Annotated in this window: 105 protein-coding genes, 2 tRNA genes and 1 pseudogene; 65 read left to right on the top strand and 43 right to left on the bottom strand. The window is 61.9% G+C overall.

All coding sequences use genetic code 11. The features are described 5' to 3' along the window. Together VJX68_RS07185 and nth are read left to right on the top strand one after the other, a co-directional pair. Positions 1–943 (top strand): FAD-dependent oxidoreductase (locus tag VJX68_RS07185; protein ID WP_324094991.1); only part of this gene is annotated, 943 nt, incomplete at its 5' end. Beyond that, positions 912–1,622, top strand: coding sequence for an endonuclease III (nth, locus tag VJX68_RS07180; protein WP_324094990.1), 711 nt, complete (start codon positions 912–914; stop codon positions 1,620–1,622). The genes VJX68_RS07185 and nth, both read left to right, overlap by 32 nt. A 48-nt stretch (positions 1,623–1,670) precedes the next feature. On the opposite strand, the gene VJX68_RS07175 is transcribed toward nth, so the two are convergent. Then, a complete protein-coding gene (locus VJX68_RS07175) occupies positions 1,671–2,927 on the bottom strand; it encodes a glycoside hydrolase family 1 protein (RefSeq protein ID WP_324094989.1) in 1,257 nt (418 codons plus the stop codon). Between the two features lie 143 nt (positions 2,928–3,070). Between VJX68_RS07175 and VJX68_RS07170 the strand changes: the two genes are divergently transcribed. The 11 genes and pseudogenes from VJX68_RS07170 (at position 3,071) to holA (ending at position 11,789) form a co-directional block, all read left to right on the top strand. Continuing rightward, the gene (locus VJX68_RS07170; protein ID WP_324094988.1) at positions 3,071–3,604 is read left to right on the top strand and encodes a YceD family protein; all 534 of its coding nucleotides are present in this window, start codon (positions 3,071–3,073) and stop codon (positions 3,602–3,604) included. A gap of 34 nt (positions 3,605–3,638) precedes the next feature. Beyond that, complete coding sequence (gene rpmF, locus VJX68_RS07165; RefSeq protein WP_324094987.1) at positions 3,639–3,818, top strand: 50S ribosomal protein L32; 180 nt, start codon at positions 3,639–3,641, stop codon at positions 3,816–3,818. A gap of 18 nt (positions 3,819–3,836) precedes the next feature. Beyond that, a pseudogene (plsX, locus tag VJX68_RS07160) lies at positions 3,837–4,841 on the top strand (phosphate acyltransferase PlsX); the annotation flags it as partial. A 427-nt stretch (positions 4,842–5,268) separates the two neighbouring features. Continuing rightward, positions 5,269–6,216, top strand: a complete 948-nt coding sequence (gene fabD / locus VJX68_RS07155) for an ACP S-malonyltransferase (RefSeq protein ID WP_324094985.1) — start codon at positions 5,269–5,271, stop codon at positions 6,214–6,216. 157 nt (positions 6,217–6,373) lie between these two features. Beyond that, the gene (acpP, locus tag VJX68_RS07150; protein WP_324094984.1) at positions 6,374–6,613 is read left to right on the top strand and encodes an acyl carrier protein; all 240 of its coding nucleotides are present in this window, start codon (positions 6,374–6,376) and stop codon (positions 6,611–6,613) included. A 77-nt stretch (positions 6,614–6,690) separates the two neighbouring features. After that, the gene (gene nrdR, locus VJX68_RS07145; RefSeq protein ID WP_324094983.1) at positions 6,691–7,200 is read left to right on the top strand and encodes a transcriptional regulator NrdR; all 510 of its coding nucleotides are present in this window, start codon (positions 6,691–6,693) and stop codon (positions 7,198–7,200) included. Beyond that, positions 7,172–8,329, top strand: coding sequence for a bifunctional diaminohydroxyphosphoribosylaminopyrimidine deaminase/5-amino-6-(5-phosphoribosylamino)uracil reductase RibD (gene ribD / locus VJX68_RS07140; protein WP_324094982.1), 1,158 nt, complete (start codon positions 7,172–7,174; stop codon positions 8,327–8,329). The genes nrdR and ribD overlap by 29 nt, the downstream gene beginning before the upstream one ends. Positions 8,330–8,408: 79 nt before the next feature. Further along, positions 8,409–9,620: a GTP cyclohydrolase II gene (gene ribA / locus VJX68_RS07135; RefSeq protein WP_324094981.1), complete on the top strand. Its 1,212-nt coding sequence runs from the start codon at positions 8,409–8,411 to the stop codon at positions 9,618–9,620. Between the two features lie 39 nt (positions 9,621–9,659). After that, positions 9,660–10,106: a transcription antitermination factor NusB gene (nusB, locus tag VJX68_RS07130; protein WP_324094980.1), complete on the top strand. Its 447-nt coding sequence runs from the start codon at positions 9,660–9,662 to the stop codon at positions 10,104–10,106. Then, the gene (gene lptE, locus VJX68_RS07125) at positions 10,075–10,686 is read left to right on the top strand and encodes an LPS assembly lipoprotein LptE (RefSeq protein WP_324094979.1); all 612 of its coding nucleotides are present in this window, start codon (positions 10,075–10,077) and stop codon (positions 10,684–10,686) included. The genes nusB and lptE overlap by 32 nt, the downstream gene beginning before the upstream one ends. A 29-nt stretch (positions 10,687–10,715) precedes the next feature. Next, complete coding sequence (gene holA / locus VJX68_RS07120) at positions 10,716–11,789, top strand: DNA polymerase III subunit delta (protein WP_324094978.1); 1,074 nt, start codon at positions 10,716–10,718, stop codon at positions 11,787–11,789. A 24-nt stretch (positions 11,790–11,813) separates the two neighbouring features. Here holA and rpsT read toward each other — a convergent pair whose 3' ends face one another. Further along, positions 11,814–12,101, bottom strand: a complete 288-nt coding sequence (gene rpsT / locus VJX68_RS07115; RefSeq protein WP_324094977.1) for a 30S ribosomal protein S20 — start codon at positions 12,099–12,101, stop codon at positions 11,814–11,816. A gap of 108 nt (positions 12,102–12,209) precedes the next feature. Here rpsT and VJX68_RS07110 point away from each other — a divergent pair, with 108 nt between their 5' ends. Then, positions 12,210–13,172 (top strand): ParA family protein, encoded by a 963-nt coding sequence (locus VJX68_RS07110; protein WP_324094976.1) that lies wholly within the window; start codon positions 12,210–12,212, stop codon positions 13,170–13,172. A gap of 140 nt (positions 13,173–13,312) precedes the next feature. On the opposite strand, the gene VJX68_RS07105 is transcribed toward VJX68_RS07110, so the two are convergent. From VJX68_RS07105 to mazG, 6 genes are all read right to left on the bottom strand, one after another. Next, positions 13,313–13,696: a hypothetical protein gene (locus tag VJX68_RS07105; protein ID WP_324094975.1), complete on the bottom strand. Its 384-nt coding sequence runs from the start codon at positions 13,694–13,696 to the stop codon at positions 13,313–13,315. Then, complete coding sequence (locus VJX68_RS07100) at positions 13,690–14,244, bottom strand: hypothetical protein (protein ID WP_324094974.1); 555 nt, start codon at positions 14,242–14,244, stop codon at positions 13,690–13,692. The genes VJX68_RS07105 and VJX68_RS07100 overlap by 7 nt, the downstream gene beginning before the upstream one ends. Before the next feature lie 378 nt (positions 14,245–14,622). After that, positions 14,623–14,699, bottom strand: a tRNA-Ser gene (locus tag VJX68_RS07095). A 204-nt stretch (positions 14,700–14,903) separates the two neighbouring features. After that, complete coding sequence (locus VJX68_RS07090) at positions 14,904–15,392, bottom strand: hypothetical protein (protein ID WP_324094973.1); 489 nt, start codon at positions 15,390–15,392, stop codon at positions 14,904–14,906. Between the two features lie 247 nt (positions 15,393–15,639). Then, positions 15,640–16,176, bottom strand: coding sequence for a nitroreductase/quinone reductase family protein (locus VJX68_RS07085; RefSeq protein WP_324094972.1), 537 nt, complete (start codon positions 16,174–16,176; stop codon positions 15,640–15,642). A 4-nt stretch (positions 16,177–16,180) separates the two neighbouring features. Beyond that, positions 16,181–16,993: a nucleoside triphosphate pyrophosphohydrolase gene (mazG, locus tag VJX68_RS07080; protein ID WP_324094971.1), complete on the bottom strand. Its 813-nt coding sequence runs from the start codon at positions 16,991–16,993 to the stop codon at positions 16,181–16,183. A gap of 89 nt (positions 16,994–17,082) precedes the next feature. Between mazG and VJX68_RS07075 the strand changes: the two genes are divergently transcribed. Continuing rightward, positions 17,083–17,844: a cyclase family protein gene (locus VJX68_RS07075; protein ID WP_324094970.1), complete on the top strand. Its 762-nt coding sequence runs from the start codon at positions 17,083–17,085 to the stop codon at positions 17,842–17,844. 107 nt (positions 17,845–17,951) lie between these two features. Here VJX68_RS07075 and VJX68_RS07070 read toward each other — a convergent pair whose 3' ends face one another. Further along, a complete protein-coding gene (locus tag VJX68_RS07070) occupies positions 17,952–18,614 on the bottom strand; it encodes an alpha/beta hydrolase (protein WP_324094969.1) in 663 nt (220 codons plus the stop codon). A 135-nt stretch (positions 18,615–18,749) separates the two neighbouring features. Between VJX68_RS07070 and VJX68_RS07065 the strand changes: the two genes are divergently transcribed. From VJX68_RS07065 to VJX68_RS07055, 3 genes are read left to right on the top strand one after another with little or no spacing between them, the layout of a single operon-like run. Next, positions 18,750–21,926, top strand: a complete 3,177-nt coding sequence (locus VJX68_RS07065; protein ID WP_324094968.1) for a phospholipid carrier-dependent glycosyltransferase — start codon at positions 18,750–18,752, stop codon at positions 21,924–21,926. Beyond that, complete coding sequence (locus VJX68_RS07060; protein ID WP_324094967.1) at positions 21,923–22,705, top strand: hypothetical protein; 783 nt, start codon at positions 21,923–21,925, stop codon at positions 22,703–22,705. Before VJX68_RS07065 ends, VJX68_RS07060 begins: the two co-directional genes overlap by 4 nt. Positions 22,706–22,713: 8 nt before the next feature. Then, positions 22,714–24,720: a PA14 domain-containing protein gene (locus tag VJX68_RS07055; RefSeq protein WP_324094966.1), complete on the top strand. Its 2,007-nt coding sequence runs from the start codon at positions 22,714–22,716 to the stop codon at positions 24,718–24,720. Positions 24,721–24,783: 63 nt separating this feature from the next. Here VJX68_RS07055 and VJX68_RS07050 read toward each other — a convergent pair whose 3' ends face one another. From VJX68_RS07050 to VJX68_RS07040, 3 genes are all read right to left on the bottom strand, one after another. Beyond that, positions 24,784–25,377 carry a VOC family protein gene (locus VJX68_RS07050; RefSeq protein WP_324094965.1) on the bottom strand — a complete coding sequence of 198 codons (594 nt, stop codon included), beginning with the start codon at positions 25,375–25,377 and terminating at the stop codon, positions 24,784–24,786. A gap of 20 nt (positions 25,378–25,397) precedes the next feature. After that, positions 25,398–26,480: a zinc-binding dehydrogenase gene (locus tag VJX68_RS07045; protein ID WP_324094964.1), complete on the bottom strand. Its 1,083-nt coding sequence runs from the start codon at positions 26,478–26,480 to the stop codon at positions 25,398–25,400. Positions 26,481–26,796: 316 nt separating this feature from the next. After that, positions 26,797–27,492: a hypothetical protein gene (locus tag VJX68_RS07040; RefSeq protein ID WP_324094963.1), complete on the bottom strand. Its 696-nt coding sequence runs from the start codon at positions 27,490–27,492 to the stop codon at positions 26,797–26,799. 175 nt (positions 27,493–27,667) lie between these two features. Here VJX68_RS07040 and VJX68_RS07035 point away from each other — a divergent pair, with 175 nt between their 5' ends. Genes VJX68_RS07035 through VJX68_RS07015 form a run of 5 tightly spaced genes read left to right on the top strand, consistent with a single transcriptional unit; the run spans position 27,668 to position 31,399 of the window. Continuing rightward, positions 27,668–28,420: a YebC/PmpR family DNA-binding transcriptional regulator gene (locus VJX68_RS07035; protein ID WP_324094962.1), complete on the top strand. Its 753-nt coding sequence runs from the start codon at positions 27,668–27,670 to the stop codon at positions 28,418–28,420. A gap of 46 nt (positions 28,421–28,466) precedes the next feature. After that, positions 28,467–29,003, top strand: coding sequence for a crossover junction endodeoxyribonuclease RuvC (ruvC, locus tag VJX68_RS07030; RefSeq protein ID WP_324094961.1), 537 nt, complete (start codon positions 28,467–28,469; stop codon positions 29,001–29,003). Next, complete coding sequence (gene ruvA / locus VJX68_RS07025) at positions 29,000–29,641, top strand: Holliday junction branch migration protein RuvA (protein ID WP_324094960.1); 642 nt, start codon at positions 29,000–29,002, stop codon at positions 29,639–29,641. Before ruvC ends, ruvA begins: the two co-directional genes overlap by 4 nt. A 46-nt stretch (positions 29,642–29,687) precedes the next feature. Beyond that, positions 29,688–30,683: a Holliday junction branch migration DNA helicase RuvB gene (gene ruvB, locus VJX68_RS07020; RefSeq protein WP_349255891.1), complete on the top strand. Its 996-nt coding sequence runs from the start codon at positions 29,688–29,690 to the stop codon at positions 30,681–30,683. A gap of 5 nt (positions 30,684–30,688) precedes the next feature. Next, entirely contained in the window at positions 30,689–31,399 is a 711-nt protein-coding gene (locus tag VJX68_RS07015) for a type 1 glutamine amidotransferase (protein ID WP_324094958.1), read from the top strand. A gap of 139 nt (positions 31,400–31,538) precedes the next feature. On the opposite strand, the gene VJX68_RS07010 is transcribed toward VJX68_RS07015, so the two are convergent. Then, positions 31,539–32,219: a methylated-DNA--[protein]-cysteine S-methyltransferase gene (locus VJX68_RS07010; protein ID WP_324094957.1), complete on the bottom strand. Its 681-nt coding sequence runs from the start codon at positions 32,217–32,219 to the stop codon at positions 31,539–31,541. Between the two features lie 46 nt (positions 32,220–32,265). Between VJX68_RS07010 and VJX68_RS07005 the strand changes: the two genes are divergently transcribed. Further along, a complete protein-coding gene (locus VJX68_RS07005; protein ID WP_324094956.1) occupies positions 32,266–32,628 on the top strand; it encodes a hypothetical protein in 363 nt (120 codons plus the stop codon). Positions 32,629–32,927: 299 nt separating this feature from the next. On the opposite strand, the gene VJX68_RS07000 is transcribed toward VJX68_RS07005, so the two are convergent. After that, positions 32,928–34,142 carry an acyl-CoA dehydrogenase family protein gene (locus VJX68_RS07000; protein ID WP_324094955.1) on the bottom strand — a complete coding sequence of 405 codons (1,215 nt, stop codon included), beginning with the start codon at positions 34,140–34,142 and terminating at the stop codon, positions 32,928–32,930. Positions 34,143–34,505: 363 nt separating this feature from the next. Here VJX68_RS07000 and icd point away from each other — a divergent pair, with 363 nt between their 5' ends. Then, positions 34,506–35,753: an NADP-dependent isocitrate dehydrogenase gene (gene icd / locus VJX68_RS06995; protein ID WP_324094954.1), complete on the top strand. Its 1,248-nt coding sequence runs from the start codon at positions 34,506–34,508 to the stop codon at positions 35,751–35,753. Between the two features lie 47 nt (positions 35,754–35,800). Here icd and VJX68_RS06990 read toward each other — a convergent pair whose 3' ends face one another. Further along, entirely contained in the window at positions 35,801–37,117 is a 1,317-nt protein-coding gene (locus VJX68_RS06990) for a protoporphyrinogen/coproporphyrinogen oxidase (RefSeq protein ID WP_324094953.1), read from the bottom strand. Between the two features lie 87 nt (positions 37,118–37,204). Between VJX68_RS06990 and VJX68_RS06985 the strand changes: the two genes are divergently transcribed. Genes VJX68_RS06985 through VJX68_RS06970 form a run of 4 tightly spaced genes read left to right on the top strand, consistent with a single transcriptional unit; the run spans position 37,205 to position 39,116 of the window. Beyond that, on the top strand, positions 37,205–37,525 hold the full coding sequence (locus VJX68_RS06985; RefSeq protein ID WP_324094952.1) for an ArsR/SmtB family transcription factor: 321 nt from the start codon (positions 37,205–37,207) through the stop codon (positions 37,523–37,525). Further along, a complete protein-coding gene (locus tag VJX68_RS06980; protein WP_324094951.1) occupies positions 37,522–37,959 on the top strand; it encodes an SRPBCC domain-containing protein in 438 nt (145 codons plus the stop codon). Before VJX68_RS06985 ends, VJX68_RS06980 begins: the two co-directional genes overlap by 4 nt. Before the next feature lie 37 nt (positions 37,960–37,996). Continuing rightward, entirely contained in the window at positions 37,997–38,626 is a 630-nt protein-coding gene (locus VJX68_RS06975; protein ID WP_324094950.1) for a glutathione S-transferase family protein, read from the top strand. A 28-nt stretch (positions 38,627–38,654) separates the two neighbouring features. After that, complete coding sequence (locus VJX68_RS06970; protein ID WP_324094949.1) at positions 38,655–39,116, top strand: LIC_13387 family protein; 462 nt, start codon at positions 38,655–38,657, stop codon at positions 39,114–39,116. A 10-nt stretch (positions 39,117–39,126) separates the two neighbouring features. Here VJX68_RS06970 and VJX68_RS06965 read toward each other — a convergent pair whose 3' ends face one another. Then, complete coding sequence (locus VJX68_RS06965; RefSeq protein WP_324094948.1) at positions 39,127–39,963, bottom strand: TauD/TfdA dioxygenase family protein; 837 nt, start codon at positions 39,961–39,963, stop codon at positions 39,127–39,129. Between the two features lie 134 nt (positions 39,964–40,097). Between VJX68_RS06965 and VJX68_RS06960 the strand changes: the two genes are divergently transcribed. The 26 genes from VJX68_RS06960 (at position 40,098) to VJX68_RS06835 (ending at position 71,591) form a co-directional block, all read left to right on the top strand. Next, a complete protein-coding gene (locus VJX68_RS06960; RefSeq protein ID WP_324094947.1) occupies positions 40,098–40,898 on the top strand; it encodes a hypothetical protein in 801 nt (266 codons plus the stop codon). Positions 40,899–40,904: 6 nt separating this feature from the next. After that, positions 40,905–41,810: an ABC transporter ATP-binding protein gene (locus tag VJX68_RS06955; protein ID WP_324094946.1), complete on the top strand. Its 906-nt coding sequence runs from the start codon at positions 40,905–40,907 to the stop codon at positions 41,808–41,810. Then, the gene (locus tag VJX68_RS06950) at positions 41,803–43,077 is read left to right on the top strand and encodes an ABC transporter permease (protein ID WP_324094945.1); all 1,275 of its coding nucleotides are present in this window, start codon (positions 41,803–41,805) and stop codon (positions 43,075–43,077) included. The genes VJX68_RS06955 and VJX68_RS06950 overlap by 8 nt, the downstream gene beginning before the upstream one ends. Before the next feature lie 191 nt (positions 43,078–43,268). Further along, positions 43,269–44,210 (top strand): malate dehydrogenase, encoded by a 942-nt coding sequence (gene mdh / locus VJX68_RS06945; protein WP_324094944.1) that lies wholly within the window; start codon positions 43,269–43,271, stop codon positions 44,208–44,210. Between the two features lie 25 nt (positions 44,211–44,235). Next, positions 44,236–44,898 (top strand): succinate dehydrogenase/fumarate reductase transmembrane subunit, encoded by a 663-nt coding sequence (locus tag VJX68_RS06940; RefSeq protein ID WP_324094943.1) that lies wholly within the window; start codon positions 44,236–44,238, stop codon positions 44,896–44,898. 12 nt (positions 44,899–44,910) lie between these two features. Continuing rightward, a complete protein-coding gene (gene sdhA, locus VJX68_RS06935) occupies positions 44,911–46,668 on the top strand; it encodes a succinate dehydrogenase flavoprotein subunit (protein ID WP_324094942.1) in 1,758 nt (585 codons plus the stop codon). Between the two features lie 19 nt (positions 46,669–46,687). Further along, positions 46,688–47,437: a succinate dehydrogenase iron-sulfur subunit gene (gene sdhB / locus VJX68_RS06930; RefSeq protein ID WP_324094941.1), complete on the top strand. Its 750-nt coding sequence runs from the start codon at positions 46,688–46,690 to the stop codon at positions 47,435–47,437. A gap of 20 nt (positions 47,438–47,457) precedes the next feature. Then, entirely contained in the window at positions 47,458–48,621 is a 1,164-nt protein-coding gene (gene sucC, locus VJX68_RS06925; RefSeq protein ID WP_324094940.1) for an ADP-forming succinate--CoA ligase subunit beta, read from the top strand. Between the two features lie 9 nt (positions 48,622–48,630). Beyond that, on the top strand, positions 48,631–49,509 hold the full coding sequence (sucD, locus tag VJX68_RS06920; protein ID WP_324094939.1) for a succinate--CoA ligase subunit alpha: 879 nt from the start codon (positions 48,631–48,633) through the stop codon (positions 49,507–49,509). Positions 49,510–49,513: 4 nt separating this feature from the next. After that, a complete protein-coding gene (gene ndk, locus VJX68_RS06915; protein WP_324094938.1) occupies positions 49,514–49,930 on the top strand; it encodes a nucleoside-diphosphate kinase in 417 nt (138 codons plus the stop codon). A gap of 49 nt (positions 49,931–49,979) precedes the next feature. Continuing rightward, on the top strand, positions 49,980–51,053 hold the full coding sequence (rlmN, locus tag VJX68_RS06910; RefSeq protein ID WP_324094937.1) for a dual-specificity RNA methyltransferase RlmN: 1,074 nt from the start codon (positions 49,980–49,982) through the stop codon (positions 51,051–51,053). A gap of 16 nt (positions 51,054–51,069) precedes the next feature. Beyond that, the gene (gene mtnP / locus VJX68_RS06905) at positions 51,070–51,933 is read left to right on the top strand and encodes an S-methyl-5'-thioadenosine phosphorylase (protein WP_324094936.1); all 864 of its coding nucleotides are present in this window, start codon (positions 51,070–51,072) and stop codon (positions 51,931–51,933) included. 38 nt (positions 51,934–51,971) lie between these two features. After that, a complete protein-coding gene (locus VJX68_RS06900; protein WP_324094935.1) occupies positions 51,972–52,895 on the top strand; it encodes a PfkB family carbohydrate kinase in 924 nt (307 codons plus the stop codon). Continuing rightward, complete coding sequence (locus tag VJX68_RS06895) at positions 52,880–53,818, top strand: glycosyltransferase family 2 protein (protein WP_324094934.1); 939 nt, start codon at positions 52,880–52,882, stop codon at positions 53,816–53,818. Before VJX68_RS06900 ends, VJX68_RS06895 begins: the two co-directional genes overlap by 16 nt. Before the next feature lie 165 nt (positions 53,819–53,983). After that, on the top strand, positions 53,984–55,291 hold the full coding sequence (locus tag VJX68_RS06890) for a UDP-glucose dehydrogenase family protein (protein ID WP_324094933.1): 1,308 nt from the start codon (positions 53,984–53,986) through the stop codon (positions 55,289–55,291). Positions 55,292–55,306: 15 nt separating this feature from the next. Next, positions 55,307–56,248, top strand: coding sequence for an NAD-dependent epimerase/dehydratase family protein (locus VJX68_RS06885; protein ID WP_324094932.1), 942 nt, complete (start codon positions 55,307–55,309; stop codon positions 56,246–56,248). 1 nt (position 56,249) lies between these two features. Beyond that, the gene (gene lepA, locus VJX68_RS06880; protein ID WP_324094931.1) at positions 56,250–58,052 is read left to right on the top strand and encodes a translation elongation factor 4; all 1,803 of its coding nucleotides are present in this window, start codon (positions 56,250–56,252) and stop codon (positions 58,050–58,052) included. A gap of 112 nt (positions 58,053–58,164) precedes the next feature. After that, positions 58,165–58,809, top strand: a complete 645-nt coding sequence (gene lepB / locus VJX68_RS06875; protein ID WP_414643461.1) for a signal peptidase I — start codon at positions 58,165–58,167, stop codon at positions 58,807–58,809. Between the two features lie 18 nt (positions 58,810–58,827). Beyond that, the gene (locus VJX68_RS06870) at positions 58,828–59,427 is read left to right on the top strand and encodes a flavin monoamine oxidase family protein (RefSeq protein ID WP_324094929.1); all 600 of its coding nucleotides are present in this window, start codon (positions 58,828–58,830) and stop codon (positions 59,425–59,427) included. A 202-nt stretch (positions 59,428–59,629) separates the two neighbouring features. Next, the gene (locus VJX68_RS06865; protein ID WP_324094928.1) at positions 59,630–60,955 is read left to right on the top strand and encodes an MFS transporter; all 1,326 of its coding nucleotides are present in this window, start codon (positions 59,630–59,632) and stop codon (positions 60,953–60,955) included. A gap of 159 nt (positions 60,956–61,114) precedes the next feature. Further along, entirely contained in the window at positions 61,115–61,663 is a 549-nt protein-coding gene (pyrR, locus tag VJX68_RS06860; protein WP_324094927.1) for a bifunctional pyr operon transcriptional regulator/uracil phosphoribosyltransferase PyrR, read from the top strand. 38 nt (positions 61,664–61,701) lie between these two features. After that, entirely contained in the window at positions 61,702–63,648 is a 1,947-nt protein-coding gene (locus VJX68_RS06855) for an aspartate carbamoyltransferase catalytic subunit (RefSeq protein ID WP_324094926.1), read from the top strand. Further along, the gene (locus VJX68_RS06850) at positions 63,645–65,003 is read left to right on the top strand and encodes a dihydroorotase (protein ID WP_324094925.1); all 1,359 of its coding nucleotides are present in this window, start codon (positions 63,645–63,647) and stop codon (positions 65,001–65,003) included. Before VJX68_RS06855 ends, VJX68_RS06850 begins: the two co-directional genes overlap by 4 nt. 7 nt (positions 65,004–65,010) lie before the next feature. Continuing rightward, positions 65,011–66,216: a glutamine-hydrolyzing carbamoyl-phosphate synthase small subunit gene (gene carA / locus VJX68_RS06845; RefSeq protein WP_324094924.1), complete on the top strand. Its 1,206-nt coding sequence runs from the start codon at positions 65,011–65,013 to the stop codon at positions 66,214–66,216. A gap of 15 nt (positions 66,217–66,231) precedes the next feature. Continuing rightward, complete coding sequence (gene carB, locus VJX68_RS06840) at positions 66,232–69,438, top strand: carbamoyl-phosphate synthase large subunit (RefSeq protein ID WP_324094923.1); 3,207 nt, start codon at positions 66,232–66,234, stop codon at positions 69,436–69,438. Between the two features lie 101 nt (positions 69,439–69,539). Further along, positions 69,540–71,591 (top strand): ATP-dependent DNA helicase RecG, encoded by a 2,052-nt coding sequence (locus VJX68_RS06835; protein ID WP_324094922.1) that lies wholly within the window; start codon positions 69,540–69,542, stop codon positions 71,589–71,591. Positions 71,592–71,608: 17 nt separating this feature from the next. On the opposite strand, the gene VJX68_RS06830 is transcribed toward VJX68_RS06835, so the two are convergent. After that, on the bottom strand, positions 71,609–72,949 hold the full coding sequence (locus tag VJX68_RS06830) for a hypothetical protein (protein WP_324094921.1): 1,341 nt from the start codon (positions 72,947–72,949) through the stop codon (positions 71,609–71,611). Next, positions 72,946–73,638, bottom strand: a complete 693-nt coding sequence (locus tag VJX68_RS06825) for a septal ring lytic transglycosylase RlpA family protein (RefSeq protein ID WP_324094920.1) — start codon at positions 73,636–73,638, stop codon at positions 72,946–72,948. Before VJX68_RS06825 ends, VJX68_RS06830 begins: the two co-directional genes overlap by 4 nt. A 97-nt stretch (positions 73,639–73,735) precedes the next feature. Between VJX68_RS06825 and VJX68_RS06820 the strand changes: the two genes are divergently transcribed. The 3 genes from VJX68_RS06820 to VJX68_RS06810 all read left to right on the top strand — a co-directional run bounded on the left by VJX68_RS06820 (position 73,736) and on the right by VJX68_RS06810 (position 76,651). After that, complete coding sequence (locus VJX68_RS06820) at positions 73,736–74,923, top strand: deoxyguanosinetriphosphate triphosphohydrolase (RefSeq protein ID WP_324094919.1); 1,188 nt, start codon at positions 73,736–73,738, stop codon at positions 74,921–74,923. Between the two features lie 43 nt (positions 74,924–74,966). Further along, the gene (locus VJX68_RS06815; RefSeq protein ID WP_324094918.1) at positions 74,967–75,551 is read left to right on the top strand and encodes a hypothetical protein; all 585 of its coding nucleotides are present in this window, start codon (positions 74,967–74,969) and stop codon (positions 75,549–75,551) included. 182 nt (positions 75,552–75,733) lie between these two features. Further along, positions 75,734–76,651, top strand: coding sequence for a DsbA family protein (locus VJX68_RS06810; protein ID WP_324094917.1), 918 nt, complete (start codon positions 75,734–75,736; stop codon positions 76,649–76,651). Here VJX68_RS06810 and VJX68_RS06805 read toward each other — a convergent pair. From VJX68_RS06805 to VJX68_RS06785, 5 genes are all read right to left on the bottom strand, one after another. Then, entirely contained in the window at positions 76,641–77,378 is a 738-nt protein-coding gene (locus VJX68_RS06805; protein ID WP_324094916.1) for a tetratricopeptide repeat protein, read from the bottom strand. The genes VJX68_RS06810 and VJX68_RS06805 overlap by 11 nt on opposite strands. A gap of 58 nt (positions 77,379–77,436) precedes the next feature. Further along, positions 77,437–77,982 (bottom strand): bifunctional nuclease family protein, encoded by a 546-nt coding sequence (locus VJX68_RS06800; RefSeq protein WP_324094915.1) that lies wholly within the window; start codon positions 77,980–77,982, stop codon positions 77,437–77,439. Between the two features lie 128 nt (positions 77,983–78,110). Further along, positions 78,111–79,523: a vWA domain-containing protein gene (locus VJX68_RS06795; RefSeq protein ID WP_324094914.1), complete on the bottom strand. Its 1,413-nt coding sequence runs from the start codon at positions 79,521–79,523 to the stop codon at positions 78,111–78,113. Positions 79,524–79,566: 43 nt separating this feature from the next. Continuing rightward, positions 79,567–80,526: an AAA family ATPase gene (locus VJX68_RS06790; RefSeq protein WP_324094913.1), complete on the bottom strand. Its 960-nt coding sequence runs from the start codon at positions 80,524–80,526 to the stop codon at positions 79,567–79,569. A 244-nt stretch (positions 80,527–80,770) separates the two neighbouring features. Beyond that, a complete protein-coding gene (locus VJX68_RS06785) occupies positions 80,771–81,994 on the bottom strand; it encodes an NAD(P)/FAD-dependent oxidoreductase (protein ID WP_324094912.1) in 1,224 nt (407 codons plus the stop codon). A 159-nt stretch (positions 81,995–82,153) separates the two neighbouring features. Here VJX68_RS06785 and VJX68_RS06780 point away from each other — a divergent pair, with 159 nt between their 5' ends. Further along, positions 82,154–82,936, top strand: a complete 783-nt coding sequence (locus VJX68_RS06780) for an NRDE family protein (protein ID WP_324094911.1) — start codon at positions 82,154–82,156, stop codon at positions 82,934–82,936. A gap of 33 nt (positions 82,937–82,969) precedes the next feature. Here VJX68_RS06780 and VJX68_RS06775 read toward each other — a convergent pair whose 3' ends face one another. After that, on the bottom strand, positions 82,970–83,155 hold the full coding sequence (locus tag VJX68_RS06775) for a hypothetical protein (RefSeq protein ID WP_324094910.1): 186 nt from the start codon (positions 83,153–83,155) through the stop codon (positions 82,970–82,972). 101 nt (positions 83,156–83,256) lie between these two features. Here VJX68_RS06775 and VJX68_RS06770 point away from each other — a divergent pair, with 101 nt between their 5' ends. Then, entirely contained in the window at positions 83,257–84,318 is a 1,062-nt protein-coding gene (locus VJX68_RS06770) for a foldase protein PrsA (protein WP_324094909.1), read from the top strand. A 111-nt stretch (positions 84,319–84,429) separates the two neighbouring features. Here the strand turns inward: VJX68_RS06770 and VJX68_RS06765 are convergent, their stop codons facing one another. From VJX68_RS06765 to VJX68_RS06730, 8 genes are all read right to left on the bottom strand, one after another. Further along, positions 84,430–85,164 carry an SDR family NAD(P)-dependent oxidoreductase gene (locus tag VJX68_RS06765; protein WP_324094908.1) on the bottom strand — a complete coding sequence of 245 codons (735 nt, stop codon included), beginning with the start codon at positions 85,162–85,164 and terminating at the stop codon, positions 84,430–84,432. Positions 85,165–85,254: 90 nt separating this feature from the next. Continuing rightward, positions 85,255–86,529 (bottom strand): UDP-3-O-acyl-N-acetylglucosamine deacetylase, encoded by a 1,275-nt coding sequence (lpxC, locus tag VJX68_RS06760; protein ID WP_324094907.1) that lies wholly within the window; start codon positions 86,527–86,529, stop codon positions 85,255–85,257. Between the two features lie 51 nt (positions 86,530–86,580). Beyond that, on the bottom strand, positions 86,581–88,809 hold the full coding sequence (locus VJX68_RS06755; protein ID WP_324094906.1) for a sensor histidine kinase: 2,229 nt from the start codon (positions 88,807–88,809) through the stop codon (positions 86,581–86,583). 4 nt (positions 88,810–88,813) lie between these two features. Beyond that, the gene (locus VJX68_RS06750; protein WP_324094905.1) at positions 88,814–89,026 is read right to left on the bottom strand and encodes a DUF2905 domain-containing protein; all 213 of its coding nucleotides are present in this window, start codon (positions 89,024–89,026) and stop codon (positions 88,814–88,816) included. Between the two features lie 78 nt (positions 89,027–89,104). Then, a complete protein-coding gene (gene fusA, locus VJX68_RS06745) occupies positions 89,105–91,222 on the bottom strand; it encodes an elongation factor G (RefSeq protein WP_324094904.1) in 2,118 nt (705 codons plus the stop codon). A 95-nt stretch (positions 91,223–91,317) separates the two neighbouring features. Beyond that, on the bottom strand, positions 91,318–92,115 hold the full coding sequence (locus tag VJX68_RS06740) for a biotin--[acetyl-CoA-carboxylase] ligase (RefSeq protein ID WP_324094903.1): 798 nt from the start codon (positions 92,113–92,115) through the stop codon (positions 91,318–91,320). Between the two features lie 54 nt (positions 92,116–92,169). Then, entirely contained in the window at positions 92,170–93,018 is an 849-nt protein-coding gene (gene nadC, locus VJX68_RS06735) for a carboxylating nicotinate-nucleotide diphosphorylase (protein ID WP_324094902.1), read from the bottom strand. A 13-nt stretch (positions 93,019–93,031) separates the two neighbouring features. After that, on the bottom strand, positions 93,032–95,677 hold the full coding sequence (locus VJX68_RS06730; RefSeq protein WP_324094901.1) for a valine--tRNA ligase: 2,646 nt from the start codon (positions 95,675–95,677) through the stop codon (positions 93,032–93,034). Positions 95,678–95,863: 186 nt separating this feature from the next. On the opposite strand from VJX68_RS06730, the gene VJX68_RS06725 reads away from it, so the two are divergent. After that, on the top strand, positions 95,864–96,121 hold the full coding sequence (locus tag VJX68_RS06725) for a hypothetical protein (RefSeq protein WP_324094900.1): 258 nt from the start codon (positions 95,864–95,866) through the stop codon (positions 96,119–96,121). Between the two features lie 33 nt (positions 96,122–96,154). On the opposite strand, the gene VJX68_RS06720 is transcribed toward VJX68_RS06725, so the two are convergent. Beyond that, positions 96,155–96,237, bottom strand: a tRNA-Leu gene (locus VJX68_RS06720). Positions 96,238–96,354: 117 nt separating this feature from the next. Between VJX68_RS06720 and VJX68_RS06715 the strand changes: the two genes are divergently transcribed. Together VJX68_RS06715 and VJX68_RS06710 are read left to right on the top strand one after the other, a co-directional pair. Continuing rightward, positions 96,355–97,062, top strand: a complete 708-nt coding sequence (locus VJX68_RS06715; RefSeq protein ID WP_324094899.1) for a class I SAM-dependent methyltransferase — start codon at positions 96,355–96,357, stop codon at positions 97,060–97,062. After that, positions 97,059–97,904 (top strand): glycosyltransferase family 2 protein, encoded by an 846-nt coding sequence (locus VJX68_RS06710; protein ID WP_324094898.1) that lies wholly within the window; start codon positions 97,059–97,061, stop codon positions 97,902–97,904. The genes VJX68_RS06715 and VJX68_RS06710 overlap by 4 nt, the downstream gene beginning before the upstream one ends. 9 nt (positions 97,905–97,913) lie before the next feature. On the opposite strand, the gene VJX68_RS06705 is transcribed toward VJX68_RS06710, so the two are convergent. Next, positions 97,914–99,038 (bottom strand): glycosyltransferase family 4 protein, encoded by a 1,125-nt coding sequence (locus VJX68_RS06705; RefSeq protein WP_324094897.1) that lies wholly within the window; start codon positions 99,036–99,038, stop codon positions 97,914–97,916. 86 nt (positions 99,039–99,124) lie between these two features. Here VJX68_RS06705 and VJX68_RS06700 point away from each other — a divergent pair, with 86 nt between their 5' ends. Further along, positions 99,125–100,483, top strand: a complete 1,359-nt coding sequence (locus tag VJX68_RS06700; RefSeq protein ID WP_324094896.1) for a zinc-ribbon domain-containing protein — start codon at positions 99,125–99,127, stop codon at positions 100,481–100,483. 8 nt (positions 100,484–100,491) lie between these two features. Here the strand turns inward: VJX68_RS06700 and gcvH are convergent, their stop codons facing one another. Beyond that, positions 100,492–100,881, bottom strand: a complete 390-nt coding sequence (gene gcvH / locus VJX68_RS06695; protein ID WP_349255890.1) for a glycine cleavage system protein GcvH — start codon at positions 100,879–100,881, stop codon at positions 100,492–100,494. A gap of 207 nt (positions 100,882–101,088) precedes the next feature. On the opposite strand from gcvH, the gene ald reads away from it, so the two are divergent. After that, complete coding sequence (gene ald, locus VJX68_RS06690; protein ID WP_324094894.1) at positions 101,089–102,195, top strand: alanine dehydrogenase; 1,107 nt, start codon at positions 101,089–101,091, stop codon at positions 102,193–102,195. 6 nt (positions 102,196–102,201) lie between these two features. Here ald and VJX68_RS06685 read toward each other — a convergent pair whose 3' ends face one another. The 8 genes from VJX68_RS06685 to VJX68_RS06650 form a co-directional block, all read right to left on the bottom strand. Further along, positions 102,202–102,996 (bottom strand): hypothetical protein, encoded by a 795-nt coding sequence (locus tag VJX68_RS06685; protein ID WP_324094893.1) that lies wholly within the window; start codon positions 102,994–102,996, stop codon positions 102,202–102,204. Continuing rightward, positions 102,993–104,786 carry an aspartate--tRNA ligase gene (gene aspS / locus VJX68_RS06680; RefSeq protein WP_324094892.1) on the bottom strand — a complete coding sequence of 598 codons (1,794 nt, stop codon included), beginning with the start codon at positions 104,784–104,786 and terminating at the stop codon, positions 102,993–102,995. The genes VJX68_RS06685 and aspS overlap by 4 nt, the downstream gene beginning before the upstream one ends. 60 nt (positions 104,787–104,846) lie before the next feature. Beyond that, positions 104,847–106,112 (bottom strand): histidine--tRNA ligase, encoded by a 1,266-nt coding sequence (gene hisS, locus VJX68_RS06675; protein ID WP_324094891.1) that lies wholly within the window; start codon positions 106,110–106,112, stop codon positions 104,847–104,849. Positions 106,113–106,119: 7 nt separating this feature from the next. Continuing rightward, on the bottom strand, positions 106,120–106,995 hold the full coding sequence (locus tag VJX68_RS06670; protein ID WP_324094890.1) for a polysaccharide deacetylase family protein: 876 nt from the start codon (positions 106,993–106,995) through the stop codon (positions 106,120–106,122). 105 nt (positions 106,996–107,100) lie between these two features. Then, on the bottom strand, positions 107,101–108,261 hold the full coding sequence (locus VJX68_RS06665) for a thiolase family protein (RefSeq protein WP_324094889.1): 1,161 nt from the start codon (positions 108,259–108,261) through the stop codon (positions 107,101–107,103). Positions 108,262–108,337: 76 nt separating this feature from the next. Then, positions 108,338–108,778 carry a Zn-ribbon domain-containing OB-fold protein gene (locus tag VJX68_RS06660; protein ID WP_324094888.1) on the bottom strand — a complete coding sequence of 147 codons (441 nt, stop codon included), beginning with the start codon at positions 108,776–108,778 and terminating at the stop codon, positions 108,338–108,340. Between the two features lie 151 nt (positions 108,779–108,929). Beyond that, on the bottom strand, positions 108,930–109,385 hold the full coding sequence (locus tag VJX68_RS06655; protein WP_324094887.1) for a DUF1772 domain-containing protein: 456 nt from the start codon (positions 109,383–109,385) through the stop codon (positions 108,930–108,932). A gap of 43 nt (positions 109,386–109,428) precedes the next feature. Beyond that, positions 109,429–110,052: enoyl-CoA hydratase/isomerase family protein (locus VJX68_RS06650; RefSeq protein ID WP_324094886.1), on the bottom strand; the 624-nt coding region annotated here is incomplete at its 5' end.

Here is a 110,052-nt window from a genome sequence, read left to right as displayed (position 1 = left end):
TGGGCCATGGGTTGACGAGATTCGGCGGATGGACGATCCGGCGGCGAAAGCGTGCGTGCGCTTGACCAAGGGCGTGCATCTGGTGTTTGCACGAACGGTACTGCCGGTGCGCGAATCTCTCGTGCTCGCCGACGAGCGCGGACGAATCGTGTTCGTGATGCCGCATGACCGCTACGTGCTGGTGGGCACGACCGACACGGATTTTGCGGGCGATCCCGCGAGCGTCAGGACGGAAATTGGCGACGTCGAATATCTGCTGGCGGTGCTGGCCGAGAGTCTGCCGGGGATCAAGCTGACGAACTCCGACGTGGCGACGAGTTTTGCGGGACTGCGCGCTCTCGTGAGGGAGAAGGACGGTGCGGCGCCGTCGTCGGTGCCGCGCGAGGAAGTTATTTTAGAAAGTCTGTCGGGCCTTATAACTGTCGCCGGCGGAAAATTCACGACGCATCGCGAGATCGCGCAGAAGCTCGTCGATCTCGTGATGAAGCGGCTGGGGCGGTCGGCGGGAACTTGTCCGACGCTCGCGACGCCGTTTCCGGGAGCGCGGCCGCTGGCTTCAAGCGATGAGTCGGGCAGCAGCGCAGCTATGCGGAGCATACCGGGCACGGTGGCGGAAATTCTCAAGGCGCGTTATGGAACGCGCGCGCCGATTGTCGCGCGGATTGCATCGAGCCGGCCTGAGTTGGCGGAGCCGCTTTCACGCGGCTGTCCGGCGATTGGCGCGGAGGTGGTGAACGCGGTTGCCAACGAGATGGCGCATTCGGTCGGCGACTTTCTGATTCGGCGCACGTCCTTGTCGTGGCGATCGCCGGTCGAGGCGGAAGCGGCGGCGCCGGCTGTCGCGCGAATCATGGCGGCCGAGCTTGGATGGGATCGCTCGCGCGAGGAAGCCGAAGTCGCCAGCTTCACGCATGAGCAGCAGAGCCGGCGCGTCGTCGCGTGAGTGCGCTATGGCGGCGCGCGAATCGAACGCGGAGATAAAGAAGCGCGCGGGTAGAGTCTCGCGCACGCTGGCGAAGCTGTATCCCAAGGCGCGCATCAGCCTTGATTTCGAAACGCCATGGCAATGCCTGGCGGCGACGATTCTGTCTGCGCAATCCACTGATGCGGGCGTGAATCGCGTGACGCCGCGGCTCTTCCGCGAGTACCCCGACGCGCGCGCGATGGCAGCGGCGGATCCCCGGCACGTCGAAGAGTTAATCGTCAGGACGGGATTCTTCCGGCAGAAGACGCGATCGCTGATGGGTGCGGCGCGGAAGATCGTCGAGGATTACGGCGGCGAGGTTCCGTCCGAGATGGACGCGCTCGTAAAAATTCCGGGCGTCGGGCGTAAGACAGCGAATGTGATTCTTGGGCACATTTTCGGCAAGCCGGGTTTCGTCGTGGATACGCATGTGCTGCGGCTGACGTATCGGTTGGGGTTCACGAAGAATACGGATCCCGCAAAGATTGAGATCGACATGCAGAAGATTTTGCCGGCGGAGGATTGGACGCCGTTTTCGATGCGGCTGATCCTGCATGGGCGGCAGGTGTGCATCGCGAGGAGGCCGCAGTGTGAAGTTTGCGCGATCGCGAGTGACTGCCCGCGAGTTGGAGTAGGTAAGGGCGTCAGAGGAACCTAACCCCTAACCCCTTCTCCTAGTGGAAGGGGAACCGGATCTTGGGAGAGATTAGTCGCTAACATCGATCCCATTCGCGCGGGCTAGGTTGCCGAGCCATTGGGCGCTGGGTTTGATTGTGCGCGTCTGAGTTTCGCGATCCACCGCTACTAAGCCGAAGGTTGGGCGGTAGCCGGAGTTCCATTCGAAGTTGTCGAGCAGTGACCAGTAGCAGTAGCCGCGGACGTCGATGCCGTCGCGGATGCATCGCGCGACGCCGTTCAGCGCGCGGCGCACGTACTCGATGCGGCGGTCGTCCTTGTCGGTGCCGATGCCGTTTTCGGTGACGATGACCGGCACCTTGGCGACTGCGCTGGCTTGCCGGATGTTCGCTTCGAGCGCCTCCGGCCAGAATTCGTAGCCCATCATCGTGGTCTCGACGCTGGCTTCCGGGCGTAGCGTGCCGTCGGCGCTAATGCGGTTGCGCGTGTAGGTCTGGATTCCGATGAAATCATCGCCGCGCGCTGCCTCATAGAATATGTCCTGGCATTCGGCCTTGATGCGATCGCGACGAGCCTCGCCGCCGGGCACGGCCTGGAGGTCGGCTAGGGCGAGACAGATGCCCACAGGATATTTGCCGCGCGACGATTTTAGGGCTGCAGCGGCCAGCCGATGCGCCTCGAGCATCACGTCGCGCGCCTTCATTTGATCGCACATCAGGTACGGCGCGAAGCGATTCGGATCGGCGCCGATGCGTCGCGCCGCATCTGAGAACCATTTCGCGCGCGCCGGGTCGATCTTCAACGGCATCCTGTCGACCTGATATTGGTAGGCGCTGAGGTTGGCCTCGTTAATCGTGCACGCGACGCCGATCAGATCGCCGAGATGCGCGGCGGCGCGCTCGCAGTAGCGGGCGAAAAGCTCGGCGGTCTTTTTGTCTTCCCATCCGCCGTCGCCGGCGACCCATCGCGGCGACGTGAAATGATGAAAGGTGACGACCGGCGTGATCTTGTGCTCGTGACAGCATGCGAGCACGCGGCGGTAGTGGTCGAGTGCGGCGCGCGAGAACTCGCCGGGCTCGGGCTCGACGCGGGCCCATTCGATCGAGAAGCGGTACGAATTGAAGCCGAGCCGCGCGAGCATCGCAATGTCGTCGGCGTAGAGATGGTACTGGTCGCATGCGTCGCCCGAGGGCTCGACGAACGGCGAGCCCGGCGTGTGCTCGAGCAGCCAGTAGTCGGAGTTGAGGTTGTTGCCCTCGACCTGGTGGGCAGCGGTTGCGGTTCCCCAAAGAAAATTGGCTGGAAAAGTGAATCGCTCGTTAGCCATCGCAGACGTACCTCGATGAGAAGCATTTGCGACGCTACCGCTAAACGAACTTCGCGCCAACCGGCGTATTTGAACATCGCGCGCGAAATGCAATAATTCCCGTTCCACTAATCCCGTCCAACGCGTCACGTGAGCCGTGAAAAGTGAAAATCCGAATCGAGGACATAACGGCGGATGCCAAGGATTTGGCGTTTGCCGAGCCGGAGCAGGAAATAAATCGGATCCTGGGCCAGGGGCCGATCCGCGAGTATCACCTGGAAGGGCCGGTCGAGGTGTCGGTGTCGTTCTATCGCGCGGGGACCGAGCTGTTTTTCGAGGGCAAGCTGAAGACACGGACCGGAGCGGTATGTGCTCGATGCGCGGAGGATTTCGACGCGGCCGGCGACCGTCCGTTTCGGTTCGTGCTGTCGCCCAAGTCGATTGGCTACGACGACGACAATCTGCGCGCCGAGGATTTGGAATTTTCGTTGTACGAGGGCGACGAGGTGGACCTGAGCCCGCTGGTTCGCGAGCAGGTGCTGCTCGCATTGCCGACGCGTCCGCTATGCCGCGAGGACTGCCGCGGCCTGTGTCCGCATTGCGGCGTGAATCTGAATCGCAACACGTGCGAATGCCGCGTGGAAACCGTAGATCCGCGGCTCGAGGCACTGCGGTCGCTTAAACTGCCGCGCACCTGATAAGCTCAACCTCAACATTAGGAAGTAATTCGTCATGCAAGCACCCAAACGCCGAAGTTCGCACTCGAAAAAGAACATGCGTCGCGCGCATGATGCGCTCCGCGCCGTCAACCCCGGCACTTGCGCGTCGTGTGGCGAGCCCGTGATGCCGCATCGCATCTGCCGCCATTGCGGATCCTACCGCGGCCGCCAGCTGGCCGAGATCAAGGAATAGGCGCGGCGGAGTACGACCGTGAAAATCGCGCTCGACGCGATGGGGGGTGACCTCGCCCCCAAGGCGACTGTTGAGGGCGCCGTCCTGGCGGCCCGCGACTTCGGCATCGAGGTCGTGATGGTGGGCGACGGCGAGATCCTCGCGCGCGAGCTCGCCGACCACGAAGCCGCCAATCTGCCAATTCGAATCGAACACGCGCCCGAAGTCGTGCTGATGGACGACTCGCCGCTCGAATCGGTGCTGTCCAAGCCGCGCTCGTCGATTCACGTAGGACTCGATCTCGTCAAGCGCGGTGACGCGAGCGCGTTTGTCAGCGCGGGGAATTCGGGCGCAGTGATGACGGCGTCGATGATGATCCTCGGCAATCTCATGCACGTCGATCGGCCTGCGATCGCGTCGCTGGTGCCGACCAGCGAAGGCTTCGGATTGCTGATCGATGCGGGCGCGAACACCGACGTGAAGCCGCTTAACCTCGTGCAGTTCGCCGTGATGGGAAGCGTGTACTGGCGGCACGTGCGCAACGTTTCGCGCCCGCGCGTCGGGATTTTGTCCAACGGCGAGGAGCGTTCGAAGGGCAACGACAACACGCGCGCGGCGGCGGCGATGCTCGAGCAGATGCCGACCTACGTGCACTACATTGGGTACGTCGAGGGGCGCGACATCAACCGCGGGAAGACGGATATCGTCGTCACCGACGGCTTCACCGGCAACGTCGCGCTGAAGACGATGGAAGGATTCTCGTCGTTCCTGCTGGGCAGCCTGCGCGAAGTATTTGGCGGCAACTGGCGCTCGCGAATGGCGTATCTGCTGGTGCGAAAAAATCTCAGCGCGATGCGCGAGCGGCTGGATCCGTCGGAGTACGGCGGTGCACCCCTGCTGGGAGTCAGCGGAGTGTCGATCATCGCGCACGGCTCGTCGAACCCCAAGGCGATTCGCAATGCGATTCGCGCGGCGGCGAACGAACAACTCGTGCATCACGTGAACGCCGAGATTCTGGAAATTCTTGCAAAGATTCAGCCAGTCGGGCCGGCGAAGCCTGCCGCCGGCAAAGGGATCCGCGCGTTGTTCGGCAAGATGCGCGAGCGGTTGCATCGTCGCGACAAAGAAGGCGAGGCGGCCAGGCGCGACGACGCACATCCCACGCCGGTTGGTGATGGGGGCGCGCCGCACGAGCCGTCGCCGGAGCATATCGCGGACCATCATCTCGATCCCAAAATCGAACGCGCAAACTACGAATCGACGCACTCACGCTCGCACGGCAGCGGCTCCCTTAAGAATGAAGCGCGAGTCGAACCCGCGGACGCAGCCGCGGCGCCGGCGTCGACGAACGGCACGGCGGTGGGCGCCGACAAAGCGCACAAGTCAGGCGAGCTGCATACACGGGACGAATCGGACGCCGGCACGCATTCGCCAGACCGTCCGAAAAGCGATTCGTGAGGCGCTGTCATTAATGAGGTTCGCGTTTCTTTTTCCGGGGCAGGGATCGCAGCGCGTCGGGATGGGCAAGGAGCTCGCGGATAATTTCCCGGCCGCGCGCGAAACGTTCAAGGAGGCCGACGACGCGCTTGGCTTCGCGCTCTCCAAACTATGCTTCGAAGGCCCGGAAGACGAGTTGCGGCTGACGACCAACACTCAGCCCGCGATCGTGACGGCTTCAATAGCGGCGCTGCGGGTCTATCGCAAAGAAGTCGGCGGCGCGCCAGAAATCGCAGCGGGCCATAGTCTCGGCGAATACAGCGCGCTGGTCGCGGCCGGCGCAATCGAGTTTGCCGACGCGGTACGCGCAGTGCGCGAGCGGGGCCGCCTGATGCAGGAAGCCGTTCCGCCGGGGCAGGGCGCGATGGCGGCGCTGATTGGCCTCGAGCTGCAACAAGTGCAGGAAATCTGCGCGGAGGTCACGGGCGACGGCAAGCTCGCGGTGCCCGCGAACCTAAACGCTCCCGGCCAGGTTGTTATCGCCGGGCATGCGGCGGCGGTCCGCCGGGCGCTGGAGATTGCCAAGCAGCGCGGCGCCTCGATGTCGGTGGAGTTGAAGGTCAGCGCGCCGTTTCATTGTCCGCTGATGCAACCGGCGCGCGAAGGGATGGAACCGGTGCTGCGGGCGCTCAAGGTCGGCGCGTTCAAGTTTGGCGTGATCGCGAACGTAACGGCGGAAGTGAACAACGATCCCGCGCGCGTGGTGCCATTGCTGCTCGAACAGATAACGGCGCCGGTGCGATGGGAAGAATCGATGGGCGTCGTCGCGCGCAGCGGCGTCACCGACGCGATCGAATTCGGCTGCGGCCGCGTGCTGATGGGCATGATGCGCCGCACGTATCGCACCATTCGGGTGCGCCCGCTCGAGGATCTCGCGTCGTTGAAAGCGATTTCAGAGCCTGCCGGCGCCGCCAAAGCCTGAACCTTGCCTTGCGTCCGCGCCTTTCAGTCCTTACGCTGCCCTGATAACTTGAACCCGAGCCCCAGACCGTTACCTGTTATCTTCGCGGCGGGGGGTAACGTTGGAATATTGATTGGCGGCCTAATCACGGCTCGCTGCCAGGAGGAACGACAGCACGATGGCTCAAGACATCGAAACCAAGGTTCGCGAGAAAATAAGCGAGCAACTGGGCGTGGCCGCCGACGAAGTAACTCCGGAGGCCTCGTTTATAGAGGACCTCGGCGCCGACTCGCTCGACATCGTCGAGCTGGTGATGGCGCTGGAAGAGGAGTTCAACATCGAAATCTCCGACGAGGACGCCGAGAAGATCCGCACCGTCAAGGACGTCGTCACCTATATCGAGGCTCACAAGAGCTGAAGCCGCGCGACGCAAAACCCGCTCGTCACAAATCGCCGGGCCGGCGGCGCCATGCCGTGCGGACTTGGAGCTAGACCATGCGGTGTCCATTCTGCCGCAATCGTAAAAACCGCGTCGTCGATTCGCGCATGTCGAACGACGGCATGATGATTCGGCGCCGCCGCATGTGTTCGGCATGCAAGCGGCGCTTCACCACCTATGAACGGGTCGAAGAAGCGGCGCCGATGGTCGTGAAAAAAGACGGCCGCCGCGAGCCGTTCGATCGCAACAAGATAATCGCCGGCCTGAAGCGCGCGTGCGAAAAGCGGCCGGTCTCGATGGAAACGATCGAGCAGATCGCCAACAATATCGAGACCACGATGGCCGAGCAGGGCGACCGCGAGGTCTCCAGCAACGCGATCGGAGAGGCGGTGATGAACGAGCTGCACAAGATTGACCAGGTCGCGTATGTGCGCTTCGCGTCGGTTTATCGCTCGTTCAAGGATATCGACGAGTTCATGCACGAGCTCGAAGACCTCATCAATCAACGCAAGCAAACGCCCGCGCCGCGCGCCGCCGGTGAAAAGAAAGGCGACGGCGCGTCTTGATTCGGCCGCGGTTCGGGACGAGCGCTTCATGCGCGAGGCGCTCGCGCTGGCGCAGGAACAGCTCGGGCTGACCACGCCGAATCCCTCGGTAGGATGCGTGATAGTGCGCGGCGGCAAGGTCGTCGGGCGCGGCGTCACAGGCATCGGAGGACGTCCGCACGCGGAAACGCAGGCGCTCGCGGAGGCGGGTGCGCTCGCGCGCGGCGCGACCGCGTACGTTTCGTTCGAGCCATGCGCTCATTTCGGAGAGACGCCGCCATGCGCGAATGCGCTGGTCGGAGCAGGCGTCAAGCGCGTCGTCATCGGATGCGTCGATCCCGACCCGCGTGTCCGCGGGGGCGGAATCGCGATCTTCAAGCGCGCGAAGATCGACGTCACTGCCGGAGTGCTTCAAGACGAAGCGCTGCGGTTGAACGAAGGATTTATCACGCGGGTGAGGCTGGGGCGGCCGTTGGGAATACTGAAGCTGGCGATGTCGATGGACGGGCGAATCGCCGCTGGCAGCGGCGATTCGCGATGGATCAGTTCGCGCGAATCGCGCGAACTGGTGCATCGATGGCGTCGCGAATGCGACGCCGTCATGGTCGGCGCGGGCACGGTAATAGCGGACAATCCGCGGCTGACGTGCAGAATCGCGGGCGGACGCGATCCGGTGCGCGTCGTCGTCGACGCGCGCCTAAGCACGGCGCCGACCGCGCGCGTTTATCGGCAGCGGTCGAAGGCGCCCACCATCCTAATCACAACGCCTGCCAACCTGGCTCGCGCGCGGCAGAGATATGACCGTCGCGGCGTCGAAGTGCTCGCGGTCGCAACGCACGGCGGGATCATCGAGTTGGACCGGTTGATGCTCGAGTTTGGGCATCGCGGATGGTGCCGCGTGCTGATCGAAGGAGGCGCGAATCTCGCCGGCTCGGCGCTGAGCGCGGGTATCGTGGATCGCGTGGCGTTCTTCGTCGCGCCGAAAATTCTTGGCGCCGGTTTGTCGGCGGTCGATGGGATGAAGTCGCGCCGCGTGCGCGATTCCGTCGCACTTGAAGATCTCACCGCACGACCGGTTGGCGGCGATTGGCTGTTGGAGGGCCGCGTTCGCCGAGAAACATCCGGGGTCCCTCGGCTCCGCTCGGGATGACAAAGAATAGGATGAATCTGCCGCGCACTGGTTAGGTTGGCTAGCCGGTGATAATATCGCCATCGTTGAATTGAATCAGATGGCATCGGCTTCTTTAGAAGAAATTTTCTCCACGTTGCGCGACGGCAAGATGGTCGTGATGATTGCGGAGGAGCGCGAGGACGCGGAGGGCGACCTCGTGATGGCGGCTGAGAAAATCACGCCAGACGATATCAATTTCATGGCGCGCGAGGGCCGCGGCGTGATCTCGGTCGCGATTCCCGAGAAGCGTTTCCGCGCACTGGGGATTCCGCTCCAACCTTCGACCGACAATGGCGATTCGAATGAGCAGGCCGGCGTGTTGATCGACGCGCGCGAAGGCGCCACGACCGGGATTTCTGCCAGCGACCGCGCGCGCGTGATCTCAGTGGTCGCGTTCGAGGAATCTCGCCACGACGATATCGTCATGCCGGGCCACATTTTACCGCTGATGGCGCTTAGCGGAGGCGTGATGGTGCGTATAGGGCGCGCCGAAGGCGCGGTGGACCTGATGCGCTCGGCGGGGTTGGGTCCGGTCGCGGCGCTGTGCACGATACTGCGGGAGGACGGCGAAGCGGCGCGACTCGGCGAGCTGCGCGAGTTCGCGGCGCGCCATTCGATTCCGATCGTTTACGTCAAGGAACTCGTGTCGCATCGCTTGACGAATGAAGTCCTGGTGCAGCGCGTTTCCGAGCAGCCGTTTCCCATCGAGGGCGGTATGCTGAATGCGGTCGTATTCCGCAACGTTGTTGATGGCCGCGAGCATCTGGCGCTGATCAAGGGCCAGGTCGGCGGCGGACGCACCGCGCTGGTGCGGCTGCATTCGGAGTGTCTCACTGGCGACGTCTTTGCGTCGGCGCGATGCGACTGTGGTGAGCAGTTGCAAGAGGCGCTCGAACGAATCATGGCGGCGGACCGCGGCGTGGTGATTTATCTCCACCAGGAGGGGCGCGGAATCGGGCTGGGGAACAAGATTCGCGCCTACGCGCTGCAGGACAACGGGATGGACACGGTCGAAGCGAACCTGCATCTCGGATTCGATGAGGACCTGCGCGACTATGGGATCGGCGCGCAGATTCTGCGCGACCTCGGCGTCGGCGAGGTGCAGTTGCTGACCAACAATCCGCACAAGATTGAAAGCCTGCGCCGGTATGGGGTGAACGTTTCGCGCGTGCCGATCGAAGTGACGCCGCATGCGGGAAATATCGGATACCTGAAAACCAAGAAAGAAAAACTCGGCCACCTGTTCTCGGAGCTGAAGCTGATCACTTGAGAGGGTAGGTGCCGCGCCGCCCGCGACTGTGGAATTGCAATGGGACTAAGACATCAGGGGCGTGAGCTCGCGCTCAAGGCGCTGTACCGGATAGATATCTGCGGCGGCGCCAGTAGCGACGATCTGAAGGCGCTGTTCGAGAGTTTTCCGGTCGAAGACGACGCGCGCAGGTTTGCGGTCCAGTTGATGGAAGGGGTGCGACGCGAGCAGCCGGCGCTCGACAAGCATCTGGCGGACGCGCTGGAACATTGGTCGGTCAAGCGGCTGTCGCGGGTTGATCACAACGTGATGCGAATCGCGCTTTACGAATTGCTCAGGATGGAGGATATTCCGGCGCGCGTTACGATCGACGAAGCGATCGAGCTGGCGAAATGCTACGGCGATATCGAGTCGGGACGCTTCGTCAACGGGGTGCTGGACGAAATTGCCGGACGGCTGGGGCTCAAGCAGAAGGGTGAGGAAGTCACGCTATCCAAGGCCGAGTAGCCTGCTCGGCATCGTGCTCGCCGCGAGTCTTTTTGTTGCGGGATGCGGCTATCACTTCGCGAGTTCGGGTGACGCGCTGCCGCCGAGTGCCGAGACGATTTACGTCTCGCGCTTCGGCAACGACACGCGCGTGACCGGAATCAACGACGAGTTCATGCGTTACATCAAAGATGAAATCGCGATGCATCGCCGGCTCAAGGTCGTCTCGAGCCCTGACATGGCCGACCTCGAGTTGTCGGGCGAGGTCAGGCTCACTAACCAGGTACCGACCAATTTCAACTCGGCACTCGAGCCGACCCAATACACCACGAGCATGCTAATCTCGGCGACGCTGAGGGATCTTCATGCGAAGAAGGTACTCTGGAGCTCGCACAACATCGGCTCCGGAGAGCACGCTCCCATCGTGCCGCAGACGACGGTGACCACGACGCCGACTTTCCTGCAGCAGAACCTGCGCGGCAACGACATCGCAAACATGACCGACATCCAGACTGCGCAATCGGAAATGCCGGCGGCGCGCGACGTGATGATGCAGCGGCTCGCGCAGAACCTGTACACGCAGATGGCTAACGGCTTCTAAGCGGGCGCCGCGCCCGGGGACTTTGCCGCATGCCGCTTGAAACCGCGCTCGCGTACCTTCGAGAGGCGGGCGGGGAACAACGAAACCGAATCCCGCCGGTGGTGGTGATTTTCGGTCCGCACGCATTTCTGCGCGAATACATTCTCGACTCAATCGTTCGCAAGCTCGTCGCTGACGGCTGCCAGTATCGCAGCTTTCAGATTGGCGCGGGTGACGACTACGGCGCCGTGCTTAACGAGCTTCGCGCGCCCGATTTGTTCGCGCCCAGGCTCGCGATCGCATGCCGAATCCTGAAGTCGCGCCGGGACAAGGCGGAGATCGCGGGCGACGCTGAAGCCGGGGACGCGCGCGGGTCGGGCAGCGGTGGGTCGGAGGCGGCGCTGGTGGCGGCAATCGAGTCGGCGCACGGGCCGGGCAATCTCATCCTGCTCTACGAAAAAGACAACGCACCGGCGAAAGTCCGGCGCGCCGCGGAAAAGGCGGCGTTACTCGTAAATTGCATGCGTCCGTTCGACAATCAGATCGAACAGTACGTCAATGCGTTCGCGAATTCGCTGGGATTGAAACTGTCGGCTGCCGCAATCGACCTGATTATTTCGCGTCACGGCGGAGATTTGGCGGCCGTCGCCAACACGCTCGGCAAAGTGACGATCTTCGCCGAGCCTGGCAAGGCGGTGCAGCCGGGCGATCTGGACGAGGGCGCGCGCCGGATGCCGGAAGCATTCGAGCTCGCGGAGAGCGTCGCGCGCGGACGGGCCTCGGCGGCGCTGGCGCAATTGGGGCGTGCACTCGCGCTCGGGCGCGAGGTCTTCGAGATTCTCGCGGTCGAGATCATACCTATGATGCGCCGGATGATGATCGCGGCCTCGATGATGGCGTCGCGCAGGAGTCAGGGCGATGTCGCTGCCGCGCTCGGACTGCCGCCGCAAAGCGGGTTGGCAACGCGCGCAATCGAAGGGGCGCGCCGCTTCGGGCTGGCGCGCCTGGAACGCGCCTACTGGCGCGCGTGCGCGATGGACGCGGGATTCAAGGACGGTACGATCAAGGAGCGCGAAGAAGCGCTCGCCGGACTGATCCTCGATCTGATGACAGCGTCGGATTAGAAACCGCTCGCTCGGGCGGACGGTCTACGCTTTCTTGCCGAACTTGCGATGCAGGCTGGCGGACAGCCGCGCAACTTTGCGGCGCACCGTATTGCGATGCATCGTGCCGCTGCTGATCGCCTTGTACAGCACCTTGGTGGCCTGCTTGAGCGCTTCCTGCGCCTTCGCTTCGTCGGTGCTGGTGGCGATAGTTTCCGCAGCGGTCTTGGCCAACGTGCGGGCACGTGTGCGGACGACGCGGTTGCGCTCGGCGCGCTTGAGATTTTGCCGATGACGCTTCTCGGCCGACGGATGAACGGGAATATGAGGCATAACCAGTCATCTCTAACAGCGCGCGAGCGCCGGAGCAATACAGCGCGACTCAGGGTACTGGCGTCATTCGGCCAAAAGACGCCATTCGGGGCTGAAATGACGCCACCGATGGCCGCAGTCCTGACAACGCCCGACCTTTCTGCTAAGTTGACAAGATTCAACTTTGCGCGACCGGGGGGCAAGTCCATGCAGATTCTGGCGTTTTGGAACAACAAAGGCGGAACTGGCAAAACCAGCTTGGCGTTTCAAGCGATCTGCGCATATGCGGAGAAATTTCCAAAAAAGAGAATCTTGGCGATTGACGCTTGTCCGCAAGCCAATCTCTCGGAACTGCTACTCGGCGGACTTGAAGGAGCCGGAAGCCACAATCTGACGAGTCTTCAAGGTAACAATCCTCGACGTTCTATAGCTGGTTATTTCCAAACACGCCTACCGTCGCCATTCGCGATGCCAGCAATTACCCCCGCCGACTTTATCTGCAAGCCTCTGACTTTCAACAACAGCATTGCGCTCAATATCGACCTCGTCGCAGGAGATGCCCTACTCGAACTACAGGCAAACGCGATTGCTACTCTATCCAATACTCAAATCCCTGGCACTGATACTTGCTTGGCTGTGATTGATTGGCTGAAAGACTATATAACAACACTTGGAAATTCCTACGATGTTGTTTTTATCGACACGAATCCGAGCTTTTCGATCTACACGCAGATTGCGCTCGCAACCGCCACCGATGTAGTGCTCCCCGTGATGCCAGACGATTCGTCTCGTCGCGCGATTCAGAACGCGTTTTCTCTCATCTACGGGATCAATCTACCGTCCGCCATCTATGCGCAGTACTCATTCACAAACAAACTCGTCGCCGCTAACCGATCACTTCCTAAAGTCTCGTTGGTGGTCAAAAACCGCTTGACCCAATATATATGGGACCGGCGTCCGCGTATTCGTCCGTACTATCGTCGATTGACGCATTGCTTACCGCGCTACTTTCTGCGAACCCATCGATCTTTACTTTCCAGACGCTGGCCGATGGAGTGGCTGATGTTAGAGACTTCCAAACCACTGGGGTAGTCGCCTTTGCAGAGGGTGTACCTTTTTCTCGGCTGCGTTCTGGTCGGCATACCATCCAAGGCCAAGAGGTTCAGGTGGATCAGCACAATATCGACAACTGTATCGAAGCCATAGCGGGCGTCGTAGCCAAGTTATAGTGTTCACGGTTTGTTGGTTCCCTTCCCGCCACGTCCTACGATCAATCTAAATCGCCGTGTTCCCGGTCGCAGCGTGGTCTGTACCGCGCGCGGAATCGGCGGCACGCCAGACGGCTCGTTCGCTGCGTTGATCAACTCGCCGACCGACCAAATGTGATCCGTCACGCCAAGCGCCATTCCGGGCGTCATGCGGAGCGATTCATGGACGCGGCAGAAATTGTAGAAGCTGATCCAGAGCGCTACAGCCGCACAATGATTCTCAAGCCGCTTGCTGAATCCATTTGTCAGCCGCGTAAACCGGCGTGACGCCATGCGCTTTGATAAATTGAAGCGCTCGACGTAGCTGGTTGAGATTTCGTCCTCGTCTGGGTTTCCTCTTATTACCACCTTCTCGATTCCAGAGACATGGCCGGGTGAGTAGCGATGCGCGCGTCCGGCAGATTGGAATCGCTCGAATACTTTTTTGTGAGAACGGCGAAATCCACGCCGGTCTGAAATGCGACTTGAACCGCGCCGATATATGGCGAGTATCCGTCCGAAGTGATCTGCGGACGATTCAGGATGCGACCGCGCAAATCGAGCGCCAGCGCTTCGGTGTTCTCGACTGACCGCTTTCCTACGATGTAGACGGCCTTGTGCGTGGCCGATAGCGCGATGTACAGCCAAGTATCGCCGTACTCGGCTGGATCGTCAGAGCGAACTCGTTTCTGTTTTTTCGCGACGTAATCCCACTGTTCGTCAAGCTGGATCAGATTTACTTGCAAGCCGCGCATCATGCGATCATGCAAGCGCTTGCAGCCGTTTCCGACGCGAAGCGCGAGACGACCTACGGTGTTTCGCTCTACGTCAAAGAGACGCGCGACGGATCGCATCGAGAGTCCTTCCGTCAGCGCGCCGATGACTTGAATTTGTTTCTCAAGCGGCAACACGTTCATGGGGCTTTCCTTCATCGGCCCACGGCGAACGTGCTACGCTCAGATTGGCGGCTTCGCGTGAAGCAATTCGCGTGGGGTTACTGCCCCGTTCGGACTTGCCGGTTCGGGTGGGGCTTTTCTTTGGAAACCATCGCTTACCTTCTGGTAATGTACTTCTAAGTACAGTCATTGTCAATACCCTCAAGTAAGATACTTGACGTGATACCGCGATGCTGATATACCGTGACGGTATGGCCAAGGTTAAATTGTCGGGCTATAGATGCGAACGCTGCGAGCATGAATGGGTGCCGCGTGAAAAGAACGAAGAGCCGCGCGTTTGCCCGAAGTGCAAAAGCCCGTATTGGAACAAGCCGAGGAAAAATGCAAAGTAAGGCGTGCTGGCGGGCCGAGCCAGACTTGAACTGGCGACCCTCCGATAAGCAGTCGGTCGCTCTACTCCACTGAGCTATCGGCCCGCCGACACACCTCACCATCTTCTCATGCGGTCGCCGTAAAACCGCATAGAATTCACCTCACATCCATCCATTCACGCCCCTGACCGGCGCAAATGGGAGTTGTTGCGGGCTGGGGTATAATCCGGTAGGCTCTCTCTATTAGCAGTTGGAGCCTGCCATCAGGCAGCCCAGCCGGGCCGGTTGCACGGCCCGGTTTTCTTTTTTCTAGCCTGTATGCATTTCAGTCCTGTTGGCTCGCGGTAGTGCGTATGTCGCGCGCGCCGTCCGCCGAATCGATCCTTTCGTCAAATATTGGCTGATCACGCCACCCAAGGTTTTGCCGGTAACATCGGTGCGGCCTTTCGCACGCATACGTTCCAAAATCCTTTGGACTTTCAAGGGGCTTCCAGCTTCCATCAGGACGCCTATCAGCAAGCTGCCGATCGACGCGGGTTGAGAACCATTGCCATTCGAGGAAACGTCAGACCCAAGGTTCAATGCCGGTTGAGACGGTTTTGGGAATACGGGTACATCTTCGCGAGGCTCGCCTGGAGTTTCCTCACCGAGCAATAGAAGTCGCGCGCGCTTCAATACCAGTACATTGTTTTGCAGCGAGCCGAGCTGATTCGCCCATTTCTGTGCTTCCGCAGCCAATGCCTCGGTCTCCGCGATTTTTTTGTCAATTTGCTTAATCAACTCATTGTCTTCAGTCATTGGGAGTTGCCTCCGTTTCCGGTTGTTTAAGAACCTATACCCAAATCGCAAAGCCGTCAATGATCGTGACGGCATCCGAAGCCGTTAAGTTATCAACAAGCGATGGGGATTTGTGAAAAGGGTTTACTGCGACTACGCTAAGTTGCCGCGCAAGCGTCTATTACCGAAATGACGCCACTCGCATTTTCAAATGACGCCACTCCTCGTCAACGGGACTGAAATGACGCCAGTACCCGACTCAGGCGATTCACTCCGCGACTATGCGGAACACGGGATAGCGCGCGGCGACCTTATCGAACTCCTCCAGCGGCGCGTTGCGGCTGACTTCGAAGTGCGGGCGGGCGCCTGGAGCCCGTTGCAGATAGGCCTTGAGGATCGGCGCGCGCGACGACACCGGCACTTCCTCCAACCGCACCTTTTCCGTTCTTCCATAGCGGAGCGCGGCGGCGCCCGCGCTGGCTCGCACGTTACGCACCCAGTCGGCATTCTCGCCTAGCATCGACACCAGATATCGTTCCGTGCCGACCTGCGCCACGACCAGCTGGACCAGGCAAGCCTTGCCGCTTCGCCGCCCTGTCGTTTCAAGGGCGACCATCAGCGCCGGCAATACTCCGAGGACTGATAGCCGCGCCTGTCCGGAGTTGAGACGTCTGGCGAGCGCGTTCGGCCTGCCGCCGGGATAGAAGAGCGCCCGGTACCAGGTGCGCGGCAAGGTCCACGGTAGTGTGAGGAAAACGACGGCAGCGCCGAGAACGATCAACCCAGTTAGAAGATACGGACTCATTGCTTCATTGCCGGCCGGCAGCGCGCGCCGCGGCCTTTGCTTCATTCCACAGACCGTCGATTTCTGACGGCGTCATCGCTTTGAGGTCGAGTCCGCGCGATGCGGCGATGCGCGCGACTTCGTCGAAGCGGGCGACGAACTTGTCGCAGGCGGCGCGCAGGGTCTGCTCGGCGTCTTTGCCGATGAAACGGGGCGCGTTGGCGATCGCAAGCATCAGGTCGCCCAGCTCTTCGGCGGCGTGGGCGGTGTCGTTGCGATCAAGCGCTTGCTCGACCTCGTCGAGTTCTTCGCGCGCCTTCGCCAGCACCTCGCGGATGTTTGCCCAGTCCATTCCGGTGCGGCGGGCGTTTTCGCCGAGTTTCTCTGCACGCATCATTGCGGGCAGGCCGCGTCCCACGTGCGCGAGACTCGTTGCGCTCTCCGCGTTCTTGCTCTCGCGTTCCTGCTGTTTGATTTTCTCCCAATTTTCGAGAACTCGCTCGACCGTATCTGCGTGCGTGTCGCCGTAAATGTGCGGATGCCGTCGGATGAGTTTTTCCGTGGCGTTTCGCACAACGGTCGCGATATCGAATTCCGAATTCTCCGCAAGAATCACTCCGGCGAACACGCATTGTGCGATTACGTCGCCAAGTTCCTCTGCCGCATGCGGCAAGTTGCCGTGCGCGATCGCGTCAGCCACCTCGTACACTTCCTCGATCAGATGGGGCGGAGTGTCTGCGAGTTTCTGCTCGCGATCCCACGGGCATCGAGCGCGCAGTTCGGTGACGACTGCGAGCAGTTTCACGAATGCTTGCGCAGCATTGAGATCATTGCTCATGGCTGCGATCCTAGCATGCTTTGTTTTACGATCTGGATGGCTCGCGGGCTGGCGGGTTAGAATCGCGTCGAGGTAAACAAGGAGCACGCGTGAAAATTATCGACATCGGGGTGCCGCTCGATGCGGCGCCGTATCCGCCGTGGAACTATCGCTTCAAACGCGTCAGCCACGAAGAAGGCGCGCGCGCGATGCTGCGCCTGTTCAAGGGATCGGACGTTGGCGACTATCCGGAGTCGATGGCGCTCGGATGGGAAACGATTACGCTAACCGGGCATGCGGGGAATCACATCGATGCGCCCTGGCATTTCGGCCCGCTGTGCGAAGGCAAGCCCGCGCGCACGATCGACCAGATTTCGCTCGAGTGGTGCTACGGCGACGGCGTCCGCCTGGATTTTCGGCATCGTCAGGGCGAGGACATTAGCGTCGAGGACCTCAAGGGCGAGCTGGCGCGAATAGAGTACACGCTCAAGCCGCTCGATATCGTGCTGCTGTGGACCGGGAGCGACCAGTACCTCGACAACGTCGATGACTACGTGCGGCGGCAGGCGGGGCTGTCAGTTGCGGGACAGAACTATATTCTCGACCAAGGTGTGAAGCTGATCGGGATCGATGCGATCGCGATGGACGTATCGTTTGCGACGATGGCGCGCGGGTTGCGCGAGGGTCAGCACGATGCGTTGTTCCCGGCGCATTTCGTTGGCCGCAAGCGCGAGCACATTCACATGGAGAAGCTCGCCAACCTGGGCGCAATCCCGCGTCCGTTTAATTTCAAAGTGAGCGCGCTGCCGATCAAGATAACCGGCGGGAGTGCAGGATGGGTGCGTCCGGTCGCGATTGTCGAAGACGAGTAGGGCAAGCGTTCAGAAACGGAAGCGGAATCTCGAATCGCGCGCGGAAAATGCGCGCTGTATAAGGACCCTCACCTTCATCCTCTCCCTTGCAGGGAGAGGGGATCGAGTTATGGCTTCACGATGGGGTCGAGTACTTTCTCCGAAAGGAAGTTAGACAGGTCCTGCAGGCCTTCGGCGGTTATCTCGTGACCGCAATCGTACTCGCGATACGTCAGCGGCACCTTCAAGGCGCGCAGCGATTCCGCCGACGCTCGCGCGCGTGTGATCTCGATCATCTCGTCGGCGCGGCCGTGCTGCACGAGCGCCGGCAGCGCTTCAAGCGCGGCGGGGTCGTTGACCTCATCCTTCAAGTCGGGCGGAAAGAACGTCGAGAGCGCCACCAGCGCCGCGAACTTCGACGGATTACGTATGGCGAGCCGATACGCCATCATGCCGCCCTGGCTGAAGCCCAGCACCACCATTTTTTTTCGATCGACGGGATATTTCTTCAGGGCCTCATTGAGAAACTCGGTCACCATCTTGTTGGCGTCGTCGATTGCGCCGCGATCGGGCGAGGCACCCATCCGAATCGGAAACCATGCGTAGCCGCGCGTCGGGCCGATCGGTACCTCCATCGGACCCTGCGGACAAATCAGCATGAAGCGGCCGTCGGCGATGTACGGCGCGAGACCGAGAAGATCGAGCGCGTTGGCGCCGAACCCGTGCATCGCGATCAGCGTCGGATGAGGTCCTTCGCCGGCGGGCTCATAGACGGTATGGATCAGTCGCATCGAGGCGTTCTCCTTTGCGGCAATCCCGCATAATAGACTGAGCGCGAGCGCCGTCGCCAGCCGACTTGCGCGGCTGTTCATCGCGGGCCCGATAACCGCTATCTTTTAGCGGCGCGCGATGTGGGCAATAGCAGGATGAGCGAGCGTCTGAAGGTCGCGGGGGACAGGCCTCGGCGGTGGATTGCGCGGGCATTATTCTCGCAGTGGGGGGTAGCCGCCCTGGCGATATTTTCGATCGCGGCCGCGTCGGCGCCCGAAACGACCAGCGGAAAATTACCGGGATTCATCGCCGGAGCGATTCTGTTCGCGACCATCGGCTATGCCTTTGCCAGCTACCTCCGCCCCCTCTTCGATGACCGCGACTCGGGTCTAATTGCCGCGTTGCTGGTGCTCGCCGCGTTAGCCGCAGTGAAGCTCGCGTTGATGCCGTACTTTCCGGGCTTCCCCACCGACGTCGGCGACTACGAGGCGTGGGGCAGTCAAATCGCGACTTTCGGTCCCGCGCATTCCTATGATCAGGGATTCTTCATCGACTATCCGCCGGGTTACCTGTACGCGCTCTGGGTGGTCGGGACTATCGCGCACAGCGTCGGCGCGACGGGAGACTCTTACCGCGTCATAATGGAGAGTCCGGCGATCGTGGCCGACTTCGCGCTCGCGCTCCTGATATACGCGTTGATGCGGCGCCGAAGCCGGCCCCTGATCGCGTTTATCGCGATGCTGATGGTCGCGCTGAATCCGGGGTTGCTGTACGACACCGTCGTCTGGGGTCAGAGCGATTCGGTGATGGCGTTTGTCACACTGCTCAGCATCGTGGCGATTCTCGGCGAGCAGTATGAAATCGCGTGGGGGCTCGCCGCGATCGCAGTGTTGGTCAAGCCGCAGGGCTTGATGATGCTTCCGGTGCTGGGAGTGTGGACGATGCTCGAGACCGATTTCGCGACGTGGATCAGGTCGGGAATCGCGTTGATCGCGGTCGCCGTGATCGGCATCGCGCCGTTTCAAATCGGACATGAGTGGGATTGGATTATCAAGCTCTACACGTCCACCGCGGCGTATTACCACGAGACCTCGGTCAACGCCTTCAACCTGATGGCGCTGCTCGGCGGACTGCGCCAACAGGACTCGAACACGCTCGCCGGAATCTCATTCTTCGCGCTCGGCATGAGCCTGTTGGCGCCGCTCTACGCATTCGTCGCGTGGATCCTCTGGCGCGGCCGCACGCCGACGCGCCTGCTGTTCGCCTCGTTCATCGCGATTTTCGGATTCTTCATGATGGCTCCGAGGATGCACGAGCGCTACATGTACCCGGCAGTCGCGCTCGCCGTGCCGTTGGCTCTAGAAGCGCCCGAGATGCTTGCAGTCTTCGTAATCATCTCGATCACTTGCTTGATCAACCTCGCCTACATTCTGCACACGCTCAACACGGTGGTGTTCCTTGACTCGCGCGACACGCTTGCGATGGCGACCTCGGCGCTCAACGTAATTGCGTTGGGGTTGGCCGTTTACTACGGCGCGGCGCGGCTGCAGGACGGCAGCGCGGAGACCGGCGCCGTTGGTGAATTCTTCGCGAAATTTGCGAAGCCCAGGCAAGTCGAGGACTACGTCGAAGAGCCGGCATTCGCGCCCCAGTGGATCGCCACCGACACGATCATCATCGCCGCGCTGCTGATCGGCGCCGCGATCACGCGCTTCTGGCATCTGGGGCATCCTGCGGAGATTGTTTTCGATGAGGTCCACTTCGTCGCGCAGGGACGTCATTATTTGCACCGGGAGTCGTTCCTCGATCCACATCCTCCGCTGGCCAAGCTCGTAATCGCACTGGGCATTCTTATATTTGGCGATCGTCCGTTTGGATGGCGGGTCGGCAACGCGACGATCGGCACCGCGCTGGTGGGGATCACGTACCTGCTCGGGCGCCGGATGACAGGCTCGCGGTTGGTCGGTGCGATCGCGGGCGCGATCATTCTTTGCGACGGGATGTACCTGGTCGATTCGCACTACGCTGTGATCGACATCGTCTATCTGACCTGCGCGGCAGTCGCGTACCTGCTCTTTTTCAAATTCGCAGAGGCGCCCGATGCAAAAGCGCGCCGGCGCATCCTGCCGTGGATCGGCCTGGCATTGGGCCTGTGCCTGGCCAGCAAACTGTACATCCCGGCAATCACCTTCTTGCTGGTGGTGGGGTTTGTCGTCTATGTGATCGCGAGGGATCGGCCCGATGCCGAACCGTCCGCGCCGCCGGTCGAGTCAAAGGCGCCGAGCGAATCAAAGACGAAGAAGACTAAAGCGCCCACGCCGGTTCCGATCGCAGTCGACCTCTTCGATCAGACTTCGGTCATCTTCATTGCGCTCATCTGTATTGTCGCCGGATTGATTCTGTTCCTGAGCGGCGCAACAGGCGGATACATTCTGCTGACCGTTCTCGCAGTTCTGGCAATTCGCGTTGCGGAGATTTTCTGGCGCAGCCGTTCATCGCCGACGTCGCCGCAGTTGCCGATTCCATCGCTGGCCAACCTTCTCGAGCCGATGAGCGTGGGCGCAGTCGTGCTCGTTGGATCCGTTGCTTCGATCACGTACCTGGCGGTTTTCTTCCCGCATTACTGGCTCGGATGGTGGGGCGGCATCTCCGATCTGTTCAAGTACTACAGCGACGTCGTCTGGTACGAGAAGAGTGTCGCGTCGGCCACGCATCCGTACTCGTCGCGATGGTGGAGCTGGCCGCTGATGCTGCGCCCGATCGCGTACTGGCAGAACTTTCCCAAGACCGGCGACGTGCAGACAGTCTGGGGCGGCGGAAATCCGCTACTATGGTGGGGCGCGCTGACCGCGATCACGATCACCGCGGTGCAGGCGATAGAGCGCCCGAGCCTGACCCGCTCGTTCCTCGTCGTCGGCTATCTCAGCTACCTGTTAATCTGGGCCTGGATCGGCCGCACGCTGTTCCTCTACCACTACATGGCGTCGGTTTATTTCGGATACCTGGCGCTAGCGATCTTGCTTGCCGAATGTTTCAAGGAACGCGCCGAGCCGTGGGAGCATCTCGCGCTATTGCTGACGATGACGCCGGTGTTCTTTCTCGGTCTGCCGCCGACCTGGGCATGGCTCACGTTCATCGCGGTGGTCGGCGCGTACGGCGCGCTGCTGCTGAGGACTTCGTACGCGGGCCGCTACGTCGCCAGCGTGTTCGTAGTCGCGGCGCTGATTCTGTTCGTGTACTACTTCCCGATCTGGGTCGGCATGCCAATCAGCCGCCCCGGCTACTACGCGCGGATGTGGCTGCAATCGGGCGGGATCCGCAACTGGATATGATCGCGCACCGGTTTCGGCATCCGCGCCGCCGCGCGATTCTGCCGTTCGCAGTTTTTCTGTGCGCAACGCTTGCCGCCGTATCCGCGCCGCGCCGCGTCGCCGCCGCCGATCAGAAAAACCTTCTGCTCAACGGCGACTTCGCCAAAGGCTCCGAGGATCAGCCGGATTCGTGGCGCACTGAGTCTTGGATCAACAGTCCCGACGCATTCCAGACCCATTGGCATTCGTATGCCGACAAGCCCAGCGAGACGGAAGTGGACAACCTGCAGGCCAACGACGGGCGCTGGATGCAACCGCTGACGGTAGCGCCGGGATGGTATCAGCTCAGCGCCGATGTCCGCACCGAAAACGTCGGCGCCAAGGAATCCGGCGCGTCGATTTCGGTCATGGAAGACGGCATCATGTCGGCCGACATCCACGGCACCACCGACTGGCAACGCGTGACGCTGTACCTCAAGGTCAGCGGACAGGGCGCGGACATCGACGTGGCGCTGCGAGTGGGAGGATTTGGCAGCCTCAACACCGGCAAGGCGTTTTTCAGAAATGCGTCGCTCATTGCGATTGACGCGCCGCCCCCCAACGCGACTCCCACCTACGACCTGAACGCGATTCGGCAACAGTCTGCCCCGGCACCGATCGGCTCGCCGATCTCGCTGGTGGTCACGTTCGCGGCGCTGGCTGCCATCGCATGGGCGGGTTGGCGCATTTACGGCGACGACGACTTCCGCGTCTTCAATGCACTCCGCGACGCCATATCGGGGCGCCCGAACAAACGATGAGACGGGGCGTGGCGAACTCCAGCCGCGCGATCGCGCCTGAGGATCGCCGCCGGCAAATCGAAGCGGCGATCTTCCTGATCCCGTTCATCACCTACGCCTACTTTTACCAGGGCGCCGACCAGAGCATCGCGTGCCGCTTCGACCTGATGCGCTCGATGGTCGAAAAGGGTGCGCTGTGGATCAACGATTTTTGCGGCTTCAACACCGCCGACATCATCACGTTCCACGGCCACATTTATTCCGTCAAGGCGCCCGGCACCTCCTACACCGCGCTGATCCCGTGGATGGTTTTTCGCATCGCGCTGCTGCCGATGAATGCGGCGCACGAGCCGCTCTACTGGGCGTTCGTAACTTACCTGACGACCGTGTTCACGACCGGCCTGCTCATCTCCGCGATGTGCGTCGTCATGTTTCGCTTCGCGCGATTCTTCGGCGCGTTGGACGGCCGCGCGGCGGGAGTGGCGCTGATTCTCGGCCTTGCGACGATCGCGTTTCCGTACGCGACCGAACTCACCGGCGAGCCGGTCGCCGCGGTATGCGTCTTCAGCGCGTTCTACCTGCTCGCGACGTTCGATACTCGCCCGTCCTCGACGCGCGCGTTGGCCGCCGGCTTCCTGGCGGGATGGGCGGTGCTCAACGATTACCCGGTCTTCCTGGTCGCCGCCGCGATCGGAGTCTACGCGCTGTTCAAACTGCGCGACTGGGGGCATCTGGCGTCGTTTTCCGCCGGCGCCGCGATAACAGTCGCAGTAGTCATGCTCGCCTACAACTGGGGCGCGTTTGGCAATCCATTCTTCTTCAGCTACCAGGCGTTCAAGCTCGAGCCCACCGAGAATCGTCAATTCCCGGAGCAAGCGGTCGGCTTCGTCGGCCTGACCTATCCGAAGATGCGAATTCTCTGGAACGTGCTGCTCGATCCGCAGCGCGGATTGTTTTTCTGCAACCCGGTACTGCTGTTGTCGATCGTCGGCGTCGGTTATTTCGCGCGATTGAAAAAATGGCGGGCCGAATTTATCGTCACGGTCTATTCGTTCGTGGTGCTGATACTGTTCAACGCCGCGTACGGCGAATCGATCGTATCGTGGGGCGGCGGCACCGCGACCGGCCCGCGGCAAATCGTCGCGTCGGTGCCGTTCATGGTGCTCGCGCTCGCCTTCCTGCCCGCCGCGTTCAACTGGCTGCTGGGCGCGATCGGCGCCCTGTCGGCCGCTATCATGCTGATGGCGACCGCGACCAATCCGCATTTCCCCTATGAATATGACAACCCGGTGCGCGACTTCGCGCTGCAGCAATTTATGCGCGGCGATTTCGCCACCAATCGCGACGCCTTCTTCGGCGGCGGCATGATCGTTCGCGACTCTGTAGCCTTCAACCTCGGCAAACTAATCGGACTGCCCGGCCCGTTCCGGCTCTGGCCGCTCGCGGTGTTCTGGATCTTCGGCGCCTTTGATTTGTCGGAATCGCTCGGGCTGTGGGGAACCGGCGCGTCGCGCCGCCTTACGCAAATCGCCACAGCGCTGGGAATCGCCGCGCTGTTCCTGCTCTCGATGAATCAGCGCGTCATGCAATCGTTCGTGCAGAGCGGGCACCAGGGATTGCTGGGCAGGTACTACGTGGGAGACTGCGGCGAGAGCGCGCCGCACATTGTCCGCGTCGACCCGCAACTGGACTTCAACCAGATTTCCGAGATGGGCGCGATGCCGTTTCCATCATGCGATATCTGGCGCGGCCAATTGATCGCGCCAAAGGCGGGCGACTACGAGTTTTCGATCGACGTCGACGATTCAGGATGGGTCACGGTTGACGGCACGCCGTTGATTCGAGACCCGGGTATGGTGAACAAGAGTCACGACTCCGGCACTATCCACCTGACCGAAGGCCCGCATCGCATCGAGGTCGGCGAGCGCAACATAGCCGGCGGCTCGTACCTCCACCTGTATTGGAAACTCCCCGACACGCCCGATCAGGAAATCGTCCCCTCCGACGCCCTAATCCCCGACCGCGCCGGCGCTTAGCCGCTAGTCTCGAGCGAAGTGGAAACCAAAAGCTGATTCATGGTTAAGGAAACGCGAAACTTTTTACTCGATCATTCGTCGCAAGACTTCCGGGTCGATTTGTCCGGATGATGGATCTAAGCGCCTGATCTCCGCCTCGGGCACTCCCGCGTGGTACTTGCGGGCGAGATCGTCAGGGTCCAACGGCAAGCCGATGGGATTGTCTTCCAGATGGTTGCGCATCCAATTGTGCCACTCGGACTTTTCGACGTTGTCGATCGACAACTCGACGCCATTGTCGTCGGGATCGCGGTAATACAGCGACAATGTCAGGCCGTGATGGATGGAGACCCGCGGTGTGATTCCAGCCGCCTTAAGACGCTCATACGTAGCGATCCAATCGCTAACCGTTGAAAAGAAAAAAGCGAGATGGTCGAGGCCCGCGCTCCCCTTTGGCTTCTCGACCGTACCCGGAAAGGCCGCCAAGGCGATCCGGTGGTGCTCCTCATCGTAGGTCATGAACGCCATAATCTCGTTCTGGTACAAGACCTCGGCGTTGAGCACTGTCTTGTACCATTCGACCATTTCCTTGAGACGGGCGGTGCGCAGCACTGCATGCGAGAGTTTCGCGGGCCTGATTGGGCGCGAATTGTGATCTTCGATGGATTCAGCACTCATTGTCCGTTCTCCTCTAACGTCTAGTCGCGCGCCGGCAGCAATCCCGCGCGCGTGACTTCTCGACGTTCGCTTTTATCGAGCGCCTCCGCTGCGCGCGAAAGGGGAAACGTTGCGTCGCACATTTCGCGATAGGGTAGGCGGTCGATGTTTGCGGCCAGGAAGTCGAGCGACTTTTTTAGGTAGTGCGGCGGATAGGTTGCTACGCCGATTATTTCCAGCGATTTGAATGTGATCACTGACGGCGGCAGCTGGACCGTCAGGCCCGACGAGATGTTGCCGACTTCGATAACGCGGCCACCGACGCGGACCATTCGGAGCGCTTCACTAAATGCCTCGGCAACGCCGGCCACCTCGAGCACCACGTCGGGCCATCCGGCGCATAGCGCGCGCACCCGCTTGTCGCGAGCCTCGGCGTCGGTGTACTCGCGCATGTCGACCGTCTCGTCGGCGCCGAATCGGCGCGCCTCGCGCAGCCGCAAGTCCACGCCGTCGACCGCGATCACGCGTGCGCCGCGGGCCTTCGCAATCGCCATCGCATGCAGCCCAAGGCCTCCGGCGCCGAGCACCACGATCGTCTCACCGTATGCGAGCCGCGCGCGATCGAGACTCCAGAACACTTGCGACATCGCACAATTCGCCGACGACGCGACCAGGTCGGGCACGTTGTCTGGAATGCGATAAAAATGCTGATCGGGTTTTACGATGTAGTGAGTGGCGAACGTGGCTGTGAAATGCGGCGGCTCGTCGGGATGCCGCGCGCCAAGCACCTTGGCCGTGCACGCCGCGTGATTCCCGCTGACACAGTTGATGCATCGATTGCAGACCGTGTAGTAAACCGGCGCGATTCGATCGCCTTCCTTGACCGGAACCCCCGCCCAATCCGCGCGCACGCCCGCGCCGAGCGCCTCGATGCGCCCGCTCATCTCGTGCCCCGGCATCACGCCGCGCCGCCCGAACTCGCCCTTCCACATATGCACTTCGGAACCGCATACGTTGGTCTGCGTGACCGCCGCAACCAGCGCGCCGGCGGCGGGCGCGGGAACGTCGTATTCGTGGAATTCAATTTTGTGTGCAGAGGGGATGAACGCGACGCGACCTTTCATTGCTGTCCTCCGAAGCGCGGCGGTGATGCCCCGGTTTCATCCCGGACGAAAAAAATGTCAAGCCTGCTCCTGCACTCGGAGCTCCGGTCTCACCAACGGATGAACTTTTCAGCCTGACCAAAGCCGACTTTCTGCGCTACACTAAGGTATGGACAATCCCTCAAGATCCCGCGCGCTCGCCTGTCCTGCCCGAAATCGAGCGACTCCTGCTGACGAAACGAAAAAATGTTTTTGACGGAACGAAGCTACCCTTGGTAGGGGAGCGACTTTCGAACCACAACATATGGTATAAATCGGCCTTTTCGGCTATCTTGGACTACTGCTGCTGCGGAGGCGCCGGCAGATTCAAATTACCGCCAATCGAAAATCCGTGCGTCGAACCCGGCATGCCGGACGGCGATTCAGTTCTGTCGATCGAGGAGGGAGGCTGCCTGGCTTGAGTCTGCACCGTCACCGGCGCAGCCAGCTGTGTGCTCGCCGAAGACGCCGCCTGCTGCGGCGAAGCGTTGGGCTTGGCGAACTCAGGGCGATGAGTCTTCCTGGCCTCGACCAAGACCTGGCGCAGCAGATTCGACTCCTGGATTCCGTGGGATACGCAATCGACATCGGTCGCGGGATGCAACGGGACCTTCACCGACGAGTTGAACGTCGCGCGCACCTCGACGAGGGTCGCCTCCGGGCCGCGCGGCCGCACCAGGAAGTTGTACACCGACGACGAGTTCGCCTCCGGCTCGGCCGTGTACGCGCCTGCCACGCTCTTTATCTTCCCGCAATCGGCGTCATGCAGCGTGAAGCGCGGCCCCGCCGCTTCGATGATTCCGTTGGTCATGTCCTGCGCCTGCACGTGGAACGAATTCTCGGCGACCACCGCGTTCACGGCGTCCCACGCGAGATCGTACGGCAGCGGAATCACCACTTGTTGCTGTTCGTCAGGCGGCGGCTGCGTAGTAGGCGGATAAAGGCATCCAGCGGCACTCAACGCGGCAACCAGGCCTAAAGTCGGAACTCTCACCCTGAACATTGCTCCAGCATGATAACAGAAGCCGACCATTATGAGTCCAAGTTGTTTTACTCTCGCTCGGGACGCGCGATCGCTTTTACCCATTCCCCCTTCGGCGAATCTTTATGATAATCTCGAAACCGCTCGGGACTCGCCCGCCAAGGCCGTCCCGCGGAAGGTACTTGCCATGTCTGGTCATTCGAAATGGAGTTCGATCAAGCATAAGAAGGCGATCACCGATTCCAAGCGCGGGCGCGTCTTTACCAAGATGATCAAGGAAATCACGATTGCGGCGCGGCTCGGCGGCGGCGACATCAATTCCAATCCGCGCCTCCGCACGGCGGTGACGGTCGCCAAGAAGCAATCGATGCCCAATGACAACATCGATCGCGCGATCAAGAAGGGTACCGGCGAAATCGCCGGCGCGTCGCTCGAGGAAATCACTTACGAAGGCTACGGCCCCGGCGGCGTCGCGATAATGGTCGACGTGCTGTCAGACAATCGCAATCGCACCGTCGCCGAACTGCGCTTCGTCTTCTCCCGGCACGGCGGAAATCTCGGCGAAGTCGGATGCGTCGGCTGGATGTTCAAAAAGCGCGGCGTGATTGGCATTGAAAAATCCGCCATCGACGAGGACAAGCTGCTCGAACTCGCGCTCGACGCCGGCGCGGACGACGTCACCAGCGACGGCGATACGTTCCAGGTGCTCACTTCACCCGACAAATTGAACGCGGTGCGCGACGCGCTGGAAAAAGCCGGCATCGCGATCGCGCATTCGGAACAAGCGCGGATTCCCGAAAATACGGTCGCGGTTTCCGGCCATGCGGCCGCGCAGGTGCTCAAGCTGATGGAAGAACTCGAAGATCACGACGACGTGCAGAACGTCGCCGCCAACTTCGACATCAGCGACGAAGAGATGGCGCAGTTCTCGGCGGCCTAGCGCCGCGCGGGGGCTGCCGCGGAGGTGGGGTATGCGGATACTCGGGGTGGATCCCGGGAGTGCGGTATGCGGTTACGGCGTCGTCGAGGGCCCGGACGGAGGCCAGCGCTACGTGACCGCGGGCACGATACGATGCGCCTCGCTCGCGCCGGGACCGATGCGGCTGCGCCGCATCCACGAAAATATTCTCGCCATCATCGACGAGTTCTCTCCCGGCGCGCTCAGCCTCGAACGCCACTTCGTCGCCGCCAACGTGCAGAGCGCATTTCGCCTCGGCGAGGCGCGCGCGATGGCTATGCTAGCGGCGGCCGAGCGCGGCTTGGCGATGTTCGAATATCCGCCCAACGAAGTTAAGCTCTGCGTGGCCGGCCACGGACACGCCGACAAGGCGCAGGTGAAATACATGGTGCGCAAGACGCTGAAACTCGACCCGGCGCTCGAGCTCGCCGACGACGCGGCAGACGCGCTAGCGATTGCGCTCTGCCACCTCGGCCGCGGCCGCATCCCCAACCTCGTCGAGGCGATCGAGCGCATTCGTCCGCCCGCGACGCGCCGAAGCAAGCCTCGGATGGTGCCGCAATGATCGCGACGCTGTCAGGCGCGCTGGTCGTTCGCGACGCAGGCCGCATCGTCGTCGAGACGGGCGGCATCGGCTACGAAGTGCTGATCCCGCTGAGCACCTACTACCGATTGCCGCAGCTCGGCGACCGCGTCGCGCTCGAAATCCGGCAAGTCGTGCGCGAGGATGCGCTGACGCTCTACGGGTTCTCGAGCGCCACCGAGAGGCGCGCCTTCGACCTGCTGATGAGCGTGCAGCATGTCGGTCCGAAACTCGCGCTCGCAATCCTCTCGGTCCTCGCGCCCGAAGAACTGGTCGCCGCAATCGGCAAGGGCGACGTCGAGCGAATCGATGCGGTACCCGGCGTCGGTCCCAAGGTCGCGGAGCGGGTTGTACGCGAACTGCGTGACAAAGTCATCGATCTCAGGATGGCTGCGCCGTCAACCAGCGCTGCCAACGGCAATCTGCGCCCGGCACCCGACGGCAACGGACGACCGGCCGGCCCCGCGGACGAGGCAGTTTCCGCGCTCGTGAATCTTGGCATGAAACCCGTTGAGGCGAAGCGCACAGTTGACGCGGTCATCGCCGCCGACGCCGGCGCCGCGCAGAATCCAGAAGTCATAATTCGCAAATCCTTGGCGGTGCTGCTTGGCGAAAAGTAAGTCCAGCGAAAACGCCGGCGCCGCCGCGCCCGCTGCCGAAGCGCGAATCGCGTCGCGCGTCGGCCGTGAGGACGATCGCCGCCTCGATCTCGCCTTGCGCCCGCGCGCGCTGGCCGAATTCATCGGACAGGAGCGCACCAAGAAAATTCTCGGCATGTCGATAACCGCCGCCCGCGGCCGCGCCGAGGTGCTCGATCACGTGCTGTTCGCTGGCCCTCCCGGCCTCGGCAAGACCTCGCTCGCGCACATCATCGCACGCGAGCTCGGCGTCAACGTCCACGTCACCTCCGGTCCCGCTATCGAGCGCGCCGCCGACCTCGCCGCAATCGTCAACAACCTTGAAGCACACGACGTGCTCTTCATCGACGAGATTCATCGCTTGCAGCGCCCCATCGAGGAGCGGCTCTACTCCGCGATGGAAGACTTCGAGTTTCATATTGTAGTGGGCGAGGGGATGGGCGCGCGCACGATGAAGCTGTCGGTCAATCCGTTCACGCTAGTCGGCGCGACCACGCGGTCGGGCCTGCTCAGCTCACCGCTGCGCGATCGTTTCGGCCAGCATTTCCATCTCGACTTTTACGATCACAACGAACTGGGCGAGATCGTCCGCCGCTCAGCCGATTTGCTTAAGGTGGCAATCAATGAGGAAGGAGCCACTGAAATAGCGTCGCGCTCGCGCGGAACGCCGCGAATCGCCAACCGCCTGCTGCGGCGCGTCCGCGACTTCGCGCAAGTCAACGAAGCGCCGGTCGTCACGCGCGAAATCGCGCTCGGCGCTCTCGAGCTGCTCGAAATCGACACGGCAGGCTTCGACAAGATGGACCGCGCGATTCTCGGCGCGATAATCGACAAGTTCGACGGCGGCCCGGTAGGTGTAGAAAGCCTTGCCGCCGCAGTCGGCGAGGAATCGGACACCATCGAGGAAGTTTACGAACCCTACCTGCTGCAGGAAGGCTTCCTGGCGCGCACGTCGCGCGGCCGCGTCGCCACGCAGCGCGCCTACACGCATCTCGGCCGCATCCGGCACGGCACTTTGCTGTAGCGATTATGGCGAAGATTTACGTTTTGCAGCATCACCCGGTCGAGAATCTCGGCACCATCGCCGACGCGCTCGAAGGTGCCGCGCTCGCATGGCAATACGTGCGCGTCGCCGACGGCCAACCTGTGCCCGCAAACATGAAGGGCGCCGGCGGTCTGATCGTGATGGGCGGCCCGATGGGCGTCTATCAAACCGACCGCTATCCGTGGCTGCGCGACGAGATGCGCCTGATCGAAGACGCGATGAAACTGAATCTGCCAGTGCTAGGCGTATGCCTCGGCGCGCAGATCCTCGCAGCCGCACTAGGAGCGAAGGTCGATCGCAATCCCAACGGCAAGGAAATCGGATGGCATCCGATCCGGCTGCACGATTCGGCTAAGGATGATCGCCTGATGCGCGGACTGCCCGCGACGATGACGCCGTTTCACTGGCACGGCGACATATTCGATTTGCCGCCCGGCGCGATCTCGCTGGCGTCGTCAGAAAAAACTCCATGCCAGGCATTTCGTATGGGTGACCAAGCCTACGGCTTCCAGTTTCATTTCGAGGTGACGCGTGAGGGTGTTGCAGCAATGGCCGAGGCGTTCGCGAAAGAACTAGTCCGCGAGAATATTCCGGCCGATCGAATGATTACTCAAGCCGCCGAGTTAACGCCGCCGCTGGAGAACATTTCCGAAAAAGTATTCTCGCGTTGGGCCTCTCCAATCCAGGGCATCTGACGCGCACTGCCGGACGCGCCGAGAGACCGCCTCACCCCACCGAGTCCGCGTTTTCGGTAGCAACATTTCCCGTGGTAGTTAAACTCACGGCCAGCGTGCTCCGCAGTGCGTGGGTTCAGGCTCGGAAGGCTTTAAACCTTCAGTGCGTGGATCCACCACCCGGAAGGACTTGGACCTTCGGGCTCCGGTGCACGCTGGGCGGTTTCACCCCTCGTCCGCATCTATTTTCCTCACTCAGCCGCAGGGGCTGGACCCTCGCTTCCATCTCCAGCAGCAGCCGCTTGCGCTCCAACCCCCAACGATAGCCGCCAAGATGCCCCGATGCGCGGATTGCTCGATGACACGGAATAATAATCGACACTGGATTTGCGCCATTGGCTGTGCCGACGGCGCGGATGGCGCGCGGCCGGCCGATGCGCCGCGCGATTTCGGAATACGAGCGCGTCTCGCCCGCCGGGATCGCGAGAAGTTGCTCCCACACCGCAAACTGAAACGGAGTTCCGCGTATATCCATCGGCGGGGTGGGCATCTTCGAGCTGCCCGCAATGTAGTCGGCGAGCGCATCGGCCCATTGGCCGATGCGCGAATCTTCGTGTCGATTCGGGTTGGCGACCCGAATCGTCGCGCGCGGATAGTCGCCGCGCAGCTCGGCGACCAGCGCGGGATCTGCTTCGCCCATCGCGGCGAAGCAGATCCCGCGCTGCGTGCCTGCCACCAGCAGGCGGCCGAGCGCCGAATCTACTATCGAATACACGATTTCCGCGCCGTCGCCGCACGGCCCATAAGACGAATTCTGTGAACTGTTATTTTGGGTTCGCATCCGACATCCTCGGAACCATACAACCCCGCGAATCGGTTAATGTGATATGAAACCAAACATCAGGGCGCTGGCAATCTTTAGTTCGATTGCCGCCGTGCTGATTTTCACTGTTGTGCTCGCGGCCGAAGTTACCGGCCCGCCAGCCACTGACTTGAAGCTGGCGCCTGATCTTTCCTTTTCGGACGACTCGAGTGACAATTTTCCGATCGAGGGGAAAAATCTCTCCGACGGTTCGATCGCCAACGACCAAGCCACTGTCATCTTCTTCGGCACTGCGAACTGCTGGAACACCGCGCGCGAGGCCGAACGCCTGGTGCGGCTCTATCCGCAGTACAAGGACAAGATTCGTTTCGTCGTCGTCGATCTGCGAAGTCCGTCGCGGGCACAGCGCCCTTTGATCGTACGCTAACTATCACGGTTACATTCCGACAATCGCGGTGATCGATTCCGCGGGCAACGTGCTCTACGATCGCGCGGGCGAGACCGCCAGCGAGCGGGGCGACACGAGCAATCTGCAGAAGCTGCTCGATTCCGCGCGCTAGGGAAGATCCGGGATTCTTCGCTTCGCTCTAGAATGACACAGAGACAGAACCTGAGAGCGAAAGGTTGTCCTCGACATTTCGCGCCTATCAGTGGGTGCAGGGGTTATCCCGGCCCAAGGATGTGTGAAACCCACGGCGGTTTCACATACGATGACGGTCTTCGATTCTAGCCCTTCGGCAGTTTGAGCACGCGCTCGCCGATGATGTTGTGCTGAATCTCGCTCGAGCCCGCCGCGATTGTCAGCCCGCGCGCCGCAAGCGTCCGATGCATCCAGCGGCCGCCTTCGACCGCGCCGAGACTGCCGCCTTCGACGTTGGCAAACCCGCCCAACATCTCGTCGGCAAACATCGCGACTCGCAGGTTCAGCTCGGTGGCGAACAGTTTGCCGAACGAACTCTCCGCGCCGGGCACCTTGCCCTTGAGCTGCGCTGATAGCGAGCGGTAGCGCGACAGCCGCAGGCATCGTGCCTCGACTGCGAACTGCGCGAGCTTCTGCCGCACGTACGGATGTTCCCACGCGGGCCCGCCCTGGAAATCCACTTTCTTCGCGAGGTCGAGCAGCTCGCCAATCGTGCGTTCCACCGGATGCCGCGTGCCGCCGGAAACGCGCTCATACATGAGCGTCGCGATCGACACCTGCCATCCCGCATTCAGCTCGCCGACCAGGTTTTCCTTCGGCACCCGGACGTTGTCGTAGAAGACCTCGTTGAATCCGGCGTCGCCGGTGATCTGAACGAGCGGCCGCACCGTGATTCCGGGGCTGTGCATATCGACGAGCAGGTACGAAATCCCCTTGTGCTTGGGGGCTGAGGGGTCGGTACGCACCAGCAGCACCTGCCAGTCCGCGCGATGCGCCAAACTCGTCCACACTTTCTGCCCGTTGATTACGAAGGTGTCGCCGTCGAGCACCGCGCGCGTTTGCAGGCCAGCCAGGTCGGAGCCGGCGCCCGGTTCGGAATAACCCTGGCACCAGATTTCCTCGCCGGTGAGCATCTTGAGCAGGTAGCGCTTTTTCTGCTGCTCGGTGCCGAGGTGCATGATGGTCGGGCCGATTCGATCGATCGCGAGCTGATTTGCGCCGTAGAGCGGCAGGCCGAGGCGCAGTACTTCGTCCTGGTAGATTGCCTGCTCGATCATGCTTGCGCCGCCGCCCCCCCATTCCTTGGGCCAGTGGAGCGCGACGTAGCCCGCCTTGTAAAGCCGGCGATGGTAATCGAGCAGTTGAGCCCAGCGGCCGTCGTCGCGCACGTCGAGCAGGCTGGCGGTCGAGCCGCCGAGACCTTCGCCCTTGCGCCCGAAGGCTTCGGCGGAGTTCTTTTCGAGCCATCCCGCAATTTCGGCGCGAAATTTTTCCTGTTCCGGCGTGTAGGTAAAATCCATCGGCTGCTCCGCGCGGCGCGTCGTCAGATCTGCGGTCTCGTTGATAGTCGAACTGTTATGCTAAATATCAGACGATGCCTAAACGTGAAACCGCGAAGTTCGAAAAGATCAGTCGCGTGCGTCTGCGCTCCTGGAGAGAGTATTTCGCCAGCGCTCCGAGGCTGCCCGCCGACTTTCCCAAGCGGCTCCGCGACCGACGCGCCGAAAGAGTCAAACAACTCTGACTGCCGCGCCGATCGTCGATACTGGCATCACGAATCCTTTGCTATATGATACCCGCATACTCTGAGTGCTGCGGGACGCCGTGAAACGCGCGTTGCGTCTGCGCTCTATCACTCAAACACGAGGCGAACTGCGACACCGATGGCATACGAGCACATCAAGGTTCCCAGCAACGGCGAGAAGATTACTCTTGGCGCCAATCACACACTGAAAGTTCCCGACCGCCCGATCATTCCGTTCATCGAAGGCGACGGCACCGGCCCCGACATCTGGCGCGCGTCGCAGTACGTCTTCGACAACGCGGTCAAGAAAATTTACGGCGGCAAGCGGCAAATCGCGTGGATGGAAGTATTCGCGGGTGACAAGTCGTTCAAGAATTGGAAGACGTGGCTGCCCGACGAGACCGTCGAGGCGTTTCGTGAATTCCTGGTGGGCATAAAGGGGCCACTGACGACGCCGATCGGCGGCGGAATCAGCTCGCTCAACGTCGCATTGCGCCAGATGCTCGACCTCTACGTATGCCTGCGGCCCGTGCGCTACTTCGCCGGCGTGCCGAGCCCGGTCAAGCACCCGGAGAAGCTCGACGTCGTAATCTTCCGCGAGAACACCGAAGACATCTACGCGGGAATCGAATGGCCCGCGGAATCGCCCGAGGCGAAGAAGCTCATCAAATTTTTGCAGGACGAAATGGGCGTCAAGAAAATCCGCTTCCCCAACACGTCGGGAATCGGCATCAAGCCCATTTCGCGCGAGGGCTCCGAGCGCCTGATTCGCGCCGCGCTCGACTACGCGATTAGCCACAAGCGCAAGAGTGTGACCTTCGTCCATAAGGGCAACATTATGAAGTACACGGAGGGCGCGTTCCGCGATTGGGGCTACGAACTCGTCCGCCGCGAATACAAGGGCAGGGCGGTAGGATGGGACGATTGCAACGGCAAGCCGCCCGCCGGCCAAATGCTGGTCAAGGATGCGATCGCCGACATCACACTCCAGCAGGTGCTGACGCGCCCCGATGAATTCGACGTCGTCGCCACAATGAACTTGAACGGCGACTTTCTGTCCGACGCGCTGGCGGCGCAGGTCGGCGGCATCGGAATCGCTCCTGGAGCCAATATTAACTACCTCACCGGTCACGCGATCTTCGAGGCGACCCATGGCACCGCGCCCAAGTACGCCAATCAGGACAAGGTGAATCCGGGCTCGGTTATCCTGTCAGGCGTGCTGATGTTCGAGCACATGGGATGGCAGGAAGTTGCCGACGGAATCATACGCGGCCTCGAGAAGACCATCGGCAAGAAAGAGGTGACCTACGACTTTGAGCGCCTGATGACCGGCGCGAAACTGCTGAAGTGCTCGGAGTTCGGGAAGGCGATTGTCGACAACATGTGATCTCCGATTTCTCTTTTATCCGGTCCCACTTCTCGCGCGGGAGGGGGTCAGGGGTTAGGTTGCTGGATTATCTGATCCGCCGCCCATATTCCCGTCTCGATTGCCGACTCAAAATGCAGCAGTCCCATGTAGTCGCCGGCCAGTAGCACGCGTCGCGACGGCGGTCGCGACTTCCTGTATTCCGCGAGGTCGCGGCTGCGTCCGACCGGTGATTTGGGCAGCGCATGGGGCCATCGCACGACTTGCGCGAAGCGTTTGGTCGCCGTGGCGCCCGGAAAAAATCGCTCGATATCCGGCAGCACTTTCGCGACAATCTCATCATCCGACAGATCCATCATTGCGCCTGCCGCTTCGGACTTGACGAACAGGTTCAGCATCTCGCCGTCCGGCACGCGTGCAATGTCCTTGGCCGATTCGAGCGTGGCCGAGGCGACGAGCTGGCGGTCGGGGCGCGGGATCATGAAGCCCCACACGTTTTTCAGCGCGGGTTCATTTCGCCAATGGCGGCTGGTGGCGAGACCAATTTTGACCGTGGGTGCGTACTCGGTCGCCATCAGCCTGCGTTCGATCTCGTCGCCGCCGCGATAGAGCCGCGACGCGATCGGGGCGGTCGCCGCAAGCACGACATGGTCGGCGCGCAATTGCTCGCCCGATAGCTGCACGACGGCGCCGTCGTCGCGGACCTCGACAGCTTGCACCGGCGACTCCAGCTTGACGGTTACCTTCGACGCGAGCGTTTCCGGCAACGAGCCCATCCCGCGGCTGAGCGTCATCTCCTTGCTGCGGCCATTGTCAGTGAGCGCGAGCGTCGCAAGCGTAGCCGCGCGCGAGGTTTCCTCCATCGTCTGCAGCAACCCGCCCGCGACCAGCGGTTCGACCAGGTAGTCGGTGGCATGGCCGAGGCGCGGCGCACACCATCGCGCCGTGTCCTCGTCGTCGTACTCCGCCCACGCCGCGTAGTTGTCGACCGGCGGCCACTTCAGCTTCGTCGTATGCCAGATGAAACGCGCGAGGTCGGGCAGGCTGACCAGTCCCGTCGTGAGCACGTAAATCGGGAACATCGCGCCCGACGGCATGCGCCGCGGCCGTCCGTTCTTGACGATCGCCATCCACGGGCTGGTCGGCCTCAGTTCCGCTTCGAGCCCCAACTCCTTCACCAGGCCGAGCGCGTTGCGATAGGTGCTCGTGATTAGCTGCGCGCCCCGCTCGATCAGGTAACCGTCGCGCGAATCGGTGACGAGTCTGCCGCCGACATGGTCGCTCGATTCGAGCACCGTCACGTCAACTCCCGCCTGTCGTAGCCGATACGCCGCCGCCAGCCCGGCCATACCTGCGCCGACCACGATAACCTTCTGGTTTGCCATCGGAGTGATGCCGCGAACCTAGCAGACAGCGGTCGTCGGTGGCTACGTCTTGACAAATGCGTAACCGTTAGGTTACATATTCTCAGGATGCCGATAGACGCGACCATTGGGGCACTCGCCGATTCCACTCGCAGGGAATTGCTGCGGCGCCTTGCGTACAAGCCGTGCCGGGCAGGAGAGCTTGCGCTAGGCTTCGCGATCAGTCGGCCGGCGATCTGCAAGCACACGCGGATGCTGGGGCGGGCCGGTCTTATCCGCGCGAAGAAAGTAGGGCGCGAGCGAATCTACGAGCTTGCGCCGCGCGGACAACTCGCGGTTCAGGAATTGATCAGGAAATTGGAAGAAGTAGGCGCGTTCTGGGATACCACCCTGAACGCGTTCAAACACTACGTGGAGGAAAAGCGATGACGATTCGAAAAGCGATTCGAGTGGAGCGCTCGCCGGAAGTCGTGTTCCGGGTCTTCACCCAGGAAATCGGTAAATGGTGGCCGCTAAAAGAGGGGTTTTCGTTCGGCGGCGAAAAGGCCAAGGACATTTTTATTGAAGGCCGTGTCGGCGGCAGGTTCTTCGAGCGATTTACCGACGGCACTGAATTCGAAGTTGGGCGCATCACCGCTTTTCGGCCGCCGCATGTCGTCGCGTTCACGTGGAAGGCTCCCGAGTGGGAAGCGCAGACGGAAGTCGAAGTTAAATTCGCGCCTGACGGTACCGGCACGCGCGTCGAAGTCGAGCATCGCGGATGGGAAGCGGGGCCGATCATGCAGAAGCAGGGCCAGGGCTACAGCGACGGCTGGGGCATTATATTGGAGCGATTCACCGCTATAGCGGCGGCCGCGGCCTGACAAGCGAAAACGCACAACTCATATAGGAGAGATGACTATGAAACTGCACGTAGCGCCACCGTCGCCGCGCGCGATCAAAGTCGTCGCGCTCAAGAACAATCTCGGGCTTGACTGCGAGATTCGCGTGCTCGATTTCGCAAGAGGCGATCACACCACGCCGGAGTATGCCGCCCTCAATCCCAACAAGCTGATGCCTGTGCTCGAGGACGAGGGCTTCGTGCTGTGGGAGTCGAACGCAATCCTCCAGTACCTGGCCGCAAAGGAACCGGAGTGCGGCTTGTGGCCGTCAGATGCGAAGCGCCAGGCTGACGTGCTCCGCTGGATGTCGTGGGAGATCGCGCATTGGGCGCCGAACGGATGCAGCATCTTGATCAAGGAAAATCTTCTCAAGCGAATCTTCGGCGGTGGCGAGCCTGATCCGGCCGAAATCGCGCGCGGTCAGAATGAGTTCCATCGATTCGGCGGAGTGCTCGACGGATACCTCAAAGGCCGGAAATGGCTGACCGGCAACGATCTCACTATTGCCGACTATTCCGTCGGCGCGTGGATGGCGGTGTCGCAGGTTGCGCAATACCCGGTCGCGAAGTACACGGAAATCAACCGATGGTACAGCGCGCTATCATCGCAGCCGGGATGGAAAGAAGCGGTCGTCCCGCCACCGCTGTGAGCTGAAGTCTTATGATGGAGGTTACGCCATGAAAGCGTGGATTTGGTTGAGAGTCGGCGCAGTCCTACAGGCCATCGGCACCGTCCTTCATACTATAGCCAGCTGGGACCCGCCGAGCCGCCGCCCAGGCGGAGAAGCCGTGTTCGGCCCGATGCAGACGTTTCACTTCCAGATCATGGGAGCGAGCCGCAGCCACTGGGACTTCTATCGAGGCTACGAGTTATCGATAACTGTAACCTTCGCAGTCTTCGCTGTGCTGATCTGGCAGCTAAGCAATCTGAGTAGGACAGATCCTCGGCAAGCAGTACCCCTTATCGTAACTATCCTGGTAGCAGAGATCTTATTGAGCGCAGTCGGCTGGGAATACTTCTTCGCTGGTCCTGGTGGGATGTCGATATTGATTGGCGCTTGCCTGGCCACCTCGCTATTTGGGCTCAGAAGAAACGATCAGCCGATGCTTGCGACAAGCCGAGCGGCGAAGGCGAGCTGATAAGTAAGCGCTAGAACGGCTTGTCGCCGTTGATCGTTATACGCTCCATCCGGCGATCAGCGGTGCGGTTGTCCGCGACTACTCGATGCTGCGTGCAGCGGTTGTCCCACATCGCAACTGAGTTAGGACGCCATCGGAAGCGGCAACTGAAATCCGGCGTCTCGATATGCCTGTAAAGGAAGCCTAGCAGCGCTGCGCTCTCGGCAGGCTTCATTCCCTTGATCGAAGCGGTGAAGGTCGTGTTGACGAACAATCCCTTGCGGCCGCTCTCGGGATGAGTACGAATCACAGGATGCTCCGCCGATAGCACTTGCGGCGAAGGCGTACCGCCGAGGTGGTCGGTCTTGTAGCCGGTGCGTGAGAAGGTCCGCGCGGTATCGTGAATCGCGACCAGGTCCGAGAGCATCCGCTGCATCTTGTCGGATAACGCGTCGTAGGCCGCGTACATGCTGGCCCACATCGTGTCACCGCCAAACTCCGGCGCTATCACGCACTTCAACACCGAGCCTAAAGGCGGCTCGTCCGCAAAAGTTACGTCGCTGTGCCAGGCTTCCGCGAGGTACGGATGATTCTCGTCACTTTGCAACACGACGAACTCCGGATGCCCTTGGTCCTTGAGCGGCTGCAGGTAAGGATGAATGTGGAGCGTGCCGAAGCGGCGCCCGAACGCCTTGTGCTGGTCGCGCGTAATCTCCTGGTCGCGAAAAAACAGCACCTGATGCTCGACGAACGCAGCCCGCACCTCGTTGAACACGTCATCACCGAGTTCCCCGAGATGTACCCCGCCAACCTCGGCGCCCAAGGCCCCGGCGATCGGACTCACCGAAATATGCTTCCAGGTCTTCATCGCGTTCTCTCCCCGGCCAACATACAAGACATTATCCGACCGCACCACCTCGGTTTTCCCCGATCCGGCGTAATCACTCGATCATTGGCTACCAACCTTCCAGAGCTTACACTCTGAGGCAGGGAAAACAGGCCATGCTGGCTCGAATCTCTGCTGTGAAAATCGCCGCGATGCTCGCGGCGGCGCTTGCTGTTTTGTTGCCTGCCTTCGTTCAGGATATGAAGGGGATGGACATGAGCGGACATGATATGTCGGAGATGTCCGGTGGCGAGGCGTCCGACTCCTCGAACATGAAAGAGGGCGAGATGGAGTCGATGTTGGACGACGAGGCGATGGATCACGACGTGCACATAGGCGGCAACATGAAAAATATGTCGTTGCACATGGCGTACACGGACCTGCGGCCCGGCAACGATGCCGACAAAGCGCGCGCAGCCGTCCTGGTGACCGATCTTCAGCATGCGCTCGCGAAGTACAAGGACTATCACGTCGCCGAAGCCTACGGCTTCAAGCCGTTTCATCCTGAGTTCAAGCAACAGAAGGTCGTACACTTCACCAAGAACTGGTACGGCCTCAAAGCCGCCTTCACCTTCAATCCGACCGAGCCGACGTCGCTGCTGTACCAGCGCACGCCGGACGGTGGTTACAAGCTGATCGGCGCGATGTACACCGACCACAAGGGCGCCAGCATCGATCAGCTCAATGAGCGCGTGCCGCTGAGCGTCGCGCGATGGCATCGGCATATCAATCTGTGCGTCCCGGCGCGCGGCACCGACATGAAGACCGCGGATTGGACGAAGTTCGGTCCTAACGGCTCGATCGCGACCAAGGAAGCCTGCGACGCCGCTGGCGGCCGCTTCTTCCCGCAAATGTTCGGCTGGATGGTTCACGTCTATCCGTGGGAGACCAACCCGCAACTCGTGTGGGCGCACTAGCAAGTAGTGACGCCGGCCGTCGAATTGCTCGAAGTCCGAAAATCGTACGGCGGCTATGTGGCCGTTGACGGGCTCTCGTTCTCGATTCTGCCGGCGCACATCTTCGGCCTGCTCGGACCCAACGGCGCTGGCAAGACCAGCACCATCCGCATGATGATCGGCATCACTTCCCCGGACTCGGGCAGCGTGCAGCTCTTCGGCGAGCCGCTGCGCCGGCGCGCGCTCCGGCGGGTCGGCTATCTGCCGGAGGAACGCGGCTTGTACCGCCGGATGACCGTGGGCGCCAACCTGGTTTTTCTCGGACAGCTTGCGGGGCTGTCGGTCGCCACGTCGAAGCAACGAATCGATGCGTGGACGAAACGGCTCGATATCGAGGACTGGGTCGATCGTCGCGTCGAGGAATTGTCGAAGGGGATGCAGCAGAAGATCCAGTTCATCGCGGCGCTGTTGCACGATCCCGATCTGATCGTGATGGACGAGCCGTTCGCCGGTCTCGATCCCGTTAACACGATGCAGCTCAAGGACGTGCTCGTCGGCCTGCGTGCAGCGGGAAAGTCGATCCTCTTCTCGACGCATCGGATGGACCAGGTGGAGAAGCTGTGCGATTCGATCTGCCTGATCAATCGCGGCAAGGCGGTGCTGCAAGGGAGTCTCAGCGAAGTCAAAAACAGCAACGGCCGCCGCTTCGTGCAAATCGACTATGAGGGCGACGGCGGATGCCTGGCCGGCAATCCGCTCATCGATTCGCTGAATGACTACGGCAATCACGCCGAACTGCGCCTCAAGCCCGGCGCCGACTCGCAGGAACTGCTGCAGAGCGCGATGCGCCAGTTGCGCGTGCTCCGCTTCCAGGTCATGGACCCGTCGCTCGAACAGATCTTCATCGAACGAATCGCCGGCAAAGATGACTGACTTCTCGATCAGGAAAGTCTGGATCATCGCAAAGCGGGAATACCTCGAGCGGGTCAGGACGCGCTCGTTCCTGCTCTCGACCTTCGTGACTCCGGTGTTGATGGGGACGTTTCTGATCCTGCCCACGCTGATCAGCACCTCAACGGCCCGCGGCATTCTGCAAGACAGCGAACGTCCGGCGCGGGTCGTAATCGCATCCGACAATCGCGCGTTGGCGGAATTGGCCAGCGGCGAATTGACGCGCCAGCACGGCACGCGCTACCAACCTTCGGTTGTTTCGCCTGCGTCGCCGGCGGAGCGCGAGCAACTCGACAAGAAACTCGATGACAGCGATATAGAAGGTTACGTGTGGCTCGACGCCTCCGCGATCGCTTCGCGCCACGTCGTCTTTACGACGCGCCGCATGGGCGATTTCATTCTTCAGGGACGTCTTGGTGACGCGCTGTCGTACGCATTCGCCGAGCAGCAGATGGTTAAGCAGGGCAGCAGCGCCATAGACGTGGCCGCGACGTTGCAGCGCGTGGATCTCAAGGCGGTTCGCGCGGGCAGTACCTCGGCGACCTACAACGAGATCCGCGGCGCCGTGGTCGTGTTCATCCTGATGTTCGTGATGCTGTTTTCGCTGTTGTCGTACGGTGTGATGGTGATGCGCTCGGTCATGGAAGAGAAGAGCTCGCGTATTACCGAGGTGCTGATGTGCGCGGCGAGTGCGCCGGAACTGATGTCCGGCAAGATTCTCGGCACCGGCAGCGTCGGCCTGACGCAGATCGGTGTCTGGCTCGGGATGGCGGGATTCGGGGCGTCGCGCAGCCTATACCTGCGCACGGCCATGACGGCGCTCGACGTGGGTCCGTCGCTGATCGTGTATTTCGTCGTCTTCTACATGCTCGGCTATCTGCTCTACAGCGCGATCTTTGCCGGCGTCGGCGCGATCTTCAATTCGATCGACGAGGCGCAGCAGTGGAACTTCGTGGTCATCCTGCCGCTGATCGCAGCGTCGGCGATGATTCTGCCGGTGGCGACAGACTCGGATTCCCTGCTCTCGGTGTCGGCTTCGCTGTTTCCGTTCTGCTCGCCGATCCTGATGTTCGAGCGGCTCGCCGTTCACGACCCGCCGCGATGGCAAGTCGCGCTGTCGTTGCTTTTGCTGGTCGCGGCGATCGGCGCGACGATGTTCGTCAGCGCGCGAATCTATCGGACGGGAATCCTGATGTACGGCAAGCGCCCGACGATTCGTGAGCTCTCGCGATGGCTTCTACACGCTTGAGGGTGGCAAATAGCCCCGTCTGATTGCTTCACAATCCCGGTAAACGTTGCTATCTATCGCACGTTTGGGTGCGGATTTCGCGACAGAGATCGGGCGCTTTCAACGCCGACTCACTTAAGTATTGCTCATTAGCAAAAACGCGAATATAAGCTATTCTTCAGGTAGAGAGCGACTGGAGGCAGGAGCAAAGCGTGGCGCGGAAGAAAATTGCGTTCATCGGTGCAGGTAATGTCGGCGCGACGTGTGCCCATCTATGCTTCCTGCGCGGACTCGGCGACATCGTGCTCTACGACATTATCGACGGACTGCCGCAGGGCAAGGCGCTCGACATGCTCGAGTCGGCGCCGGTGCTCGGCATCGACGTGAACGTCACTGGCACCACCGACATCAAGCAGATCGAGGCCGCCGATTGCTGCGTCGTGACCTCGGGCTCGCCGCGCAAACCCGGAATGTCGCGGGACGACCTGCTCAAGATAAACGCCAAGGTGATGAGCGACGTCGGCAGCGCGATCAAGAAACACGCGCCGGGCGCCTTCGTGATCGCGGTGACGAATCCGCTCGACGCGATGGTTACGCAGCTCAAGCGTGTCACCGGTTTCGCGAAAGGACGTATCGTCGGGCAGGCGGGCGTGCTCGACTCGGCGCGTTACCGCACGTTCCTGGCGTCGGAGCTCGGCGTCTCGACCGAGAGCGTTTCCGCGGTGGTGCTGGGCGGGCATGGCGACGACATGGTGCCGATCCGCAGCTACACCACCGTCGGCGGTCAGCCGATCGAACGGCTGATCGCCGCGAAGCGGCTCGAGGAAATCGAGAAGCGCACGCGCACTGGTGGCGGCGAAATCGTCGAGCTGATGAAGACTTCGTCGTACTACGCGGCGGGCACTGCGGTTTACAAAATGGTCGAGGCGTTCATGCTCGATCGCAAGCAGGTGCTGCCATGCGCCGCGTACCTTGACGGCGAATACGGCGTGAAGGGGTTGTTTGCGGGAGTGCCGGTCGTGATCGGCGCGGGCGGCGTCGAGCGCGTCGTGGAAATCCAGCTCACCGCTGCCGAAAAGATCGCTTTCGACAGTTCGGTGGGCCACGTCCGCGAATTGGTCGAGGCGATGGACAAAGTAATCGCGGCCGGCTAACGGCGCTCGCGATACAGGAAGGCTTATGGCTGAAGCAGAAGCAGTTGCGGCGCCTGCGGTCGCGGCCGGGATGACGGCGGACGAGCGGCACTGGCTGCTGCGCAGATTGCACTCGCTGTCGGGGATCATTCCGATCGGCGGATTTTTATTTTTCCACCTGTTCGAAAATGCGTTTGTGCTGAAGGGCGGCGGAACTTGGTGGAAGGAGACCGAGTTCACCCGCAACATTCCGTTTCAGATTGCGGTGGAAGCGCTGGTGCTGTGGATTCCGATTCTGTACCACGCAATTTACGGAATCGTCATCACCGCCACCGCGCAGCCCAACGACTACCCGTACGAGCGCAACTACCAGTACACCTTGCAGCGCATCACCGGGATTCTCGCGTTCCTGTTCATCGGCTTTCACGTTTTCTCGACGCGCGCGTACTTCTACGCCACTGGAGTCGAGACGGATTACATGCGGATGCATAACTTCATGATGAATCCGCTGATTCTCACCACCTACATGGTCGGCACGATTGCGTGCGTCTATCACCTGACCAACGGGATTTTCACATTCACGATCACCTGGGGGATTGCGGTTGGCCCCAGGGCGCAGACGCTCGTGAACCGCGCGTGCGTCGCGCTGTTTGTCGTGCTGACGATTGTCAGCGTCTCGATTCTGATCGCATTTCGCGCACCCGCCTGAGGAGAACAACCAATGCCAGGGCATCACATAATTGTAGGCGGCGGGCTGGCTGGTTTGACCGCGGCGATGAAGCTCGCGGAGCAGAGCGAGCAAGTCGACCTGTTCTCGATCGTACCGGTCAAGCGATCGCATTCGGTGTGCGCGCAAGGCGGAATCAACGGCGCGGTCAATACGAAAGGCGAGGGCGACTCGCCGATGATTCATTTTGACGACACGATTTACGGCGGCGACTTTCTCGCGCATCAGCCGCCGGTCAAGGCGATGTGCGATGCGGCGCCGGCGATCATCTACCTGTTCGATCGGATGGGCGTGATGTTCAATCGCACGCCCGAAGGTTTGCTCGACTTCCGCCGCTTCGGCGGCACCAAGCATCATCGGACCGCATTTGCCGGCGCCACTACCGGCCAGCAGCTCCTGTACGCATTGGACGAGCAGGTTCGCCGCTACGAAGCGAGTGGCCTGCTGCGCAAGTTCGAAGGCTGGGAAATGCTGAGCCTGGTGCAGGACGAGTCCGGCGACTGCCGCGGGATCGTCGCGATCGACACCCGCTCGCTCGAGATGCGCGCGTTCCCCGCCGACACGACGCTGATCGCGACCGGCGGTCCGGGCCTCGTCTATGGCCGCTCGACGCAGTCGCTGGTGAACACGGGATCGGCGGCCAGCGCCTGCTACCAGGCTGGCGCGACCTACGCCAACGGCGAGTTCATCCAGGTGCATCCCACCGCGATGCAGGGCGAGGACAAGTTTCGTCTCATCTCGGAATCGATTCGCGGCGAGGGCGGACGCGTGTGGACCTATCGCGACGGCAAGCCGTGGTACTTCCTCGAAGAGATGTATCCGGCGTACGGCAACCTGGTGCCGCGCGACATCGCAACGCGCGCGATTCACAAGGTCGTGTTCGAGATGAAGCTGGGCATCGACGGCAATCCGTTGGTTTATCTCGACGTTAGCCATCTCGATCCGGAAGAACTGAATCGCAAGGTCGCGGGCGTGCTGGAAATCTACGAGAAGTTTGCCGGCCAGGATCCGCGCAAAGTCCCGATGAAGATTTTTCCCGCGATGCACTACTCGATGGGCGGCCTGTGGGTCGACTACCATCAGCAGACCAACATCCCGGGGCTGTTCGCGGCGGGCGAGTGCGAGTTTCAATATCACGGCGCCAACCGGCTCGGCGCGAACTCGCTGCTGTCGTGCATACACGGCGGAAACATCGCCGAGCCGGCGATGATCGGCTATGCCAAGTCGCACAAGAGCGCGGCCAGCTCGACGATTTTCGACCAGGAGCTGAGCTTGCAGCGCGAATCGTTCGACAAAATTTTCAAGATGAACGGCCCGGAGAACGCGTTTGCGCTATGGCGCGAGCTCGGTGACATCATGACCGAGAACGTCACGGTCGTGCGCCACAACGACAAGCTCAAGACCACCGACGATAAGCTGCTGGAGTTCAAGGAGCGATGGGGCCGGATCGGGCTCAACGACAAGGGCAAGTGGGCGAACCAGGAAGTGTTGTTCGTGCGCCAGCTTTGGAACATGCTCGAACTCGCGAGGCCAATTACGCTCGGCGCGCTCAATCGCAATGAATCGCGCGGCGCGCACTACAAGCCAGAGTTTCCGGAACGCGACGACGAGAAATTCATGAAGACCACGATGGCTGCGTGGTCGTCCGACGGCCCGCGCTTCAGTTGGGAGCCGGTTGACGTGAGCCTTATCAAGCCGCGGCCGCGGCGCTACGACGTCGAGAAATCCGCCAGCGAGCCGAAAGCGGCGTAGGCCGAGCAGGAGCATCGCAGTGCCAGAACAGACGCAAGTCTTGAGAATCAAGCGCCAGGAATCGCCAAACTCCGAGCCTTACTACGAGGAGTTCGAGATTCCGTACCTGGCGCATCACAACATCATCTCGATGCTGATGGAGATTCGGCGCAACCCGGTCACGCGCCAGGGCAAGCGCGTCGCGCCGGTGGTGTTCGACGCCAACTGTCTCGAGGAAGTTTGCGGCTCGTGCACGATGGTGATCAACGGGCGTGTGCGCCAGGGATGCTCGCAGTTGGCCGACAGTCTCAACGGCCCGGTGACGATCGAGCCGATGTCGAAGTTCCCGGTGATCCGCGACTTGTGGGTCGATCGATCGAAGATGTTCGACTACCTGAAGAAGGCGCACGCGTGGATCCCGATCGACGGGACTTACGATCTTGGCCCGGGCCCGCGAATTGCGCCGTCGGTACAGGAGTTCGCGTACTTGTTCTCGCGATGCATGACTTGCGGATGCTGCCTCGAAGCGTGCCCGCAAGTTAACTCGCATTCGAAGTTCATGGGCGCCGCGGTGATCGGACAGGTTTATCTGATGAGCCAGCATCCGACGGGCAAGATGAACCTGGACGAGCGGCTGGACGCGATGATGTCGGAGGGCGGCGTCGCCGATTGCGGCAATGCGCAGAACTGCGTCGAGGTTTGCCCCAAGGAAATCCCGCTCACGACCGCAATCGGCGCGGTGGGCCGCCAGACGTCGATCAAGTGGCTCCGCGACCTCTTCATGAAGTGAGTTGGCACCGGGGTAGCTGAATGAACATCCACGAATATCAAGCGAAGCAGATTCTCGGGCGCTTCGGCGTTCCCGTTCCCAAGGGACAGTTCGCAACCACACCCGACGAGGCCGCGGCCGCCTTCACGGCGCTGGGCCAGCCGAAGGCCGTCGTCAAGGCGCAGATCCATGCGGGTGGCCGCGGCAAGGCGGGCGGCGTCAAGTTGCTCACGGTCGCGAGCGAGGTGCGCGACTTCGCAGCCAAACTGCTCGGCAAGCCGCTGGTGACTCATCAGACGGGCCCTGAAGGCCGCGTGGTGCGGCGCGTATATATAGAGGAGGCGAGCGACGTCGCTCGCGAGCTTTACCTCGGGATGCTCGTCGATAGAAAGGCGGGAACCGTTTCCGTGATCGCGAGCACCGAAGGCGGCATGGATATCGAGGAAGTCGCCGCGCAGACACCGGAAAAAATTCTCACCGAACAAATCAGTCCGCTGCTTGGCGTATCAGGCTTCCAGGCGCGCAAGATCGCTTTTTCACTGGGCCTCAAGGACAAGCAAGTCGGCCAGTTCGCGACGTTGCTCGCGGCGCTCTACCGCGCATTCGTCGAAACCGACGCGTCGCTCATCGAGATCAACCCGTTGGTGGTGACTAAGGACGGCCGCGTCATCTGCCTCGACGCGAAAATGTCATTCGACGACAACGCGCTGTTCCGCCACGCGGATATCCGCGAGCTGCGCGACGCCAACGAGGAAGATCCCGCCGAGACCGAGGCGGCTAAGTACGACCTGAGCTACGTGCATCTCGACGGCAACATCGGATGCATGGTCAACGGCGCCGGACTCGCGATGGCCACTATGGACATCGTCAAGGTTTACGGCGCCGAGCCGGCCAACTTCCTCGACGTCGGCGGCGGCGCGAGCACCGAGAAGGTCGCAGCCGCGTTTCGCATACTGCTCGCGGACAAGCGCGTCAAAGGAGTGCTGATCAACATCTTCGGCGGCATTATGCGATGCGACGTGCTGGCGCAGGGCGTCGTCGAGGCGGCCAGGCAGGTCAAGCTCAACGTGCCGCTGGTGGTCAGGATGGAAGGCACCAACGTTGTCGAGGGCAAGAAAATTCTCGCCGAGTCGGGCATCAAGGTGATCACCGCCAGCGACATGGCCGACGCCGCCAAGCGCATCGTGAAAGAAATCGGGGCCTAGGATTTTCAGATGAGTATTCTCGTTGATAAAAACTCGCGCGTGCTGACGCAGGGAATTACCGGCGCGACGGGACAGCTCCACACGCGCGCGTGCAAAGAATACGGGACGGAAATGGTCGGCGGCGTCGTACCGGGCAAGGGCGGCACGGACTTCGAGGGCATCCCGATCTTCGACACAGTCGAGCAGGCGCGCAAAGCGACCGGCTGCAATGCGACCGTGATCTATGTGCCGCCGGCGTTCGCCGCCGACGCGATGCTCGAGGCTGTCGCCGCGGGAATCGAGCTCGTCATCTGCATCACCGAAGGCGTGCCGATCCTCGACATGGTCAAAGTGAAGGCGTACATGGCGGGCACCAAGTCGCGCCTGATCGGTCCGAACTGCCCCGGCATCATCACGCCGGGCGAATGCAAAATTGGCATCATGCCGGGTTACATCCACAAGCCGGGCGACATCGGCGTCGTGTCGCGCTCGGGTACGCTAACCTACGAGGCTGTGTATCAATTGACGCAGCTTGGAATCGGACAATCGAGCTGCATCGGAATCGGCGGCGACCCGATCGTCGGCACTGGGCATATCGACGCGCTGAAGTTGTTCAACGGAGATCCAAAAACGCGCGGCGTCATTATGATTGGCGAGATCGGCGGAACGGCCGAAGAAGAGGCCGCCGAATACATAAAGCAATACTTTAAGAAACCGGTGGTCGCGTTTATCGCGGGTCAGACCGCGCCGAAAGGTCGCCGGATGGGCCACGCCGGCGCGATTATTTCAGGCGGTCGCGGCACCGCGGCGGATAAAATCGCGGCGCTCAAGGCGGCCGGCATCACGGTTGCGTCGAGCCCTGCTGATCTCGGCACGACGATGAAATCAGTACTCGAGGGCAAGAAGTAATTCGATGGAACGAACTTTCGCAATCGTCAAGCCCGACGCGGTTCGGCGCGGGCTCACCGGCGACATACTCAAGCGGATCGAAGCGTCGGGGTTGAAGATCGTCGCGCTGCGCAAGATTCATCTGTCGCGGGTTGACGCCGAGAAGTTTTACGACGTGCACAGAGCGCGGCCGTTCTTCAGCGGCCTGTGCGATTACATGACTTCCGGCCCGGTGGTCATACTCGTGCTGCAAGGCGAGGGCGCCATCAGCAAATGGCGTCAGTTGATGGGCGCGACCGATCCCAAAAATGCGGACACCGGCACGATTCGCAAGGACTTCGGAATCGACGTCGAGAAGAACGTCACCCACGGCTCTGACGCGCCTGAGACTGCGGCGCAGGAAATCGCCTTCTTTTTCCCGGCGCGCGAGATTTTGGCGTAGAAACGCCATCCTGCTTTCGCGGCCACGTTTCGATTAGAATAGTTGGGCCGTGAACGAGAATCGCGAACCTTTGCCCGGGGCGGCGCCTGCAAGCGCCGATTTCCGCGACCTGACGCTCGTTGAAGTCGAGCAACTCGTCGCGAACGCGGGCGAACGCTCGTATCGTGCGCGCCAGATTTTGCATTGGGTACATGCTCGCGCCGCCGGGTCGTTCGACGAGATGCGTGATCTGCCGGCTTCGCTTCGAAATTATCTGAAGCAAAGCTTCACCATCGGGCATCCGGTTTCGTCGTTCGTATCGCGTTCATCCGACGGCACGCGAAAACTGCTCATTCGCCTCGATGACGCAGAAGAAATCGAGTCGGTGATTATACCCACCGAAAAGCGCATGACACTCTGCATGTCGAGCCAGGTCGGATGCGCGATGGCCTGCGAATTCTGCGCGACGGCGCGCATGGGACTGCATCGCAACCTCACGTCTTCCGAGATGCTCTCGCAAATCCTTGCCGCCCGACGCGAGCTGGCCGTGGGCGAGGAGCTGACGAACTTTGTTTTCATGGGGATGGGCGAGCCGCTCGCGAATTACCCTCGCCTCGTACGCACGCTCGCGATCATGACCTCGGAGTGGGGGATGGGGATCTCGCCGCGGCGGATCACGGTCTCCACAGTCGGCCTGGTCCCGATGATGGAGCGGCTGCTGAGTGAGACGCCGGTTAATCTGGCGGTGTCGTTGCACGCGACCACCAACGAGCTGCGCGATCGCCTCGCGCCGATCAACAAGCGTTATCCGCTCGAAGTGCTGCTCGACGCGTGCCGCAATCTGCCCATCAAACGCCGCAGCCGCATCACGTTCGAGTACGTGATGCTGGCCGGGGTGAACGATTCAATCGCGGACGCGCGGAGGCTGGTGAAGCTGATCGGGCCGCTGCGCGGCAAGGTGAACCTTATCTTTTACAATCCGCTGCCGGATTCGCCTCTCCGGACCAGTTCGCGCGCTGCGGTGGAGGACTTTCAAGCGATCCTCAAGAACGGCAATTTGACCGCTACAATCCGCGAAAGCCGGGGGCTCGATATTGCGGCGGCATGCGGCCAGCTCTACGCCGAACAGCATATCCCGGCCTGAAAGCGCCAGAAAAAAAATGTTACACAACGTACTTGGAGTGATCGGCGGCAGCGGCTTCTACCAGATGAAGGGGCTGGACAAGGTCGAGTTGATGGAGCTCGAGACGCCCTTCGGCCGGCCTTCGGACCCATTTTACCAGGGACGAATCGGAGAAATCGAAGTCGCGTTTCTCGCGCGTCACGGCCGTGGTCACCGACTTTTGCCGTCGGAAATAAATTTTCGCGCCAATGTTTTCGGGATGAAGCAGCTCGGCGTCACACATCTCGTTTCGGTATCCACGGCCGGCAGCATGAAAGAGGAAATCCATCCAGGCGAATTGGTAGTTCCGAATCAGTTCATCGATCGCACGTTCAAGCGCCCTGAGACTTTCTTCGGTGACGGTTTGGTGGTGCACATTTCGCTCGCCGATCCCGTGTGTGCAACTCTCGCGAGGGATTTGGTTACGGCGGCCCGTTCAGGTGGAACAGTAGTTCACGACGGCGGGACCTACCTCTGCATGGAAGGTCCGCAATTCTCGACGCGCGCCGAGTCGAATCTCTACCGCAGTTTCGGCGCCAGCGTCATCAGCATGACTGCGATGCAGGAAGCGCGGCTCGCGCGCGAGGCCGAGATGTGTTACGCGGCGCTGGTGCTGGTGACCGACTACGACTGCTGGCATGAATCGGTCGCAGCGGTGGATATCGGCGAGATCCTGCGCGTGATGAAACTCAACGTGGACAAGGCGCAGAGTGCGGTGTCGGTGCTGGCGCACACGCTCGGAAATCGTCCACGGACCTGCGCGTGCAAGGATGCGCTCAAGAACACGATCATTACCGATCGCGCGGCAATCCCGCAGCGCTTGATCGACGACCTGCGTCCCTTGGTGGGCAAGTATCTCTAGGACGCTCGAAATCCCAGGACGGTGAAGGTGCAATATAGATGAGTATCGTTGTGGTGGGGTTTCTGGCGTACGACACGGTCGAAACGCCCAACGGCAAAGTCGAGGAAGTGCTGGGTGGCGGCGCCAGCTACTTTTCGATCGCGGCCCGATTTTTTTCGCCGGTCAGCATCGTCGCGGTGGTCGGTTCAGATTTCAAGGCCGAGGATCTGCGGCTTTTCACGGATCGCAATATCGACGTGCGCGGAGTAGCCAAACGCGAGGGCAAGACCACGCGATGGCATGGCCGTTATCACGAAGACATGAATGTGCGCGACACGGTCGCGCTTTCGCTGAATGTCCTCGAGAACTTCACGCCGCAATTGCTGCCGGATCAGTGCCGCGCAGACTATCTGTATCTCGCGCCCAACGATCCGGCGCTTCAGGAACACGTGCTGGACCAGGTGCTCAGTCCCAAAGTCGTCGTGGCCGATCTCTACGACTATTGGATCGAGAACACGCGTCCCGGCCTCGCCAAAGTGCTCGAGCGAATCCAGATACTGCTTTGCAGTGACAACGAAGCGCGCGTGCTCACGGGCGAGCACAACCTGGTGAAGGCGGGACGCGCGATCCTGGAGATGGGGCCGGCCACAGTCCTGATCAAGCGCGGCGAGTATGGCGTGCTTCAGTTCAGCGACGAAGGAATGTTCGCGGTGCCCGCGTATCCATTGGAAGAGGTGGTCGATCCAACCGGCGCGGGAGATACGTTTGCGGGTGCCGTGATGGGATTCCTGGCGCGTCACGGGCGCGTGACGGAATCGTCACTGCGCACGGCGGTCGTATACGGCAGTGTAATGGCGTCATACGTAGTCGAGCGCTTCTCGCTGGAAAGGCTATTGGATCTGACGTGGGAACAAATAGATAGTCGCTATCGAGAGTTTATCAATCTAATCGACTCTCATCATTCGAGATGGACTACTCAGTAGTCATTCCGCTCTACAACGAGCGGGAAAATCTCGCCCCGCTGCATGCGGAGTTAAGCCGCGTGATGCAGAGTCTCGGGCGTGCCTACGAGCTGATATTCGTGGACGACGGCAGCGTCGATGGAAGCCTCGACGCTCTGCGGCAGATCAAGTCCACCGACAACAACGTTCGCGTGATCGCGCTCGCGCGCAACTCTGGACAGACGGCCGCGCTGGTGTGCGGCTTTTCGCGCGCCAACGGCGACGTGATAATCGCGATGGATGGCGACGGGCAAAACGATCCCGCCGACATTCCGCGGCTGCTGGCCAAGCTAGACGAGGGCTACGATTTAGCCAGCGGCTGGCGCACCGAGCGATGGCGGGAGGAACGGTTTACGCGCCGGCTGCCCTCAATGGCTGCAAATTCGCTGATCTCTGCGATGACCGGCGTCAAGCTCCACGACTACGGCTGCACCTTCAAGGCGTACCGGCGGGACCTCGCACGCAGCCTGCAGCTCTACGGCGAGATGCATCGATTTGTCCCGGCGATTGCGGCGGAGCAAGGCGCGCGAATCGCGGAAGTGGAGATCGGATTTCGACCGCGCCGCGCAGGAATCTCGAAGTACGGACTGTGGCGCATCGTTCGTACGCTGCTGGACCTTATCACCGTTAAATTTCTTTCCGGCTATTCCACCGCGCCGATACAAGTGTTCGGCTTGATCGGAATAATCCTCGGCGGACTCGGCAGCCTGTGGACCTTCATCCTGGTGCTGGAGAAAATACTACTAGGACGCGAACTGGGTAATCGCCCAGCGCTGCTGTTGGCAGTGTTGTTGGTAGTCGTCGGAGTACAGTTTGTGAGTATTGGACTGCTCGGCGAGATGCTGGCGCGCACCTATCACGAATCGCAGGGCAAGCCGATCTACGTAATCAAGGAAGAATTCTAGCAGGCGGTTGAAAAAGTAATTTTCAACGCCTGCTCCCTCTCTCTTGTCTCCCCCAAAGGGGGAGATGTTAAAGGTAAGAAGACATCTTTCACGCAGGATGTTGAAAGGCTTGAAGTCGAAGACGACAATTGACCGAATTTTTCAACATCCTGCCAGGGGCTATCGATGAACATCGCAGTCGTGGGGAGCGGATACGTCGGACTGGTGAGCGGCACCTGCTATGCCGAAAGCGGCAACGAAGTATTCTGCGTTGACATCGATAAGAATCGAATCGCGCAGCTTTGCGAGGGCAAGATCCCCATCTATGAGCCGGGACTCGAAGAACTGGTGCGCCGCAACGTAAAGGAAGGCCGGCTTCACTTCACCACCGATATCGGCGACGCGATCAAGCAGTCGATGGTCTCGTACATCGCCGTCGGGACTCCGATGAGCGCGTCGGGTGCGGCGGACTTGACCGCGATCTTCAAGGCGGCTGAGGACATCGCCAAAGCGATCACCGGCTATCACATCGTGGTTGTTAAGAGCACGGTCCCGGTCGGCACCAACGATCGGGTGCGGGAAATTGTTGGGAAATTCGCCAAGCATCGCGCCGATGTATGCTCGGTTCCGGAGTTTCTCAAGGAAGGTTCCGCGATAGAAGACTTCATGCGGCCGGACCGCGTCGTCATTGGCAGCCTTAGCGAGCAGGCGACCGCGGTCCTGAGAGAAATTCACAATCCCTTCGTGCGCACCGACAATCCGATTCTGGTGATGGATCCACGCTCGGCGGAACTGACCAAGTACGCGTCCAACGCGATGCTCGCGATGCGCATCTCGTTCATCAACGAGATGGCGAATCTGTGCGACGCGGTCGGCGCCGACATCAACGCCGTTCGCCGCGGACTCGGAACGGACAAGCGCATCGGCTCGTCGTTTCTGTTTCCGGGCATCGGTTACGGCGGTTCATGCTTTCCCAAGGACGTGCAGGCGGTGATCCATACCGCGGGCGAGCACAACCTGGATTTTGCGCTTTTGCGTGCGGCGGAAGCGGTGAATGCCCGGCAGAAGCGGCTGATTCCAGCGCGCGTGAAGCAGCATTTCGGAGAGAATCTCAGCGGCCGAACCTTCGCGATCTGGGGGCTTGCCTTCAAGCCGCGCACGGACGACATGCGTGAAGCGCCGTCGCTGGTCGTGATCGAAGAACTCCTGCAGGCGGGTGCGAAGTGCCGCTTGCACGATCCCGAAGCGTTGGAAAATGCGCGCAAGATTTTTTGCGATCGCGTCACCTACCACAAGACCAACTACGAGGCGCTCAAGGACGCCGACGCGCTGCTGATTCTGACCGAGTGGAACGAGTTCCGGCATCCCAACTTCCAGCGCATCAAGGCCGAGCTGAAAGAGCCGGTGATATTCGATGGCCGGAACCTGTATGATCCAGATCTGATGAAGGCGCTCGAGCTGCGGTATTACTCAGTCGGGCGCCACCCGGTTTAGGACAAGGACACTTCGATGAGAATCATGGTGACCGGCGGTGCCGGCTTTATCGGCTCGCACACGGTGGACGCGCTGGTCGGGTCCGGCGCGGGCGAGGTCTCGGTGCTCGACGATTTTTCCACCGGCAAGCGCCATCAGGTGAATGCGAAAGCCACGCTCTATCAGACCGATCTGCGCGACGCCGCCGCGGTTGCGTCGGTCCTCGAGAAGGCGCGGCCCGAAATCATTTTCCATCTCGCGGCGCAGATGGATGTGCGGCGCTCGGTGGCGGATCCCGCGTTCGACGCGCAAGTGAACGTGGTCGGCTTTCTCAACCTGATCGAGTCGGCGCGCAAACACGGCCTAAAGCGCGTGGTCTTTTCGTCGACCGGCGGCGCGATTTACGGCGAGCAGGACGAGTTCCCGTGCACGGAAGATCATCCGACACGCCCGGTGAGTCCGTACGGCGTCGCCAAGCTTGCGACCGAAGCATATTTGTTCTTTTACAAGGTCGAATACGGAATCGACTACCTGGCGCTGCGGTTCGGCAACGTTTACGGCCCGCGCCAGGACCCGCACGGCGAAGCGGGCGTGGTCGCGATCTTCTGCGGCAAAATCCTCGAGGGCCAGCCCGTGACGATCTACGGCGATGGCACGCAGACGCGCGACTACGTTTACGTCGGCGACGTGGTGCGGGCCGTGATCGCGTCGGGAAAATCGAGCGCGTCGGGACTCGCGCTCAACATCGGCACCGGCCTCGAGACTAACGTGAACGATCTCTATTCCACCCTCGCGAGCATCGCCGATTTCCCGACCAAGGCCGAGCATGCCGCGGCCCGTCCCGGCGAGCAGAAGCGCTCGGTCATCTCGCCGGCGCGCGCGGAAAAGGAACTTGGATGGCGTCCGGAAAAAAAGCTCGCCGACGGGCTCGAAGAGACGTTCAAATATTTCAAGCAGCAACGCGCCCGTTCGAGTTGAAATGACCGAAGCCGCCTCGATTCGTAATTTTTCGATTATCGCGCATATCGATCACGGTAAGTCTACGCTCGCCGATCGGATCCTCGAGCGCACCGGTGCGCTCACGATGCGCGAGTCGAAGGACCAGTTCCTCGACTCGATGGACCTCGAGCGCGAGCGCGGCATCACGATCAAGGCGCGCTCGGTGCGCCTCAACTACACGGCCAAAGATGGCAAGGGCTACGTCCTCAACTTGATCGACACTCCCGGCCACGTCGATTTCGCCTACGAAGTTTCCCGCAGCCTGGCCGCGTGCGAGGGCGCGCTGCTGGTGGTCGACGCGAGCCAGGGCGTCGAGGCGCAGACGCTCGCCAACGTCTATCTCGCGCTCGATCACGGGCTCGAAATTATTCCGGTAATCAACAAAATCGATCTGCCTGGTGCGGACATCGAACGCACCAAACAGCAAATCGAGGAAATCATCGGGCTCGACGCCTCCGAAGCGATTCTCACCAGCGCCAAGGAGGGCATCGGCATCGACGACGTGCTCGAAGCGATCGTCGCGCGAATCCCCGCGCCCAAGCCGACCGACGAGAGTGCTGTTCGCGCGCTCATCTTCGACAGTTGGTACGACGTGTACGAGGGCGTGATCGGCCTGGTCCGCGTCTTTGGCGGCGAGCTCCGCGTCGGCATGAAAGTTCGCCTGATGGGCACCGATAAGCTGGGCGAGGTGATGCGCCTGGGGCATTTCACGCCGCACGAGCGCGCCACGAACGCGCTCGGCCCGGGCGAGGTCGGCTTCGTCGTGGCGAATATCAAAACCGTCGCGGACATGCGCGTGGGCGACACGATTACCGACGCGGACAATCCCGCGTTCGCGCCGCTGCCGGGCTTCAAAGAATTGAAGCCGATGGTGTTCGCGGGGCTGTATCCGACCGAGGCGAATCAGTACGGTGCGCTGCGCGACGCGATCGAAAAGCTGCGCCTCAACGACGCGAGCCTCATCTGCGAGCCCGAGACTTCGCAGGCGCTCGGCTTCGGCTTTCGCGCCGGCTTCCTCGGCCTGTTGCACATGGAGATCGCGCAGGAGCGTCTCGAGCGCGAATTCGGCATCAGCCTAATCGTCACCGCGCCGACGGTCGCCTACCAGGTGCGCACCGTTTCCGGCGAGCTGATGACGGTGGACAATCCCGCGCATCTGCCCGACGAGAACACCATCGAGGCGATCGAGGAGCCGTTCATCCTCACGTCTATCCACATGCCCGAAGAGTACCTGGGCGCCGTGATGAAACTGTGCGAGGACCGCCGCGGCATTCAGCGCGATTTGCGCTTCCTCGGCGAGAAGCGCGTCATCCTGCACTACGAGCTGCCGTTGGCTGAAATCGTCTTCGACTTTTACGATCGGCTGAAATCGGTGAGCCGCGGTTACGCGTCGCTGGACTACGAGTTTCTGGACTTTCGTGCCGGGCCTCTGGTTAAATTGGACATTCGAATTAACGGCGAGGTGGTGGACGCGCTTTCGATAATCGTGCATCGCGACAAGGCTTACGAACGGGGCCGGGCGTTGTGCGAGAAAATGCGCGAGCTGATTCCACGCCAGATGTTCGAAGTCGCGATTCAAGCCGCGATCGGCGCCAAGATTATCGCGCGCGAATCCGTTAAGGCGCTGCGCAAGAACGTCACCGCCAAGTGTTACGGCGGCGATATCACGCGGAAACGCAAGCTGCTCGAGAAGCAAAAGGAAGGCAAGAAGCGGATGAAACAGGTCGGGCGGGTCGAGATTCCGCAGGAGGCTTTTCTGGCCCTGCTCAAGGTCGGGGAGTAGGGCAGTCGTGGCCGAACCAGCGCGCAACATTTCCAAAGTACAGCCGCTCAACGCCCGCGAGGCCGATCGCGCGCCCGCGCAGAAGTCCGTCGCGCGCGAGTATGGCGAGGCGATGTTCATCGCGCTCGTGCTCGCGATTTTCATCCGCACCTTCTTCGTTCAGGCTTACAAAATTCCGTCGGGCTCGATGGAACCGACGCTGCTCATCGGCGACCACATCCTCGTCAACAAGATTATTTTCGGGCTGCGGATGCCCGACTCGATTTTCGGCCTCGAGATTCCAGGCCTCCCGCTCGGCCAGTATGTTTTTCATCTCGAGCCGGTCCAGCGCGGCGACGTCGTCGTGTTCGTCTTTCCACCCGACCGCACCAAGGACTTCATCAAGCGCGTGGTCGGCGTCGCCGGAGATACTGTCGCGGTGAAGAACGGTGTCGTATGGCTCAACGGTTCGGCGATGGACGACCCGCATGCGCATCGCGAGGTCGCCGACAACGATCGCTCTCCCATCTCGCCGCGCGACAACTTCGGCCCCGTGACCGTGCCGTCCGGCAAGCTGTTCATGATGGGCGACAATCGCGATCGCAGTTACGACAGCCGTTTCTGGGGCTTTGTCGATGTGAACGATGTTGAAGGACGCGCCACGATCATTTATTTGCCCTGGAATGAGGAGAAAGCCGACGGCGCCTCGACACTCAGCGACCTGCTGTTGTGGTTCGAGTACATCAGATGGGATCGCATCGGCATGCTCGTGCACTAGTTTGAAGAGGAGCATCAGGTGGCGGACGAAGCGGTGAACCGGATTGGCGCGATCCTCGAAGAGCTCGGGGCGCGCTTCGACCTTGTGGTCGAGGCGGTGTCGGGTTTCGGCGGTCGCCTCGACACGCTGCGCGACGAGATCTTCGGGCAGTTCGCGGAAGTCGGCGGCCAAATTCGGTTCCTGTCGGAGCAGATTGCGGAGAATCGACGAAACATCGTCGCCGCGCGCGACGATCTCGGCGCCGAGATGATCCGGCTGGGCGAGGCGCTCGGCAAAGCGCGCATCGAGTTCCGCGACGAGCTGGTCGCGGCCGAGAGAGGACTCCGGGGCGAATTTGCCGCGCGCGCCGTTGAGATCCGCGAAGAAGCCGCGCGCGCGGTGTCATCGACCGGCGACCAGGCCGTGGCTTCAGGCAGCGAGACAACGAAGATTCTCAAGCGCGAAATCGCAGCGGCAACCGAGATGGCCGCAAAGAAAATCGCCACCGAACTCAAGCAAACCAGCAAATCGCTCGCCAACCTCGCCCGCAAGTTCGACCGCTTCGACGATCGGATTACGGTTCAAACCCGAGACCAGGATCAACGCCTGCGCAAGCTCGAACGCAAGCGCGGCGCCTAATTCGCGTCACCCTCTAGTGGACGCGCACCATATTGCGGTGTGCGAAGTCAAAATTAGCTGAATGGTGTCACTCCGGTAACACGTCGCAGGTGGTGTATCACCGGAGGCGGTGTCAATTTCGAGGGAGTTCTGAGCGGAGGACTATGTTGATTAACGTGGAACGCGTGCGACCGGACGCGTCGCCTGCGCGCGAAGAGCTCGCGTGACTGCAATTGCCCGGCCTGACTCGCGTTCGACCGCCAACGTCGATGGAGCTTCGCGCGGGCCTGGTGAGCAGGAGGCCGCGCCGAACAGTCGCCCGCTGGTCCGTTCAATCGCGCGCGTGCTCGCCTTCAACGGCTTCACGATGTCGATCAACGGCATCGGCGCACCCTGGATCGCGAAGAGCTTTCACCTTGGCGAGCCGGGAATCGCGGGACTGTTTGCGTGGATTTCGCTCTCGGCCCTCGGCGCGCTGGGACTCTCGCGGATGATCGATCGGCTGGGACGCCGCCGGATGCTGCTGGTGTGCATGGCCGGCACTGCCGTTAGCGCGCTCGCCGCCGCGTTTTCGACCAACATCGCGGCGTTCGTGCTGTGCGAGATCGCGCTCTACGCCTTCATCGGCGCGACGGTCGCCAGCGGTGTCGTGATCCTGGCCGAGGAACTCCCGATAGAGGAGCGTGCGCGGGGGCAAAGCTGGGGCGGGCTGGGGATGGGTCTCGGTGGCGGGCTGTGCCTGATCATGATGCCGATGGTGGCGAGTCGTTACTCGTGGCGATGGATGCTGGTGCTGGCCTCGGTGATGGGAGTCGCAGGGTTGAGGAGGGCCGCCAAAGTCATCCCGGAGAGTGGCCGCTGGCAACACGCCGCCGAGAGCGGCACAACTTCGGCCAGCAGCTTCTACGACGCGTTCGGACCGCTCTATCGACGCCGCGCGATCACGATACTGATCTGCTCGTTGCTGGGCACCATTGCGGCGGTCGCGGCCAGCAGTTGGGCGTACTTTCACCTGGTCTCGGTCGTGGGCTTGGCGCCGCGCGCCGCCAGCGGCTTGATGCTGGTCGGAGGCGGCGTCGGAATGCTCGGATTTCCGCTCGGCGCGCGAGGCTGCGAGCGTTACGGCCGCATCCCGACGATCTTCGTTGCGGGCCTGTTGACCGGTCTCGGCGCGCTCGCCTTCTATTGGGGTCCTCCGGCGCACTTGGGTCTTCGCTGGCTATGGATCGAGGTTACCTATTGCTGTTTCACCGCCGGCCTGAGCGCGGGGCAGGTGGGCGGCAATTCGCTGGCGACCGAACTTTTTCCGACCGCGATCCGGGGCGCGATGATGGGCTGGTTCTCGCTGGTCGGCGCGGCCGCCGCGGTCTCCGCTCAGACGCTGATCGCGGTTTTCGCCGCACGCCTTGGCGGTCTGTCGATCGTAGTCGGATACCTGAGCCTGCTCGCGATCCCCAACGCGATCATCGTCGCGCTCCTGCTCCCCGAAACGCGCGGCCTCTCGCTTGAAGCCGCCGCTATGGAAGAGGCCTTCGAGAACTCGCAGTAGCGTCTCGCTCTCGCGCGCGGGGTTGACGCAAATCCTTTGTGATCGTAAATTCTAGTCAGCCTTTAATCCGCTACTGAGATAGCGAAAAGGAAAGACAATGAAAGTGTATGTTTCCGGACCCGGCTGTTTTCGCAGCCGGGATTTTTTTTGGGCCTCGCGATGAGCGGCGCAACCAACGTCGCTCTCGACGCCGCCCAGGTCGGGCGTTCCGTCAAGCGGATCGCGATGGAAATAGCGGAGCGTAACGGCGGCCTCGACAACGTCGTGCTCGTCGGAATCGTTCGCCGCGGCGCTACCCTCGCCGAGCGCATCGCGCGCGAATTGCGCGCCAACGGCAAGCGCGAGGTCCCCGTCGGCACGCTGGACATCTCGTCCTATCGTGACGACGGCAAGGGCCTGCCCGGCGACCCGCGGCTGATCGGCCGTGATATTCCGTTCTCGCTCGACGCCAAGCGCGTCGTTCTCGTCGACGACGTGCTCTACACCGGGCGAACCGTGCGCGCCGCGCTCGACGCGATCTCCGACTTGGGCCGCGCCGAATCGGTTCAGCTCGCGGTTTTGGTCGATCGCGGAGAGCGCGAGCTGCCGATTCGCGCCGACTACGTCGGCAAGAACATCCAGGCCCCGCGCGGCCAGCGCGTTTACGTGCGGCTCACGGAAATCGACGGCGCGGACGCGGTCGTGATTGGAAACACAAACGGAAAATGAGGTCGAACGCGCGCGCTCGATGCGCGACGAACGCTAAAGTGTCACGCCTGGCAAAATTTGACGTCGTTTCGATCGAGGACCTCGAGACCTCGGACATCGAACGCGTGTTTGCACTCGCCGACGGATTTGCCTCCCAGCTCGAACGCGGCGAACAGATCACGACCGCCGCCGGCCTCATCATGGCCACGCTGTTTTACGAACCTTCGACGCGCACGCGCCTCAGCTTCGAGTCTTCGATGCATCGCCTCGGCGGCGCTGTAATCAGCTCGGCCGACATGCAGGCGAGCTCCGCCGCCAAGGGCGAGAGCCTCGCCGACACCGTGCGCGTCGTCGCGGGCTATGCAGACATGATCGTGCTGCGCCATCCTCATGACGGTGCCGCGCGCGTTGCCGCCGAATACGCGCCGTGCCCCGTGCTCAATGCGGGTGACGGCAGCCGCGAGCATCCCACGCAGACGCTGTGCGATCTCTACATCCTCCGCAAAAAGAAGGGCCATCTGAAGGGACTCACCGTCGCGCTGTGCGGCGACTTGAAATTTGGCCGCACGGTTCACTCGCTTATCTACGCGCTCGCGCGTTTCGGTGCGAATATCGTTGCCGTCCCCACCGGAGGGATGGACGTTCCCGATTACGTTCTCGAGCGGCTCGCCGCCGAGCGCAACTACAGCTTCTCGACTGTCACGATGGATGAACTGAAGTCGTTGGCGGGCGGGCTCGACGCTTTATATCTGACCCCCAGCGCGCCGCATCAGATGGCGCTCTTCACTGGCAACGACGCCCTACGAAAAATTCCTGCGAGCGCGCCGCCGGCCGCCCTCGACGCGTTCTACGTCACGCGCCTGCAGAAGGAGCGCATGTCGGGGAAGGAAGCCGGCAGTGCCGACTACGTCCGCTTCGACGCGCGCGCGCTTCGCACGAGCCGCACGCATGAAGCCGTCGTGATGCATCCGCTGCCGCGCACCAGCGAGCTCGCGTACGAGCTCGACACCGATCCGCGCGCCGTCTACTTCGAGCAGGCCGCCGCCGGCGTCCCCGTGCGCATGGCGCTGATAGCGTGGCTGATGGAAAAAGCCGACGCCGCATCTGCCGGTCCGCGGCCAGTGGCCGAACCGATTCGCTTCAAAGCGGAACCTCCGCCGCGATGCGCCAATTTGAATTGCATCACGCGATTCGAGGGCGCCTATCTTGCTCCGCGCTTCACGCTGGGGCGCAGCGCGGATACCACCGTGCTCGCGCTGAAGTGCGACTACTGCGAACGAGAACTGAAGATTGAATACGTCGGCCACGCCCGCTCGCATCGCTACTATCGCTTCGACGAAAACCTGCAAGGCTATGTCCGCCAATGGATTGAAGAAGGCTCGCTGGCCGTATTCGACAGCGTGAAGCAGGCCGAGGAAGGCGGCTACGAACCTTACAAGCGTGGCCCTCAGCGCGAAATCATGAACGAAGAGGAAGTCGTTCGCGCGATCGAATCGCTCGCCGACCAGGTTATCGCCGACATCCACGACATGCCGGGAGTGTCGATCGTAGGCGTCGTCAGTCGCGGCGCGATGCTCGCGCTTAGGCTGCGCGACCTGATCGGATCGAAGACCAAAGTCCTGCCGCCGTGCGCGGCGCTCGATGTGTACAAACCGGATGACGCGTTGCATCCGATCGACGGGGCCGAGAATTTCAACGTCGAAGACCGCACCATAATCCTCGTTGACGACGTGATTAACAGTGGCTGGACCGCGCAGCGCGCGATGGCGACGATCTGGCAGCGCGGGCGTCCGGCAGCGGTCAAACTTGCGGTGTTGATCGATCGCGGGCACCGCGCCGTCCCGATTCGGCCAAACTATGTCGGCAAAAACATTCCGACCTCCCGCACAGAGCGCGTGCAGGTGCGCCTCGGGGCGGCGGGTAGCGATCCGAAAGCCAAACTGCGCGACCACGTAACGATCTACTCAATCGTCGAACCGCTGAAAGAACCCGAGGCGGCGCATTGAACTTAATCCTGCTGAAAGGAGGACGCGTGATCGATCCCGCGAACGCAATCGACGGGCAGTATGACGTCCTAGTGCGCGATGGCGAGATCGCTGCGGTCGAACGGGCCGGGGTTCTGATGAATTTGCCCGAGGTAACTGTAATCGACCTGAGCGGATACTGGATCGTGCCCGGCCTGATCGATCCGCACGTACATTTGCGCGACCCCGGCTTCCCCGAAAAGGAAACGATCCCGACGGGCCTGCGCGCCGCCGCGGCAGGCGGCTTCACGACCGTCGCGGCAATGGCGAACACGTCGCCCGTCAACGACAATCCGGCGACGACGCGCTACATGCTCGATCGCGCCCGCGAGGCCCACTCGGCGCGGCTGGTGCCGGTCTCCGCGGTCACGCAAGGACTTCGCGGTGTCGAGCCGGTGGATTTCGCCGCGATGCTTGAAGCGGGTGCGCGACTGTTTTCCGACGACGGGATTCCGATCGACGATGCGATGGTCCTGTCGCGTGCGTTGGATGAAACGAAGCGGCTGGGATACGCGGTTTCGCTGCATGAAGAAGATCGCGCGCTGTCATGCAACGGAGCAGTAAATGCCGGCGCGGTGTCGAAGCAACTGGGCGTCAGCGGCTACACTGATTCGGCGGAATCGCAACGCGTGCGGCGCGATCTCGCGCTGGCGATCGGCTCAGGTGCTGCCGTTCATGTCGCCCACGTGTCCACGGCCGAGTCGCTCGAGCTCATCCGCGCTGCGCGGCGGCATGGCGCGCACGTCACTTGCGAAGTTACTCCCCATCATTTCACTTTGGACGAAAGTGCGGCGATGATCTGGGGAACGAATGCGAAGATGAATCCTCCGCTGCGAAGTCACGGCGACGTCGAAGACCTGCATGCTGCGATTCGCGACGGCATTATCGACATGATTGCGTCAGACCACGCGCCGCATGATCCCGCTTCCAAGAGGATGCCGCGGCTCGGCGCCTATTTCGGTCCGGGACATCCAGTGCCGCAGCTTGATCATGAGAGCGCGGAGGAATTCGCTCATGCGGCGAACGGAGTCGTCGGCCTCGAGACATCGCTAGGGCTGGCGCTTCAGCTGGTGTATCGAGCGTTGATCCAGCCTGCGCGATTGGTTGAGATGATGTCGCTGAATCCGGCCGCGTTGTTGCGGTTGGAGGCCGGGACGCTTGCGGAGGGTGCCATTGCGGACATCACGGTGATCGATCCGAATCTCGAATGGACCGTCGAGCCGGAAAAGTTTCTGTCAAAGAGCCGCAACACTCCGTTCGCGGGGATGCGGCTGAAGGGCAGGGCGGTCCTGACTATTGTTGTGGGCGAAATCGTTTACGACGGGAGGAAGGCGTAGCGGAGCGATGAGCAAAGGGCGCGAAGCGATTCTGGCGCTGGCCGATGGGCGAATTTTCCGCGGACGCGCGTTCGGCGCGGTCGGCGAGGCCGTCGGCGAAGCGGTCTTCAACACCGCGATGACCGGCTATCAGGAAGTGCTGACGGACCCGTCGTACAAGGGCCAACTGGTCTGCATGACCTATCCGGAAATCGGCAACGTCGGAATCAACGCGGAGGACGCGGAGTCGCGGCGTGTGTACGTCGAGGGTTTCATCGTCAAGGAATATTGGGAGCGGCCATCGAACTGGCGCTCGGAGATGCCGCTTGGAAAATACCTGGAAGATGCGGGTGTGGTGGGTATCGAAGGGATAGACACGCGCGCGCTGGTGCGGCATCTGCGGACGCGCGGCGCGCAGGAAGCCGTGATTTCAAGCGTCGATCTGGACGCCGATTCGCTGGTGCGCAAGGCCAAAGCGTCGCCCGGATTAGTTGGCCGCGATCTCGTCAAGGGGGTCACGTCCGCCGAGGTTTACGATTGGGACTTCGGCGATTGGAAGTTGGGCAGTGGCCATGTTCGCGTGAGTCATGAGGCGATGCGCGACGCACCGGCAATTGTCGCGCTCGACTACGGAATCAAGCTGAACATTCTCCGCCGGCTGGTCGCGACCGGCTTTCGCGTCAAGGTGATCCCGGCGGCTTCAACCGCAGCACAGATACTCGCGCACAACCCCGATGGAGTTTTCCTGTCGAATGGGCCCGGCGATCCTGCGGCGCTGCCGTACGCTTACAGAGCCATCGCGGGCGTTTTGGGCAAGAAGCCGGTGTTCGGCATCTGTTTGGGGCATCAGCTTCTGGGGCTGGCGCTGGGCGGCAAGACCTACAAGCTTGATTTCGGGCATCATGGCGCTAATCATCCCGTGATGGATCTGCGGACGCGGCGCGTCGAGATCACCTCGCAGAACCATGGCTTCGCGGTCAATGACGAGTCGTTGAAAGGACGCGCGAAACTTTCGCATCTGAACCTGAACGACAACACCGTCGAAGGATTGCAAGGAACCGGGGTGCCGTTTTTTTCCGTGCAGTACCATCCCGAGGCGTCGCCGGGGCCGCATGATTCGAGCTACCTGTTTGCGCGATTTCGGAAACTCGTTGAAACGTTCCCTCGTTACGGCGCAGAGGCGCTGGAGCGAATCATTGCGGCTGAGGCATCGGCGCAATCACAAATTTCATAAATCGGGATCATCAAGTTGCCGCTTCGTAAAGACCTGAAATCGGTGTTGTTGATTGGCTCGGGGCCAATCGTTATCGGACAGGCGTGCGAGTTCGATTACTCGGGTACGCAGGCGGTCAAAGCGCTGCGCGAAGAAGGACTGCGGTTGATCCTCGTCAACTCGAATCCGGCCACGATCATGACCGACCCGGAACTGGCGGATCGCACCTATATCGAGCCTATGACGGTCGCGGTGCTCGCGAAGATCATCGAACGCGAGCGTCCCGACGCCATCCTGCCGACGGTTGGCGGACAGACCGCGCTGAACCTCGCGCTCGAGCTTGCCGAGGCGGGCGTACTCGATCGATTCAAGTGCGAACTGATCGGCGCGAAGCTCGACGCGATCAAGAAGGCCGAGGATCGCGACCTGTTCAAACAGGCGATGCTGAAAATCGGGCTCGAGGTGCCGCGGTCCGCGATAGCGCGGTCGATGGCGGATGCCGAGCGAGTACTGGGGGAGCTGGGCCTGCCCGTAATCATTCGGCCGTCGCGGACGCTCGGCGGCACCGGCGGTTCGATCGCGCGCGAACTCGGCGACTATCGCGCCAGGGTGGCGTACGGACTCGAACAATCGCCGAGCCACGAAGTGTTGGTCGAGCAATCGGTCGAAGGGTGGAAGGAATTCGAGCTCGAGGTGATGCGCGACACCGCCGACAACGTCGTGATCATCTGCTCGATTGAGAACCTCGATCCGATGGGCGTGCATACGGGCGACTCGATCACGGTGGCGCCCGCGCAGACGCTGACCGACAAGGAATACCAGCTCATGCGCGACGCCGCGATTCGGATCATCCGCGAAATCGGCGTCGACACCGGCGGCTCGAACATCCAGTTTGCGATCGAACCTACGACCGGACGGATGGTCGTCATTGAGATGAACCCGCGCGTCTCGCGCAGCTCGGCGCTGGCGTCGAAGGCTACCGGATTTCCAATCGCCAAGATCGCCGCGCGGCTGGCGGTCGGCTACCGGCTCGACGAGATTCCCAACGACATCACGCGCATGACGCCGTCGTGCTTCGAGCCGACGATTGACTACGTGGTGACCAAGATTCCGCGTTTCACATTCGAGAAATTTCGTGGCGCGGCCGACGAGCTGGGCCCGCAGATGAAGTCGGTCGGCGAAGCGATGGCGATTGGGCGGACCTTCAGGGAGTCCCTGCAAAAGGCGTTGCGCTCGCTCGAAATCGGATCGCACGGGCTGGAGAGCGAGCTTTCAGAGCCGCCGAGCGCGCGCGCGATTGCGCAAATCCGGGCCCAGGTCGCGATGCCGAGCAGCCATCGGCTGTACCATCTGGCGGACGCGCTCCGGCTGGGCATCACTCGCGCGGAAGCTTACGAGCTCAGTAAGATCGATCCCTGGTTTATCGACGCAGTCGCGAATCTGGTGGCGGAGGAAAAGCGTGTCGCGCGCGAGCCGCTCGGCGCGGCGTACTTCCGCGAGTTCAAGCCGATGGGATTTTCCGACCGGCGAATCGCGGACCTGCGCGGGCTCGATGAAGCTGCGGTGACATCCGCGCGCCGCGACGCCGGAGTGATGCCGGTTTTCAAATCGGTGGATACGTGCGGGGCGGAATTCGAAGCGTTCACTCCCTACCTCTACTCGACCTACGAAGGCGAGGATGAAGCGCCGCCGACCGCTCGCAAGAAAGTGATCATCCTGGGTGGCGGCCCGAACCGGATAGGGCAGGGGATCGAATTGGACTACTGCTGCGTGCACGCGAGCATGGCGCTCAAGGACACCGGCTTCGAAACGATCATGGTCAACTGCAACCCGGAGACGGTCTCGACCGACTACGATATTTCGGATCGATTGTACTTCGAGCCGCTGACGTTCGAGGACGTGATGGCGATTGCGGAGCGCGAGCGTCCGGTCGGCGTGATCGTGCAGTTCGGAGGGCAGACGCCGCTCAAGCTCGCGGTGCCGCTGGCGCGGGCGGGGGTACCGATCCTCGGGACGACGCCAGATGCGATAGACCGCGCGGAGGATCGAGAGCGGTTCAACGCGATGGTCGCGCGGCTGAAACTCAGGCAACCGGAAGGAGTGCTGGCGCGCGGCCTCGACGATGCTGTGGCAGGCGCGTCGAAGGTCGGGTACCCGGTGCTGATCCGGCCGTCGTACGTGCTTGGCGGACGCGCGATGGAAGTGATCCCGAACGAGGAAGAGCTGCGACGATACGTGACGCACGCTCTGCAAGCCTCAGAGCGGCATCCGCTATTGATCGATCGTTATCTGCAAGGCGCAATCGAAGTCGATGTGGACGCGATTTCCGACGGCGAGATTGTCGTGGTCGGCGGAATAATGGAGCACGTCGAGCACGCGGGAATCCATTCGGGGGACAGCGCATGCGCGCTGCCACCGACCACGCTTAGCGCCGCGCTACAGCAAGAGCTGATCAGGCAGACGAAAATGCTGGCGCGGGAACTCGGCGTGATCGGACTGATTAACATTCAGTACGCGATTTACGGCGGCGAGGTATATATCCTGGAAGTGAATCCGCGGGCGTCGCGCACGATTCCGTTCGTCAGCAAGGCGATCGGCGTGCCTTTGGCTAAGTACGCGGCGCTCGTGATGGCGGGGAAGAAGCTCAGCGAGATCGGGTTCGCGACGGAACGAGTGCCGGCTTACGTCGCGGTCAAGGAGTCGGTGTTTCCGTTCGGGCGATTCCCGGGCGTCGACACGATCCTGGGCCCGGAGATGAAATCGACCGGCGAGGTGATGGGAATCGACACGACGTTCGCAATGGCGTTTGCCAAGGCGGAGCTGGCGGCGTCGTCGAATCTGCCCAATGCGGGGCTCGTCTTTATCAGCGTGCGCGACGAAGACAAGCGATACCTCGAGCCGATCGCGCGCGGGCTGGTTGCGATGGGATTTGATCTGATCGCGACGCGCGGCACCGCGAGTCACATTCGAAATCTCGGGCTCAAGTGCGAAGGCGTCAACAAGGTGCTCCAAGGCAGCCCGCATATTGTCGATGCGATGAATAATGGGCGAGTCGCGATGGTCGTCAACACCCCCGACGCGAGCGGCACCAAAGACTCCTTCTCGATTCGGCGCACCGCGCTCGAATTGCGGCTACCGTATTTCACGACGATGGCGGGTGCGAAGGCGGCAGTCGAGGGGATTTTTGCGTTGAAGCATGAAAAGTTCGAGGTGCGCGCGCTGCAGGATTATCATCGGGGATAGCGGCGGTGATCGGCCCCGAACCCTCAGCTAGCCTCTCGCGTAAAGTAACCGCCCAAAGATCAGAGCGCGGGGTTCTTCGGCTCGACAGCCCGATTGCCGCGATGCCGGGGATTGGCCCCAAGCGCACGGCGGCTCTGGAAGCGCGCGGGCTCATTTCTGCCGGCGATCTCATTGTTCATCTGCCGGTGCGTTACCAGGATTGGCGCGAGCGCTCGGCGGCGAACGATCTTCGCGCCGATAATATCGTTGTCGTCGAAGGCGACCTCGGCAAGATTTCCGAGCGGCCTATGCGCGGGTCGCGCTGGCGGCGGCTTGCCTCTGGATGGCTCAACGTTGGCGGGCGGCAGATTCGCGTCGTGTGGTTCAATCTGCCCGCGTACATGCGCGGATATCTTCCCGGCGGCGAGCGCGTTTTGGTGCGCGGGCGCGTGGCGGCGGGAGCTGACGGTGGAATCGAGATCGTGCAGCCTGAGTTGCATCGGCTGTCGGACGGTGAGCCCAAAGGGATTCGACCGGTCTATCGACTGCCCTCGATTGTCGGGCAGCGGCTGTTCGCTGGCCTGGTCGCGCGCGTGCTTGGCGATGCGGGCGATTCGATTCGGGGAGCATTGCCCGACGAAGTGCGCGGTGAAGTGCCGACGGTTCGCGACGCGCTTAACTATCTTCACGATCCGCCTCCTGATGCCAACTTCGAGGCGTTGGCGAACGGGGGGTCGCGCGGGCACCTCGCTCTCGCATTCGATGAGCTGTTTGCCTTCGAGTTGGCGCTTTCGATTGAACGCTTTCGCAGCGGGCGGCGAGTGGGAATCGCGCTCGCGGGCTCACAGAGCCTTAGCGCGAGGCTGATCGATGAGTTGCCGTTTGCGCTGACCGGCTCACAGTCGCGCGCGCTCGAAGAAATCGGCGCCGACCTTGCGCGCCCGAACCAGATGAACCGGATGCTGATGGGCGACGTCGGCAGCGGCAAGACGATCGTCGCGTTCTGGGCGATGATTCGCGCAATCGAATGTGGGCATCAGGCTGCCATGATGGCGCCCACGGAACTGCTCGCCGAGCAGCACCACCGGGGATTCGCGCGCGCCTGCGGGCGGCTGGGGATCAGGCATGCCCTGCTCACCGGGAGCGTGACTGGTGCGGCGCGCAATCAGATTTTGCGCGGGCTCGCTAGCGGCGAAATCGGCGCGGTGTTCGGAACGCATGCGCTGATACAGGAGCGCGTGCGAATGCGCGACCTCGCGCTCGGCGTGATCGACGAGCAGCATCGCTTCGGTGTCTTCGATCGCGCCAAGATGAAAGCAATCGGGCCCCAGGCGAACCTGCTGATGATGACGGCGACGCCGATTCCGCGAAGCCTGGCGATGAGCCTGTTCGCCAATCTCGACGTGTCTTTTCTCGACGAGCTGCCGGCCGGGCGCACACCGATCGCGACTGAGATCCACACCGAGGACGATATCGCGCGGGTGCATGAGAGTTTGCGCGCCGAAATCGACGGCGGCGGGCGCGCGTACTATGTCGTGCCGTTTATCGCGGGCGACGAAGACGAAGCCAAGTCGGTGTCGGCCACCGCCGCGCGCTTAAAGAAGGGCCCGTTGCGCGAAGCGCGGATCGGCACGATGCACGGCAGGATGGGTGCGGGGGAAAAGGATCGCGTGATGCGTGAATTTCGCGACGGTGCGCTCGATGTCCTTGTCTGCACGACGGTGGTGGAAGTGGGAATCGACGTGCCCGAGGCGACGATAATCGTGGTGGTCACGGCGGAGCGCTACGGCCTGGCGCAATTGCATCAGCTTCGCGGCAGAGTGGGGCGCGGCGAGAAGGCTTCGCGATGCTGCATCGTCGCGTCGGGCGACGCGGATGAAACGGCGCTGGAACGCCTGGCGGTCATGCGCGAATGCACGACGGGCGCTGCGGTCGCGGAGGCCGACTTGCGGCGGCGCGGCCCGGGCGATTTGCTCGGTGCGCGCCAGACCGGCGCGCTGCCGCTGAGGTTCGTGCATCTGATTCGCGACCATCGCACGATCGAACGCGCGCGCAGGTTGGCTGACGACTGGCTCGTCCGCGATCCGTCGTTGGCGAGCAGCGAGTCGGCAGGCGCGCGCGCGGCGGTGAGAAAACTGCTCGCACTCGGTTTCAGTCTGGGCGACGTAGGGTAGGGCGCCCCGCAAGCCGCTTATTGATCGGCGGACGTGGCGGACGGCTCGATGCGCGCGGAGACGCCGCCGGTTTCGATCGTGCTCGCGTTCCAAATAGCGGGCGCGAGCGTGTCGAAATAATCCGCGCCCTGCCCAATGACGACGAGCACCGCGTTGGAGCGGGTGTCGATGCGGTGCGGGGTGGAGTCTCCGAGCAGGCGGTCGAGCAAGGTCTCATAAACGACCGCGAAGTGGCTGGCGGTTTGCAGGTCGCTAAACGCCAGCATCCAGATCACGTTCACGCCGCGGCTCTCCTGCAGGATGATCATGCGGTCGGCCACCCATCGCGCGGCGAGTCCGACCTCGTTGGATTGCTTGCCCAGGTTGCGCTCGAGGATCACGCGAAGCAGCAGTTCGCCGTAAGTGTCGTCGTCGGCTTTTTTCCATCCGCTCATAACTCCGTCGTAGCCAGCGAGCTCGATTCGCGGCCCTGACGCGGTGCTGTCAAAGTAGAGCTCGGGGTGCAGAATCTGGTGGCTGGACTGCGGCGGTCTGCCATACAGCGCGTCGACCGCAGGCCATCCGCCGCGGCGATAAGCCTCGGCGACGAAGCGGACGCCGTCGGAGTACTGGAACACCAACGGCGCGCTGAGGCCCTCCGGCGTGTCGGGCGCTTCCGTTGCCAGAGCCTGCGGGAGCTGCTTGAGGTTGTCGGCGAGCGCGTCTGCCGTACTGTCGTCCATGCGACCGGCGGCGTAAGCGAAGCCCGCGATGGTCGCGTCGCCCTCGGCCACGGACTTGAGCGCGAGCCCGCGATCGTCGTCGTCCTTGACTTTGTCGAGGCTCGTTTCAAGACCGAAGTTCTGATCCTGCAGCGCATGCGTCAACTCATGCGCCAGCAGCATCTCGCCGACGACGTCGCGCTGAATGATAAACTGAGCCGCGCTGTTCCAGATGCCGAGATCGGCGCCGCCCTCGACCAGCACCATTTCCTTGCCGTGCGGATCGTAAAAGCCCGCGACCTGGCTCTTGAGCAGCTTGAGCGACGCGGCCTTGAGGTCGAGTCCCGCGGGATACAGACCGGTGAGCGAGCCGGCGACGGCGTCTGCCTCCAGCTGCTGGTCGGTGTAGTCGCGCATCAGGTCGGCTTCCATCATCGCCTCGGCTTCGTTCGGGGTTTTGATGGTGAGCGGAACCGATTGCTTGAAGCGCAGCTGACGGACCGTCTGGATGCCGGTCTCAATTTTCGCGGCCTGCTGCGAATTGACATGGTCGCCGTTGACGAGCGAGTAGGCGCATCCGCGTAGAATGATCAGCGCGGCGACAGCGCAAGCAGGCCACCAGAGCCGTCGTCCGAAGATAATGGCCCGGCTGTTCATTCGGTGACGATCACAACTGGAAGTCCGAAGTGGGCGGAGTCGGACGCGCGCGTCTCGGCCGCGGAGCGACTCGCGAATGCGCCCATGCGTACACGGTAATAGCGGCGATGGTCGGCATCAAGCTGATCGATGTGAACGTCGTCGTAGTAGGAGGCTAGCTTGCCACGCACCTGCTCGGCGTTCTGACGCTCGGAAAATGAACCGACCTGCACCCAGTAGCGCAGCGGCGCGCCGACCTCGCGAGTGCCCGGCGGCTTGCTGATGAGCGCGATGCGCACGCGCGCGGTGCCCTGGTCGAGCATCCCGATGATCCGCGCCGCCTTGTGCGAGAGATCGATTTTGCGCCCCTTCACGAACGGCCCGCGGTCGGTGATCCTCACCTCGACGGAGCGGCCGTTGTCGAGATTCGTGACCATCACGCGGCTGCCTAATGGAAACGCGATCGACGCCGCGGTTAGGTCCTCCTGATCGTAAACCGCGCCTGCGGCGTCTTTGTGACCGTGGAATCCCGGACCGTACCACGAGGCCATCCCGACTACCTCGGGCGTCGGAGTTGGCTGAGCGGCGGGCGCGGGCGCTGGGGGCGGGAGCTGGGCTGGACGAGACGTCGCGCACGCGGCGAAGAGTGCGCTCATAACGATCGTCAGCGCGATTCGTCGTTGCACGCTGTAGTTTTGAATGCGAGACATGCCGGCAACCCGCCTCAGATTATAAGAACCCGGCAGTCGCGGCATAAGCACCGTGTTGACCGATGTCGAGAGGGGCGCTTCGGGAGCTGTCGGCGGCGTGGTAGCATCTCGGTTGTTGAACGCGATGCTGCGCACGAGGCAGGAGCTGGAGGATATCGAGGCGCGCACGCTGGCGCCGTATGCGATGGCGTCGCGGGCCAGTCGCGGGCGCCGCTTTCCCGAACCCGAGCATCCGATTCGCACCGTCTTTGCGCGCGATCGCGACCGCGTCATTCACTCCGCCGCGTTTCGACGCCTCGAGTACAAAACCCAGGTCTTCGTCAATCACGAGGGCGATTACTACCGCACTCGCCTGACGCATACGCTCGAAGCCGCGCAGATCGCGCGCACGGTAGCGCGGGCACTCGGCCTCAACGAGGAGCTTGCAGAGGCGGTCGCACTCGCGCACGACCTCGGGCACACTCCCTTCGGCCACGCCGGCGAGAAGGTGCTCAACGAGCTGATGACGCCGTACGGGGGCTTCGATCACAACGCGCAGAGTTTGCGCACCGTCGATTGGATCGAGATTCGCTACCCGAATTTTCGCGGGCTTAATCTGAGCTTCGAAGTGCGCGAGGGAATCGTCAAGCATTCGCATTTTCAGGATCGTCCCGCCGCGCAGGAGTTTGATGCGAGCACTTACCCATGCCTCGAAGCGCAAATCGTCGATCTGGCCGACGAGATCGCGTACCTCGCGCACGACGTCGACGACGGCTTGAAGGCGCAGATGCTTTCGGTCGAGGAACTCAATGCGTCCGCCCTGTTCAGAGAGTCGGCGGCTGCCGCGCGCGCCGCGTCCCCGGCGGCCGAGATGCGCGTGCTGCGCTACCAGATCGTCATCAGGATGATCGACGCGATGTCCACCGACCTGATGACCAATCTCGCCGGCGAGCTGGAGCGCAGCAAGATTCGCAGCGTCGAAGATGTGCGCAAGGCGGAGAGGGTGCTCGCGTCTTTTGGCTCTGCCATGGGACCGAAGGTCGAAGAAATCAAGCAGGTGATGCGCGATCGATTGTATCGGCACTACCGGGTCAGCCGGATGACCGAGAAAGCGGGCAGGGTGCTCGACGCCCTGTTTCAAACTTACATGACCGAGCCGCGCCAGATGCCGGAGCACGTGCTCGCGCGCGCCGAGCGCTACGGCGAACCGATTTCGCGGGCGGTCGCGGACTACATCGCGGGGATGACGGACCGCTTCGCCCTCGACGAATATCGCAAACTCTTCGATCCAAATGAGCGCGTCTGACAAGCACGCGCCCTCGAGAAGATCGCGCCCGCGGCGGTCCTTGGTGATCCGGCGGGCCGATCACGTCGGCGATCCCGTCGGGCTCGCATTTCTCGAGTCGCCGGAGACCAACGGCGATGCGGTGCTCGAGCGCCTCCGCGAATATCTCGGCGACAAGCTCAAGCTCGTCAAGGCGGAAGTCTCGCACAACGAGATAACGGTGGAAGTCGAAGCGTGCGGATGGACCGAGGAGGGCGCGCGGATGGCGGCGCTCGCACGCGAGCTATACGAGAAGGGCGCCAAGCGCTCGGCGCTGTCGATGTACCGCGACGCGCTCGAACTCGATCCTCTGAACGCCTCGGCGATTTTGAGACTCGGCCTGGCGCTTGCCGAGCAGCAAAAATTCGCGGAGGCGTTCGACGCGCTCAAGCGCGCGAGAGAGTTCGGCGCCGCCGGCGTCGAGCTGCTGATCGCGATGGGACGATGCGCGGCTGGGCTGGAGCGCAGTGCGAACGCGGTCACGTACTACGAAGGAGCGTTGAAGCTCGAACCGCGTAATTTCGTGGCCCGGAGAGCGTTGAGCGCGCTGGGCCGCAAGCCCGGAACGCCTGGCAAAGAATCCGGCGCTGTACGGAGCGGTCGCGATTAGCTAGAACTGTGCGGAATTCGCCGGCGGTGGTTCTCTTAAAATCACGCCGGACACAATCAATATTGAAGCGGGGAGCGTCGCAGCATCCAATGATTTCAGGCCTTTTACGATTTTCAGTTATTTGTCGTAGTTTACATAATACTTCTTATGCGAAGTTACGCGGCGATGAAAGGATCGCCGGTATGTGCGCTTTCGTCGGCGCGTTGATGTTGCTGGGCGCCAGCAGAGCGGCGTTCGCGCAGAATGCGCCGGGGGCCTCCCCTGCTGCCGCCGCTGCGGTCGCCACCGATCCCGCCAAGGACGCGGCGTTGAAGACCTATCTCCAGAAACACTTCAAGATTCCCAGCGCCGACCTGATCAAGCTGGGCCCTGCTTTCAAGACGCCGATCGAGGGTCTCTACGCGCGCCAATTGATCGTCGGCAATGAGGCGGGACAGACCGTCTCCACTACGCTGTTCTTCGACAAAGATGAGACCAAGGCCATCATCGGTCAATATATCGACACCAGCATGGAGCCGTGGGGACGGGTTAACATGGGCGCTGTTAGCCTGGACGATCGCCCGACGCAGGGGCCGGCGGATGCGCCGGTGACGATCGTCGAGTTTGCCGACTTCGAATGTCCGTTCTGCGCGCATGCGTTCAGCGTGATCGAGACCCTGGTCAACACGACCTACAAGGGCAAGGTGAAGGTGATTTTCAAAGCCTACCCGCTGAACGTGCATCCGTGGGCGATCAAAGCCGCCGAGGCCGCCGAATGCGCGCGGCTGCAGAACCCGACGGCGTTCTGGGACTTCGCGCGCTACTTCTACACCAACCAGGGCTCGATCACCGTCAAGAATATTCAGGACGACGTCGACAAGCTGGCGAAGGCGCAGAAGCTCGACGCGCCTTCACTCAAGGCCTGCATGGACAGCGCGCAAACCGAGGCCCGCATCAAGCAGGATCAGACGGACGGCAATGCGATTCGAGTCTCGTCAACGCCGACGTTCTTCGTCAACGGAATCCCGGTCGTGGGATTGCCTGACGGCAAAGTGATAGAGTTCGTGATTAACTCGGAGCTTGCGGGAAAGTCGCCGTCGGCCTCTGCGACTAATGAATGACGACCGGCTGCGGTCCGCCCGCCGCGGCTGACGGCGGCGGCGGAATCTCGGCAGGCGCGCCGAGCAGCGCCAGCGATTCCATTACGTCCTGGCGCTGCTGCGCGAACGGATGCGCGGCGAGAAAACCGCGATAGGCGACGATCGCGCCCTGCTTGTCGCCCGCCTTCGCCAGCATCCGCGCGACACCGAGCTCCGCCCTCACCTGCTCCGGCCCCGGATCCGCGGCCGCCTGCTGATACGCGCCCGCCGCTTTCTTCCAATCGGCCATGTGCTCGTAAACCACCGCGAGGTTGGTCAGCGCGAGGCTGCGGAACAGAGGGTCGCGCTCCTCGGCCAGAAACGCGACGAGCGAATCGCGCGCGTCCGGCAGGTCGCCGTCGGCAATGTACGCGCTGGCGACGTAGAAGCGCGCTAGTCGTCCGAGCCGGCGTGCCGGCTCTTCATCCGCAAGCTGCTTGAACTGTGTCTCGGCGTCTTTGTTCTGGCCGGCGTTGAGCGCGGTGATCGCATCGTAGAAGCGCGCCGACGCAATACTGTCGCGATGACGCTCGTAGTAGTACACGCCAATCACGACCGCGCCGGCGACCACGACGACCGCGGTCGAGACAATCACCTGGGTTAGGTTCTTGACCAGGAAGTCGCGCGCGTTGTCGACCAGCGTCGTGAACTCGTCGGGCGCCCTGAGTTCTTTTTGCGTTAGCTTGCGGCGATGAGTGGTCGGCGGCATCGAATGCTCCAGCGGGCGCCGCCCGGCAGAGGACCAGAGGAGTTAGCGCGCACGCGCCTTACATCTTGTATTTGAAATCCTCGGGCGACATCCGCTCGAGGATCTCGGACCATTTGTCGCGCGAGACGCCGGCGAGGTTCTGATCGGAAGTCTGCGGTTCGCCCTGGGATTCGTGGAGCTCGCTGCTGGCCTCGAGCACTTTCTTCGCGACGTAAATCGGCGACTTGGTGCGCAACGCCAGCGCAATCGCGTCGCTCGGCCGCGAATCTATTTCGAGCGCCTTGCCGTCGCGGGTTTTCACCTGGATTCGTGCGAAGTAGGTGTTCTCGCGCAGCTCGGTGATCTCTGCCGACTCGACGGTCGCGCCGAACTCGACCATCAGGTTGCGCAGCAGGTCGTGGGTCATCGGGCGCTGCGGCTTCATCCCTTCGAGCTCAGTGGCCATCGCGGTGGCTTCGAGCGGACCGATCCAGATGTGCAGGTTGAGTTTGTTGTCAGGATCCTTCAGAACGACGATGGGCATTTTGGTTGAGGGGTCGAGCATGATCCCGCCCACAATCATCAAAATAAAGTCTTCCCTGTGTCCGGCCATAGAGGGGCTCATCAACCTTTTCTCTTCGAGCATGCGCGCTTTCGAACCGAAATTCTGCGCATCACCCCGAGAAAATATCTTGGCCCAAAGACGCAGTGTGGTCAACCGAACAAGCCGCGCAGCCGCGAGGATCGAGTCCGTCAGCCTGCGACCAAGCGATCGACAACGCGGTAAAGCTGGTTGAGATTGCGGCACTCTTCCACCAGGTCGCAGTGCGGGGCGTAGCGATCCATCTCGCTGTCGCCGAAGCCCCAGGTATTGCGGCTCTCAGGATTAAGCCAGATCACTTTTTTCGCGCGCTGGCGGATTTCACGCAAGCACCAATCGTGCGGGAGATTGTAATTGTTGCGCGCGTCGCCAAGCACGATAACGGTGGTGCGCTTGTTGACCGTGCCCAGATGATCGGTGACGAAGTTGCGGAACGCGTAGCCGAAATTCGAGTGGGCGTACACGTTGATGATATCGCCCTTGAGCGCGACGTCGAGCGCTTCCTTGGCGTCGTTGTTGCGGAAGCATTCGGTCACCTCGCCGATGTCGGCGACGAAGATGAAACTGCGCACGCGCGAATATAGATCCTGCAGCGAGTACACGAACTGCAGCATAAAGCGCGAGGCGTTGCGCACCGAGTCCGAAACGTCGCACAGGATTACGACCTGCGGCTTTTCCTTCTTGCGCTTCTCGAAGCGAAGCTTGAACGGGACGCCGCCGTACTCGAGGTTCTGGCGCAGCGTGCGCTTGATATCGAAGCGGCCCTTCTTCGAGCGCTTGCGACGCACCGTGATCACGTTCTTCAGGCGCTGCGCGAGGCGCGTCACCGCCTCATTCATCTTCTTGAGTTCTTCTTCGGTCAAGTAATAGAAGCTCTTCTCGCCAATTTGATTGAGGCGCTGATCTTCCTTCTGCTTGATATCGCGCTTCTCACGCTCCATCCGGACGTAGCGGCGGATAATATCGTCGAGCGCCTTGAGCCGGCGCTCGAGGTACTCTTCCATCTTGGCTTTTAGCTCGGAGCCGATGTCCATCTTCTCGAGCTGCTCGCGCAGCTCCTTGATCTCGGCTTCGATTTTGTCCAGCCCGAGCTGGCGGGCGAGCGCGCGCGCGAAATAGTTCTCCTCGATCGTGCGCTCGATGCCCTGCAGCTTGACGGCGCGCGAGGCTTCTCGGATTTTCCGCTCCATCTCGCCCGAGTTGTTCTGCAGCAGTTGTTTCGCGAGCTCGGAGAGATTCTTGCCTTCTTTCTTGAGCATCTTCTCGACTTCGTCCAGGAATTTCTGAAATTCCTGATCGGACATCGAGAGCGCGTTCTGCACGGCCTGGCTCGCCTGCTTGATAATCTCGCCGAGGCCGGAGAAATAGATATCGAACAGTTCCTCGAAGACGGGCAACTCGCTGGCCCGCTTGACCATCGTGGAGCGCAGCGCGGCGCGGAACGCATCGCGCTCGGCGAGGCCGGTGACTTCGGAGGCGCTGAACGCGTCGAGCGTCTCAGCGAGCGAGACGCGCACGCCGTTCTCGCGCAGCAGGTTTGCAAATTCTACGAGCTTCTCTTGCATGGTGCGCTGATGCCCTACCCTACTCGTTCAACGCGCGCGCCGATCAATTGAGGAGATCCTTGTCGCTGCCGGCTTCGGTGCCGCGACGTGCGCGCACGCGGCGCACATAGTCCTTGAGCTCTTCCTGCGCTTTGCGCACGTCGCCCTCGTACTTGACGATCGTGTCAAGCGTTTCGGTAACGAGTTCCTGGTCGAGGCTGTTCACGTTGAGAAGAGTGAGAGCCTTGACCCAATCGAGCGTCTCGCTGATGCCGGGTGTCTTCTTGAGATCGAGCTTGCGCAGCGATTGCACGACCGTGACGACTTCCTCGGCGAGCTTGATAGCCGCCTCGGGCACCTTGAGCTTGACGATCGCGAGTTCCTGCGCGCGATCTGGAAAGTCGATGTACAGGTGCAAGCATCGACGCTTCAGCGCGTCGGACATTTCGCGCGCGTTATTCGACGTTAGGACAACCAGCGGGATGTGCTTGGCCTTGAGCGTGCCGAGCTCGGGCACCGTCACCTGGAAGTCGGACAACAATTCGAGCAGGAACGCTTCGAACTCGGCGTCGGCCTTGTCGATCTCGTCGATCAGCAGGACCGACGGTTGCTCGCTGGAGATGGCCTTGAGCAACGGGCGCGGCAGCACGAAGCGTTCGGAGAAAAATACTTCGTCCTGCGCGGCGATTCGATCGACTGCCTCGGTGAGCCCCTTGGCTCCCACCAGTACTTCACTGATTTTGTCCTTGAGGATTTGCGTGTAGAGGAGCTGCTTCGCGTACTCCCATTCGTAAAGCGCCTTGCCCTCGTCGAGGCCCTCGTAACACTGGAGGCGGATCATGTCGAAGCCGAGCGAGGCGGCGAGCACCTTGGCCAGATCGGTCTTGCCGACGCCGGCGGGGCCTTCGACCAGGATGGGTTTGCCCAGTTCGCTCGCCAGGTAGATGACGGTCGCGATTCGCCGACTGGCGATATAATTGTTCTTGGCGAATCGCTCGATTACGTCCTCGATCGATGAAAACATCCATCCTCCTCGACAGCGGAAGCTGAAGGGCAAGCCCCGCGCGGATTAGATTAAATATCACGCCGAGTTAAGGCGAGGAAACCCACTGCAGGACCGGTCGAGACCGCCGCAGAATTGAATCTGAAACCCGCGGTGGGATTCGCGCTTCCTTCGGCAGGGGTGACCCCTGCACCCGGTATTACGAAAGGAGAAGATGCGGGACTTCGTCCCTGTTAAAGCTTTTTGGTGCATGGATCCTGAGCGCTTAGATGTGCAACTCCTCCCAGACTTGCTCGCCGCGATCGAAGCGATCGCGCGAGAGTGCGGATGCATCGAAGGCGCAGTACTTGCCGTGCGCAATCAGATCGGCGAGCGCCTGGCCGGCGCCGTAGGATTGCATCACGCCGCGGCCGCTGAACGAATGCGCCTCGTAAACGCGTTTCGTTGGGTCGGCGCGCCCGACGATCGCGCTGCGGTCGGGACTGACTTCGTACAGCCCGGCCCATCCGGTGACGTGGCGCAGGCGTTCCATCGAGGACATCCGCGCGAACATCCGCGGCCAGATTTCGTTCAGGAAGAACGGCTCGCCGTCGTAGTTGAAATGATAGCCGGGTGGTTCGTCGGGCGGCGAGTATCCTGCCAGGATGTGCGCGCCCTCGTTGTGAAAGTACACGCCGGAGGTATCGACGATCATGCCGTAGTTCGCGAGGTTGGTCTCGCGATTGTCGACGATGCAGACTTGGCGGCGAATCGGCTGCGTCCAGTTGCGCAGCCCCAGCAGTTTCATCGCGGACGGTGACCATGCTCCCCCGGCGATGACGATCGAATCGCAATTCAGCTCGAACACGTGACCAGTTTCCGCTTCGCCGGGGCCGTCCTGCGTCATCATACGGACCAGGCCCTCGTCGCTGTGCGGCTCGTCGGATTGCCAGCATTGGAGGCGAACGCTCGACGCGCCTGCATCGAGCGCGACGACGTAGGTGCGATCGAGAAACTGTGCGCCGAGTTTCAGCGCGCGGGCGCGATAGTGCCCCTTGAGCAGGTTCGGGTTGATGAGCCCGTCGGCGGGCGAGAAGGTGGCGCCTGCAATCCCGTCCAGCTTGTCGATCTCGGGCACGCGGCGATTGACCTCGGCGCGCGTGAGCGCCTCGATCGGATGGCCGAGCTCGCGCTGCAGCGGGATATGCTCGACAGCGCGCGCGAACGTCTCCTGATCGTAAAGCCACAGGTAACCCTTCTGGCGGAAGCCGACTTCGTCGCGCACGCGCTGGTAGTACTCGATCGACGCGCGGCATAGCGCGATATTAACGCGCTGCCACCAGGTGGCGCGCACGCCGCCCGCGTTCTTCTCGCTGGAGCTGAGGCGTCCGCTGAGATCGATATCGACGGCGAGCGTCTTGAGTCCGCGCTCGGCGAGGGCCATCGTGACCGAGCTGCCGACGACGCCGGCGCCGATGACGATCACATCGAATCGCTCACCCGCAATCACGCAACGATTCTATCAAAGTCGTTTTGTTGAAGGACGCGTAATCGTATGTGAAACCCGCTGTGAGTTTCACGCTTCCTCGGGCAGGGGTAAATCCCTGCACCTTGGTATTAAGAATGCGGGGCTTGTGCGAGTACCTTGTGGACTGCCAATTTTGAAGGGATGTGCACGCTGGCGATTTATTTTCAGGCTACGCGCGATTGTCCGGTGGTGATTGCGGCTAATCGCGATGAGTTTCTGGAGCGGGCAGCGGGTGACCCCACTACTCTGCTCGAGCATCCGCACGTTGTTGGCGGGAAGGATCTCAAGGCGGGCGGCACCTGGCTGGGGATCAGCGAGCACGGGATCGTTGCGGGGCTGTTGAATCGGCGAGCGGAGAATGGCGGCAATCCGGATGCGCGGTCGCGCGGGCTGTTATGCCTCGATGCGCTGCGGCGGCGGACTGCGCGCGAAGCGGCGGAGTTCGCGTCACACGAGCGCGGGTCGGACTACAACCCATTCAATTTGCTGATGGTGTCGCGGACGGAAGCGTTCGTCGCCTACAACCGTGGCGCTTCGATTGAGGTGGTCGAGATCAAGCCGGGGCTGCATCTTTTGTCCAATCTCGATTTGAATGATTTCGAGTGTCCGAAGATCAGTGCGTCGTACGGGAAGTTCGCGGAGCTTGGGAATCGTGCGGATTTTCAGCGCGACCCGATTGGGCAGCGTGCTGCGCTCGGGGCGTTGCTGGCGGATCACAATACGCAGCTCGATTCGCGATCAGGACGGCCTAACGCGCTGTGTCTGCATCTCGAGAATTATGGGACGCGGTCGTCGAGCTTGATTCTCATGCGCGGGCAGACCCAGGAGATTGCGCACTACTTCGCGCCAGGGCCGCCGTGCAGGACGGCGTATGCGCCGGCGATGGTGCCGCGGCGCAGCGCAGCGCAGGAACCGAACCCCTAACCTCTTCCCCGGTGGAAGGGGACCCGTCAGGCATTAAGGGCTGAAGTAGGCGGCGATGCCGGTGAGGATGAAGCATCCGATGGCGATTGAGGCGGAGGCGAGGAAAATCGAGGCAAGGAACGGCGGCTCTATTACGAAAAACAGGATAAAGCCTGCGACTATCGCGACGACGCTCGCTATTATCGCGCAGACCATGCTCACCGTGCGCAGTTGCGTCATCGCGAATCTCCACCTTGCCTTGACGCCGAGGCGCAGCCGAGTATACGCCGTGGGTTCATCGTGCACGTCGCCGGGCGCGACCGATTGGGGGGGTTGGATTGATGCGCATTAGCCGTGAGCAGATTGCCTGTCTGATTGTCGCGATTGCGGTCGCGGTTGCAACCGCACGTCCGGCCCGCGCGCAACTGGGTGAGTCGGGGCTGAACTGGCAGCAACGCTTCCTCGGCATCATCCCTCTCGTCAAGCCCGATCCGAAGGACCCGGTGGTCGTGACAGTCAACGGCGCGCCGATTACGGCGGCGGAAATCACCGACTACGCGAAGACCGAAGCGCAGATGATCAACGCGACCAGCACCGAAGAATCCAAGGCGGTGTTTCGCGATGCGAGCGAAAATCTAATCAACCGGCAACTGCTGCTGCAGGAGGCCGCGAAACGCAAGATCACGATTCCCGACGGCGAAGTGGCGCAGCGCGCGCGAGAGTTCCAGATTGCCGGCGCGGGCGGGCAGGCAGTCACCCAGAGCGGCGCGCCGGATACGCAGTTGATGAACGCGGTGCGCGGGTCGATGGAGATCGAGAAGATGCTCGACGACGAATTCCGCGCGCATCATGTGCAGCCGACCGACGCGCAGATTCAGAAGTACTACGAAGAGCATCGAGATCTCTTCGTGAAGGATCCCGGCGAGGTGCAGATTGCGCATATCGCCGTGAAGATACCGCCCAACGCGACCGACGCACAGAAGAAAGCGGCGGCCGAAAAGATAATCAAGATTTACAACGAGGCTAAGAAGACCAAGGACTTCGCCGCGCTCGCGAAACAAAACTCGGAGGACACGGAGTCGGCGGCGAAGGGGGGCGACCTCGGCTACTTTCGGCCCGGGCAGTTGCCGCCGGTGGTGGACAAGGTGGTCTTCGCAACGCCGGTCGGGCAGCTGACGCAAATCGTCGAGTCGAATCTCGGCTACAGTTTTATCAAGGTGGTCGCGCGGCGCGGAGAGACGATTTCGCTGCTGTCGGAGGTGAAGGCGAAGATCGCAATGTTCATCCTCGACGAGAATGAAGACGCGGTGGTGAAGGGGATGCTCAAGAAGATCGCGAAGGGCGCGAAGATCGAGTTCAAGAGTCCGCCGAAGGAGAGCAGCACCGCGAAAAGCGGGGAGTGAATACACCTGATTGGATGTGAAACCCCTCCGCGGGTTTCACGCTTCCTTGGGCAGGGGTGACCCCTGCACCCAGCACTAAGAGAAGATGCGGGACTTCGTCCCTGCTAGAAGTTAAGGCGAAAGGAGGCGACCGCCTTCGAGGGTCAGCAGGGCGCCGGTCGCGAAGTCGGTCTCGCAGAAGAAGAGCACGGCGCGGGCTACGTCTTCGGGCGTACCCATTTTTTTTGTCAGAGTGCGACTGACAAGACGCTCTACTTCTTCCCTGGTGTAGTCTTCGGGGGGCATCACCATGCCAAGCGCGATGCAGTTCACCTGGACCTCGGGGGCCAGTTCTTTGGCTAGTGCTTTTGTCAGGCCGATGAGGCCGGTCTTCGAGACTGAGTATGGCAGGTAGTCTTTGTAGGGGCTGATGCCGGCCCAATCGCCGAGGTTGACGATTTTTCCGGCGCCTTGTCGGCGCATCGCGGCGCCCGCGAACTTCGACAGAAAAAACGGCGCCTTCAGGTTGGTGTTGAGGTTCGCGTCCCAGTCGCCCTCGGTGACTTCGGCGAGCGGCGTGGGCGCGAAGACCGAGGCGGAGTTGACGAGGATGTCGATGCGGCCGAAGGCGTCGAGAATGCTCGCGATCATCTGCTCGATTTCGGCGACGTGCTCGAGGTTGGCATGGAATGTTTGCGCCTTGCCGCGCTTGCTTGCGATTTCGGCGACCACTGCGTCCGCTTCGTTCTGCGAGGTTCGATAGTGAACTGCGACCGACGCGCCGTGAGCGGCAAGTTCGAGCGCGATCGCGCGGCCGATGCGGCGGCCGGCGCCGGTTACGAGTGCGACTTTTTGGTTGAGGTCCATGTCGAGATTTGTGCAGTCAGGATTGAAGCGACCGCTTGCGCATCAGGAACCTAACCTTTCCATGTGGAAAGGGGAACCAGTCAAGAATTCTTAAGAAAGGGATGCGTGGATCGCTTTGACCAGCGCCAGGTTGTCGGAGTGGCCGGTCTTCGATGCGGTGACGTGCGCGTGCAACGGACGGCCGAGCAGGTAGAGGTCGCCGACCAGATCGAGGATTTTGTGGCGCGCGAATTCGTCGGCAAAGCGCAGCGTGGTGTTCACGACTTTGTCGTCGTCGACGAGGATCGCGTTGTCCAGGCGCGCGCCGCCGCCGAGGCCAAGCTGGTTGAGCTTGCGGAACTCGCGGACGGAGCCGAAGGTGCGCGCCGGCGCGACTTCTTGCATGTACACCTCGGGCGAAGTCAGCTCGAAGTGCAACTGCTGAAAGCCGATCGGCTTCGGGTAGTCGAGCGTGTAGTCGATGATCAGATGGTCGGCGGGTTCGGCCTTTATAAACTCGCGGCCTTCGCCTTCCTCACCGACAATGATCTTGTGCCTGATTCTGAGCGGTTCGACGGTCGCGTCCTGCTCGGTGAGGCCGGCTTCGCCAAGCTGTTTGCAAAACTCGAGCGCGGAGCCGTCGAGTGCCGGGACTTCGTCGTCAGTCTTGATGAGGAGGTTGGTGATGCCAAACGCGTGGAGCGCGGACAGCAGATGCTCGACCGTGCGGACCGAGCGGCCGCCGCTGGTGAGGGTGGTGTTGTAGCCGGTGTCGGTGACGTTCTCGAAGCGGACAGGAATCGCGGTTTCGTCGGCGAGCGAGGTGAACACGATGCCGAATCCTGCCGGCGCGGGATGCAATATGACGCCGGTCTTGAGCCCGGTGTGAAGCCCCTGCCCGCCCATCACAATCGACCGTGCGACGGTGCGCTGCGGGGTCGCGCCGGCACGAATTGCCTTGCGGCCGGCGGCGCGGACCTCGGCGCACACACCGCGCGCGTTGGACGGATCCGGACCGGCAGAGTCGCCTTCGAGCGCGCGCGCGATCGATGCGAGCAATCCGCTGACCGAGAACGGCTTTTGAATGAAGTCAGCGGCGCCGAGCTTAGTGGCGGCGACCGCGCTCTGAATGTTGGCGTGGCCAGAGATCATTATCACCGGCACGCGCGGCTGCTCGGATTTAATCCGCCGCAGCAACTCGATGCCGTCCATCTCAGGCATCCAGACGTCGAGCAGAACGATCGCAGGACTCTCTCGCGCGATGAGGTCCATCACGCCCGGCGCGTGGCCGGTATCGACGACCCGAAAGCCTTCGTCGCTCAGAATTCCACGCAAAGACGACCGAATCCGCTCCTCGTCATCCACCACCAACACGGTCTCATTCACGTTAAATTTTCTCCGGGAAGCGCGTTTCGTCGTGCCGCGGTAAGGATCGCATCAGCCGGTAGCCTTTGCGAATTGCCGCATCTTAACAGGAAATTCGACGACAAATCTACTTCCGCACGGCCGGTTGTCGGTCACGCGGACGAAGCCGTGATGGTCGGTGACGACCGCAGAAACGATCGCGAGGCCGAGGCCCGTGCCGCCTTTTTTGCTCGAGTAGTACGGCTCGAAGATGCGCGTGCGCAGGCGCGGATCGATGCCGGGGCCATTGTCTGCGACTTCGAGAGTTACGAGCGAGTTGTCGGAAAGCCGGTGACTACGCACCTCGATCTGCGGGCGAGCGCCGTTGTGATTGATGGCGGTCACAGCGGCGACGGCGTTGTCCAGCAGGTTGACCAGCGCGCGCTTCATCGCGTCGCGATCGATCGGGATCAGCGGAATCGCGGGGTCGAGCGCGAGCGCGAACTCGACGTTGGGATTGGCCTCGCGGAAATTCGCGACGGTCTCGCTGGCGAGCGCGTTGATGTCGCCGGGAACCGGATTCAGATGAGGCATCCGCGCGAACGCCGAAAACTCGTTGACGAGCCGCTTCAGATCTTCGACTTCGCCTATGATCGTTTTCGTGCATTCCTCGACCAGCGTCGATTCGATTCCCGGGCGCGCGCCGAGTTGGCGCCGGAGCCGTTCGGCCGAGAGCTGGATCGGCGTCAGCGGATTCTTGATCTCGTGCGCGATTCTGCGCGCGACTTCGCGCCACGCCTCTATCCGCTCGACCTTGGCAATCTGGCTCACGTCCTCGAAGAACAGCACCGTTCCGGCCGGCTCGTTGGGAGCGTCGCCGAGCGGGCTTGCGGTCATCATCAGCTCGGTTTCGCTGGCCGCGATTTCGAGCTTGATCGTCGAGCGGGCTTCGCGCGGACGGGTTGCGAAGGCGAACACGTCGTCGAGCACGCGGGCCAGCGCGGGCGGGAAAGCGCCCTGGTAGCTGCGGCCGATGACGTCGGCGGCGCGGAGGTCGAGGAGCCGCTCGGCGCATGGATTGATCGTCGTGACGGCGCCGTCGTGGTCCAGGCCTACGACGCCGGCCGACACGTTGCGCAGGAGCGTCTCGGTGTACTGGCGGCGGCGCTCGAGTTCGGCGGCGGACGCGCGCAGATCGGCCGTCATCTGGTTGAAGGAATCCACAAGGTGGCCGATCTCGTCGTCGCCCACGGCGGGGATGCGGAAGTTGAGATCGCCGCCGGCGATCGCCTGCGTGCCGCGCGCGAGCAATTTGATCGGGCCGGTGATTCCGCGCGAGAGAAATATTCCGAACCAGCTCGCCAGCGTGACTACCACGAGCCCGATCAGCACCAGCGTCAGCAGGTAGCTGTTCATGATGGGTTGGCGAAGGATTCGGAGCTGGAAGTAATCCTCGGAGACGCGTGAGATGTTGCTCGCGCGCGTCGCCAGGCTCTGGGGCAGGTAGTAGTCGACGAGCAACGCCCCGAGCACGTTGTCGGTGTCGCTCGAGACGTAAATCGGCGCGGAGCCGCGGATCACGTCGGCGCTGCCGAGGCGGTCGGTGCGCGTGAGCGCCTGTCCCTTCAGGGTTTGCGAGATGATCGGCGAATCTGGTGACGCGCCGATGCCGGTGGGCGTCTTGGGGCTGAGGTCGATGAGCAGCAGTTTGCGGTCGGCGGAGAAGACCTCGATAGTGCCGAGGTTGTATTCCTCCTGGCGCTTGTTGATGAACGCCTTAAGGTCGTCGCGCTTTTGCGGCGCGAGCAGGCCGCGCGCCGAGATCTCTCCCGCCAGCACGCGGGCGAAATGCGACGCGTTGTTGGCCGAGTTCAGATAGTAGGTCTTCGCGATCTCGAGCGAGTCATTGAGAATCTGCTCGTACTCGGGATTGAACCAACTGTTGATGTCCGCGTGGAGGAAGACGCCCGACACGTAGAGCAGGAACGCGCTGGGGATTAGCGCGACCGCGATGAATCCCGAGACCAGCCGGACCTGGAATTTCGAGCCGATCAAGCCGCGGCGGCGCTCGAAGATGACCTTCGCAAGGTTGCGTCCGACCAGGAACAGCATCAAGCCGAGCAGCAAAAAGCTCAGGTTGAAGAGCGAGATGACGGCGAGGTTGGAGACCAGCGAGGTGTGACGCGTGAGCGGCGGCAGCTCGGTTTGCGCGAATACGAACGCGACGAGCGTAGCGCCGGCCACGCCGACGGCGATCAGCTCGCGGCGGCGCCGCTTGCGCTCTGCGAGCCGATGCGGACTTACGGATTTTTGCGCTGCCAATTCGTCAACGCCTCATCAGCGAGAACAGCAAGGTCGCGGCGATGCTGATCAGGATGCAGGTGGCGAGCGGGAAGTAGAAGCTGAAGTTGCCGCGACGGATATAGATGTCGCCGGGCAGTTTGCCGAGATACGGCACCGACGACAATCCCCACAGCGTCAAGCCCACGACCACGATCGCGACACCGGCGAAGACCAGGCTTTTTCCTATCGGCGCCATCGCATTGCTGACCCAAGCCCGATTGTACAAGACAGGCGGGCCTTACAATACAAGGGTGCCCCGCCCTGCTCGCCGGTCCTATGCGTGCGCGTGGGCGTGCGATTTGGCGCCGGCGGCCTCGCGCGCCGCGAGCGTCTCCCTGATTATCTTTTCAGCGACCGGAGCCGGAGCCTCTTCATAGTGCGAAAAGTGTTGCTCGAAGGAGCCGCGGCCCGACGTGATCGAGCGCAGGTCAGGCGCGTACTTCAGCACCTCGGACATCGGCACCTGCGCCTTGATCACCTGGCCATGCCCCTTGCTGTCCATGCCGAGAACTTTGCCGCGGCGCGAGTTCAGATCGCCAATCACGTCGCCCATGCACTCGTCGGGACATGCGACTTCGATCGCGACGATCGGTTCGAGGATGATCGGCCGGGCTTTTTCCAGCGCCGCTTTGAGGCCCATCGAGGCCGCGATCTGAAACGCCATGTCCGACGAATCGACGTCGTGATAGCTGCCGTCGAACACGGTGACTCGCACGTCCACCATCGGATAGCCCGCCAGGAATCCTTCGGGCAAAGTGTTGCGCACGCCCTTCTCGACCGACGGAATGAAGTTGCGCGGAATAACGCCGCCGACGATGTTGTCGACGAACTCGAAGCCCTTGCCGCGCGGCATCGGCTCGATCTTCAGCCAACAATCGCCGTATTGCCCGCGGCCACCCGACTGGCGCTTGTACTTGCCCTGCGCCTCGGCGCGTCCCTTGATCGTTTCCTTGTAGGGAACCTTGGGCGCTTGCAGCTCGACGTCGACGTTGAATTTCCGGCGCAGCTTCTCGACGGTGATTTCGATATGCATCTGGCCGGTGCCCGACAAGATGATGTCGTGGGTCTGCGGATCGCGATGCATCTCGAGCGCCAGGTCCTCTTCGATCAGCTTCTGCAACGCGGCCGACGACTTCTCCTCGTCGCCCTTGGTCTTGGGTCGAATCGCAAAAGAGATGACGCCATTGGGCCGCGTCAGCGGCGGCATCACGAGCACCGGCGCTTTCTCGTCGCATAGCGTGTCGCCGGTAGTAGTGTCCTTGAGCTTGGCGACGGCAACGATTTCGCCCGCGATCGCGTTGGCAATGGGAGATTGCTTTTTGCCCTCGAGCCGCAGCAACTGGCCGAAGCGCTCCTTCGTTTCGCGCGTCGAGTTGAACACGGCAGCGTCGGTCTGAGCGCGGCCCGAAATAATCCGGAAGATCGAGAGCTTGCCGGCGAACGGATCGATAATCGTTTTGAATACCAGCGCGGCGAACGGCGCGGCCGGATCGGCGGGACGGCTAACAGGCTCGCCCGTGGTGGGATTCTGGCATTCCACGGGCGGACGCTCGTTGGGCGCGGGCAGATAAGTCGTAACGGCGTCGAGCAGCGGGCCGATGCCGATATTTTTCGCGCCGGAGCCGCAGAAAACGGGCGTGATCTTGCGCTCGACCACGGCCGCGTGCAGCGCGGCGCGCACTTCGGTGTCGTCGAGAGTGCCCTTGTCGAGATATTTTTCGAGCAGTGCGTCGTCGGTCTCGGCGACCGCCTCGAACAGCGCGGTGCGTGCAGCTTCAGCGCTGGCTTTCAACTCCGCCGACAGTTCTTCTTCCTTGAATTTGCCGCTGGTGTCGGCGTAGGTGAGCGCCTTCATCGCGAGCACGTCGACGACGCCCTTGAAGCCGAGCTCCTCGCCAATCGGGATTGTCAGCGCGACGGCGCGCGCGCCGAGCACTTTCTCGAGGTCTTTCATCGCGGCGTCGAAACTGGTGCGCTCGCGATCGAGGCGCGACACGAATGCGATGCGCGGTAGCTTCAGGTCTTCGGTCGCGGCCCAGATTTTTTCCGATTCAACTTTGGTGTCGGCGCCCGGGCTGATCAGCATCACGACGCCGTCAACCGCGCGCAGAGTCGTGAGCGTCTCGGGCAGGAAGGCGGTATAGCCGGGAGTGTCGGCGAAAATTACTTCAGTCTTCTTCCAGTTGAGATGATTGAACGCGGAGCTGATCGAAATGTGATGCTTGATTTCTTCCGGCTCGAAGTCCATCGCGGCCGAGCCGTCGTCGGGCCGTCCCAATCGCGGCACCGCGCCCGCCGTGAAGAGCATCGCGTCGGCGGCCTGCGTCTTGCCGGTCCCGCCCTGCCCCACTAGTGCGATTGTTCTAAGCCGTCCGATTTCCTCCACTGCCATGGAGCTTACCTCTCAGCTTGCCCGCCCGGGACCGGCGCCGATTTCAGAGCGCCGCGCCCCGATCGATGCGGTTATTTCGCGTTCGTTACATAAACCTACTCGTACGCCCCCTCCACGCTCACCTCACCCGCGACAATTCGCTCGACGCGGTCTCCGATGTCTAGCAGCAGCGCACCAGTCGCGTCGATTCCTTTCACGACTCCCGACTGACGCCTGTCGCCGTCCATGATCGCGATGCGCTTACCGGTCAGGGCCGAGAAACGCTCCCATGCCGGGCGAACCGCGTCGAAGCCGCGCGTCAGGGTTTCCATATAGCGAGAGTCGAGCAGATAAAAAAGCGAATCGGCGATCGCAATCCGGTCGCATGCGTGGCCCGTCGCGATACGCATCGAGGTCGCCTTGTCACGCAAGTCGATTGGGATGTCGTCCGCGGCGAGATTGATGTTGAGGCCGATGCCGAGCAGCACGCAGTCGAGATTCTGGCGCGCGTCGGTGACCGCCTCGGCGATGATGCCACCGGCCTTGCGCCCGCGCAGCCACACGTCGTTTGGCCACTTGAGCGCGACGACACCCGGCGCCGCGCGCTCCAGCGCCTCGGCTGCTGCGATGCCCGCGACCAAGCTCATGCGCGGCACGTCGGCGAGCGGAATCGGCGGGCGGAGAATTATCGTGGTGTAGAGATTGACGCCGGAGGGCGAATGCCACGTGCGGCCCATTCTGCCTCGTCCCGCGCTCTGACGCTCGGCAATTACCGCGGTGCCCTGATCGGCACCGCTCGCCGCCAGCTCGCGCGCGGCTTCCTGGGTGGAATCGATCTCGTCGAAATAATGAATCCGCCAGCCGATCCTGCCGGGCGCGCCTCGTTCGATAGCAAGATATGGATTCTGAGGCATTACTTTAAGTTATCACCGCGGCCGTTCGCGTCGGGCGCGCACGGCGCCCGCCAATCAGACCGCGTCAATTCTCATGCTGATATCCAGGAATCGCGCCGAATGCGTCAGCGCACCGACGGAAATCAGGTCGGCGTCCGCCTCCGCGATCGCGCGGACGGTCTTGAGCGTTACGCCGCCAGAAACTTCGAGCTGAACTTTCGGTCCCGCGAGCGCACGCGCTTTACGGACGTGCTCGAGCGTCATGTTGTCGAGCAGGATCGCGTCGGCGCCGGCTTTAAGTGCTTCTTCAACTTGCGCTAACGTCTCGCATTCGATTTCGATTTTGAGCGTATGCGGCGCAACCCGGCGCGCGCACTCGATCGCTTTCGTCACCGTGCCTGCCGCCGCGATATGGTTCTCCTTGATCAACACGCCGCTGTCGAGGCCCAGGCGATGGTTGTGCCCGCCACCGATGCGGACCGCGTACTTCTCGACGACGCGCAAACCGGGATGAGTCTTGCGCGTGTCGATGATCTTCGCATGCGCGCCCGCCACCGCATCGACGAACGCTCGCGTCGTGGTCGCGATTCCTGAGAGGAGCTGCACGAAGTTGAGCGCAGTGCGCTCGCCAATCAGCAATCCCGCGAGCTTGCCTTCGATTTCCGCGAGCACACTGCCAGCTTTCATCTCAGTGCCTTCAGGCGCGAGTGCGAGCATTCGCGGTGCGGCCCCCGCCTGCCGCATCACGGGCTCGATCAGAACTCCGCCGGCGAGAATCATCCGCGGTTCTTTGACGGTGATCCTCGCGCGGCCCATCGCACCCGGCGCGACGGTCGCGGCGGTCGTGATGTCGCCCTGCCCCACGTCCTCGGCAAGCGCGCGCTTGATGAGTTCGGTGGGATCGAATTGCTTGAACAGTTCCACTGATACCTGGTTCTCAGGCGCGTTCTTCCAGTTGGCGCAGTTGTTCGCTGAGCAACTTTCGCTGGGCTTGCAGGCCTTCGAAGCGTTGAGCGACTTCAACTCGCGTTTCTGGATCGGCCTTCGTCATGAAGCGGGAATCATTCAAGCGCGCTTCGTGCTGAGCGGCATGCTTGCCGACCTCGTCGAGCTGCTTCTGCAACTTCTGGCGTGCGACCTGAAAGTCGTAACCGTCGGGCGCGTCGACTCCAACGTCCGCCCACGCCAGGTGCGCAAATACCGCGCGATCTCCCGACGCATCGACCTTCAAGGCTTCGAGTTTCGCGAGCGTCATCGCATAGGATCGCCACGTCTCCAGCTCTTTGGCATCTCCTGCCTTGATCACGGCTGTGACGCGTTGGCCCGGGTGCCATCCGAGCAGCGAGCGGAGCGAATTGATCGCTTCGGTGGCCTCGATGCAGTGATTCATCGCCAGCTCTTCTGCTGGCGATACCGGATTGTTCGCCGACGGCTCAGGATACTTCGCGATTGGCAGATGCGCCGCGAGATTTTGCTCGTCGATGTAGGGGCGAATCACTTGCCAGATTTCTTCTGAGACGAACGGCATAAACGGATGCAGCAGGCGCAGCATCTTGTCGAATACGTTGATCAGTACCCATCGCGCCGCCGCCTGACGCTCGCCGCCGGCCTTTAGCGGTTCCTTGGACAGCTCGATGTACCAATCGCAGAACTCGTGCCAGATGAACTGGTAGAGCTTCATCGCGGCGACGTTGAATTCGTAAGCGTCGATCGATTTGCTGACTTCGCGAATCGTGTCGTCGAGGCGCGACAGAATCCATCGCTCGGCTAGTCCGAGGTTTGCGATCTCTACTTTCGGCAGCGGCTGCGGCGCGCCTTCGAGATTCATCATCACGAAGCGCGCGGCGTTCCAGATTTTGTTTGCGAACGCTCGCGACGCGGCGAATCTGTCGTGCGACAGGATTACGTCGCGACCCTGCGCGGCCAACTGCGCCAGCGTGAAGCGGACCGCGTCTGCCCCGTACTGATTCATCAAGTCGAGCGGGTCAACGACGTTGCCCTTCGACTTGGTCATCTTCTTGCCGAGTTCGTCGCGCACCAGCGGCGTGATGTACACGTCCCTGAACGGGACTTTGTCGGTGAACTCGAGCCCGAACATCATCATGCGCGCGACCCAGAAAAAGATGATGTCGAATCCCGTCAGTAGCAGGCTGGTGGGGTAATAGCGCGCGAAGTCTGGTGTGTACTCGGGCCAGCCGAGAGTGGACATCGGCCACAGGCCCGAGCTGAACCAGGTGTCGAGTACATCGTCGTCCTGGATGATGTCTGAGCCGTCGCACTCTGGGCATCGCGACGGGCGTTCGGCGGCGACAATCAGATGGTCGCATCGCACGCATCGGTAGGCGGGAATCCGATGGCCCCACCAAAGCTGGCGCGAGATACACCAGTCGTGGATGTTTTCGAGCCAATTGAAAAACACGTTCTCCCATCGCTTTGGATGAAAGGTCGTGTCGCCCCTGCGCACCGCCTCGATCGCGCGATCGGCCATCGCGCGCATGCTCAGGAACCACTGCTCTGAGAGCATCGGCTCAACGACGGTGTCGCATCGCGAGCACACGCCGACCGAGTGCCTGTACGGCTCGATCTTCTCGAGCAGCCCCGCGACCTCGAGGTCCTTGACGATTTGCTTGCGCGTGTCCTCGCGCGACATTCCGCGATACGCGCCCGCGTTCTGGTTCATGTGCGCAGTGCCGTCGAGGATCGAAATCTGCTCGAGGCCGTGACGCTTGCCCAGTTCAAAATCCACGGGGTCGTGTGCGGGCGTGACTTTGAGCGCGCCGGTGCCGAATTCGCGATCGATCGCGGAGTCGGCGATGATCTTTATCTCGCGCCCCATCAGCGGCAGACAAATCGTCTTGCCGACGTACGACTTGTAGCGCTCATCGTCGGGATTCACGGCGACGGCAGTGTCGCCGAGCATGGTCTCGGGCCGCGTCGTCGCGATCGTTATCGCGCCCGTGCCGTCGGCGAGCGGATAGCGTATGTACCAGAGGTTGCCCTGCACATCCTTGTGATCGACTTCGAGATCGGACAACGCCGTCTCGCATCGCGGGCACCAGTTGATTAACCGCTTGGCGCGATAGATAAGACCTTTGTTGTAGAGATCGACGAATACCTTAGTCACCGCGCTCGAAAGTCCCGCATCGAGCGTGAAGCGCTCGCGGCTCCAGTCGCACGACGCGCCGAGCCGGCGCAACTGATTGAGGATTCGATCGCCGTAAGTCTCGCGCCATTCCCACACGCGATTCACGAATGCGTCGCGCCCGAGCTGATGCCGGTCCTTGCCCTCTTTCGCGAGGTCCTTCTCGACGGCGTTCTGCGTCGCGATTCCGGCGTGATCGGTGCCGGGTAGCCACAGCGTGTTGTAACCCTGCATCCGGCGCGTGCGCACGATGATGTCCTGGAGCGAGACGTTGAGGGCGTGGCCGAGATGAAGCTGGCCGGTGACGTTCGGCGGCGGAATAACGACCGAGAAGACTTTGCCCGGCCGCGCGGGGTCGGCCTTGAAGTATCCGAGATCGATCCACTGCTGAAACCATCGCTCTTCAGCGGACTTCGAATCGAATGTCTTGGGCAAATCCACCGGTATCGCTCCGTCGAAAAAAGGGCGCGGCGCGCCCTTCGCTCAAATCATATTGTCCTGCCAGTCGCCTCTCAAGCGCACGACCCGACGCAGCGATCTACGGCTTGTAAAGTCGAGCCGCTTAATAATATCGTGCGCATGCTCGTATTGGGGACGGGCTGTATTCAACCGCGGAGGAGAGATTTCATGGCTGACGCGCTTCGTAAACTGGGGATGGCTGCCGCGCTGGGAACCTTGATTCTTGCGGGTGGAATTTCGGGTTGCAGCTCGATGTCCACCGACCACGTTGATTGCAACGTCGTGAAGCTGCAGACGGAATCGGGTCGCTCCGACGCCGAGATCGCCTCCGCCATCGGCGCCAGCGAAGCGGATGTCGCGAAATGCCATGGGCCGGAAAAGTCCGGCAACAAAACCTCGACCGACGCGGTTCCTTCGGGTTATTGAGCACGCGGCGACCGCCCGGCTCTATTGAACTTGTGCGAGAGAGGGGACTTGAACCCCTACGAGCTTGCGCTCACAAGGTCCTGAGCCTTGCGCGTCTGCCATTCCGCCACTCTCGCGTTCGAGGCAAGAGTATAGCGTTTAACCGGCTGATGATTCCAATTCAAGACGGGATTCCAAACTTTTGGCGGCCGTCTTGAGCGCGCGGCGCTGGTGCAACACAATCTGCGGTTACGATGAGTGAGCGAGTTCGCGGCGCGATTGCGCTAGCGCCGGCCTTGGGGGCGGGGGCGTCGTCGCTCGCGCTGGACTTGAGTGCGGGCGACGGGCTTTCGAGCCGGCTGCTTGCTGAGCGCGGATGGCGCGTAGTTTCGACCGAGTATCGCACGCGCAAACCCGGCTGGATTGCAATCAACCTCGACAACGACCTCCCACTTCGCAGCGCGAGCTTCGACCTGGTGGTGATGCTCGAAGTGATCGAGCATCTCGCCGACATCCCGCACATACTCGGCGAGATCGCGCGCGTAATGCGGCCCGGCGCCGTCGCGATCGTCACCACGCCCAATCGCCTGAGCGTCAGCTCGCGAATACATTACCTGCTGAGCGGCTACTACAAGGGACGGCGCGCGCCGCTGGCCTACAAATATCGCGTCGCGGACGGGCGCAACTGGCACGTGATGGGCCTCAACGACCTGCATTGGATCGCCTGGGGGGCGGGATTGCGGATGGACGCGATCGGGCGCAGCAGGCGCAAGATGCGCTCGCGAATCCTCGCGCCGATTCTGTGGCCGTTCATCGCGGCGTTCTCGTGGATGCTCTACGGGCGCGTAAAGGATCCGGTGCAGCGCAAGATCAATCGCGAGCTGCTCGGCTTCATGACCAGCGCGAGCCTGCTGATGGACGAAAACATCATCATGCGATTTCGCAAAATTGAAAAGCGTTGAAGACCTCGATCATCGTTGCGACTCACAACCGCCCCGACTCGATTCGGCGGCTAGTCGCGAGCCTCGCGCCTGAACTCGCGACTGGTTCGCGCGAGATAATCATTGCCGAGAATGGCACGCTGTCGCCGATGCGGCACCCGCTCGAAACATCTCGGCTCAAGCATCTGCACGAACCGCGCGCCGGAAAATGCCGCATCCAGAATCGTGCAATCGCTGATGCGTCAGGAGAGATCCTGGTTTTCCTCGACGATGATTTGGTCGTCGCGCCGGGTTATCTCGAGGCGGTCGATCAGTTTTTTGATACCCATCGCGAGTTCGCCGCAATGGAGGGGCGAATCCTCGCGGCCGAAGATCCCGAAAAAAAAGTCGGGCCGATGGCGGTGTACCTCGATCTGCCGATCGCCGACCACGGCGAAGAAGTAGTTGAGGTGCGCGGAGTGCTCGGTGCGAACATGGCTTTTCGCGCAGAAGCGCTCAAGCAAGTTGGACCCTTCGATGAGCGCCTCGGTCCGGGCGCGTGCGGGCACGAGGAAGAAACCGAGATGTCGCAGCGGCTTCGGCGCGCGGGCTTTCGAATTGGGTACGCGCCAAAAGCGCTCGTCTATCACGAAGTCGATCCGTCACGCGCGAATCGCGAACGATTCATCAGAATCGCGCGCGAGCGCGGTCGCTGCCGCATGCTGCACGAGAAGCATTCCGCCGCGGACGTGATTTCGAAGAATGCGATCGCATGGGTGCGGCTGCGAATTGCGCAGCTCACGGGCGCGGGCATCCCGCGAATCGCGCGCGAGGAGCGCCGGCTCGCAATCGCACGTGGGATGTTCGACGGCCTCGGCGGCTGAAGACGCGCCCTACCCTATCGATTCGAGTAGCGCATTCAGTTCGCTCGCGTAGCGCGACCAGGTGAATTTTTCGGCCGTCGCGCGGGCTTCGGCGGCGAGACTCGCGGGCGCGTCGAACAAGGCCCCGAGACGAAGCGCAACTTCACCCACGTCGTCGGGATTCTCGACTCGAAACCCGCGCATCGAGGGTGGGATCAACTCCGCGACGCCCGAGAACGCGCTGGTCATCGCGGGCAATCCGCTGGCCATCGCTTCCATCACGACATTGCCGAACGGCTCGAACAGTGACGGCATCGCAAAGGCGTCGGCCGCGTGGAAAATCTCTTCGACGTTGGGCTGAGGACCGGTGAAGACCACGCGCGCGCCGACGTTCAGGGCGCTAGCGCGGCGCGCGAATTTGTCGGTTTGTCTATCCGCGCCGACCACCAGCAGGAATGCGCCGCCGGCGACCAGCGGCCATGCTTCGATGAGGAATCCCAATCCTTTGCGCGCGAAGCCATTGCCGACGAAAGCGACTACGCGGGCGCTGGCCGGCACGACAAACTTCTGGCGGATAGCTGCGCGCTCGGACGGATCGGCGGCCGGCCGAAAGCGATCGAGATCGACGCCGTTGTAAATCGTGAGCGCTTTTTCAGGCGCGAGGCCGAATTCCCGAATCAGATCATCGCGGACGAAATTCGACACCGCGATCGCGCGCTTCAGGCTGGGACTGCGGAACGCCTGGCGCTCGACGAGCATCTGCACCTGATGATACGGGCTGAGGCGCATCGCAGTCGCACTCAGCGCGCCACGCCACTTTCGCGCCGCACGGAGGTAACTGGCATGCGCACCGCCGCCGGAGCGCATCACGTCCGCGCCGACGCATCGCGCGAAGCTCAGCACCAGGTCGGTGCCGGCACGGCGCGCCGCGGGCGCGGCCGTCCATGCGAATCGGATCAACGACAGCGCACGTCCCAGCCTTGGGCCGACGCCGACTCGACGAACATCCCAGTCCCCGGTCGCGCCCCGGATCTCTTCGGCAAAAATCGTAACCTGATGCCCCGCCGCGCGCAGGCCTTGCGCCGTAACGATCAAATCACGCTCGGTGCCTCCGCCCGCGCTATCGAAACGGCGCGTCAGGATCGCTATCCGCATTGCGCGACGCTCCACGGTGCCGGTGTCAAAAGATGCGCGACCCCTTGCCGTGTGATAATTTTCTGCGCGGGATGTGAGGTGGGGAAATGATCGAAATTCAATGCACCAGTTGCCACACCCGCTATCGGATTGACGAGCGGGTCCTGCCTGACGATACACCGACCTTCAAGTGCTCGCGATGCGGACACGTGTTCAATGCGGACCCGATGCCGGCAAGAGTGCGGAAGCCGGCTCCACAAGCGGCCGAGAGTGAGTCGCGGCCAGCGCGCACGATTCGCCCCGCGCGGCCGCGCCCGAGCGCGCTCAAGTCGCAAGTCGAGAGCGACGTGGTCAAACGCGCGGAATCGCGGCCGATTGCGCCCGTACCCGAGCCGGAGGTTCGCGTCCAGCCGGTTCAACCGCCGGCTTCGGATCAGCGCGAGTCTGTCGAGCGAAAGATGCCTGAGCCGCCGTCCGCGGAACCGGAAGTTCGACGTGAAGAAGTGCCGGGTGAAGCCGAGGCCGACGATCCGCTCAATCGCACCTTCGGCGACCGCGAGCAGAAAGCCGACACCGGCGAAAACCTGAGATTCGATTTCAGCGACGAGCGCAAGGAAATCAGCGACACGCCGGATGAGCGCGAGCTCGAGCGCGCCGAACCTGACGACGGCGGATGGCAGGTGGGCGACGTGCCGGATGAGTTCGAATCCGCGCCGATTCGGCCCGCGCAGGCCATGATGGAAGAGCCGGAACCAGCCCCGCGTCCCGCGCCCATTCCGGTGCGTCGCATGGCATCTCCGCTGCGCGCGGAGGCACCCCGATTCGCGCAGCCGTCGCCCGCGAAGGCCGCGGGATTCCAGCTTGGCCAGGTCGACGACAGTGCCGACGCGGTATCGCCCGGCGCGCCTCATGCGTCGGGATTTTTCCTCGCGATGTTTTTCTTCGTGGCGATCGGTTTCCTCGGTGCGAGCGCGCTAATCTGCGACGAGCCCGCCGCCAGCGCGCGCATCCTCAGCCAAGCCCCGCAACTCGGCGGCTACTTCGCGCGTCCGATTGTACCCGCGATGCTGGTGTCGCTGCATGACGTCAGCTCGAAGTATTACACGCTCAAGGGCGGTCATGTCGCGCTGGTAATTACGGGCAACGCACAGAACGTCGGAACGCGACCGCTGCACCTGGTCGAGATCGCCGCGAACCTGATCGGCGACAACGCGCATCCGCTCGCCAGCCAGAGCGTATACTGCGGCAACGAGCTTTCGGCGCAGATGCTCGGTGAGATGACGCCGCGCGAAATCGAATTCTCTCAGGGCTTGAGTCCGCAGAAGCCGTTCGTGATGGAGCCGTCGGCGTCGGCGCCGTTCCTGATGGTGTTCATCGATCCTCCAGCGGGGGCGGGCAAAATCAGAATCGCGGTGTCGAAGGCGGTCGCTCCCGATTACGTCGCCGCGCCTGAGCCGCCGGTGTAGAGGCGCGATTATTCCTTCTCGCGCGCGAGCAGCTCGGTGTATTCTTCGGCGTCCATCAGGTCTTCGAGATCGCTCATGTCGGTGATCTTCACCTTGATCAGCCAGCCGTCGCCGTACGGATCTTCGTTGACGGTCTCTGGGCTCTCGGGCAGGTCTTCGTTGATCTCGATGACGGTGCCGGTGACGGGCGCGTAGATATCCGAGACGGCCTTGACCGACTCGACGACGCCGAACGGATCGTCCTTGCTAATCTTGTCGCCGACCGCGGGCAATTCGATGTACACGATCTCGCCCAACTGGTCCTGCGCATGATCGGTAATTCCAACGGTCGCGACGCCGTCCTCAGTCGCGACCCATTCATGCTCTTTCGAATATTTGAGCCCCTGCGGGATCTCCATGACTCCTCCCGAAATCGTGAGCGGCGCGCGTTTTGCGTCCATCTCGCGCCAGGCCGATCGCGATCGCATCCAACTTCATGAAGCGCAGCGGCGCGAGTTTTGTCAAGTTCCAATTCGCACCATCGCGGGCATCGATGATCCGCGCGACTCTTGACTGTCGCGCGTCGATGGCGTTAGCGGTCGGGCGGATGCGGAGGAATTGATTGCATGAATGTTGGAATCCCCACTGAAATCAAATCCGACGAGCGGCGCGTGTCGCTGACTCCGGCTGGTGTTGCCGCGCTGCGCGCGCACGGTCATAACGTGACCGTGCAAGCGGGAGCGGGAGTCGGCAGCGGATTTGCGGACAGCCACTATCGCAAGGCGGGCGCATCGATCGTGACTAGTGCGGCAGGCGTATGGCTCCGCGCCGACATGATCCTGAAGGTCAAAGAACCGCAGCCGCCGGAATATCCGCTGATGCGTCCCGGGCAAATTCTTTTCACCTATCTTCATCTCGCCGCTGAACCGCGGGTCGCGCGCGAGTTGCTTCGGCGCCGCGTGACGGCGGTCGGCTACGAAACGATTCAACTCGAAGACTCGAGTCTGCCTCTGCTCGCGCCGATGAGCGAGGTTGCGGGACGCCTGGCAATCCAGGCCGGCTCATGGTGCCTGCAGGCGCGCAGCGGCGGCCGCGGCGTGCTGCTCAGCGGAGCGTCAGGCGTGCGGCCCGGCAAGGTCGTCGTGCTCGGTGGGGGAATCGCCGGACTCAACGCATGCCGGGTGGCCGCGGGCGTCGGCGCCGAAGTGACGATCACGGATATCAATCCAATGCGGCTGCGCTATCTGAGCGACCTGCTTGGCGGGCGCGTGACCACCGTGATGTCGAATCGCGCGACGATAGACGAGGAAGTCACCAACAGCGATCTCGTGATTGGCGCGGTGCTGGTTCCCGGCGCGCGCGCGCCGCGGCTGCTGAGTGCAAAGATGGTGTCGCGGATGCGTCCCGGCGCGGCGATCGTGGACTTGTCGATCGATCAAGGTGGAATCGCGGAAACGTCGGCGCCGACGACGCATGCGCGCCCGACGTTCATCCGCAAAAGCGTTGTGCACTACTGCGTCACCAACATGCCCGCGATGGTGCCGCATACGTCAACCTACGCGCTTACCAACGCGACGCTGACGTACGCACTGGAAATCGCAGATCGCGGGATTCTGGAAGCCGGGCAACACAATCCCGCCGTTCGCCACGGACTCAACATCTTCGATGGCCACGTGGTGCATCCCGCCGTCGCGCAAGCGCTCAAGATGAAGCCGCACTCGCCGTGGGACTAGCGCGTTCTAGTAGATTCCCTGCGGGCCCGTGCTGTAGCGCTGCTGTCCGGACTTCAACTCGCCGTAGCTGCCGGTTTCGAAGCGTTTGACACTTCGCGACAAGTTGAGATCGCCGTGAAGATCGGCGACCGCTTCCTTCACACCTTCCTGTGCGATCTCATGGGCGCGCACCCAACGCCCGGAGCGTTGCACAAAATTGGCAAGGTCAAAGAGATTTTGGCTCAAAGCTGCCTGCGACTTGGCAAACTTTGCCGTCCAGACGACCTGCTTGCTCTTGAGATCGACGAACTTGAGCGAGAACGCGACCGAAGCCGGGCTTGCCGCCGCGTAGTCCGCACCGACGCGTTCCTTGTAACGTTCGACGGTGCCGTAGACTACGCCGTCGGCCGACACGTCGTGGCCGAGCCTGAGCGCATTTTCATCGAGGTTCCCGAGCGTGGTCGGTGGCATCTTCTGCATCGCGTCGTCGACATCCTGCGCCGGGGTCGGCTCCCATCCGCCAGCCAGCGCAACCTGGCTGTAGAGTTCGGCGCTAATCGTTTCTGCGGCTCCTGGAGCCAGCGGCTCGCCACCGCCGGGGGCGGCATCTATCAGCGGCATCACGGCTACACGATTTATTGTGAGGGTTTTGATCGAGCGGACCGCATGCGCCTTAATGTCGCGCTGATTGATCGCGTCGCTCACCGCGCCGGTGGTGGAGTTGACCGCGTCTGCGGCGATGCTGGTGCATCCCGCCGCCAGCCACAGCGCCGATGCCACAAGCGTCAACCGCGCCGATGCAGTAACCCAACGGGCTTTCATGATGTCACCTTGATCGACAGTTCCCTGAGCTGGCGCGGATCGACTTCCGACGGCGCGCCGCTCATCGGGTCGACCGCCTTTTGCGTTTTGGGAAACGCAATCACGTCGCGCAGCGAGTCCGTGCCGCATAGCATCATGCAAATCCGATCGACTCCAAAAGCGATTCCGCCATGGGGCGGCGCTCCGTACTTGAGCGCGTCGAGCAGGAAGCCGAAACGATCGATCGCCTCTTCCCGCGTCAGCCCCAATAATTCAAATACCTTCAATTGCAGCTCGCGGCTATGGATACGAATCGAACCGCCGCCGAGCTCCTGGCCGTTGAGCACCATGTCGTAGGCGAGTGCGCGAGCCTTGAGCGGCGTGGAGTCGAGCATCGCGAGATCGTCGGGATTCGGCGCGGTGAAAGGATGGTTCACCGCGACCATGCGCTTGTCGTCGGCGCTGTAGTCGAACAGCGGGAAATCGACCACCCACAAAAATTTGAGCTCGGCGGATTTGTCGAGCCCGAACTTCGCGGCGAGCTGCAGGCGGATGTCGCCGAGCACGGGGCGCACCTTATCGGGCGGCCCCGCGACCATCAGCAGCGTGTCGCCGGCTTTCAGAGCCGACGCCGCAGTAGCCGCCGCTCTCTCGCCGTCGCTCAAGTACTTCGCGATCGGTCCCTGCCATCCGCCGTCGCCCACTTTTGCCCACGCCAGTCCCATCGCATGGCGCGATTTCACCGACTCGGTAAGCTGGTCGAGCTCGCGGCGGCTCAGCGTGTGATTCGAAGTGACGTTTATTCCATATACCGATTCGCCGCGCGCTAGAATTTCGGCGAACACCTTGAACGAAGTGCCCGTGAATGCGGTCCTGAGATTTTTCAGCTCGAGGTCAAAGCGCGTGTCAGGCCTGTCGATACCAAAACGCTCCATCGCCTGGGCATACTGCATCCGCGGAAACGGCGGCTTGACATCGACGCCTAGCACGCTCCCATAAATGGAAGCGATCATCCCCTCGGCGATAGACTGGACATCTTCGGGCCGCGGGCATGTCATCTCGATATCGATCTGGCTGAACTCGGGCTGGCGATTCGCGCGCAAATCCTCATCGCGGAAACATCGCGCGATTTGATAGTAGCGATCGAGTCCGCCGATCATCAGAATCTGCTTAAGCAACTGCGGCGATTGCGGCAGCGCGTAGAACTTTCCGGGGTTGACGCGGCTCGGCACCAGGTAGTCGCGCGCGCCTTCGGGCGTCGATTTGAAGAGGATCGGAGTCTCGACCTCGATAAACCCGTTTTGGTCGAGATGGCTGCGCACCGCCCGCAGCGCCTGATGGCGCCGGCGCAAATTGCTTTGCATCTCGGGGCGGCGCAGATCGAGATAGCGGTACTTAAGGCGGACTTCCTCGGCGGTCGCCTCGCCGTCGGCAATCTGGAACGGCACCGGAGCGGATGCGCTCAGAGTCTCGAACGCGCCGACTAGGATTTCGATTTCACCGGTCGGAAGCTCGGCGTTGACGGTGCCCTCGGCGCGGCGCACGACCTTGCCCTTGACCGCAACGTAGAACTCAGAGCGCACGTCGCCGGCAGCCCCGTGCGCGGCGGCATTGTGCGCGGGATTTAGCACGAGCTGCACGATTCCGTCCCGGTCGCGAAGATCGATAAAGATCAGCCCACCATGATCGCGCCGCGTCTGCACCCATCCCCACAGCGCAACCTCGCGGCCCACGTCGGTGGCGCGAATCGTGCCGCAGTAATCGGTTCGAGGCCACGGCGGCAGCGGAGAGTATTGTTCAGATTTACCCATTACAGTTGAAATTTATCACGTCGGTCGAAGAATACCTGTGCCAAGGAGCGTACGAAACAGTCAGTGTCCGCGAGCGTCGGCGATCGCGCTGGCCGCCTCTGCCGCGACGACTTCGCGCTGCGTGCTCTGTTTCAGGTCGCGGAGTTGCACGACGCCGCGCGCCAATTCGTCGTCGCCGATAATCACTGCGAAGCGCGCGCCGATCTTCGACGCGCGTGCGAGCAGCGTTTTCATCTTGCGCTCCGGCGACAGCATCTCGACGTTCAGATTTGCGGCGCGCAGATCGCGCGCTACGACAACCGCATGACGCGTCGCCGCAGGACCCATCGAAATTATTGCGGCATCGGGTGTGACGGCTGGCAGCACGCCGGCAGCTTCCAGAGCCAACGCTATGCGATCGACGCCAATCGCGAAGCCGATTCCCGCGACCGCCGCCCCGCTCATCGCCTCGACCAGCCCGTCGTAACGTCCTCCCGCAACGACCGTGCTCTGCGCGCCGAGACCGCCCGCCATCACCTCGAACGCTGTGCGCGTGTAGTAATCGAGGCCTCGCACCATCCGCGGATTGACGGCGTACTGGACGTTCGCGGCGATCAGGAGTTCCTTGACCCTGTCGAAGTGCGCGCGGCATTCGTCGCACAGGTAGTCGAGGGGGTTGGGCGCGGACGCCGCGAGCTTCGCATCGATTTTGCAATCGAGCAGACGCAACGGATTGCGGTCGATGCGGTTGTGGCAATCGTCGCAAAGTTGGTCCCAATGCTCGCGACCCCATTGGAGGAGCGCCTCGCGAAAGGCAGGCCGGCATTTCTGGTCGCCGATCGAATTGATTTCCGTCGTGAACGGAATTTTGAGATCGCGACAAAGCTCATCGATCATTATCAACAGCTCGGCGTCGCAGGCCGCGTCCGGCCTGCCGAATACTTCGACGCCGAACTGATAGAATTGGCGATAGCGGCCCTTTTGCGGACGCTCGCGGCGGAACATCGGACCCGAGTAGAACAACCGCTGCTCGGGCTCGGTGCGATCGAGCCCAGCCTCGATGTAGGCGCGCACCACACCGGGCGTTCCCTCGGGCCGCAGCGCGACTACGGTTTCGCCTTCGTCGCGGTCGGTGAACATGTACATCTGCTTCTCGACGATATCCGACGTTTCGCCGGTCGACCGCAGGTAGAGTTGCAAACGCTCCAGCACCGGAATTCGTATCTCTTTGATTGAATAGCGCTCGAAGAGCGCACGAGCACGCCCCTCGACCAGGCTCATCGCACGCGCGTCGGCGCCGATTAGATCTCGAAACCCCCTGAGTCGTGTCAGTTCCAAAATTGTCACGCTGCTTTCAATTCTTGCCGCGCATCAGGTCGCGCAGTTCGCGGAATCCGACGAGTTGGACGCGTTCATCCGCGACAAGCTTGCGCACCTTCTCGGAAGTGAAGTACCGGAAGTCGGCCTCGCGCTGGAAGGCGTCGCGCGCGCAGCTCTTTAGCTCGTCACGCGCGAGCGCGGGATGACACAAAATCTCGGTCACGCCCGGCTTCAGCGTGCGAATGAGATTGGTCCAGTAGGACTCGGTTTCTGGCACCGTCGGCGGCCCGCTGAATACCAGGTGATCGGGCGTGACGACTCCGAACGCGTCGAGCTGATCGAGAATCGCGCCCATCCCTTCGATGCCAATCCGGCGGCGCGACGCCAGCCTGATCGGCAGGCGATAGTCGTTGGCCAGCCGCGCGTAAATCTCGTGATAGTCGGCGCGCAGTTGCAGCGTGCCCATGTGCGAATCGAGATGTGTCACGTCGATTCCCGCCGCGAGCGCCTTTTCGATTTGCGCGCGCAGCTCCGCCTCAGCCTCGTCCAGACGCGCATGCTCGTAAACCTGCGCGACGGTTTGCCACAGGTACCCGCGCTCATCGACGAGAGACGGCATGGCGCGCCGCGCCATCACCGGTCCCCATTTGTAGCTGTCCCATTCGGCGGTGAGCGTGAGATGCACGCCCAGATCGGCTTCAGGATTGCTCCGCGCGAAGGCGGCCGCCTCCTCGAACCACGGGCACGTGACCAGGATCGTCGAGGACGTGAACACGCCTTCCTTCAATCCTCGCATCACTCCTTCGTTTTGATCGTGGCACATCCCGAAGTCGTCGGCATTGAGGATGAGCGCGCGCGCATCCACCGCATAGCCGAGGCGTTCAGCCGTCGATTTTTCCTGGTTCGTCATTTTGTCGATCCGGTCCGTCAAATTTATCGGCCTGATCAGGAAAGAAAAAGGGCCGCCTTTTTGGGCGGCCCTCTCTCGAAGTGCTGATTAGGCGTTGTTCCTGAATTATACCGTCAGGATATGGATCGTGCAGGCGGAACCCAGCCCGATTACGTGGGCTTGGCCCGCCTTGGCGTTGGGCACCTGGCGTTCCTTCGCCCGATCGTCCTGCGTCAGGTGCCAGACCACTTCGCAGATATTCGCCACGCCGGTCGCGCCGAGAGGATGCCCCTTGGAGAGCAGTCCGCCCGAAACGTTGACCGGATCATGACCGCCGAGGCCCGGATGCACGCCGCCGCCCGAGTCGATGAACTTGCCGGCTTCGCCATCGCCGCACAGTCCGAGGTTCTCGTAATGCACCAGCTCCGCAGTGGCGAAGCAGTCATGCAATTCGGTAAGCGCGATGTCCTTGGGTCCGATGCCGGCCTTCTCGTAGGCCTGCTTCGACGCGCGCCGCGTGAGTGTGCTGACGTCGGGGAGCGTGAGGTCGCGATCGGTCCAAGGATCCGAGGTGAGCACGGAAGCCGCGACCTTCGCACGCTTGCGGCCGCCGGCGAGCTGTTTCAGCTTGTCCTCGCTGACCAGAATCGCAGCCGCCGCGCCATCACCGGTCGGGCAGCACATATACAGCGTGTTGGGATACCCGACCATGCGCGCATTCATCACGTCTTCGAGCGAGACTTCGTTGCGATACTGCGAGAACGGATTCTTCGTCGCATGCTTGTGCGATTTCACCGAGATTTTTGCGAAGTGCTCCATCTTGGTGCCGTACTTGCGCATGTGCTCGATGCCCGCCTGGCCGAAGACCGCCGGCATCAGGCCCGAGCCGAGCTTGCCCTCGGTCAAGTACGCGGGATCGCCGCCACCCGCGCCGCCGAGTAATCCCGCCTTGCCCATCTGCTCGACGCCGACCGCCATCGAGATGTCATACATCCCGGCCGCGACGGAAATGTACGCCTCGCGAAACGCGGTCGAGCCGGTGGCGCATGCGTTCGAGACGTTGATTACCGGGATTCCGGTCTGGCCGATTTGCTGCAGGATTCTCTGCCCGACCATCGCGTTGGACTGGTAGAGATTTCCGCAGGCGAACATCTCGACGTCCTTGATTCCGATTCCGGCGTCCTTGAGCGCGAGGATCGCCGCCTGGCCGCCGAGTTCCGGAACGGTCTTGTCGGGATAGCGTCCGAATTTGATCATCCCGGTTCCGAGAACATAAACATTTCGCATCTTGATTCCTCCTGGCGGCCCGGCCCGAAGCGCAGGTCCGTCGTAAAAGTTGTCCGCGTGCGCCCGCGAAGGCGCCCTAATTTTTACTCGGCTGGTACGAAAAAGCTACTACGTCGTGCCCTTCGCGATCCTTGGCCGCCACGCCGGTCACCAACTCGACCGGCAGATTGAAAATCTTGTTGGGTTCCTTCTGCGCCTGCTCGGGATCGACGCCGGTCAGATTGGCGCGGACGCTGACGCCCTCGGGCAGATCGACGATCGCCGTCACGTACGGCGTCTTGATCCCCGGGAACGACTGGTGCACGACCGAGAACACGTAGACTTTGCCCTTGTCGGACAACGCCAGCGGTTGAAACTTGTCAGTCTCGCCGCATTTCGAGCATGCGACGCGTTTTGGATCGAGATAGATTGCGCCGCATTCGCACTTGATGCCTTCGAGATGCGGCTTGGGTCCCAATTTCAGCCATGGAACAATTGGGCGCGGTCCAGTGTCAGTAGCTTGAGCCTGCTCAGCCATGAAGATCCTCCGAACGATTCAATTTAATATAAGCACGCGATCAGAACGACAACGCCGCCTAATGCGGCGGCGCTTGCTTCTGTATTGGCCGGAGTTTCCCACAGGGGCGGAAGGTCGTCAACCCTCGCGCAGGCAGCGGAAACGGCGTGATTTACCTGTCGACGCCAACGCTCAGGACCAGAAGGGCGAACGCGACAATCAGCCCGCCGGTTCTTATCCAATGATAGAGATCCCAACGATGCTCCTGAGCTTGCCAGTCGTCAGGCAAGGCTTCGGGCGTCCATTTCATTACCCGGTTGTTGAGGGGCACCGGACCGACCAGAGAAAACACGACGGCGACGACCTGGATAGCGGCGGCAACTGCAGCCAACTGCCACGCACGCTCGTTCAGATTCGCGAAAGGCAGCAGCAATAGAAGGTTGAGCAGGGTCGAGCCTCCCATCCAGAACGGCATCACCTGTCCGAACAACTTCGCGAACGACGCGCGCATCGGGATGTGCACTTCCGGCGATTGGCGGTTGAACGCGGGATGCGCAAAGACGGCGACGTTGAGCTCGCTGCCACACATCAAGCCCAGCGACACTACGGCCAAGATCTTCAGCGTCATGATTGAGCTGAACAGCCGGAATCAGGAACCGGCCTCACAGCCTCTACTTATGCTGCCATTTGGGCGGCCGCTTCTCGACGAAGGCGCTCGTGCCCTCGACGCGATCGGCGCTGCCGAAGACTACGCCGAACGCCTCCTGCTCGAAGCGCAGGCCCGCGTCCTCTTCCATCGTGAAGGCGGCTCGCAGCGCGGCTTTCGCCTGGCGGAGTGCGACGGCCGATTTGCTCGCTATTTTCTCGGCCAGTTTGCGCGTCGTTTCGGTAAGCTCGCCCGGCGCGACGACCTGGTTGACGAGTCCCAGCTCCAGCGCCGTCTTCGCGTCGAACATGTCGCCGGTCATGATCAGCTCGCGCGCCTTGTTGTGCCCGATTCGATGGGGCAGCCTTTGCGTGCCGCCGAAACCGGGGATGAGCCCCAGGTTTATCTCGGGCTGCCCGAAGCGAGCTTTGTCGCTCGCGACGATCAGATCGCATGCGAGCGCCAATTCGAGGCCGCCGCCGAGGGCGAAGCCGTTGACGGCCGCGATGACGGGGATCGGCAGGTCCTCGAAACTCTCCATCACGCGATGGCCGAGGCGCGAGAAATCGAGGCCGTCGACCGCCGACATTTTCGCCATCGCCGCGATATCCGCGCCCGCGACGAAAGCCTTGTCGCCCGCGCCGGTGAC

The organism is Binatus sp. (SeqCode), assembly GCF_035272065.1.
Classification (GTDB): domain Bacteria; phylum Desulfobacterota; class Binatia; order Binatales; family Binataceae; genus Binatus.
This window is presented reverse-complemented; position numbering and strand designations above follow the sequence as displayed.

Excerpts from the sequence above, each read along its gene's own strand:
- nth (WP_324094990.1), top strand. The coding sequence starts at position 912 with ATGAGCAGCAGAGCCGGCGCGTCGTCGCGTGAGTGCGCTATGGCGGCG.
- VJX68_RS07175 (WP_324094989.1), bottom strand. The coding sequence starts at position 2,927 with ATGGCTAACGAGCGATTCACTTTTCCAGCCAATTTTCTTTGGGGAACC.
- rpmF (WP_324094987.1), top strand. The coding sequence starts at position 3,639 with ATGCAAGCACCCAAACGCCGAAGTTCGCACTCGAAAAAGAACATGCGT.
- fabD (WP_324094985.1), top strand. The coding sequence starts at position 5,269 with ATGAGGTTCGCGTTTCTTTTTCCGGGGCAGGGATCGCAGCGCGTCGGG.
- acpP (WP_324094984.1), top strand. The coding sequence starts at position 6,374 with ATGGCTCAAGACATCGAAACCAAGGTTCGCGAGAAAATAAGCGAGCAA.
- nrdR (WP_324094983.1), top strand. The coding sequence starts at position 6,691 with ATGCGGTGTCCATTCTGCCGCAATCGTAAAAACCGCGTCGTCGATTCG.
- ribA (WP_324094981.1), top strand. The coding sequence starts at position 8,409 with ATGGCATCGGCTTCTTTAGAAGAAATTTTCTCCACGTTGCGCGACGGC.
- nusB (WP_324094980.1), top strand. The coding sequence starts at position 9,660 with ATGGGACTAAGACATCAGGGGCGTGAGCTCGCGCTCAAGGCGCTGTAC.
- holA (WP_324094978.1), top strand. The coding sequence starts at position 10,716 with ATGCCGCTTGAAACCGCGCTCGCGTACCTTCGAGAGGCGGGCGGGGAA.
- rpsT (WP_324094977.1), bottom strand. The coding sequence starts at position 12,101 with ATGCCTCATATTCCCGTTCATCCGTCGGCCGAGAAGCGTCATCGGCAA.
- VJX68_RS07110 (WP_324094976.1), top strand. The coding sequence starts at position 12,210 with ATGGCCGCAGTCCTGACAACGCCCGACCTTTCTGCTAAGTTGACAAGA.
- VJX68_RS07100 (WP_324094974.1), bottom strand. The coding sequence starts at position 14,244 with ATGAACGTGTTGCCGCTTGAGAAACAAATTCAAGTCATCGGCGCGCTG.
- VJX68_RS07090 (WP_324094973.1), bottom strand. The coding sequence starts at position 15,392 with ATGACTGAAGACAATGAGTTGATTAAGCAAATTGACAAAAAAATCGCG.
- VJX68_RS07085 (WP_324094972.1), bottom strand. The coding sequence starts at position 16,176 with ATGAGTCCGTATCTTCTAACTGGGTTGATCGTTCTCGGCGCTGCCGTC.
- mazG (WP_324094971.1), bottom strand. The coding sequence starts at position 16,993 with ATGAGCAATGATCTCAATGCTGCGCAAGCATTCGTGAAACTGCTCGCA.
- VJX68_RS07070 (WP_324094969.1), bottom strand. The coding sequence starts at position 18,614 with ATGCGACTGATCCATACCGTCTATGAGCCCGCCGGCGAAGGACCTCAT.
- VJX68_RS07065 (WP_324094968.1), top strand. The coding sequence starts at position 18,750 with ATGAGCGAGCGTCTGAAGGTCGCGGGGGACAGGCCTCGGCGGTGGATT.
- VJX68_RS07060 (WP_324094967.1), top strand. The coding sequence starts at position 21,923 with ATGATCGCGCACCGGTTTCGGCATCCGCGCCGCCGCGCGATTCTGCCG.
- VJX68_RS07050 (WP_324094965.1), bottom strand. The coding sequence starts at position 25,377 with ATGAGTGCTGAATCCATCGAAGATCACAATTCGCGCCCAATCAGGCCC.
- VJX68_RS07045 (WP_324094964.1), bottom strand. The coding sequence starts at position 26,480 with ATGAAAGGTCGCGTCGCGTTCATCCCCTCTGCACACAAAATTGAATTC.
- VJX68_RS07035 (WP_324094962.1), top strand. The coding sequence starts at position 27,668 with ATGTCTGGTCATTCGAAATGGAGTTCGATCAAGCATAAGAAGGCGATC.
- ruvA (WP_324094960.1), top strand. The coding sequence starts at position 29,000 with ATGATCGCGACGCTGTCAGGCGCGCTGGTCGTTCGCGACGCAGGCCGC.
- VJX68_RS07015 (WP_324094958.1), top strand. The coding sequence starts at position 30,689 with ATGGCGAAGATTTACGTTTTGCAGCATCACCCGGTCGAGAATCTCGGC.
- VJX68_RS07010 (WP_324094957.1), bottom strand. The coding sequence starts at position 32,219 with ATGCGAACCCAAAATAACAGTTCACAGAATTCGTCTTATGGGCCGTGC.
- VJX68_RS07005 (WP_324094956.1), top strand. The coding sequence starts at position 32,266 with ATGAAACCAAACATCAGGGCGCTGGCAATCTTTAGTTCGATTGCCGCC.
- VJX68_RS07000 (WP_324094955.1), bottom strand. The coding sequence starts at position 34,142 with ATGGATTTTACCTACACGCCGGAACAGGAAAAATTTCGCGCCGAAATT.
- icd (WP_324094954.1), top strand. The coding sequence starts at position 34,506 with ATGGCATACGAGCACATCAAGGTTCCCAGCAACGGCGAGAAGATTACT.
- VJX68_RS06990 (WP_324094953.1), bottom strand. The coding sequence starts at position 37,117 with ATGGCAAACCAGAAGGTTATCGTGGTCGGCGCAGGTATGGCCGGGCTG.
- VJX68_RS06985 (WP_324094952.1), top strand. The coding sequence starts at position 37,205 with ATGCCGATAGACGCGACCATTGGGGCACTCGCCGATTCCACTCGCAGG.
- VJX68_RS06980 (WP_324094951.1), top strand. The coding sequence starts at position 37,522 with ATGACGATTCGAAAAGCGATTCGAGTGGAGCGCTCGCCGGAAGTCGTG.
- VJX68_RS06975 (WP_324094950.1), top strand. The coding sequence starts at position 37,997 with ATGAAACTGCACGTAGCGCCACCGTCGCCGCGCGCGATCAAAGTCGTC.
- VJX68_RS06970 (WP_324094949.1), top strand. The coding sequence starts at position 38,655 with ATGAAAGCGTGGATTTGGTTGAGAGTCGGCGCAGTCCTACAGGCCATC.
- VJX68_RS06965 (WP_324094948.1), bottom strand. The coding sequence starts at position 39,963 with ATGAAGACCTGGAAGCATATTTCGGTGAGTCCGATCGCCGGGGCCTTG.
- VJX68_RS06960 (WP_324094947.1), top strand. The coding sequence starts at position 40,098 with ATGCTGGCTCGAATCTCTGCTGTGAAAATCGCCGCGATGCTCGCGGCG.
- VJX68_RS06950 (WP_324094945.1), top strand. The coding sequence starts at position 41,803 with ATGACTGACTTCTCGATCAGGAAAGTCTGGATCATCGCAAAGCGGGAA.
- VJX68_RS06940 (WP_324094943.1), top strand. The coding sequence starts at position 44,236 with ATGGCTGAAGCAGAAGCAGTTGCGGCGCCTGCGGTCGCGGCCGGGATG.
- sdhA (WP_324094942.1), top strand. The coding sequence starts at position 44,911 with ATGCCAGGGCATCACATAATTGTAGGCGGCGGGCTGGCTGGTTTGACC.
- sucC (WP_324094940.1), top strand. The coding sequence starts at position 47,458 with ATGAACATCCACGAATATCAAGCGAAGCAGATTCTCGGGCGCTTCGGC.
- sucD (WP_324094939.1), top strand. The coding sequence starts at position 48,631 with ATGAGTATTCTCGTTGATAAAAACTCGCGCGTGCTGACGCAGGGAATT.
- ndk (WP_324094938.1), top strand. The coding sequence starts at position 49,514 with ATGGAACGAACTTTCGCAATCGTCAAGCCCGACGCGGTTCGGCGCGGG.
- mtnP (WP_324094936.1), top strand. The coding sequence starts at position 51,070 with ATGTTACACAACGTACTTGGAGTGATCGGCGGCAGCGGCTTCTACCAG.
- VJX68_RS06900 (WP_324094935.1), top strand. The coding sequence starts at position 51,972 with ATGAGTATCGTTGTGGTGGGGTTTCTGGCGTACGACACGGTCGAAACG.
- VJX68_RS06895 (WP_324094934.1), top strand. The coding sequence starts at position 52,880 with ATGGACTACTCAGTAGTCATTCCGCTCTACAACGAGCGGGAAAATCTC.
- VJX68_RS06890 (WP_324094933.1), top strand. The coding sequence starts at position 53,984 with ATGAACATCGCAGTCGTGGGGAGCGGATACGTCGGACTGGTGAGCGGC.
- VJX68_RS06885 (WP_324094932.1), top strand. The coding sequence starts at position 55,307 with ATGAGAATCATGGTGACCGGCGGTGCCGGCTTTATCGGCTCGCACACG.
- lepA (WP_324094931.1), top strand. The coding sequence starts at position 56,250 with ATGACCGAAGCCGCCTCGATTCGTAATTTTTCGATTATCGCGCATATC.
- lepB (WP_414643461.1), top strand. The coding sequence starts at position 58,165 with ATGTTCATCGCGCTCGTGCTCGCGATTTTCATCCGCACCTTCTTCGTT.
- pyrR (WP_324094927.1), top strand. The coding sequence starts at position 61,115 with ATGAGCGGCGCAACCAACGTCGCTCTCGACGCCGCCCAGGTCGGGCGT.
- carA (WP_324094924.1), top strand. The coding sequence starts at position 65,011 with ATGAGCAAAGGGCGCGAAGCGATTCTGGCGCTGGCCGATGGGCGAATT.
- VJX68_RS06835 (WP_324094922.1), top strand. The coding sequence starts at position 69,540 with ATGCCGGGGATTGGCCCCAAGCGCACGGCGGCTCTGGAAGCGCGCGGG.
- VJX68_RS06830 (WP_324094921.1), bottom strand. The coding sequence starts at position 72,949 with ATGAACAGCCGGGCCATTATCTTCGGACGACGGCTCTGGTGGCCTGCT.
- VJX68_RS06825 (WP_324094920.1), bottom strand. The coding sequence starts at position 73,638 with ATGTCTCGCATTCAAAACTACAGCGTGCAACGACGAATCGCGCTGACG.
- VJX68_RS06810 (WP_324094917.1), top strand. The coding sequence starts at position 75,734 with ATGTGCGCTTTCGTCGGCGCGTTGATGTTGCTGGGCGCCAGCAGAGCG.
- VJX68_RS06805 (WP_324094916.1), bottom strand. The coding sequence starts at position 77,378 with ATGCCGCCGACCACTCATCGCCGCAAGCTAACGCAAAAAGAACTCAGG.
- VJX68_RS06800 (WP_324094915.1), bottom strand. The coding sequence starts at position 77,982 with ATGAGCCCCTCTATGGCCGGACACAGGGAAGACTTTATTTTGATGATT.
- VJX68_RS06795 (WP_324094914.1), bottom strand. The coding sequence starts at position 79,523 with ATGCAAGAGAAGCTCGTAGAATTTGCAAACCTGCTGCGCGAGAACGGC.
- VJX68_RS06790 (WP_324094913.1), bottom strand. The coding sequence starts at position 80,526 with ATGTTTTCATCGATCGAGGACGTAATCGAGCGATTCGCCAAGAACAAT.
- VJX68_RS06780 (WP_324094911.1), top strand. The coding sequence starts at position 82,154 with ATGTGCACGCTGGCGATTTATTTTCAGGCTACGCGCGATTGTCCGGTG.
- VJX68_RS06775 (WP_324094910.1), bottom strand. The coding sequence starts at position 83,155 with ATGACGCAACTGCGCACGGTGAGCATGGTCTGCGCGATAATAGCGAGC.
- VJX68_RS06770 (WP_324094909.1), top strand. The coding sequence starts at position 83,257 with ATGCGCATTAGCCGTGAGCAGATTGCCTGTCTGATTGTCGCGATTGCG.
- VJX68_RS06765 (WP_324094908.1), bottom strand. The coding sequence starts at position 85,164 with ATGGACCTCAACCAAAAAGTCGCACTCGTAACCGGCGCCGGCCGCCGC.
- VJX68_RS06750 (WP_324094905.1), bottom strand. The coding sequence starts at position 89,026 with ATGGCGCCGATAGGAAAAAGCCTGGTCTTCGCCGGTGTCGCGATCGTG.
- fusA (WP_324094904.1), bottom strand. The coding sequence starts at position 91,222 with ATGGCAGTGGAGGAAATCGGACGGCTTAGAACAATCGCACTAGTGGGG.
- VJX68_RS06740 (WP_324094903.1), bottom strand. The coding sequence starts at position 92,115 with ATGCCTCAGAATCCATATCTTGCTATCGAACGAGGCGCGCCCGGCAGG.
- VJX68_RS06725 (WP_324094900.1), top strand. The coding sequence starts at position 95,864 with ATGGCTGACGCGCTTCGTAAACTGGGGATGGCTGCCGCGCTGGGAACC.
- VJX68_RS06715 (WP_324094899.1), top strand. The coding sequence starts at position 96,355 with ATGAGTGAGCGAGTTCGCGGCGCGATTGCGCTAGCGCCGGCCTTGGGG.
- VJX68_RS06705 (WP_324094897.1), bottom strand. The coding sequence starts at position 99,038 with ATGCGGATAGCGATCCTGACGCGCCGTTTCGATAGCGCGGGCGGAGGC.
- VJX68_RS06700 (WP_324094896.1), top strand. The coding sequence starts at position 99,125 with ATGATCGAAATTCAATGCACCAGTTGCCACACCCGCTATCGGATTGAC.
- gcvH (WP_349255890.1), bottom strand. The coding sequence starts at position 100,881 with ATGGAGATCCCGCAGGGGCTCAAATATTCGAAAGAGCATGAATGGGTC.
- ald (WP_324094894.1), top strand. The coding sequence starts at position 101,089 with ATGAATGTTGGAATCCCCACTGAAATCAAATCCGACGAGCGGCGCGTG.
- VJX68_RS06685 (WP_324094893.1), bottom strand. The coding sequence starts at position 102,996 with ATGAAAGCCCGTTGGGTTACTGCATCGGCGCGGTTGACGCTTGTGGCA.
- aspS (WP_324094892.1), bottom strand. The coding sequence starts at position 104,786 with ATGGGTAAATCTGAACAATACTCTCCGCTGCCGCCGTGGCCTCGAACC.
- VJX68_RS06670 (WP_324094890.1), bottom strand. The coding sequence starts at position 106,995 with ATGACGAACCAGGAAAAATCGACGGCTGAACGCCTCGGCTATGCGGTG.
- VJX68_RS06665 (WP_324094889.1), bottom strand. The coding sequence starts at position 108,261 with ATGCGAAATGTTTATGTTCTCGGAACCGGGATGATCAAATTCGGACGC.
- VJX68_RS06660 (WP_324094888.1), bottom strand. The coding sequence starts at position 108,778 with ATGGCTGAGCAGGCTCAAGCTACTGACACTGGACCGCGCCCAATTGTT.
- VJX68_RS06655 (WP_324094887.1), bottom strand. The coding sequence starts at position 109,385 with ATGACGCTGAAGATCTTGGCCGTAGTGTCGCTGGGCTTGATGTGTGGC.